The 113,605-nt window shown below is 44.8% G+C and carries 117 protein-coding genes, 3 tRNA genes, 3 rRNA genes and 1 pseudogene (2 of these 124 only partly in view); 108 read left to right on the forward strand and 16 right to left on the reverse strand.

The features are described 5' to 3' along the window. From TM7x_RS00590 to TM7x_RS00605, 4 genes are all read left to right on the forward strand, one after another. Positions 1–701 carry the 3' portion of a DNA gyrase/topoisomerase IV subunit B gene (locus TM7x_RS00590; RefSeq protein ID WP_039327957.1) on the forward strand. The gene continues 1,288 nt to the left of window position 1, outside the view, so only the last 701 of its 1,989 coding nucleotides appear in the window; the start codon falls outside the window, past its left edge; the stop codon is at positions 699–701. 9 nt (positions 702–710) lie between these two features. Next, complete coding sequence (gene gyrA, locus TM7x_RS00595; protein ID WP_052198773.1) at positions 711–3,209, forward strand: DNA gyrase subunit A; 2,499 nt, start codon at positions 711–713, stop codon at positions 3,207–3,209. Between the two features lie 2 nt (positions 3,210–3,211). Continuing rightward, positions 3,212–3,643: a divergent PAP2 family protein gene (locus tag TM7x_RS00600; protein ID WP_039326881.1), complete on the forward strand. Its 432-nt coding sequence runs from the start codon at positions 3,212–3,214 to the stop codon at positions 3,641–3,643. Positions 3,644–3,857: 214 nt separating this feature from the next. Then, a 16S ribosomal RNA gene (locus tag TM7x_RS00605) occupies positions 3,858–5,333 on the forward strand. Positions 5,334–5,621: 288 nt separating this feature from the next. On the opposite strand, the gene TM7x_RS00610 is transcribed toward TM7x_RS00605, so the two are convergent. Beyond that, complete coding sequence (locus TM7x_RS00610; protein WP_039326884.1) at positions 5,622–5,861, reverse strand: hypothetical protein; 240 nt, start codon at positions 5,859–5,861, stop codon at positions 5,622–5,624. A gap of 63 nt (positions 5,862–5,924) precedes the next feature. Between TM7x_RS00610 and TM7x_RS00615 the strand changes: the two genes are divergently transcribed. The 9 genes from TM7x_RS00615 to TM7x_RS00655 all read left to right on the forward strand — a co-directional run bounded on the left by TM7x_RS00615 (position 5,925) and on the right by TM7x_RS00655 (position 13,186). Then, a tRNA-Ala gene (locus TM7x_RS00615) sits at positions 5,925–6,001 on the forward strand. 51 nt (positions 6,002–6,052) lie between these two features. Then, positions 6,053–6,129: transfer RNA gene (locus TM7x_RS00620), tRNA-Ile, on the forward strand. A gap of 22 nt (positions 6,130–6,151) precedes the next feature. Further along, positions 6,152–6,228: transfer RNA gene (locus tag TM7x_RS00625), tRNA-Val, on the forward strand. Between the two features lie 61 nt (positions 6,229–6,289). Continuing rightward, entirely contained in the window at positions 6,290–7,465 is a 1,176-nt protein-coding gene (gene pyrD, locus TM7x_RS00630; RefSeq protein WP_052198774.1) for a dihydroorotate dehydrogenase (quinone), read from the forward strand. 234 nt (positions 7,466–7,699) lie between these two features. Further along, positions 7,700–10,818, forward strand: a 23S ribosomal RNA gene (locus tag TM7x_RS00635). A gap of 185 nt (positions 10,819–11,003) precedes the next feature. Continuing rightward, positions 11,004–11,112 (forward strand): 5S ribosomal RNA (gene rrf, locus TM7x_RS00640). Positions 11,113–11,197: 85 nt separating this feature from the next. Next, a complete protein-coding gene (locus TM7x_RS00645) occupies positions 11,198–11,929 on the forward strand; it encodes a DUF3152 domain-containing protein (protein ID WP_230478852.1) in 732 nt (243 codons plus the stop codon). Next, positions 11,926–12,642, forward strand: coding sequence for a hypothetical protein (locus tag TM7x_RS00650; protein WP_039326886.1), 717 nt, complete (start codon positions 11,926–11,928; stop codon positions 12,640–12,642). Before TM7x_RS00645 ends, TM7x_RS00650 begins: the two co-directional genes overlap by 4 nt. A 334-nt stretch (positions 12,643–12,976) precedes the next feature. Continuing rightward, positions 12,977–13,186 (forward strand): con-10 family general stress protein, encoded by a 210-nt coding sequence (locus TM7x_RS00655; RefSeq protein ID WP_039327966.1) that lies wholly within the window; start codon positions 12,977–12,979, stop codon positions 13,184–13,186. Between the two features lie 39 nt (positions 13,187–13,225). Here TM7x_RS00655 and TM7x_RS00660 read toward each other — a convergent pair whose 3' ends face one another. Then, complete coding sequence (locus tag TM7x_RS00660) at positions 13,226–13,705, reverse strand: ImmA/IrrE family metallo-endopeptidase (RefSeq protein WP_039326889.1); 480 nt, start codon at positions 13,703–13,705, stop codon at positions 13,226–13,228. Continuing rightward, a complete protein-coding gene (locus tag TM7x_RS00665; RefSeq protein ID WP_039326892.1) occupies positions 13,662–14,474 on the reverse strand; it encodes an ROK family protein in 813 nt (270 codons plus the stop codon). Before TM7x_RS00665 ends, TM7x_RS00660 begins: the two co-directional genes overlap by 44 nt. 77 nt (positions 14,475–14,551) lie before the next feature. On the opposite strand from TM7x_RS00665, the gene TM7x_RS00670 reads away from it, so the two are divergent. The 6 genes from TM7x_RS00670 (at position 14,552) to TM7x_RS00695 (ending at position 20,276) form a co-directional block, all read left to right on the forward strand. After that, positions 14,552–14,983 carry a hypothetical protein gene (locus TM7x_RS00670; RefSeq protein WP_039326895.1) on the forward strand — a complete coding sequence of 144 codons (432 nt, stop codon included), beginning with the start codon at positions 14,552–14,554 and terminating at the stop codon, positions 14,981–14,983. Positions 14,984–15,095: 112 nt separating this feature from the next. Beyond that, the gene (locus tag TM7x_RS00675) at positions 15,096–16,169 is read left to right on the forward strand and encodes a 30S ribosomal protein S1 (RefSeq protein ID WP_039327968.1); all 1,074 of its coding nucleotides are present in this window, start codon (positions 15,096–15,098) and stop codon (positions 16,167–16,169) included. Positions 16,170–16,218: 49 nt separating this feature from the next. Further along, on the forward strand, positions 16,219–17,988 hold the full coding sequence (gene infB / locus TM7x_RS00680; protein ID WP_052198776.1) for a translation initiation factor IF-2: 1,770 nt from the start codon (positions 16,219–16,221) through the stop codon (positions 17,986–17,988). 107 nt (positions 17,989–18,095) lie between these two features. Further along, positions 18,096–19,391 (forward strand): hypothetical protein, encoded by a 1,296-nt coding sequence (locus TM7x_RS00685; RefSeq protein WP_148305617.1) that lies wholly within the window; start codon positions 18,096–18,098, stop codon positions 19,389–19,391. Positions 19,392–19,425: 34 nt separating this feature from the next. Next, positions 19,426–19,740 (forward strand): DUF5663 domain-containing protein, encoded by a 315-nt coding sequence (locus TM7x_RS00690; RefSeq protein WP_039326901.1) that lies wholly within the window; start codon positions 19,426–19,428, stop codon positions 19,738–19,740. 62 nt (positions 19,741–19,802) lie between these two features. After that, positions 19,803–20,276, forward strand: a complete 474-nt coding sequence (locus TM7x_RS00695) for a DUF5663 domain-containing protein (protein ID WP_052198777.1) — start codon at positions 19,803–19,805, stop codon at positions 20,274–20,276. 9 nt (positions 20,277–20,285) lie between these two features. Here the strand turns inward: TM7x_RS00695 and fmt are convergent, their stop codons facing one another. From fmt to priA, 3 genes are read right to left on the reverse strand one after another with little or no spacing between them, the layout of a single operon-like run. Continuing rightward, entirely contained in the window at positions 20,286–21,176 is an 891-nt protein-coding gene (gene fmt, locus TM7x_RS00700) for a methionyl-tRNA formyltransferase (RefSeq protein WP_039326904.1), read from the reverse strand. After that, entirely contained in the window at positions 21,136–21,711 is a 576-nt protein-coding gene (def, locus tag TM7x_RS00705) for a peptide deformylase (RefSeq protein ID WP_039326906.1), read from the reverse strand. Before def ends, fmt begins: the two co-directional genes overlap by 41 nt. Before the next feature lie 20 nt (positions 21,712–21,731). Then, the gene (priA, locus tag TM7x_RS00710; protein WP_052198778.1) at positions 21,732–23,672 is read right to left on the reverse strand and encodes a replication restart helicase PriA; all 1,941 of its coding nucleotides are present in this window, start codon (positions 23,670–23,672) and stop codon (positions 21,732–21,734) included. A 39-nt stretch (positions 23,673–23,711) separates the two neighbouring features. Between priA and TM7x_RS00715 the strand changes: the two genes are divergently transcribed. From TM7x_RS00715 to map, 8 genes are all read left to right on the forward strand, one after another. Continuing rightward, positions 23,712–24,371, forward strand: coding sequence for a phosphoribosyltransferase (locus TM7x_RS00715; RefSeq protein ID WP_039326909.1), 660 nt, complete (start codon positions 23,712–23,714; stop codon positions 24,369–24,371). 64 nt (positions 24,372–24,435) lie between these two features. After that, a complete protein-coding gene (locus tag TM7x_RS00720; protein ID WP_010164263.1) occupies positions 24,436–24,738 on the forward strand; it encodes a helix-turn-helix domain-containing protein in 303 nt (100 codons plus the stop codon). Beyond that, the gene (recJ, locus tag TM7x_RS00725) at positions 24,738–26,366 is read left to right on the forward strand and encodes a single-stranded-DNA-specific exonuclease RecJ (protein WP_039326912.1); all 1,629 of its coding nucleotides are present in this window, start codon (positions 24,738–24,740) and stop codon (positions 26,364–26,366) included. Before TM7x_RS00720 ends, recJ begins: the two co-directional genes overlap by 1 nt. A gap of 91 nt (positions 26,367–26,457) precedes the next feature. Then, a complete protein-coding gene (locus tag TM7x_RS00730) occupies positions 26,458–27,078 on the forward strand; it encodes a hypothetical protein (protein WP_039326915.1) in 621 nt (206 codons plus the stop codon). A gap of 43 nt (positions 27,079–27,121) precedes the next feature. After that, positions 27,122–27,337, forward strand: a complete 216-nt coding sequence (locus TM7x_RS00735) for a 30S ribosomal protein S21 (RefSeq protein WP_039326918.1) — start codon at positions 27,122–27,124, stop codon at positions 27,335–27,337. Continuing rightward, on the forward strand, positions 27,337–27,795 hold the full coding sequence (locus TM7x_RS00740) for a GatB/YqeY domain-containing protein (protein WP_039326921.1): 459 nt from the start codon (positions 27,337–27,339) through the stop codon (positions 27,793–27,795). The genes TM7x_RS00735 and TM7x_RS00740 overlap by 1 nt, the downstream gene beginning before the upstream one ends. Before the next feature lie 8 nt (positions 27,796–27,803). Next, positions 27,804–28,361 (forward strand): adenylate kinase family protein, encoded by a 558-nt coding sequence (locus tag TM7x_RS00745; RefSeq protein ID WP_039326924.1) that lies wholly within the window; start codon positions 27,804–27,806, stop codon positions 28,359–28,361. Beyond that, on the forward strand, positions 28,358–29,125 hold the full coding sequence (gene map, locus TM7x_RS00750; protein ID WP_039326927.1) for a type I methionyl aminopeptidase: 768 nt from the start codon (positions 28,358–28,360) through the stop codon (positions 29,123–29,125). Before TM7x_RS00745 ends, map begins: the two co-directional genes overlap by 4 nt. A 3-nt stretch (positions 29,126–29,128) precedes the next feature. On the opposite strand, the gene TM7x_RS00755 is transcribed toward map, so the two are convergent. Continuing rightward, the gene (locus tag TM7x_RS00755; protein ID WP_039326929.1) at positions 29,129–29,755 is read right to left on the reverse strand and encodes a prepilin-type N-terminal cleavage/methylation domain-containing protein; all 627 of its coding nucleotides are present in this window, start codon (positions 29,753–29,755) and stop codon (positions 29,129–29,131) included. An 86-nt stretch (positions 29,756–29,841) separates the two neighbouring features. Between TM7x_RS00755 and ftsA the strand changes: the two genes are divergently transcribed. The 16 genes from ftsA (at position 29,842) to TM7x_RS00830 (ending at position 45,278) form a co-directional block, all read left to right on the forward strand. Further along, the gene (gene ftsA, locus TM7x_RS00760) at positions 29,842–31,068 is read left to right on the forward strand and encodes a cell division protein FtsA (protein WP_039326933.1); all 1,227 of its coding nucleotides are present in this window, start codon (positions 29,842–29,844) and stop codon (positions 31,066–31,068) included. A 37-nt stretch (positions 31,069–31,105) separates the two neighbouring features. Then, positions 31,106–32,299, forward strand: coding sequence for a cell division protein FtsZ (gene ftsZ, locus TM7x_RS00765; RefSeq protein ID WP_039326937.1), 1,194 nt, complete (start codon positions 31,106–31,108; stop codon positions 32,297–32,299). A gap of 5 nt (positions 32,300–32,304) precedes the next feature. Beyond that, the gene (nrdR, locus tag TM7x_RS00770) at positions 32,305–32,760 is read left to right on the forward strand and encodes a transcriptional regulator NrdR (protein ID WP_039326940.1); all 456 of its coding nucleotides are present in this window, start codon (positions 32,305–32,307) and stop codon (positions 32,758–32,760) included. After that, positions 32,761–33,021 carry a thioredoxin domain-containing protein gene (locus tag TM7x_RS00775; protein ID WP_039326941.1) on the forward strand — a complete coding sequence of 87 codons (261 nt, stop codon included), beginning with the start codon at positions 32,761–32,763 and terminating at the stop codon, positions 33,019–33,021. Next, the gene (locus tag TM7x_RS00780) at positions 33,011–33,619 is read left to right on the forward strand and encodes a vitamin K epoxide reductase family protein (RefSeq protein ID WP_039326944.1); all 609 of its coding nucleotides are present in this window, start codon (positions 33,011–33,013) and stop codon (positions 33,617–33,619) included. The genes TM7x_RS00775 and TM7x_RS00780 overlap by 11 nt, the downstream gene beginning before the upstream one ends. Before the next feature lie 92 nt (positions 33,620–33,711). Continuing rightward, complete coding sequence (locus TM7x_RS03760; RefSeq protein WP_052198779.1) at positions 33,712–36,138, forward strand: RCC1 domain-containing protein; 2,427 nt, start codon at positions 33,712–33,714, stop codon at positions 36,136–36,138. An 8-nt stretch (positions 36,139–36,146) separates the two neighbouring features. Next, a complete protein-coding gene (locus TM7x_RS00790; RefSeq protein WP_138074059.1) occupies positions 36,147–36,839 on the forward strand; it encodes a hypothetical protein in 693 nt (230 codons plus the stop codon). A 58-nt stretch (positions 36,840–36,897) separates the two neighbouring features. After that, on the forward strand, positions 36,898–37,527 hold the full coding sequence (locus TM7x_RS00795) for a hypothetical protein (protein WP_138074060.1): 630 nt from the start codon (positions 36,898–36,900) through the stop codon (positions 37,525–37,527). A gap of 119 nt (positions 37,528–37,646) precedes the next feature. Further along, on the forward strand, positions 37,647–38,633 hold the full coding sequence (locus TM7x_RS00800; RefSeq protein WP_039326953.1) for a WxL protein peptidoglycan domain-containing protein: 987 nt from the start codon (positions 37,647–37,649) through the stop codon (positions 38,631–38,633). Between the two features lie 103 nt (positions 38,634–38,736). Beyond that, positions 38,737–38,907 (forward strand): hypothetical protein, encoded by a 171-nt coding sequence (locus tag TM7x_RS04120; RefSeq protein WP_158386488.1) that lies wholly within the window; start codon positions 38,737–38,739, stop codon positions 38,905–38,907. A 63-nt stretch (positions 38,908–38,970) separates the two neighbouring features. After that, positions 38,971–41,979 (forward strand): isoleucine--tRNA ligase, encoded by a 3,009-nt coding sequence (gene ileS / locus TM7x_RS00805; protein ID WP_052198780.1) that lies wholly within the window; start codon positions 38,971–38,973, stop codon positions 41,977–41,979. A 113-nt stretch (positions 41,980–42,092) separates the two neighbouring features. Then, a complete protein-coding gene (locus TM7x_RS00810) occupies positions 42,093–42,290 on the forward strand; it encodes a hypothetical protein (protein ID WP_039326954.1) in 198 nt (65 codons plus the stop codon). Between the two features lie 55 nt (positions 42,291–42,345). Further along, the gene (locus TM7x_RS00815; protein ID WP_039326956.1) at positions 42,346–43,173 is read left to right on the forward strand and encodes a sugar phosphate nucleotidyltransferase; all 828 of its coding nucleotides are present in this window, start codon (positions 42,346–42,348) and stop codon (positions 43,171–43,173) included. Positions 43,174–43,237: 64 nt separating this feature from the next. Further along, positions 43,238–43,543: a 50S ribosomal protein L21 gene (rplU, locus tag TM7x_RS00820; protein WP_039326959.1), complete on the forward strand. Its 306-nt coding sequence runs from the start codon at positions 43,238–43,240 to the stop codon at positions 43,541–43,543. A gap of 95 nt (positions 43,544–43,638) precedes the next feature. Then, positions 43,639–44,403, forward strand: a complete 765-nt coding sequence (locus TM7x_RS00825; RefSeq protein ID WP_039326962.1) for a ParA family protein — start codon at positions 43,639–43,641, stop codon at positions 44,401–44,403. Next, positions 44,400–45,278 carry a ParB/RepB/Spo0J family partition protein gene (locus TM7x_RS00830; RefSeq protein ID WP_039326965.1) on the forward strand — a complete coding sequence of 293 codons (879 nt, stop codon included), beginning with the start codon at positions 44,400–44,402 and terminating at the stop codon, positions 45,276–45,278. The genes TM7x_RS00825 and TM7x_RS00830 overlap by 4 nt, the downstream gene beginning before the upstream one ends. Before the next feature lie 11 nt (positions 45,279–45,289). Here TM7x_RS00830 and lepB read toward each other — a convergent pair whose 3' ends face one another. After that, a complete protein-coding gene (lepB, locus tag TM7x_RS00835) occupies positions 45,290–45,895 on the reverse strand; it encodes a signal peptidase I (protein ID WP_039326968.1) in 606 nt (201 codons plus the stop codon). 41 nt (positions 45,896–45,936) lie between these two features. On the opposite strand from lepB, the gene TM7x_RS00840 reads away from it, so the two are divergent. The 3 genes from TM7x_RS00840 to TM7x_RS00850 are packed head-to-tail and all read left to right on the forward strand — an operon-like array spanning position 45,937 to position 49,505. Beyond that, the gene (locus tag TM7x_RS00840) at positions 45,937–47,583 is read left to right on the forward strand and encodes an LCP family protein (RefSeq protein ID WP_039326971.1); all 1,647 of its coding nucleotides are present in this window, start codon (positions 45,937–45,939) and stop codon (positions 47,581–47,583) included. Between the two features lie 21 nt (positions 47,584–47,604). After that, positions 47,605–48,369 (forward strand): hypothetical protein, encoded by a 765-nt coding sequence (locus TM7x_RS00845; RefSeq protein WP_039326974.1) that lies wholly within the window; start codon positions 47,605–47,607, stop codon positions 48,367–48,369. Positions 48,370–48,389: 20 nt separating this feature from the next. Next, entirely contained in the window at positions 48,390–49,505 is a 1,116-nt protein-coding gene (locus TM7x_RS00850; RefSeq protein WP_052198781.1) for a S1C family serine protease, read from the forward strand. Here the strand turns inward: TM7x_RS00850 and prmC are convergent. Further along, positions 49,467–50,297, reverse strand: a complete 831-nt coding sequence (prmC, locus tag TM7x_RS00855) for a peptide chain release factor N(5)-glutamine methyltransferase (protein WP_052198782.1) — start codon at positions 50,295–50,297, stop codon at positions 49,467–49,469. The two genes, TM7x_RS00850 and prmC, sit on opposite strands and share 39 nt — an antisense overlap. Before the next feature lie 152 nt (positions 50,298–50,449). Here prmC and TM7x_RS00860 point away from each other — a divergent pair, with 152 nt between their 5' ends. After that, positions 50,450–50,791, forward strand: a complete 342-nt coding sequence (locus tag TM7x_RS00860) for a hypothetical protein (protein WP_039326976.1) — start codon at positions 50,450–50,452, stop codon at positions 50,789–50,791. Here the strand turns inward: TM7x_RS00860 and prfA are convergent. After that, a complete protein-coding gene (gene prfA / locus TM7x_RS00865; RefSeq protein WP_039326979.1) occupies positions 50,781–51,851 on the reverse strand; it encodes a peptide chain release factor 1 in 1,071 nt (356 codons plus the stop codon). The two genes, TM7x_RS00860 and prfA, sit on opposite strands and share 11 nt — an antisense overlap. A gap of 120 nt (positions 51,852–51,971) precedes the next feature. Here prfA and TM7x_RS00870 point away from each other — a divergent pair, with 120 nt between their 5' ends. Beyond that, a complete protein-coding gene (locus TM7x_RS00870) occupies positions 51,972–52,634 on the forward strand; it encodes a uracil-DNA glycosylase (RefSeq protein WP_039326981.1) in 663 nt (220 codons plus the stop codon). A 207-nt stretch (positions 52,635–52,841) separates the two neighbouring features. On the opposite strand, the pseudogene TM7x_RS04215 reads toward TM7x_RS00870, so the two are convergent. Continuing rightward, positions 52,842–53,081, reverse strand: a pseudogene (locus TM7x_RS04215) (type B 50S ribosomal protein L31); the annotation flags it as partial. A gap of 224 nt (positions 53,082–53,305) precedes the next feature. Between TM7x_RS04215 and TM7x_RS00880 the strand changes: the two are divergent. The 3 genes from TM7x_RS00880 (at position 53,306) to tsf (ending at position 55,282) form a co-directional block, all read left to right on the forward strand. After that, positions 53,306–53,869: a hypothetical protein gene (locus TM7x_RS00880; protein WP_138074061.1), complete on the forward strand. Its 564-nt coding sequence runs from the start codon at positions 53,306–53,308 to the stop codon at positions 53,867–53,869. An 86-nt stretch (positions 53,870–53,955) separates the two neighbouring features. After that, the gene (gene rpsB / locus TM7x_RS00885) at positions 53,956–54,684 is read left to right on the forward strand and encodes a 30S ribosomal protein S2 (protein WP_039327987.1); all 729 of its coding nucleotides are present in this window, start codon (positions 53,956–53,958) and stop codon (positions 54,682–54,684) included. A 1-nt stretch (position 54,685) separates the two neighbouring features. Then, a complete protein-coding gene (gene tsf, locus TM7x_RS00890; RefSeq protein WP_039326988.1) occupies positions 54,686–55,282 on the forward strand; it encodes a translation elongation factor Ts in 597 nt (198 codons plus the stop codon). A 146-nt stretch (positions 55,283–55,428) separates the two neighbouring features. Here the strand turns inward: tsf and recF are convergent, their stop codons facing one another. Further along, positions 55,429–56,481 (reverse strand): DNA replication/repair protein RecF, encoded by a 1,053-nt coding sequence (recF, locus tag TM7x_RS00895; protein ID WP_039326991.1) that lies wholly within the window; start codon positions 56,479–56,481, stop codon positions 55,429–55,431. 90 nt (positions 56,482–56,571) lie between these two features. Here recF and frr point away from each other — a divergent pair, with 90 nt between their 5' ends. The 21 genes from frr (at position 56,572) to murD (ending at position 78,637) form a co-directional block, all read left to right on the forward strand. Continuing rightward, positions 56,572–57,126, forward strand: a complete 555-nt coding sequence (gene frr, locus TM7x_RS00900) for a ribosome recycling factor (protein ID WP_039326993.1) — start codon at positions 56,572–56,574, stop codon at positions 57,124–57,126. Continuing rightward, entirely contained in the window at positions 57,126–57,545 is a 420-nt protein-coding gene (locus TM7x_RS00905) for a hypothetical protein (RefSeq protein WP_039326995.1), read from the forward strand. The genes frr and TM7x_RS00905 overlap by 1 nt, the downstream gene beginning before the upstream one ends. Next, complete coding sequence (uppS, locus tag TM7x_RS00910) at positions 57,538–58,233, forward strand: polyprenyl diphosphate synthase (RefSeq protein WP_039327000.1); 696 nt, start codon at positions 57,538–57,540, stop codon at positions 58,231–58,233. The genes TM7x_RS00905 and uppS overlap by 8 nt, the downstream gene beginning before the upstream one ends. Then, positions 58,230–59,390, forward strand: a complete 1,161-nt coding sequence (locus TM7x_RS00915; protein WP_039327002.1) for a M50 family metallopeptidase — start codon at positions 58,230–58,232, stop codon at positions 59,388–59,390. Before uppS ends, TM7x_RS00915 begins: the two co-directional genes overlap by 4 nt. After that, complete coding sequence (locus TM7x_RS00920; protein WP_039327005.1) at positions 59,371–60,171, forward strand: CPBP family intramembrane glutamic endopeptidase; 801 nt, start codon at positions 59,371–59,373, stop codon at positions 60,169–60,171. The genes TM7x_RS00915 and TM7x_RS00920 overlap by 20 nt, the downstream gene beginning before the upstream one ends. Before the next feature lie 18 nt (positions 60,172–60,189). After that, entirely contained in the window at positions 60,190–61,431 is a 1,242-nt protein-coding gene (locus TM7x_RS00925; protein WP_230478853.1) for an aminoacyl--tRNA ligase-related protein, read from the forward strand. Between the two features lie 131 nt (positions 61,432–61,562). Then, a complete protein-coding gene (gene greA, locus TM7x_RS00930; RefSeq protein WP_039327011.1) occupies positions 61,563–62,018 on the forward strand; it encodes a transcription elongation factor GreA in 456 nt (151 codons plus the stop codon). Between the two features lie 46 nt (positions 62,019–62,064). Further along, a complete protein-coding gene (locus TM7x_RS00935; RefSeq protein WP_052198784.1) occupies positions 62,065–63,567 on the forward strand; it encodes a lysine--tRNA ligase in 1,503 nt (500 codons plus the stop codon). A 34-nt stretch (positions 63,568–63,601) separates the two neighbouring features. After that, the gene (locus TM7x_RS00940) at positions 63,602–65,356 is read left to right on the forward strand and encodes a DUF2207 domain-containing protein (RefSeq protein ID WP_039327014.1); all 1,755 of its coding nucleotides are present in this window, start codon (positions 63,602–63,604) and stop codon (positions 65,354–65,356) included. Positions 65,357–65,359: 3 nt separating this feature from the next. Continuing rightward, a complete protein-coding gene (locus tag TM7x_RS00945; protein ID WP_082001323.1) occupies positions 65,360–66,313 on the forward strand; it encodes a CNNM domain-containing protein in 954 nt (317 codons plus the stop codon). 74 nt (positions 66,314–66,387) lie between these two features. Then, complete coding sequence (locus TM7x_RS00950) at positions 66,388–66,996, forward strand: hypothetical protein (RefSeq protein WP_039327019.1); 609 nt, start codon at positions 66,388–66,390, stop codon at positions 66,994–66,996. A gap of 98 nt (positions 66,997–67,094) precedes the next feature. Further along, positions 67,095–68,402: an ABC transporter permease gene (locus tag TM7x_RS00955; protein WP_039327021.1), complete on the forward strand. Its 1,308-nt coding sequence runs from the start codon at positions 67,095–67,097 to the stop codon at positions 68,400–68,402. 10 nt (positions 68,403–68,412) lie between these two features. Further along, entirely contained in the window at positions 68,413–69,114 is a 702-nt protein-coding gene (locus TM7x_RS00960) for an ABC transporter ATP-binding protein (protein WP_039327022.1), read from the forward strand. After that, the gene (locus TM7x_RS00965) at positions 69,101–69,445 is read left to right on the forward strand and encodes a PadR family transcriptional regulator (RefSeq protein WP_039327023.1); all 345 of its coding nucleotides are present in this window, start codon (positions 69,101–69,103) and stop codon (positions 69,443–69,445) included. Before TM7x_RS00960 ends, TM7x_RS00965 begins: the two co-directional genes overlap by 14 nt. Further along, positions 69,445–70,731: a PspC domain-containing protein gene (locus TM7x_RS00970; RefSeq protein WP_039327024.1), complete on the forward strand. Its 1,287-nt coding sequence runs from the start codon at positions 69,445–69,447 to the stop codon at positions 70,729–70,731. Before TM7x_RS00965 ends, TM7x_RS00970 begins: the two co-directional genes overlap by 1 nt. 68 nt (positions 70,732–70,799) lie before the next feature. Next, on the forward strand, positions 70,800–71,639 hold the full coding sequence (locus TM7x_RS00975; protein WP_039327027.1) for an undecaprenyl-diphosphate phosphatase: 840 nt from the start codon (positions 70,800–70,802) through the stop codon (positions 71,637–71,639). Positions 71,640–71,664: 25 nt separating this feature from the next. Further along, positions 71,665–72,906: a serine--tRNA ligase gene (serS, locus tag TM7x_RS00980; protein WP_039327029.1), complete on the forward strand. Its 1,242-nt coding sequence runs from the start codon at positions 71,665–71,667 to the stop codon at positions 72,904–72,906. Positions 72,907–72,936: 30 nt separating this feature from the next. Then, positions 72,937–73,308 (forward strand): ribosome hibernation-promoting factor, HPF/YfiA family, encoded by a 372-nt coding sequence (gene hpf, locus TM7x_RS00985; protein ID WP_052198785.1) that lies wholly within the window; start codon positions 72,937–72,939, stop codon positions 73,306–73,308. A gap of 124 nt (positions 73,309–73,432) precedes the next feature. Continuing rightward, entirely contained in the window at positions 73,433–76,063 is a 2,631-nt protein-coding gene (gene secA / locus TM7x_RS00990) for a preprotein translocase subunit SecA (RefSeq protein WP_039327993.1), read from the forward strand. A 15-nt stretch (positions 76,064–76,078) separates the two neighbouring features. Then, on the forward strand, positions 76,079–77,356 hold the full coding sequence (locus TM7x_RS00995) for a M16 family metallopeptidase (RefSeq protein ID WP_039327034.1): 1,278 nt from the start codon (positions 76,079–76,081) through the stop codon (positions 77,354–77,356). Positions 77,357–77,392: 36 nt separating this feature from the next. Beyond that, a complete protein-coding gene (murD, locus tag TM7x_RS01000) occupies positions 77,393–78,637 on the forward strand; it encodes a UDP-N-acetylmuramoyl-L-alanine--D-glutamate ligase (protein WP_039327036.1) in 1,245 nt (414 codons plus the stop codon). Here murD and hpt read toward each other — a convergent pair. Continuing rightward, on the reverse strand, positions 78,634–79,173 hold the full coding sequence (gene hpt / locus TM7x_RS01005) for a hypoxanthine phosphoribosyltransferase (protein ID WP_039327039.1): 540 nt from the start codon (positions 79,171–79,173) through the stop codon (positions 78,634–78,636). The genes murD and hpt overlap by 4 nt on opposite strands. A 51-nt stretch (positions 79,174–79,224) precedes the next feature. Here hpt and prfB point away from each other — a divergent pair, with 51 nt between their 5' ends. The 10 genes from prfB (at position 79,225) to TM7x_RS01055 (ending at position 87,077) form a co-directional block, all read left to right on the forward strand. Then, positions 79,225–80,316, forward strand: coding sequence for a peptide chain release factor 2 (gene prfB, locus TM7x_RS01010; protein WP_039327042.1), 1,092 nt, complete (start codon positions 79,225–79,227; stop codon positions 80,314–80,316). A 20-nt stretch (positions 80,317–80,336) separates the two neighbouring features. Continuing rightward, a complete protein-coding gene (gene ftsE / locus TM7x_RS01015) occupies positions 80,337–81,020 on the forward strand; it encodes a cell division ATP-binding protein FtsE (protein ID WP_039327045.1) in 684 nt (227 codons plus the stop codon). After that, the gene (locus TM7x_RS01020; RefSeq protein ID WP_039327048.1) at positions 81,020–82,003 is read left to right on the forward strand and encodes a cell division protein FtsX; all 984 of its coding nucleotides are present in this window, start codon (positions 81,020–81,022) and stop codon (positions 82,001–82,003) included. Before ftsE ends, TM7x_RS01020 begins: the two co-directional genes overlap by 1 nt. Positions 82,004–82,046: 43 nt before the next feature. Next, on the forward strand, positions 82,047–83,183 hold the full coding sequence (locus TM7x_RS01025) for a CHAP domain-containing protein (RefSeq protein ID WP_039327051.1): 1,137 nt from the start codon (positions 82,047–82,049) through the stop codon (positions 83,181–83,183). Between the two features lie 67 nt (positions 83,184–83,250). Further along, a complete protein-coding gene (locus TM7x_RS01030) occupies positions 83,251–84,426 on the forward strand; it encodes a S41 family peptidase (protein ID WP_052198786.1) in 1,176 nt (391 codons plus the stop codon). A gap of 41 nt (positions 84,427–84,467) precedes the next feature. After that, on the forward strand, positions 84,468–84,851 hold the full coding sequence (locus TM7x_RS01035) for a response regulator (RefSeq protein WP_082001324.1): 384 nt from the start codon (positions 84,468–84,470) through the stop codon (positions 84,849–84,851). An 81-nt stretch (positions 84,852–84,932) separates the two neighbouring features. Beyond that, positions 84,933–85,169 (forward strand): hypothetical protein, encoded by a 237-nt coding sequence (locus TM7x_RS01040; protein ID WP_039327054.1) that lies wholly within the window; start codon positions 84,933–84,935, stop codon positions 85,167–85,169. Between the two features lie 2 nt (positions 85,170–85,171). Further along, positions 85,172–85,474 (forward strand): hypothetical protein, encoded by a 303-nt coding sequence (locus TM7x_RS01045; protein ID WP_039327057.1) that lies wholly within the window; start codon positions 85,172–85,174, stop codon positions 85,472–85,474. Between the two features lie 9 nt (positions 85,475–85,483). After that, a complete protein-coding gene (locus tag TM7x_RS01050; protein ID WP_138074063.1) occupies positions 85,484–86,446 on the forward strand; it encodes a hypothetical protein in 963 nt (320 codons plus the stop codon). 4 nt (positions 86,447–86,450) lie between these two features. Continuing rightward, positions 86,451–87,077: a hypothetical protein gene (locus TM7x_RS01055; protein WP_138074064.1), complete on the forward strand. Its 627-nt coding sequence runs from the start codon at positions 86,451–86,453 to the stop codon at positions 87,075–87,077. Between the two features lie 48 nt (positions 87,078–87,125). Here the strand turns inward: TM7x_RS01055 and TM7x_RS01060 are convergent, their stop codons facing one another. Then, complete coding sequence (locus TM7x_RS01060) at positions 87,126–87,398, reverse strand: 50S ribosomal protein L27 (protein ID WP_039327066.1); 273 nt, start codon at positions 87,396–87,398, stop codon at positions 87,126–87,128. A 63-nt stretch (positions 87,399–87,461) separates the two neighbouring features. Continuing rightward, positions 87,462–88,655, reverse strand: coding sequence for a TRM11 family SAM-dependent methyltransferase (locus tag TM7x_RS01065; RefSeq protein WP_039327070.1), 1,194 nt, complete (start codon positions 88,653–88,655; stop codon positions 87,462–87,464). A 38-nt stretch (positions 88,656–88,693) separates the two neighbouring features. On the opposite strand from TM7x_RS01065, the gene TM7x_RS01070 reads away from it, so the two are divergent. From TM7x_RS01070 to TM7x_RS01195, 26 genes are all read left to right on the forward strand, one after another. Then, positions 88,694–89,761, forward strand: coding sequence for a lysylphosphatidylglycerol synthase transmembrane domain-containing protein (locus TM7x_RS01070; RefSeq protein ID WP_039327074.1), 1,068 nt, complete (start codon positions 88,694–88,696; stop codon positions 89,759–89,761). Further along, positions 89,733–90,845 carry an exodeoxyribonuclease VII large subunit gene (gene xseA / locus TM7x_RS01075; protein WP_052198787.1) on the forward strand — a complete coding sequence of 371 codons (1,113 nt, stop codon included), beginning with the start codon at positions 89,733–89,735 and terminating at the stop codon, positions 90,843–90,845. The genes TM7x_RS01070 and xseA overlap by 29 nt, the downstream gene beginning before the upstream one ends. Further along, entirely contained in the window at positions 90,823–91,023 is a 201-nt protein-coding gene (locus tag TM7x_RS01080) for an exodeoxyribonuclease VII small subunit (protein WP_039327077.1), read from the forward strand. Before xseA ends, TM7x_RS01080 begins: the two co-directional genes overlap by 23 nt. Positions 91,024–91,064: 41 nt before the next feature. Continuing rightward, the gene (locus TM7x_RS01085) at positions 91,065–91,724 is read left to right on the forward strand and encodes a hypothetical protein (RefSeq protein ID WP_039327080.1); all 660 of its coding nucleotides are present in this window, start codon (positions 91,065–91,067) and stop codon (positions 91,722–91,724) included. A 35-nt stretch (positions 91,725–91,759) separates the two neighbouring features. After that, complete coding sequence (locus TM7x_RS01090) at positions 91,760–92,476, forward strand: sensor histidine kinase (RefSeq protein WP_039327084.1); 717 nt, start codon at positions 91,760–91,762, stop codon at positions 92,474–92,476. Further along, positions 92,473–92,841: a response regulator gene (locus TM7x_RS01095; RefSeq protein ID WP_039327087.1), complete on the forward strand. Its 369-nt coding sequence runs from the start codon at positions 92,473–92,475 to the stop codon at positions 92,839–92,841. The genes TM7x_RS01090 and TM7x_RS01095 overlap by 4 nt, the downstream gene beginning before the upstream one ends. Further along, a complete protein-coding gene (gene recO / locus TM7x_RS01100) occupies positions 92,828–93,505 on the forward strand; it encodes a DNA repair protein RecO (RefSeq protein ID WP_039327090.1) in 678 nt (225 codons plus the stop codon). The genes TM7x_RS01095 and recO overlap by 14 nt, the downstream gene beginning before the upstream one ends. Before the next feature lie 36 nt (positions 93,506–93,541). Beyond that, complete coding sequence (locus TM7x_RS01105) at positions 93,542–95,131, forward strand: glycine--tRNA ligase (protein WP_230478854.1); 1,590 nt, start codon at positions 93,542–93,544, stop codon at positions 95,129–95,131. 44 nt (positions 95,132–95,175) lie between these two features. Beyond that, on the forward strand, positions 95,176–95,793 hold the full coding sequence (locus TM7x_RS01110) for an SAP domain-containing protein (RefSeq protein ID WP_039327093.1): 618 nt from the start codon (positions 95,176–95,178) through the stop codon (positions 95,791–95,793). Between the two features lie 119 nt (positions 95,794–95,912). Then, positions 95,913–96,395, forward strand: a complete 483-nt coding sequence (locus TM7x_RS03765; protein ID WP_052198788.1) for an NUDIX hydrolase — start codon at positions 95,913–95,915, stop codon at positions 96,393–96,395. Positions 96,396–96,445: 50 nt separating this feature from the next. Beyond that, on the forward strand, positions 96,446–97,033 hold the full coding sequence (locus tag TM7x_RS01120; protein WP_039327096.1) for a hypothetical protein: 588 nt from the start codon (positions 96,446–96,448) through the stop codon (positions 97,031–97,033). Between the two features lie 21 nt (positions 97,034–97,054). Then, positions 97,055–97,543 (forward strand): hypothetical protein, encoded by a 489-nt coding sequence (locus TM7x_RS01125; RefSeq protein WP_039327098.1) that lies wholly within the window; start codon positions 97,055–97,057, stop codon positions 97,541–97,543. Positions 97,544–97,567: 24 nt separating this feature from the next. Next, a complete protein-coding gene (locus TM7x_RS01130; RefSeq protein WP_039327102.1) occupies positions 97,568–98,236 on the forward strand; it encodes an SDR family NAD(P)-dependent oxidoreductase in 669 nt (222 codons plus the stop codon). A 27-nt stretch (positions 98,237–98,263) separates the two neighbouring features. Then, positions 98,264–99,283: a gluconeogenesis factor YvcK family protein gene (locus TM7x_RS01135; protein WP_052198789.1), complete on the forward strand. Its 1,020-nt coding sequence runs from the start codon at positions 98,264–98,266 to the stop codon at positions 99,281–99,283. A gap of 46 nt (positions 99,284–99,329) precedes the next feature. Next, positions 99,330–101,015: a hypothetical protein gene (locus TM7x_RS01140; protein WP_039327105.1), complete on the forward strand. Its 1,686-nt coding sequence runs from the start codon at positions 99,330–99,332 to the stop codon at positions 101,013–101,015. A 17-nt stretch (positions 101,016–101,032) separates the two neighbouring features. Then, a complete protein-coding gene (locus tag TM7x_RS01145; RefSeq protein WP_052198790.1) occupies positions 101,033–101,458 on the forward strand; it encodes a ribonuclease H family protein in 426 nt (141 codons plus the stop codon). A 39-nt stretch (positions 101,459–101,497) separates the two neighbouring features. Continuing rightward, positions 101,498–102,475, forward strand: coding sequence for a Kiwa anti-phage protein KwaB-like domain-containing protein (locus TM7x_RS01150; RefSeq protein ID WP_039327111.1), 978 nt, complete (start codon positions 101,498–101,500; stop codon positions 102,473–102,475). Between the two features lie 2 nt (positions 102,476–102,477). Beyond that, positions 102,478–103,992, forward strand: coding sequence for an ATP-dependent DNA helicase (locus TM7x_RS01155; RefSeq protein WP_052198791.1), 1,515 nt, complete (start codon positions 102,478–102,480; stop codon positions 103,990–103,992). A gap of 212 nt (positions 103,993–104,204) precedes the next feature. Continuing rightward, entirely contained in the window at positions 104,205–104,573 is a 369-nt protein-coding gene (locus tag TM7x_RS01160) for a division/cell wall cluster transcriptional repressor MraZ (RefSeq protein ID WP_052198792.1), read from the forward strand. A 291-nt stretch (positions 104,574–104,864) separates the two neighbouring features. Beyond that, positions 104,865–105,785 (forward strand): 16S rRNA (cytosine(1402)-N(4))-methyltransferase RsmH, encoded by a 921-nt coding sequence (gene rsmH, locus TM7x_RS01165; RefSeq protein WP_052198793.1) that lies wholly within the window; start codon positions 104,865–104,867, stop codon positions 105,783–105,785. Positions 105,786–105,983: 198 nt separating this feature from the next. Further along, positions 105,984–106,325, forward strand: coding sequence for a hypothetical protein (locus tag TM7x_RS01170; RefSeq protein ID WP_039327113.1), 342 nt, complete (start codon positions 105,984–105,986; stop codon positions 106,323–106,325). Positions 106,326–106,347: 22 nt separating this feature from the next. Then, entirely contained in the window at positions 106,348–108,096 is a 1,749-nt protein-coding gene (locus tag TM7x_RS01175; RefSeq protein WP_039327116.1) for a peptidoglycan D,D-transpeptidase FtsI family protein, read from the forward strand. A 2-nt stretch (positions 108,097–108,098) separates the two neighbouring features. Next, the gene (locus TM7x_RS01180) at positions 108,099–109,136 is read left to right on the forward strand and encodes a phospho-N-acetylmuramoyl-pentapeptide-transferase (protein WP_052198794.1); all 1,038 of its coding nucleotides are present in this window, start codon (positions 108,099–108,101) and stop codon (positions 109,134–109,136) included. Then, positions 109,129–110,421, forward strand: a complete 1,293-nt coding sequence (locus tag TM7x_RS01185; protein ID WP_138074066.1) for an FtsW/RodA/SpoVE family cell cycle protein — start codon at positions 109,129–109,131, stop codon at positions 110,419–110,421. Before TM7x_RS01180 ends, TM7x_RS01185 begins: the two co-directional genes overlap by 8 nt. Next, entirely contained in the window at positions 110,348–111,517 is a 1,170-nt protein-coding gene (locus tag TM7x_RS01190) for a UDP-N-acetylglucosamine--N-acetylmuramyl-(pentapeptide) pyrophosphoryl-undecaprenol N-acetylglucosamine transferase (RefSeq protein ID WP_039327123.1), read from the forward strand. Before TM7x_RS01185 ends, TM7x_RS01190 begins: the two co-directional genes overlap by 74 nt. Then, a complete protein-coding gene (locus TM7x_RS01195) occupies positions 111,514–112,428 on the forward strand; it encodes a cell division protein FtsQ/DivIB (RefSeq protein WP_039327126.1) in 915 nt (304 codons plus the stop codon). Before TM7x_RS01190 ends, TM7x_RS01195 begins: the two co-directional genes overlap by 4 nt. Positions 112,429–113,197: 769 nt before the next feature. Here TM7x_RS01195 and TM7x_RS01200 read toward each other — a convergent pair. Continuing rightward, on the reverse strand, positions 113,198–113,605 hold the 3' portion of the coding sequence (locus TM7x_RS01200; protein ID WP_052198795.1) for a DUF2726 domain-containing protein. The gene runs 87 nt beyond the window's last position; the window shows 408 of its 495 coding nt (coding positions 88–495); its start codon lies beyond the right edge, outside the window; the stop codon is at positions 113,198–113,200.

Below are 113,605 nucleotides of genomic sequence, written 5' to 3' on the forward strand. Positions count from 1 at the left end.
ACTCGGCGGCTGGTTCGGCTAAAGACGGTCGTGATTCAACTATTCAAGCCATCCTTCCTCTGCGTGGTAAGGTATTGAACACTGAGCGAGCAAGGTTTGATAAGATGTTTGCTAATGCTGAGATTGTTTCATTAATTAAGGCTATGGGTGTTGGTATTGGTGACCAGTTTGATATTAGCGGTATCCGTTACGATAAGATAATCTTTATGACGGATGCTGACGTTGACGGCGCTCACATCTCAACTCTTCTTATGACCTTTTTCTTCCGCTATATGTCTGAGGTTATTGAGGCGGGGCATGTGTACTTGGCGAAGCCACCTCTGTTTGGTCTAAGTAAGGGGACTGGCAGTAATCGTAAAATAGATTATGTTTATGATGAGGCAGCTCTCGAAGAAAAATTGACAGAAAAGATTAATGAGCGTAAGGCGGCTGGTGTAAAAATTGATGAGAACGCTGAGAGGTTCAAACAGGCTGGCTATACCGCCCAGCAACGATTTAAGGGTCTTGGCGAGATGGACGCGTCTCAGCTATGGGAGACGACCATGAATCCAGAGAATCGAACTTTGGTGAAGGTGAATATCGAGGACGCAGAGCGGGCGGACGCTATATTCACGAAGCTGATGGGCGACAGTGTAGAATTGAGGAAAAATTTTATTCAAACAAATGCCGCTAAGGTTAATGTGGAAGATTTGGACTTTTAAGGAGGAGATATGGCGGATAACGATAATAAAAATATAGTAGAACCAGAAATTCTGAACGAAGAACCAGAAATTCGCGGTATTGAGAAGTCGACAGTTGAAAGTGTCATGGAGGACTCCTTCTTAAAGTACTCCATGTCGGTTATTATTGACCGAGCTTTGCCTGATGTGCGTGATGGTCTGAAGCCTGTGAATCGTCGTATTTTATACGCAATGAATAAAAATGGTTGGCGCGCTCCTCATGCTACCGTTAAATCGGCGAAGATAGTCGGTGAAGTTATGGGTAATTATCATCCGCACGGTGATTCCTCGATTTATGACGCTATGGTGAACTTGGCTCAGCCATGGAAAATGCGCTATACGCTGGTTGAAGGTCAGGGTAACTTTGGTTCTATGGACGGAGATGAGCCGGCGGCTTCTCGTTATACTGAAGCACGAATGGATAAGGTTGGTGGTGAACTGCTGGCTGATATTGATAAAGAGACGGTTGATTTTCGTGATAACTTTGACGGAACGGAGAAGGAGCCGGTGGTTTTGCCGTCTGCTGTGCCGAATATTCTGCTGAATGGACAGATGGGTATTGCTGTCGGTATGGCGACAAATATTCCACCGCACAACCTCGGTGAGGTCGTTGATGCTACGGTGGCGCAGATAGATAATCCTGAGATTACGCTTGACGAACTCCTAACTCATATTAAAGGTCCTGATTTTCCAACGGGTGCAGAGGTTTATGGTGGTGCGCCAATGCGACAGGCCTATGAGACTGGGCGCGGATCGGTAACGATTAGGGCGGTTGCGACTATCGAAGAGCGTAAAAACGGTCGCTACAGTATTATTATCACCGAAGTGCCTTATGGTATGAGTAAGGAGGGGTTTGTTGATAAGGTCCGGGAATTGGTTTTGGCAAAGAAAATAACCCACATCGCTGATGCTCGAGACGAAAGTGCCCGTGGTAAGGTTAGGGTTGTTGTTGAGTTAAAGAAGGATGCTTATCCAAAGAAGATTCTTAACCAGCTATATAAATTAACTGGGCTACAAACATCATTCCATTATAACGTCTTGGCCTTGGTTAATGGTATCCAGCCAAAGGTGATGGGTCTAAAAGAGATTTTGGCGGAGTTTATTAAGCACCGTCAAGGGGTTATTCGTCGTAGGACTGAGTTTGAACTTCGCAAGGCTAAGGAACGAGCTCATATTCTTGAAGGTCTGAAGATCGCGCTTGATCATATTGATGAGGTTATTAAGACAATTCGTGAAAGCTATGACGATGCTGATAAGCGTTTGATGGAGCGATTTGGACTCTCTGAGATACAGGCGGCAGCAATCTTGGCAATGCAGCTACGACGATTGCAGGGTCTGGAGCGCGATAAAATTGAAGATGAATTGAAGCAGCTTCATGAATTGATTAAGAAATTGGAAGCAATTTTGGCAAGTGAACAGGAAATCCTCAATGTGGTGAAAGCTGAGCTGTTAGCTATGAAAGACAAATATGGTGATGAGCGGCGCAGTAAAATTATCAATCATGAGTTAGGTAAGTTCTCTGACGAGGAGCTGATTCCAGAAGAGGAGTCGGTTATTTTGCTGACTAGCGAGAATTATATTAAGCGAACATTGGTTAGCGACTATCGTAGGCAGAATCGTGGCGGTAAGGGCAAGCGTGGCATGACAACCAAGGAAGAGGATGTTATCGACCAGGTGGTTCAGGCAAGTACTCATGACTATCTACTGTTCTTCACTAATATGGGTAGAATTTTCCGATTGAAGGCTTACGAGGTTCCGGCCGCCAGTTTGAGCGCTAAGGGTGTTGCTGCGGTAAACCTCTTGCAACTTCAGCCAGAAGAGAAAATAACGGCAATCATCAAGCATGAAAAGAACGCTAACGATGATGGCTATCTCTTCATGGCCACGCAGAAAGGTACAGTAAAGAAAACTCCTGTGAAAGATTATGCTAATGTTCGTACAAACGGATTAATTGCCATTAAGCTTGATGAGGGCGATGAACTTCGCTGGATAAAGAGAACGAGTGGCGATAATGACGTAATCATATCTACGTCTGCAGGACAGGCTATCCGCTTTAATGAAAAAGATACGCGGCCAATGGGACGATCAGCGCGTGGCGTTCGTGGTGTGAGACTGCGTCCAAATGACTCTGTTGTCGGTATGGATATTGTTACTGGCGATGATCAGACTTTACTGGTTGTTAGTGAGAAGGGATTTGGTAAGCGTACGAAAGTCTCCAATTTCCCAAGTCATAAACGTGGCGGAGTTGGTATAAAGGCTGCGGTGGTAACTGCCAAGACTGGTCCAATAATTTCTGTTCAGACGATTGATCCAGAGGTGACTGAGGCGTTGTTGGTCTCTCAGAATGGTCAGACGATTCGTTTGAGTCTGAGCGACATCAAGCTACTTGGCAGGACTACTCAGGGGGTGACAATTATGCGCTTTTCTGATGGTGATGCTGTATCGTCGATTGGTTTAATGGCGGATCGTCCGCAGGATGAAGGCAAGTAGTAATGAAAGTTCTGGTAGTCCCAGTAATCGCGTGGGTGATATCTCAGGGATTGAAGCAGGTCTTTCACCTTATGGGGCGTAATCGTCGAGTATTTAGCGGCGATACCAATCCGAAGATACTGCTGTCTGGTGGTATGCCGAGTGCGCATAGTGCGATTGTTGTGTCGATGGCGGTGTTCTTGGGGTTGCAGGATGGGTTGAATAGTTCAGTTTTTGGGTTGTCTGTTTGGTTGTCTATTATTGTAATGTATGATGCCATGATGGTCCGGTATTCGTCGGGTATGCAGGGAGAAGCGTTGAATAGGTTAATTGTGGAGCAGGGTAGCAAGCTAAAAAAACTGCGTGTCGCTCATGGTCATACTCCTGTAGAAGTGCTTGCTGGAGCACTCATAGGCGCCGTTGTAGCTATTGTTGTATTTTTCGCAACAAAATAATTAATAAAACCTATTGACCTATCTAATTAGATAAGGTAAGATTGGTATTAAGTCTGGTTGCTGGAGTGCGAGTTAAGCAACGTTTTACAATCTGTAAAGTGGAGTAATTGATACTTCAGGCCGGCTTAAAATGAACCTTAACAATTTGATTGTGCAATATCATCGTCAGTTTATATTTTTGTAGAGCCTTAATACTTTGATACAAAGTAGATTTTTAACGGAGAGTTTGATCCTGGCTCAGGATGAATGCTGGCGGCGTGCCTAACACATGCAAGTCGAGCGGCAGCGAGGGGTGCTTGCACCCTGTCGGCGAGCGGCGAACGGCTGAGTAACGCGTAGGAATTTGCCCCAAAGTGAGGAATAACTGCCCGAAAGGGTAGCTAATGCCGCATGTGGTCTTCGGATTAAAGGATTTATCCGCTTTGGGAGAAGCCTGCGTTGGATTAGGTTGTTGGTAGGGTAATGGCCTACCAAGCCGACGATCCATAGCTGGTCTGAGAGGATGATCAGCCAGACTGGAACTGAGACACGGTCCAGACTCCTACGGGAGGCAGCAGTGAGGAATCTTCCACAATGGGCGAAAGCCTGATGGAGCAACGCCGCGTGAAGGATGAAGGCCTTCGGGTTGTAAACTTCTTTTATGAGTGAAGAATATGACGGTAACTCATGAATAAGCACCGGCTAACTACGTGCCAGCAGCCGCGGTCATACGTAGGGTGCAAGCATTATCCGGAGTGACTGGGCGTAAAGAGTTGCGTAGGCGGTTTAATAAGTGAATAGTGAAACCTGGTGGCTCAACCATACAGACTATTATTCAAACTGTTAAACTCGAGAATGGTAGAGGTAACTGGAATTTCTTGTGTAGGAGTGAAATCCGTAGATATAAGAAGGAACACCAATGGCGTAGGCAGGTTACTGGGCCATTTCTGACGCTAAGGCACGAAAGCGTGGGGAGCGAACCGGATTAGATACCCGGGTAGTCCACGCCGTAAACGATGGATACTAGCTGTTGGAGGTATCGACCCCTTCAGTAGCGAAGCTAACGCGTTAAGTATCCCGCCTGTGGAGTACGGCCGCAAGGCTAAAACATAAAGGAATTGACGGGGACCCGCACAAGCGGTGGATTATGTTCTTTAATTCGATGATAACCGAAGAACCTTACCAGGGCTTGACATCCAGGGAAGGTCTGCGAAAGTAGACTGTGCCTTTTGGAACCCTGTGACAGGTGATGCATGGCCGTCGTCAGCTCGTGTCGTGAGATGTTAGGTTAAGTCCTTCAACGAGCGCAACCCTTGCAAGTAGTTGTATTTTTCTACTTGGACTGCCCCGGTAACGGGGAGGAAGGAGGGGATGATGTCAGGTCAGTATTTCCCTTACGTCCTGGGCTAGAAACGTAATACAATGGCTAGTACAATGCGCAGCGAAGCCGCGAGGTGAAGCAAATCGCATCAAAGCTAGTCCCAGTTCGGATTGCAGGCTGAAACTCGCCTGCATGAAGTCGGAATCGCTAGTAATCGCAAATCAGCAAGTTGCGGTGAATACGTTCCCGGGTCTTGTACACACCGCCCGTCAAACCATGAAAGTGACCAACACCCGAAGTCCGATTCGTCGGCCTAAGGTGGGGGGCATGATTGGGGTTAAGTCGTAACAAGGTATCCGTACCGGAAGGTGCGGATGGATTACCTCCTTTCTAGGGAGAATAGATGCCAATTTGTCGAGCAATCACAAATTGAGCTAGGTCGGTCTCGTAAATATGCTGAGCTTACATATTTACAACAGTCCTCTCGAGGACGAGACAAAGTTCAAAAACCTTCTCTACGATAAGCCGATTGATGAATTGCACAATCAAGTTGTTAAACTAGAAAAGTCCCTTCGTGAGGGGCTTTTTTATATAATATGGGCGTATTGCTATTTTTACAGCTACACTAATAGAAAAGTGACCAAGCAAACCTAGTCACTTAAAAGGCGCACGGTCTTACTAGAGTCCGCCGCCAAAGAGCGAATTTAGCAGCCAGTTCAGTGGTATGGTATGTAGGCTGAGCATGATGGCAAATCCCACCCCGCAGGTTATGAGTCCCCAGAATTTGAAGCGCTCGTAACTGCTGATGCCGCCTCCTAGGTTGTCAGCTAATTTCTGATGAAAAATGACGACTAATCCGCCAGCTGTCATAATTAAAATTCCAAAAAATAATGCGCCAAAACTAAATTGATACAACATATTATTTAATTATACACTTGTCATAATTAAAAAGATACTGTACAATTAAAAAGTCTTGGCAATGGGGACATAGCTCAGTTGGCTAGAGCACCTGCTTTGCAAGCAGGGGGTCCAGGGTTCGAGTCCCTGTGTCTCCACCATATGGGGTGAAGTAGGCTTACGTCTACGACACTCCACCAAGACTGCAATGAGGGCGATTAGCTCAGCTGGTTAGAGCGCGTCACTGATAATGACGAGGTCGGAGGTTCAAGTCCCTCATCGCCCACCATTTATGATCTTTTTGATCGTACGGGCGCTTAGCTCAGTTGGCTAGAGCATCTCGTTTACACCGAGAGGGTCGGGGGTTCGAGTCCCTCAGCGCCCACCAAGTATTTCTCACCAATGTGGTGAGTTTTCTTTTTTTAGTGCGTTTAAGTATAATAAAGGTTATGTATAAGTGTTTTATTAAGCCTGTTCTTTTTTTATTGTCTCCCGATGCAACTCACAAGCTAATTATTTTCTGCGGGCGTGTAGCTCAATCTTTGCCGCCTACTAGGTGGTTCATTCGTAAAATGTGGAGTTTTCAAGACAAGTCCCTTCAGCAGGAAATAGACGGTGTTAATTTCTGTAATCCAATTGGACTTTCTGCTGGATTTGATAAGAATATTCAATTATCGCCACTGATGGAGGATGTCGGCTTTGGTTTTGCCTCGGGTGGGTCAGTGACATTAGAGCCAAGAAAGGGTAATCTAAGGCCGTGGTTTCACCGTTTGCCTAAGACAAAGTCCGTAGTGGTGTATGCCGGCATGCCAAATTATGGATTAGAAAAGATAAGTAATTACGTCAAAGCTAATCAGACTAAGATCCAGTCAATGCCGACAGTTATCTCGGTGGCGGTCATTGCCAATAAATCTACTAAGGACAAGCTTGGGCCAAAAGTTCCAGAAGAATATATAGTTAAGGACATAAAAAAGGCAGTAAATTATATTATAGATAATAACTTGGCAAGTATTGTGGAAATTAATATATCTTGTCCAAATGCCGGCAAGGAGCCGTTTATCTACCCAGAAAGTTTAGAGATTCTGCTAAAAGAGATTGATACTATAGATAGAAATATTCCTTTTTGGATAAAAATGCCACACCTATATGACATTAATCAATTTGATTCGCTCCTAAAAGTTATTGTGAAGCATAATATTCAAGGTGTGACAGTGGCCAATTTAGTAAAAGATCGTACAAAAGTGGAAATAAAAGATCCGTTGACCGATGAAATCCGTGGTGGTTTGAGTGGTGAACCGACGCGCAAACATAGCCTTGAGTTAATTCGCTATGCCTATAAAAACTATGGTGATAAATTAACAATTATAGGTGTGGGTGGAATTTTTACAGCTGAAGACGCCTACGCTAAAATCAAGGCCGGTGCTAGTCTGGTGGGGCTAATTACCGGGCTATTTTTTGAGGGGCCACAGCTGGTTGGTCGGGCAAATCGTGAGCTAGTAAAATTACTAAAAAACGATGGTTTTTCTAGCATTTCTGAGGCGGTTGGTGCAGATTCTAAGAAAAAGCCAAAAAAGTTGAAAAAACTTTTAAAAAACTCTTGCAAAACAACTTCAGCTGCTGTATAGTTAATTACTAGTTACGCGAATGTTCAAATGAACCTCTGGCAATACACTGCAGAACGTGCGAGGGCAGTGAGAAAATCAATCGAGTGTAGATAGATGTGTCAAGTTATTGACTAATCAATTGTGCACTCAAAGTGTGATGCACTGATCATTAACAATTTGAGAGTAAAAGAAATTGAGTTTTTAATTGACGGTAATAGTAATTGCAAAGTAGCAACTACTAGTTAAGTCAATGCATAAAAAGGTACTCAAGGGCACTAAATGGATGCCTAGACGTATATTACCGATGAAGGACGTGGAAGACTGCGATAAGCCTCGGGAAGCTGTCAACAAGCTTTGATCCGGGGATTTCCGAATGGGGAAACCCAGCATGAGTCATGTCATGTTGCCACTTGCTGAACACATAGGCAAGCGAGCGGGAACCATCTGAACTGAAACATCTTAGTAGGATGAGGAAGAGAAAGTAAATAACGATTGCGAAAGTAGTGGCGAGCGAAATCGCAACAGCCCAAACCTTTTAAGTTTTTGCCTATTTGTTTAGGCAAATAAGTTGATAGACGAATACTTAATAAGGGGTTGTGATATTACATATGACCAAGTCAGAGCATTTGAATTCGTTCAAATAATCTGATTTGCGATACCAGGCTATCAACTGGTAGTAAGGTAAGAAAATGGCGTGGTTAGCAGAATAGTTTGAATGACTAGCCAAAGAGCGTGAAAGCCGTGTACGCGAAAACGACGCTGACCTTATGTATGTTTTATCGAGTAGGACGGGGCACGAGAAACCCTGTTTGAATCTGGCTGGACCACCAGCCAAGGCTAAATATAATATACGATCGATAGTGAACTAGTACAGCGATGGAAAGGTGAAAAGAACCCCGGGAGGGGAGTGAAATAGATCCTGAAATTTAGTGCCTACAAGGAGTCGGAGCCGGCTTGTCCGGTGACGGCGTGCTTTTTGTAGAACGATCCAGCGAGTTAATTTTTACAGCGAGGTTAAGTCAATTGACGGAGCCACAGTGAAAGCGAGCCTGAATAGGGCGTTTAGTTGTAAGGATTAGACCCGAAACCGGGTGACCTAACCATGAGCAGGTTGAAGCCACTGTAACAGGTGGTGGAGGACCGAACCAGGATACGCAGCAAAGTGTTTGGATGACTTGTGGTTAGCGGTGAAATGCCAATCGAACTCGGAGATAGCTGGTTCTCCTCGAAATAGCTTTAGGGCTAGCGTCGTGTTAGTAGCACTTGGGGGTAGAGCTCTGTAAAGGACTGGGGCGGGCAACTGTACCCACCCTTAACAAACTACGAATACCATGTGTGTAACCACGGCAGTTAGAACATCGGTGCTAAGATCGGTGCTCGAAAGGGAAACAGCCCAGACCATCATCTAAGGTCCCTAAATTAACGTTCAGTGGGAAACAAGGTGAGATTTCTTAAACAGCTAGGATGTTGGCTTAGAAGCAGCCATTCATTTAAAGAGTGCGTAACAGCTCACTAGTCAAGAGATCTTGCGTGGAAAATGTAACGGGGCTAAAACGTTATACCGAAGATATGGATGTCAGATTTATCTGGCGTGGTAGAGGAGCGTTCCTATCAGCGGTGAAGTCGAATCGGAAGGTTCGGTGGAGCGGTAGGAAGTGAGAATGCTGGAATGAGTAACCATAAGAGAGGTGAGAATCCTCTCGGCCGTAAGAGCAAGGTTTCCTGAGCCATGGTAATCATCTCAGGGTTAGTCGGGCCTAAGCCGAGGCGCAGAGCGTAGGCGATGGACATCAGGTTAATATTCCTGAACCGGTTAAGTTTTGTACACTGTTCACGGGGAAGTAATCGAAGCGGATTCATGGTTTATCCGTCCAACCGAGCGGGAACGCAAAGGGAGTGAAAGTGATTCTTCGGAGTCGCGATTTTGGTGAAAGCCCTGGCTAGAAAAGCAGGTGTACGCGTGGACTTAGCCGCCCGTACCGCAAACCAACACAGGTGCTCGAGTCGAGTAGACTCAGGCTTACGAGCGAACCTTCGCTAAGGAACTCGGCAATACAGCGACCGTAACTTCGGGATAAGGTCTGCCCCCACTTCGGTGGATATCAGCCGCGTTCACTCAGTGAATAATAGGTTAAAGAGTACATTTTTAATCACAAAACGAATTTTCTGAGACACGAGCAAACAAATTGCTCTTTGAACGCGAACCTCTTGTATCTAACGATGTGGGGGCCGCAGCAAAAGAGCCCACGGAACTGTTTATCAAAAACACAGGTCTCTGCTAACACGAAAGTGGATGTATAGGGGCTGACTCCTGCCCAATGCTGGAAGGTTAAGGGGAGCGCTTCACGGTGCGAACTGAAGCCCTAGTCAATGGCGGCGGTAACTATAACCGTCCTAAGGTAGCGAAATTCCTTGTCAGGTAAGTTCTGACCCGCACGAATGGAGTAATCATGTGGGCACTGTCTCAGCGAAGGACTCGGTGAAAGTGCATTGGCGGTAAAGATGCCGTCTGTCCGTACCAGGACGAAAAGACCCCATGGAGCTTTACTACAGCTTTACATTGAATACGGTTTCAACATGTGTAGCATAGGTGGGAGACGTTGAAGCAGATACGCCAGTATTTGTGGAGTCACCAAGTGAAATACCACCCTTGTTGTGATTGTGTTCTCACGCTGACCGTTATCCGGTTAGCGGACCGTGTATGGTGGGTAGTTTAACTGGGGCGGTTGCCTCCTAAAGAGTAGCGGAGGCGTTCAAAGGTTGGCTAACTTCGGATGGAAATCGAAGTGATAGTGTATGCGCATAAGCCAGCTTGACTGTGAGGAGTACATTCCAATCAGAGACGAAAGTCGGAGCAAGTGATCCGCTGTACGTACATTTGTACATGAATGTGGGATCGACAGCGCAAACGGATAAAAGTTACCCTGGGGATAACAGGCTTATAGCGCCCAATAGTTCACATAGACGGCGCTGTTTGGCACCTCGATGTCGGCTCATCACATCCTGGAGGGGGAGCACCTTCCAAGGGTTCGGCTGTTCGCCGATTAAAGTGGTACGCGAGCTGGGTTCAGAACGTCGTGAGACAGTTCGGTTTATATCCGGTATGGACGATAGGAAACTTGAGAGGATCTACCCCTAGTACGAGAGGACCGGGGCGGACGCACCTCTGGTGTATCGATTGTGGCCACCTGCTGCATTGTCGAGTAGCTATGTGCGGACTAGATAAGCGCTGAAAGCATATTAAGCGCGAAACTAACCTCAAGATAAGGTTTCCCTATGAGGACACAGAAAGACTATCTGTTTGATAGGTGCAAGGTGGAAGTGCAGTAATGCATGGAGCTAAAGCATACTAATAGTCCCATTGCCTTTTTATGTCCTTGTCTGTGAAGTTTATGCTTGCATAAACCTTGCGGATAAGGTAGACTTGACTAGTAATTGGTGCTTTTCAACGAGTGCCGGTCAATTAAAAATCAATTCCGTGCTGATATTTGGACATCGAAGAAAGGGGTTTGGCCCACCACGCGAGTATATGTGGAACCAAGCGCTTTAAACCCCCTCCTTCGGTGCCCATGGCGAGGAGGAAACACCTGTTCTCATTCCGAACACAGAAGTTAAGCTCCCCAGCGGCGATTATACTGCGAAAGTGGGAAACTAGCACGGTGCCGAATTATAAGAAAGCCATCCTAATAGGGTGGCTTTCTTCTTTGTTTTAAAATGTTTGTGGTATGTTTTGGGGAGTGATAAAATATAAGCATGTGTATAGTATGTAGGGTGGCTACTGGCGGTATGGCGGCTGCAATTGCTTTGACACCAGTTATCAATGCGTCAGTACCTAAAGATGCTAAAACTGAAGCGAAAAGGGTTGTTAGCACTAAGATTTTGGCTGAAATGAGATCTCCATCATCCTTAGCCTCTCTTAAATTACCGAATATAGAAACATCGAGCTGGCACTCTAGTTCTCAATCTGCTAAAAAAATAAAATCAGCCATCAAAAAAGAAGTAAGCTATACAATATCCACCAAGGGTAATGTTCGTTCAAATTTAGTTGAATTTTCCAAACAGGTTAGCGAAACGTTAAATGATTCTAGGGGCTGGTCGCGAATAGGAGTTGTTTTTCGGGAAGTAACATCTGGTGGCGATTTTGATTTGATTTTATCTCAGGCGGAGTTATTGCCGACATTTTCTTCGGGCTGTGATGCGGAGTGGAGCTGTCGAGTAGGTAAGTCGGTGATAATAAACGATAATCGGTGGTCTGGTGCAACTACAGCCTGGAATGATGCGGGCGGTGATATGCGTAATTATAGACATATGGTGATTAATCATGAAGTTGGACACTGGCTGGGGCATGGTCATCTGAATTGTTCTGGCGCAAATAATCCAGCGGCGGTTATGCAGCAGCAGTCGATTGATCTTCAGGGATGTGCTTTCAATCCGTGGCCGCTTGATAGTGAACTGTGGTCGACGACACTGGGGATAGTACTATGAAAATACTTCAGGATCAGCGTCGAATTAAAATTGCTATTATCATTAGCCTTGTGAATCTAGTGATTATTTTGGCATATGGATTTGTTAGCTGGAAATCTTGGGAGAATATCCAGTATGTGACAAAAAATACTACTGAGAAGAGGGTTTCGATATTCTCTAAGTTACAAAAGGATAAAATATCTATTGAAAAGCTTAGCGAATATTCAGTTAATTTAAAGAGTGGAGTTAATGACTGTAGCGCGGTATTTTTGGTATCATGGCAAGAGAATGTTAACGACAAGTTTAAAAAATACAAGACAGACTGCCAGGGGTTAATGGAGGCTACCCAAAGCATTGCGTATAATATTGATAAAATCATTGATTTTATGAAGTTTGACAAAGAATTAAGCGATGAAATTGATACACTATCTGACAAGCTTGCTAAGTATCAACCGAATGATTTTACGTCTATTGAAAAGGGGTGGTCGGGTGTAAAGAATAAGATAGAAGCCGGCAAGAATGAGGCTAAGTTACGCAAGCTAGCGGCTGAGAGGATTGACGCTATTTTGCTATCGGTGCGTGATTTGAAGCTTGCTGAAGAGAAGAAAGACAGCGGTCAATTTACTATAGCTAAGGACAAAATGACTGTAGCTATTAATTCTCTAATTGGTATGCAAAATGAGCTAGTACAAGAGGCGCAGTCTAGGGTGGATAATCTTCTCAAAGATTTCTAGAAGATAGTAGGGGCTATATAAATAAAAAAATACCCCTTTATAGCTAGGGGTATTTTTCTTCTCGAATCTCGCAGAAAACGAGAATTTTTGTGGTGGAACTCATAATTTCTAAAGCTCCAACAGGTGCCGTCAGTAACTGACTTTATTAGTATAGCTAATACGTTAATGAAACACAATATTTTATTCACAATAAAAATAACTTATGTAAATATTGACAAAGTATTAGCAATATGCTAGTATATAAACATAACACATACCATGTGTGATATATAAAGGTGAGGGTTTCCATGAATTTTATGTGGAAATCTTTTTTAAAACGGAGGAAAACGTTTCCATGGCAGGAACAAAGGCTGGCGGCTTAAAGGCTGCTCAAAAAAATCTAGCTCGTGATCCAGATTTTTATGCAAAAATTGGACGCAAGGGCGGTAAAAATGGTCGAACTGGTGGCTTTGCTGCAAATCCAGCTTTGGCTCGCATCGCTGGCGCTAAGGGCGGACGCATTTCACGCCGTACGAAGAAGACCGTACAAAAAACTGCAGAATAAGACCGCTCCAATCTCTTAAAATTAGCCTCCGTAGGGGGCTTATTTTATTTGGTAGCGTTTGAGCTGGCAGGATTTTGCCTGATTGACTCTCCACTCTGTACTGCAACTTAGGCATCGATACGTCGCATTGTCCTTCTGCAATCCTACAGCATCGCATTGAGGACAGAGGCTTCGCTTATGTAGCCAATCTCGATAACTATCTAGAAATTCCTGAATAGCAGAATCGTCCATTTTGAGTTTTAAGCTATATTTCGGAGCTAAGTCATTAATGGCGTATTCCCAGGCGGACCTTTCTATGTCAATAAGCTGGATGTCTCGCTGATAGTTTTTATGGTCAAGTTTGGCATGTGCAATCTCATGCAATAGCTGCGCTAAGTCTTGTTTAGACGATAGTTTTTCGTAATAAATTGTTCGTGAATTAGGGTCCCAAGAAAAGGTCTCGCCTTTCTCGAAGTTTAGATCTGGAAAATCGTGTTTAATTTTGTTTATGTTGGCTAGTGGCATTGTCGTAGCATCCATATAGTACAATTTCTTCTGGGTTGGGAGCGCTTATAATTTTTGGAACAGATATGGCGGCCGGTAGACTTTCTGCTAAAAGTCCGCTTAATGTATGCGAAAAATAAGGAACAAACGATCCTATACTGCCACCTATAGCAACTACGTCTGGTTGAACGAAGGCGATAAGTGGCTGCAGGCCTGCTTTTATCCTGTCTGCAACCTCCTCCCAGACCTCGGCTGGTGTTTCTGATGATAATTCACCAAACAGTTCTCTCAGTACTCTTGTGGCAGCAATTTCTTCCCAGGTCGTAGCTTTTCCTTGGTAATTTAAGGCCATATGTCCACCTTCGCAGTCGTTAAGCGATTTATGTAGATCGCCATTAAGAATAAGAGAGGTGCCGACGCCGGTGCCAAGTGTTATATATAGTCCACATCTGGGGACTGTTTGTAGTCGTCGCATGGTCGCTAGGCCTGCCATATTAGCATCGTTGGCGATAATTATTTTAGCCATAGGGAACTGCTCGGAAAATAATTGGCTAATTGGCTGATTGTTCCAGCCTAAATTTTGACACCAAATGGCCACCCCGTCGCGCACCACACCGGGTATAGCTACGGATATAGTCTCAATTGACTGGTCGTCTGCAATAAGGCGAATTTGATCAGATACGCGCTGAACATATTGATTAATATCCTTGGGTGTAGGAAATTTAATAATTTGCCCAGGAGCGCCTTCTTTATTGAAGTTTGCTACTAGTGTTTTGGTGCCACCCGTGTCAACGCCAATAATCATACATCCATTATAACAGCAGTTTTACTTATAAGGGAGTATTATGATATAATAAAGAAAATTTGAGTGGAGAATATGCAATGAAGAAGACAAATCAGGCTGGATCTATTGGTGTTTTTGTGGCAGTTGGCGCTATTTTAGTAGTGGCGTCTTTAGTAGTGCTATATACAATTAGACAAAATACTTTATCGCAGAACACATCGCCTATTTCTAGCGATTTAGTAGCGACAGAAAAGAAGGATAAAAAAGATTCACAAGGCAGTAGTGCGCAGCAACAACCAAATAAGCAGGGTACTGATAGTAGGTCAGGCGGTCGAGGGGAGGCTCGCTTCGATGTTAAGACCGAAGACACTAAATCCTCATCAGTAGATAAGGGTCCAGCTCAGCCATCTGTAAAGTCTGGTAAGGATCTGCCGAAAACTGGACCTGAGGATTTGGTTGTCTCGGTGTTTGCTGCCGGCACCCTGGCGTTTCTGATAACTGCTTATTATCGGTCTCGCTATCTGGCGTAGCTTTGACTTGCTTCTATCTGTTGTGATATAATTATCACAATCTACAGAGATATTTTTTATTATGTCTCTGAAGAATAATATCAATTTTAAGGAAGGGGTCTTTAGAAGACTTATGGCAGATGCCAAAATTACAATGGACGACCTGCTGGCGCAAGCAGGCGATAATGTTAAGCAGATTACAGTCGGTGAAACTGTCGACGGTACTGTTTTATCAGTTAAGAAACACGAAATTTTAATCGATTTAGGGCCTTTGGGTGTTGGTTTGGTGCCACGCCGTGAAGTTAGCCTTTCAAAAAGCTACAATGTCGGCGATTCGGTTATCGCTAGCGTAATTGATTCTGAGTTGGAAGATGGTTACTCTCTACTATCGCTACGCAAGGCGGCGAAGGATCGCGGCTGGGATGAGATAGCTGCTAAATTAGAATCTGGTGAAATCATCACGGTCGTACCGTACGACGCTAACCGTGGTGGACTACTTGTGGAATACGAAGGTATTCGCGGATTCTTGCCAGTATCACAGTTGTCAGCTGAACACTATCCTCGCGTAGGTTCTAGCGACAAGGATGAAATCTTGCAGCGATTGAACGGCTTGGTGAAGAAAGACATTAAGGCGCGAATCTTAGATGCCGATCGTAAGGCTAATAAACTGATTTTCTCTGAGAAAGAGGCTGTTAAAGAGGGTCTGGCAGAGCGATTCCAGAAATTGGCAATTGGTGACACGGTTAAGGGCGTGGTTACTGGTGTTGTGGATTTCGGTGTGTTTGTCAATGTTGAAGGTATTGAAGGTTTGATTCACATCTCAGAAATTAGCTGGGAGCGCGTCAATAATCCAAGTGACTACGTTAAGGTTGGTCAAACTATCGAGGCTAAGATTATCGCAATTGATAAAGAGCGTCTAAGCCTAAGTATGAAGCAGTTGACCAAAGACCCATGGTTGGATGAGGTTGAACAGTTCAAACCTGGCGAAAAAGTTGAAGGAACAGTTACTCGCATCACTCCATTTGGTGCATTCGTGCAGTTGAGCCCAGCAGTTGAGGCTTTGGTGCATGTATCAGAATTGGGCGGTGATGGTACTGATCCTGAAAAGGTGTTCACCTTAAATGAGCGTAAAGAATTTATGGTTTTGGATATTGATAAAGAAAACCGTAAGATTTCTCTTTCGCTTGGCAAATCAAAGAAAAAATAATATAAATCCCCTGAAGCGTAGTTACGCCCAGAGGTGAGAGGAGCTTATTATGGCAGAAAAAATCGTCAATATTGCGGATTCGGTAACGGTTGGCGAATTAGCCGAGACTCTGGGGCTGTCAGTAACTACGCTGATTGGTGAATTGTTTAAGAACGGGATTGCGGCGACGATTAACCAGCGATTAGATTTTGAGACGGCGCAGATTATTGTTGAAGAATTAGGATTGGATGTGCAGTTAAAGCGCAAGGCTGCTGCTGCAGAAATTCAGCACCATACACGTAAATTATCGGATAAGGCAGTGCCGCGCCCGCCGATTGTGGCTGTAATGGGGCATGTTGATCATGGTAAGACTAGTCTACTTGATGCTATTTTGGATAAAAAGACAGTTGAAGGTGAGGCTGGTGGAATTACTCAGCACATTAGTGCTTATCAAGCTCAGCGTAATGACCGAATGATTACATTACTAGACACGCCGGGGCATGAAGCTTTTGCAGCATTAAGACAACACGGCGCGACTTTAACGGATGTGGTCATTATCGTGGTGGCGGCTGATGACGGCGTTAAGCCGCAGACCGTTGAGGCTATTCGATTTGCTCGTTCAGCTAATGCTAAAATTGTTGTAGCAATTAATAAAATTGATAAGGAAGCCGCTAATCCACAGTTGGTGAAGACTCAGCTGGCTTCTGAGCATGGCTTAAATCCTGAAGAATGGGGCGGTGATACAGTTATGGTTGAGGTTAGCGCCAAAACTGGTCAGGGTCTAGATAAATTGTTAGACATGGTCTTACTGGTGGCAGATATGGAAGATTTGCGCGCAGACGAGGATGTGCCGGCTGAAGGTCTAGTCATTGAGGCTCATATGGAAACTGGACGTGGTGCTGTTGTCGGGCTATTGGTGGAAAACGGGCACCTAAGACCGGGTCATTACTTGGTGGCTGGTACGGCTTACGGACGAGTTAGAACTCTTCAAGATTTTCGCGGTAAGGCAGTGAAGGATGCTGGTCCAAGCATGCCAGTTAATATGACCGGATTTAAGGAATTGCCGCAATTTGGTGACGGTTTTAAGATTGCAAAGAGCGAGAAAGAGGCTCGTAATTTGGCGCAAAAAGCGAAAATTGAGCAAGAAAAAATGGCAGCTACTACTAATGTTACTGGCGCAGACATCCTTAAGATGATGAATCGAAAGCATGACGCAGAAGAGTTTAATGTTATTGTTAAGGCTGACGTTCAGGGTTCGGTAACCTCGGTAGTCGATAGTTTGAAATTGATTGATACAAATGGCGAGGTTGAATTGCATGTCGTCGGCACGGGTGTGGGTAATATTTCTGAAAATGATATTCATTTGGCGGTTGGCGAAAATACGGTGATTTACGGATTTAATGTTGATCTGCCACCAGCGGTTAAGCGTTTGGCGATGCGCGAGCACGTAGAGGTACGAATCTTTAAAGTCATCTATGAGTTATTGGATGATGCTAAGGGTTCAATGGAAGCCCTATTGGCGCCAGAAATTGTTGAGACAGAGATTGGTGAGCTGGAAGTTAAGGGTGTTTTCAGGACGATGCGCGAAGAGATAATTGCTGGTGGTGAAGTGATTCGTGGTAAGGTGTCTAAAGACTTGTTGGCGCGGGTTAAGCGAGGTAAAGAGCAGATTGCTGAAGTTGAAGTCTCTTCGGTTCAGCGTCAACAACAGGAGGCTAAGGAGGTCTTTGAGGGTGAAATGTGTGGATTAAGTCTTAGGACTAAGAAAAAGATGACCTTGGAGATTGGTGATAAGTTGGAATTCTTCACTCGTGAATTAGTGAAGAAGACGCTAGGGTAAGACTCTCGTACTATTGACTTTTTTGGCTATTTATGATAATATCCTAAATAGACATAAACTTATTGCTATTTCGTGTTTGCGGAATGCGAAAGGAAAACCACCACAAAATGAGCGAACAACAATCTACCAAGCTTAATCCAGAAGGATTAACTCCGTACGAACAGGCTATGCGAGACAAGTATCTTGGCAATGAATATGACGAAGGTGAATATGGCGACGATGAACGGTCTGAGGTTGAGCCTGAAAATAAAGCCAATACCGAAAAAACCGAGATGAGCATAGATGAATACGAGGCAGCTACCGCCCTTAAGCTTGCTAGGGAGAGGTTTGCTAAGGCCAGCATCGCCGTTGAATCTCACTTCTTTAAGAAGTACTTTGGTGGAAAGAGTCGCCAAGCTGAACTAGAAGCCGCTACCGAACAATTGAAGCAGAGCGAATTGGAATATATGCGTATTAAGTTTGCTGATGAAATCGAAGCAGCAAAACAAGACGCAGATAAGCAGGCTGAACTGGCGGCGGAAATAGCTCAAGCGGCATTTGCAAATATGCAAGAAACTTCAAAGAGGAAGTCGGATAGGTATGATGAAGTGCTTGATGGGCGTAATAAATTCCAAAAAGTTGCCGCTAAGGCGGGTGAATGGTTTACTAAGGGCGGTAAGGTTTCTCAGTGGCTTAAGCTGGGCGGCGCTGGTTTTGCTGTTGGTACTGTAGCCTCTGTTTTGGGTGGCTGGCCTATTACGACGGCTACTCTAGTTGCCACAAAACTTGCAGTTGCTGGGGCAGTAAAACAGAATATCCTTGAAGAGCGTCGTGGTGAAAATCGCATGGCTGATGATCGTCCTGATTATCTGGATTCTTCATTTGTTAAAGATATGGCTGACAAGGAGGCTGATTATGTAATGAATCGTGCTGTCGATATGTCAGTTGATGAATTAAAGGACGTGAGTATGGAGCGTCAAGAGGATCTGCGTCAGCGAATAGGGTCAGGTTTGGCTAAGTATGCTGTCGGTTTTGGTCTGGGTGGTCTTGCTGGAAATTGGCTGAGTTCTACCTATGCCACTGGAAATAGTGTACCGCAATCTGGTAGCGAGGCTGTTGATGCTAATTCGACTGGAGATAGTGTACCGCAATCTGGTAGTGGGGCTGTTGATACAGGTGTGTCAACTCCAGAGGCGCCAAATGTACCAGAAATAAATTTTGATTCTTATGACTATCCTTGGGACTGGGCTGCTGAGAAGTTTGGCGACGCTAATGCGATGGATCAACTTCATAATCTGGCCGATAAAGCCATGGCTAACGGTCACGCCGTGAGATGGTATAATACTGGCGGAATAGAGTATCTGGAAGTTGACGGATCTAGCGCTACTGCGCACGTGTTGGATGTATTGAGTAGATACGTTTAATAGATAAAATATAAAATAAACAAGGAGATAAAAAATGTTTGAAATTACTGACGAATTCTTAGCACAGGCTGGTTTTGGGTCATTGCCTGCGGATAAAAAAGAACAGATGAGGGAAGACGTCGCTAACAGTGTCCAGGATAAGATTACAAGGAAGATCTTGTTGGCTGTTGGCGAAGACAGGGTGGATGAGCTTATGGGCTTGTTGGGCGGAGATGATGTTCCTGCGGTGCTTAATTGGTGTGTAAATAATGGCATTGATTTAACAGAAATTGTTCAACTGTCAATGAACGAGACGATGGCTGAATTGCAAAAACTATATGGCGATGCGCTTAATATGGTGCGTGGATAGTAATATCAAATAGTTGCTGGTATAATTTAACCTAAGTATATAGACGAAAGAAAAGGAGGACTATGTTCCAACTGAATGAGGAATTTCTTAAAGAGCTGGGTCTGGATAAATTGCCACAAGAGCAGCAAAAGCCGTTTTTGCAGCATATTTATAGCGAGCTGGAGCTACGAGTTGGCGAGCGCCTAAGTCAGGGCATGAGCGATGCTCAGCTGGAGGAGTTTGCTGGTATTATTGATAAAACTCCGGGTGCTGTTGATGCGTTTTTAGAGAAGCATGCGCCAAATTATCAGCAGGATCCAATGTTCCAGAGGTTATTGCAGGCATCGGGTGCGGCAGCTGACGATACGCGCCTAAGGGATGAATTTACGGCTACGAAGTGGCTGGAGGTGAATCGTCCGGATTATCGTGATGTCGTGGCGGCTGTGATGAACGAGCTGAAGAAGGAAATTATTGCCAACCGCGATGTTATTTTAGGTGGCATGAGTGCGTCTTCAGCTCCGCAGCAGACTCAAAGCGACTTTGATTTGGCTGCTTAGCAAGTAAGCTTAGCCTTGATGGCCGCGGAGAAATTCTTCTGCGGTCATTGTTTTGCCGCTGGTTGGGGCTATAAGTTCGTCAATAATTAGATAATTGCCGTCGGTAAATTTTTGATCAAGAATAGAGCTAGGACTATTACTGCAATGGGCTCTAGTGATAATTACATCTTTCCCATCAATAATTAATCGACTGCGCGGAAAGCCTAAGTGTGCTCTGATATGGGCTTCAGCTTCAGTGGTTGTCATGCTTTCTGGATTAAGCCAGGATTTATCCTTACTCAGTAGCTGGCAATAGGTGGCCGTAGAATGATCTTGTGGCGTGGTTTTTGTATGACCATTGATAATATCTGGTAGATTTTTTATTAATAGAGCAGTTCCGTCGTGGAATAATTTATCGTATAATTCTGGCTTTGTTTCTTTTCTTGTGAGAGGTTGGGTGATTTGCGAATATATTGGCCCGGCGTCCATTTTGCTATCAAGCTGCATAATTGACACTCCGGTTTCATGGTCTCTGTTAGCTATGGCTGCCTCAATTGGCGAAGGTCCTCGATATTTTGGTAATAGAGAAGGATGAACATTGATAATTCCTGGCGTAAATAGATCGATGATTGACTGAGGTATGATTTTTCCGTACGCAACCAAAACGCCTGTGGCTGGCTGAAGTTGTTTGATGTGGTCGGTAATTTCATTGGCTTTATTCGGCTGCAAAACTGGGATATTTTGAGATTTAGCGAATGTTTTTACTGGAGTTTCGGTGAGTTTATGTCCGCGACCACGCCTGGTGTCAGGTTTGGTAACAGCGCAAACAACATTAAACCCATTGTTAACAAGAGCTTTTAGGGTAATTAGGCTATAATTCTCAGTCCCAAAGAATACTATTTTCGGCGATATCTTTGTCATAATCTAGCGGCTGCAGCTCGCCTTTCTTATCGAGCGTATAAAAAGCATCTTTTTTATCTTTAATGTGATCAATAAAAACCAGGCCATTGCAGTGATCAATTTCATGTTGTAAGACTCGCGCCAAGAAGCCTTCTGCCTTAATGCGAATTTCCTCACCCTCCAGGGTCATTGCTTTTACGCGAACCTTACTGTAGCGGGGAACTCTGCCATAAATACTTTTAACACTAAGACAACCCTCAAAATCTTCAACAATCTCGCCCTCATACTTTACAATTTCTGGGTTAATAAGCGTTATAAACTCCCGAGTTGATTTTTTTTCAAAATCCGCACGGACAATTACCACTCTTTCTAGTTTATCCACCTGTACGGCTGCCAGGGCTGCACTGATTTCGTGTGGTCGTGAATCTTCCCAGTCAAGTGCTGCTGCAGTCATGTCGTCTGCTAATTTTATGACATCGTCTGTGACAACGTGAATTTTTGATGATTTTTGGCGAAGATGTGGATTTGGTAGTGTAATAATATCGTCTCTAGTCATTATTGTAATTATAACAGAAATTACAACAGACTGACAGGGTCCAGTTCGTATTGCCAATGAGTTGAGGGTAGAAATTCTAGAAGATCAAGTAACTCTTGTCGGCGAGGGCTTTTAATGACGATTTGCCAGCGATATGTATCACGAAGTCGTTCGTAAAAAGCGGGTGTTGGCCCTAGTATCTCAATATTGTTAGATTTGGCCTTTAATAGGTCTGCTAGTTTCTTGCTATTTTTAATAGCGGCGGCTTCGGTTTTATAAATACAGGTTAATTTTAGTAAGTAGGCAAAGGGTGGAAAATTAGTTTTTTGCCGTTGGCCGATAGTCCTATCGTAAAACTCTGAGTAATCTTGAGATAGGCCATTTGTGATAGATGGATGATTTGGCTGGTATGACTGAACAACAACTTCCGTAGAAACGCTCGATCTGCCTACACGACCAATCACCTGAGCTAGCAGCTGGAAAGTTCGCTCAGCTGATGAATAGTCGGGCAGGGCTAGTCCGGCGTCTGCTTGGACGACTCCAACCATCCTAAGATGCGGTAAATCAAGTCCTTTGGCGATAACTTGCGTGCCAATAATGATATCTATCTCACCATTTTTTAGCTCATCATAGCGCTCGTCGACCGTAGATTTTGCGTCGGTGTCTCTATCAAATCGAGCAATTTTTTTGTTCGGAAATAGCCTCTGTAATTCGTTCTCAATACGTTTGGTGCCGATACCTTTGTGGATAATGTTTGCGTTTTTACACTCCGGGCAGCTGGTGGGGACTTTCGTTGAAAAATTACAAATATGACAAGATAATTTATGATGGTCGGCGTGAAGAGTTAATGGCACAAAGCACCGTGGACAGCCGGCTTGCCAGCCACAATTTTCACAGAGAGTAGTGGCTGCGGTACCTCGTCTATTGTGAAAAATCAGAGCCTGTTTATTCTTGGATAAGGTTTTAGACAATGATTCTATCAGGGTATCTGATAAGAAATGGTGTTGAGTAAAATTATTGCGCTTTGTCATATCAATCAGTGTAATATGGGGGCGAATTGTGTTCGGTCGAGCCGGCTTTTTCATGGTTGCTATGGGAGTATTTGATTTTTTGGCAATATAATAGTCGGCAACTGCGGGTGTGGCGCTGCCTAAAATTAATTTACCACGGTGTTGGTTGGTAAGAATTGAGGCAACTCGTAGAGCTGAATATCGTGGTGACTGTTCTTGTTTAAAACTGGGTTCGTGACACTCGTCTATCACTACTAGTCCAAGCTGCTGCACCGGCGCAAAAAGCGCAGACCTTGGTCCTATTATCACCACTGGATCATTGGAGCCGATAATTCTTTTCCAAACTGCATGTCGCTGCGCTTCGGTTTGTTTGGAGTGGGTGACGATGACATTTGGTAGGTGTGCGGAGAATTCTGCGACCAATTGTGAGGTAAGAGCTATTTCCGGTACGAGGATTATCGATGACCTCTCTTCTTCCAGGGCTCGTTTTACAGCCTCTATATATACTAAAGTTTTGCCCGAACCGGTTACGCCGTGTAAAAGAATAGTCCCATAGTTTAATCCGTCAATAGTCTTGAGGGCTACCTTTTGCTCGTCAGTGAACACATTTTTTATTCGATTTTCTGTTGAATTAACTGAGGCGGTGGGATTGATTGGGCGACGTTTTTTAGATAGACCACTAGGTAAAATGGTTTGCCAAACTGTCGCCTGATGGGTGGCGTAATATTTACTCATCCAGGATGCTGTTTGAACTAGCTCAATCGGCAAAGGATAATCTTCGATGATTTTGCTAATGGGCTTGACTTCAAAATCGGGTTTGCGGACTTCTTGTAAAACTATACCGACAGCGTTAATTTTACCGATTTCTATGGCAACAATTGTTCCGGTAGGTAGTCTATCTTCAGAAGAATAGGTAAACGAATCAGCGTCGCTACGGACAATTCTTGTTGGCGAAACCAAATAGTAATGCATGTTTATATTATATCGCGAAAAAAATGCTAAAATAAGCATATGTATTTTGAGAGTCGTTCGCAGGCTGGGGCAATCCTGGCGGATAAGGTGCTGGAAAAATACCGCTACGAGAACTGTGCGGTGGTTTCGATTGGTGAGGGCGGCGTATTGGTTGGCGAGCAAATTGCGGTAAAACTCCACTGCGTACTAATGATGCTGCTGAGCGAAGGTATTGAAATTCCTGGAGAAAGCTTGAGCATTGGTGCGATGTCGCAATCAGGGCAATTCACTTATAACAGTCAATTTTCCGACGGGGAGATTCATGAATATACAAGTGAGTTTCATGGCTATTTGGAGGAGAAGAAACGCGAGGCGCATCAAAAGATGAATAGGCTTTTGGGCGATGGTGGAATTATTGATAAGGATATGTTAAAAGACAGAGTGGTGATTTTGGCGAGTGATGGATTTGGAGATGATTTGTCGGTTTTAGACGTGGCTTTGAGTTTTCTAAAGTCAGTTCGAATTGAGAAATTGGTGATTGCAGTGCCGTTCTGTGGCGTGGCGGCGGTTGATAAATTACATATGACGGTTGATGAAATGCATATTCTAGATGTGAAAGAGAATTTTATGGGCTTAAATCATTACTATGAAGACAATACATTGCCGTCAAAAGAGGAGACTATAGCGAAAATTAATCAGGTAATTCTGAATTGGCGGTAAAATGCTTGTCGGGTGTTGTAAAATTGTGATAGACTTGAAGTAAGAAAGATGCGTTAGGGAGGTTATGTTAGACGTTTTTATTACATCTAGGGTGCGGCGAAAAATTGTAGTAGTATACGCTAAGTATCCTGATTTTCATACACATGTTCGTGGTTTGGCGAAGCTAATCAAAGAGGATCCTGGTAATATCCAACGAGAACTGAAGCGGCTAGAAAAGGTTGGTTTTCTACAGAGTGAAAAACAGGGTAACTCGCGCACGTATTTCACTAATAAACAATTTCCAATTTTCAAAGAGCTACAAAGTATGGTAATTAAGTCTCAGCAATATTCAGCACGCTCAAAGCGCGGTATGGCTGATAGGGACTAATGAGTTTATTTGAGAAAATTTTAGTAGCGCGGGGCTTGACGACCCGGGTAGCGCGCGAAGCTTTTTTGCGACCGGATTATGCGGCGGTGAAACATGATCCGTTTTTGCTGCCGGATATGGAAAAGGCGGTGGCGCGGTTGAAACAAGCGCGGGAGCAGGGCGAAAAAATCGTTATTTACGGTGACTATGATATTGACGGGCTGAGCGCCACGGCGCTGTTGCTGGATGCGTTTGGTAAGTTTGGTTTTGAGGACGTTGACGCTTTCATCCCAAATCGGTTTGTTGAGGGTTATGGCATGACCATGGGCGCGGTGGATAAGGTGCGCGACATGGGCGCGGATTTGATCGTGACGGTGGATACCGGTAGTTTGTGTCATGCAGAGATTGCGTATGCCACCAGCTTGGGAATTGATACGGTGGTGACAGATCATCACAATGTTGCCGAAACGCCACCGCCGAGCGTGGCAGCGGTGAATCCGAAGTTCTCAGGACACAGTTATCCATTCCGTGATTTGTGTGGTGCGGGCGTGGCATTTAAGTTGGTGCAAGCACTGCAGACTGAGCTGGATGGCCTATCTGATGGTTATGAAAAGTGGCTGCTCGATTTGGTGGCACTGGGGACGGTCTGTGATATCGTGACGTTGGCTGATGAAAATCGGGCGAATGTGTATTGGGGACTAGAGGTTCTGAAAAAACAACAACGCCCAGGACTGAAAGCGTTGATGGCGGTAGCGGGTATTGAGCCGGAGCAGGTTAATGCCCGTCATCTGGGCTTTGGTCTGGGTCCGCGAATGAATGCGGCGGGGCGGTTGGAGACGGCGCAACACGCGTTGGACATGCTAGTGGCGCATGATGGACTGGCGGCGCTGGAGGCCAGTGAGAAGCTGGAGGAATTGAACATCAAGCGGCGCAGTATTCAGGATGCCATCTTTGAGGAAGCATGTGTGCAAGCCGAGAAGCTGGCGAATGACCGTGTGTTGGTGGTTAGTAGCGATGGCTGGAATCACGGTGTTATCGGCATTGTGGCGTCAAAGTTGGTGGAGAAATATAAAAAGCCGGTGTTTATCATTGGCGAGCGCGGCGAGGAAGCAACGGGTTCGGCGCGCAGTTTTGGTGATTTTTCAGCGGCCGATGCAGTGCGGGCGGCGGACGACATAATCATCAAAGGTGGCGGGCACGGAGCGGCGGCGGGCGTGACACTGGAGACTGAGAAAATTGGCGATTTTCGTTGTCGCGTGAATGAGTTTTATGATTCGCTACAACTAACAAACCAAGAGCGATATTTGCTACCGAAATCTGATGTAGAAATTGATGACTTTTCGGAAATTAATGAAGAATTGGTGGAGAATTTGGCGAAAATGGAGCCATTTGGCAATGGCAACCCAGAGCCAGTATTAAAAATTACCAGAGGGAGCGTGCTGAGCGTGCGGCGAATGGGTGCGGATGGACAACACGTTAAATTAGCACTGCGTGATAAAAACGGTAAGGTGTTGCAGATGCTGGCGTTCAACGCGCCAGAGGAATTTTTCCGCGAGCCAGGCGACGAGGTGGCGGCGTGGTTCCAGCCAACCGTCAATGAATGGCAAGGAATAAGGTCTGTTGAGGGGCGATTGTTGCATTTAGCTTAGGTGTAATAGTTGCATTACTTGTAGAGTAGATGTATTGTTATAGTGTATTAATATTTTTGGGTGGGAGAATTTTTTAGGAGGTTTGGTATATATGGAGTTTTCTAATAGCGGCAGAGGGGAGATTATATATCAGAAAGATACACATCCTAGCCTGGGAGAGGTAGCGCTAAAGCTACTGGTTGATTTCCCCGAAGGTGGTAATTTTACATGCACGGAGGAGCTGTCTGGCGAAAGCTTAGCTTACCTTAAAAAAGAGTACGACGTTGCAGCGGGTGAATATGATAGACTAGCTAGACGTTTGTATATAGATTCTAACCAGGGTTCTTTAGGACTAGAACAGGCGCGTAGATTATGGATGTCAAGAAATAAGTCTAATCCTGAGGCGGTAGCGATAATAGAGGAGGCTTTTGGTCGCGTAAATTCCCTAAAGGATATAATGGATGAGATAAATAATGGCGTTCGATTGTCTTTATCTGGTGGTGATGCGAATGGAGAAGTTCCTGGTGATTTGGCTTGGCTAGAAAATATTCCTTGTGACTTTGCCGGAGTTGAAGTTTCCAAAAATAATGATGGTACGTATACTGTCAAGATCCCTGTTACAGAATACAAATCTGACTGTACTGGGTATTGGGCTGATTCGATCACTTATACTATTACGCTTACTTCTGATGATGAGGTATTAAATATCACGTCAGAGAGGGTGAATCGATAATCTAGTTGGCAAATACTTTCTTATCTGTTATAATGTTTGCAGTATGGTACAAGTAACACGTAAAGATCAGAAGGAAGCGAACGAAAATATCATTCGTCGTTTCAACCGCAGGGTTTTGCAAAGCGGTGTTTTGGCTCGCGCTAAGAGCGTTATGCGTTTTGAAAAACCAATTTCAAAGACTGAGCGTCGTAAAAAAGCTATTATTCGCCGTGAGCGACGAGCTGAAAAAACGGCAAAAATGCGCCTAGGGGTGCGTTAATGTCTGCGCTAAAAGAGCGCATTGCCAGTGAAATGAAAGCCGCTCTATTGAGCGGCAATCGTTTTCGCGGTGATGTTTTGCGTAATCTAAAGGCAGCAATCTTAAACGAAGAAGTTTCTTTGGGTAAGCGAGAAGATGGCTTAGATGATGCTGAAATTGAAAAAGTCGTTGCTCGAGAAGTGAAAAAGCGTGTCGAAAGCGCGGATTTATATCGAAAGAATGATCGTGCGGAGTTGGCGGAACCTGAAGAACAAGAGGCGGAAATTTTGCGAGAATTTTTGCCAGAACAATTGAGCGAAGCAGAGATTGTGGCGATCGTTGAAGATGTTGTGGCGAGTATGGATGACGTTTCTATGCAAAAGATGGGCCAAGTTATTGGCGCAGTGAAACAGAAGGTTGGCAATGCTGCTGACGGTGCGTTGATCGCAAAAATTGTTAAAGAAAAACTGACAAAATAGGAGGAAATATGATTATCTTTTTTGGGCCGGCTGGTGCTGGTAAGAGTGTGCAGGGGCAGATTTTGGCGGCGCGACACGGTTGGCGCTGGCTGAGCGCAGGGCAGTTGCTACGCGACACGCACGATGGTGAATTGATCCATCGTATGCAATCTGGTGAATTAGTGCCGGTGGAGATTATCAATGGTCTGATGGGCGAGGCTTTAAATAAGGCCAAGGACATCAACGGTGTGATTTTGGATGGTTATCCACGTCAGTTGGAGCAGGCGAAGTGGCTGATTGAGTCGCAATCGCATCACGGTCAAGACGTGAAGTTAGTGATCGTGCTGGAAGTGCCGCGAGATGAGATTTTGGAACGTTTGCGAGTGCGTGGTCGTGTCGATGACACGCCAGAGGCAATTGATAAGCGACTCAGTATTTACCGAGGCGAAATTTATCCAATTTTGGACTATCTGAATGACAATAATATTCCAATCATCCACATGAGCGGCGTGGGTACAGTTGGGCAAGTGCATGATGAAATTGAAAAAGAGCTGGTTAGTCGCGGAATTGTTGAGGGCGCCAAATGAGCCACTTGATCACTGGCGAAAAAACACCACAGCAAATGAAAGATATGCGCGAATGTGGGCGGATGCTGGCGACGATTTATGATGAACTACGCCGGCGGGTAACGGCTGGTATGAGTGAATTGGATGTTAATGATTTTGTGGCCGGGCGAATCAAGGATTTTGGCGCAGAAGCGACGTATTTGACAGATGAAGTGAAGTTCCCAGGGGTGATTTGCGTGTCGACCAATGAGCAATTGGTGCACTCGTTCCCGACAGATTATGTGTTTGAGAAGGGTGATGTGGTGAGTTTTGACTTGGTGATCGGCTACCGTGGTATGAAAACTGACAGCGCCTTTACTATGGTGGTTGACGAAGAACCGCGCGGCGCCAAAAAGCATTTATTGCACGCAACGGAACAGAGTTTGTACGCAGGGATTGATGCAATTTCTGGCGATGGGACACGAGTTGGTGATATCTCAGCAGCGATAGAAGCGGTGTTAAAGAAAGCCAAATTGGGCATCATTCGCGAGCTGGTTGGTCACGGCGTGGGACTGGAAATGCACATGAGTCCAGAGATTCCAAATTATGGCCGGCGCGGTACTGGTCCGGTGTTGCATGCTGGTGATACAATCGCTATCGAGCCGATGGCTAGCCTCGGCGGTGAGAAGATTATTACTGATACTGACGGATGGACGATTAGCATGAAGGACGGTAGTCTGGGGGCACACTTCGAGCATACCGTGCTGATTACGGAAACGGGTGCGGAGATTATTACGAAACTTTAATTGTTAATCTGAATCTAAGGGCTCGTTATCAAAATCTATTTCTGCAACTATGTATCGAGGCTTACTCCGGAAGAGCCCAGTAGCCCAACCGTGGCCACGAAAGGGTAGCCCATGTTCGGCTAGCCAGTCCGAGTGTGTTTTAGAGGGGCAATCCAGCGCAAGTTCTCTATCTCTTAGTTCACGTTCTGTAATTCCACCATTATACACTTCAATGTAGAAGAAAACCTTATTCTTGCCACATGTCACAAAGGCGATATTGTTTTTTAAGTAAGGGTCTTTTTTTGGGCCATTTTTTAGGGGATTTAGTAGGTCGTTAGGTAGGTAATTGGCTTTATGCATAGCCAGTCCAATTCCACCACCGTGATATGTTTTTACCCCATCTTCATTTCGCCCACCACCTGGGCTGTCGTAAAATCCATAGAATGTATAATGTTTCATCGGAATTTTATTGCCGCCAGCAGTATATGCCTTAAAGGCGGTTTCAACTTGATGAAGTGTTTCCTTGGCAACAGCATCATAGGCGTTTTCCCTTAACTTATGGTACGAAACAACAGAAATTGCTGAAATGATACCAATAATACAGATCGCCATAATAATCTCAACGATAGTAAAACCGCTTGTGCTTTTCATCTAAGCTATTGTAGCAAAAATATTTTTTATGAGCAACGCGGTAATTGGCTTGCCAAACTATAGCCATAACCTGTATAATGAAGCTCATGCAGGAGCAATCTCGATACGTGGTAGGAATTGATGTTGGTACGAAAAACGTGCGCTGTGTTGTGGGCTATGCTGACGCAGAGAGCGGCGTGCCAAAAATTGTCGGCGTTGGTGAGGCGCCAAATAGTGGCATGCGAAAAGGTGTGGTGACTAATCTAGCTGGTCCAGCTGAAGCAATAGACAAGGCTTTAGAGTCAGCTGAGCGAATGAGCGGACATCAAGTTAATGCAGCGACCGTAAGTATCAATGGCTCTCATTTATTGAGCACCAAGGCTGATGGTATGATTACTGTCGGTACGGTTAGTAATGAGGTTACGACGGATGATGTTTTACGCCTAGAGGAGGTGGCGACAACAGGAAAAGTACCGCAAAATCGAGAGATTTTAGAGATTGTTGCGCACTCATATAGGCTTGATGGCCAAGACAACATTAAAGATCCTGTTGGTATGACCGGTGCGCGATTAGAAATTAAAGCTAATGTGGTGTCTGGTTTGGTACCTCATATTACAAATTTACAGAAATCTGCAGAAATGGCGAAGGTTGATTTGTCATCGGTTGTTCCGTCGGTTTTGGCGGCATCTCAAGCCGTATTGACAGAGAGTCAGCGTGAAAATGGCGTTGCGGTAATAGATTTTGGTGCGGCAACTACTGGTGTTGCTGTTTATGAAGAGGGAGATTTGCAGCATTTGGCGGTAATTCCGATGGGCGGACAAAACGTAACTAATGATTTGGCTATTGGGTTGCGGACAGACCCAGAGGTGGCTGAGGTTGTCAAATTGGCACATGCTCGATTTGGCGGTGAAGCTTTGGGTGAAATTGAGATTAAGATTGCAAAGCAGACTTATAAATTCAATCAAGAAGAGATTGATGAGATTGTTCAGGCGCGTTATGAGGAGATTTTCGAAGCAATTGCCAAAGAGCTGAAGCGTGCTGGACGACTAGGAAAACTACCGAGCGGTGTTGTCCTGGTTGGTGGCGCAGCAAAGGTTAAGGGCCTGGTAGAGTTTGCAAAGGATCAATTGAGTGTGGCGGCATGCCTGGGCAAACCTTCGGGCTATAGTGGCGCCAGCGATGAGGTGAAGGGAGTTGAATTCTCAGCGGCCGTCGGATTAATGTTGCTTGACTCTATGGACGTGCCACAACATGCAAAATCATTAGCTGGTGCGCGTGACGTCACTAAGAAAGCTGGTGGTTTTTTGAAAAATATTTTCGCCAGATTTAAATAAATGGTATACTGAGTGTAAGGATTAAGAGAGGGGATATATGCCGCAAATACAACCAAGTGAAGTTCAAACATTTGCCAGTATAAAAGTCGTCGGTGTTGGCGGCGCTGGTGGTTCAGCTATCAATCGAATGAAAGATGCTGGTTTGAATGGCGTGCAATTTATTGCCATGAACACTGATGCTCAGGCGCTGCATAATTCAAAAGCTGACATAAAAATTCATCTTGGTCATGACGTAACTAATGGTCTGGGTGCGGGTGCTGACCCGACTGTCGGTGAGGCGGCCGCTAATGAATCTCGTGAGGAGATTAAAAAGTCCCTAGAGGGTGCCGACATGGTGTTTGTGACTATCGGTGCTGGCGGTGGAACTGGCTCTGGTGCTGGTTATGTTGTGGCGGAAGTAGCTCGAGAGCTGGGTATTTTGGTGGTTGGTGTGGCGACGCGACCATTTAGCTTTGAGGGCGAAAAACGCCGGGTAAATGCTGATTGGGCAATTTCTCACTTGGGTCGAGAAGTCGATACCTTGATTACTATTCCAAATGATAGGCTGTTACAGACAATCGACCGTCGAACGCCACTTTTGGAGACGTTTAAAATTGCTGATGACGTCTTGAGGCAGGGTGTGCAGGGTATTTCTGAATTGATTACCGAGCACGGTTTAATTAACCTAGACTTTGCTGACGTGAAAGCGATTATGAGCAACGCCGGTTCGGCCCTAATGGGAATTGGTCGGGCAAGTGGTGATGATAGGGCGGTTCAGGCGGCGCAACAAGCTATTGAAAGTCCTCTAATTGAGGTGTCGATTGATGGCGCCAAGGGTGTGCTGTTCAATGTAACTGGTGGCTATGATATGAGTATGGCAGAAATCCAAGAAGCAGCAGAGATTATTACGAGTGCTGTTAGTCCAAATGCCAACATCATCTTTGGTGCGACATTGAAGCCAGAGATGGAGGATGAATTGGTGATTACGGTAATTGCTACGGGATTTGACAGTGATACATTTCATCAGCAGGACGTCAGTTTGACGGTTGGTGAAACTACGTCGCAGGCCGAGGAAGAAGTTGATGAAGAGATGGTTAAGAATATTGATCTGGAATTAGATAAGGAAGAGGCGGCTGAAAAGTTTGCGGCTGAGCCAGAGACAAATATGTGGGACACCCCAGCTACTGAAGTTGAAGACGAAGAAGATGACACCCCAGCTTTCCTGAGACGGCGAAAGAAGAATAAGGAGTAGATAAAATGGTGTTTAATATTGGCAATAGTCGCGTTATTGAGTCGCGGGAAGTTTCTGATGGTGCGGCAATTCGGCGGCGCCGAGAAGCTCCGGATGGCAAGCGATTTACAACGTATGAAAGAATTGAAAAACCAAACCTGGCTGTTATTAAGAAAAATGGCGATCGTGAGTTATTTGATCGGGTAAAATTGGCAAATTCGACACGTCGTTCAGTTGGAAAATTTTTCAAGTCAGATGAGGAAGTCGATAATATTATTACGGCAGTTGAGGATTCCCTATATGCCCTAGGCGAGTCGGAAGTTACTTCAAAACAGATTGGCGATCAAGTCCTTGATGAATTAGCTGGTCGTAATGAAGTGGCGTATATTCGTTTTGCTAGCGTTTTTTATGAGTTTAAGACACTGGATGATTTCGTGGAGATCTTAGCCAAGCGCCGAGAGAAAGATAAGCAGGGTTTATAGATGCGTATAGTTGTGGTTTACCGATCGGAGAGTGATCATGCGCGTGAAGTCACTGACTTTTTGCGTGATTTTAGCCGACAAACAGGCGAGGTTTTAGAGGAGATGAATCCTGATTCTAGGGAGGGTAATAATTTTTGTGAAGTATATGATATTGTGGAATACCCAACGATTGTCGCACTGAGCAACACCGGACAGATGCAAAATATGTGGCGTGGTCGACCTTTGCCAACGATTAGTGAGGTGAGTTTTTATGTTCAATAAAATTCGAAATTGGTTTTTTCATAAGGATTTAAAACGACAGAATTTGGCAGCGTTTATCATGCTTATCGGTAGTGCTTTAGGGCTGCTGGCGTCTTTTATGTTGTCTATCGAGGCGCTTATATTAGCAAAGAATTCTCATGCATTGCTGAGCTGTGACCTTAACTCAGTATTAAGCTGTTCAACGGTAGCCAGCCATTGGTCGGCAACTATTTTAGGATTTCCAAATAGCTTCATTGGCGTGATGACTTTGCCTGTTATGGTGACGATTGCCGTGGCGTTACTTGCGGGCGCGAAGTTCCCGAAGTGGTTCATGCAGGCGGCGGAAGCTGGAGCAGTAGCGGGTATGGTTTTTGCTATCTGGATGTTTTATATGAGCTACATTGAAATTGGCGCGCTGTGTCCATGGTGTTTGACCCTTGACGTGGGGATGACGCTAATCTTCTTCGGATTAACACGTTATAATATTTTGCGGAAAAATATTTCTTGGCGGGGTGCGCAGAAATTTGTTAGTGGTGGATATGATGCGCTTATTGCTGTATCTGTAATTGTTTTAGTCGTTGTAGCAATAATCGCTAAGTTTGGCGGACAGTTGTTTTAGTGTTCTAAAGATTCATTGTTTTATCTAAAAAGCTTATGGTATACTTGATGATGAGTAATAATAGGGTAGGGCTCAATTAAGAACAATAGAGCATGATAAAAAATAAGAAGTTATTATTAATTAAAAATAGGCGCCGAACGGCATATTATTTTACTTTTGGCGGTATTATTGCCGTTTTTGCGGTCATGGGCTTCATTTTTGCTACATCGCAGCAGAGCCATGCGACAATTCCAGCGGGCGGTAAACAGAATGAAATTGGTCAAGTCTCATATCGCTTTTACAGTCCGTCAAATTCAGCTAATCCAGGAGCTCCATTAGCTGGTACTAATACTCAGGCCATATTGTCAAAGCCTGGTGCTGATTTTCGTTTGAGAGTTGGCGTGCAAAATAAAGGACTGTTTACAAAAAGCCTGGCAGCGGTTGGCGAAGGACATAACCACGGTTGTGCTATCTTGTCAGATAATAAGGCTTATTGTTGGGGAGAGGGTGCTTGGGGGGCGCTTGGCACTAACTCAACTTCCGATTCGAGCACTCCGACGCCTATTTATACTGACGGCGACTTAAGTGGTAAAACTATTAAGCAGATTGCTACTGGAGATTGGCATTCTTGTGCAATTGTTTCTGATAACAGAGTGTATTGCTGGGGTTATGGAAGCAATGGAGAGCTAGGAAATGGGACTTATAACCAGGCTAATGCACCGGTGGCCGTTAGTACTTCTGGGGTGATGTCAGGTAAAAATATTACGCAAATTGCCACAGGATTTAATCATAACTGTGCACTAGACTCCGATGGTAAAATCTATTGCTGGGGGCAGAATGCTTATGGTGAGCTAGGTAATAATTCAACGACCATATCTAATGTGCCAGTAGCTACTTCCATGAATGAGTTTGGAGGGCGACGAGTTAAGCAAATTATTGCGGGATTTTTCTACTCGTGCGCCTTAACGACTGACGGCTCGGTATTTTGTTGGGGTACTACTGAAAATGGTCGGATTGGTGCCGGTCAAACTAGCGGCTATTCTGCGCGGCCGGTACAGATAAGCTTTGGCGGCAAGAAGGTTGAGTCAATTTCTGGACACGCCACTCATGCTTGTGCTGTAATTTCGGGTTCCCAAGGATTGTATTGCTGGGGAAAAAATAATAGGGGACAGATTGGCAATGGGTCAACTACGGACAGCTATGCTCCTTCACCTGCCTCGGTAAGTGGAATTCTTGGCGGCGGAAAGACGATTAGACAGGTAAAAGCTAACTACGAGCATACTTGTGTATTGATTAGTAGCGGAGATGTTTACTGTTGGGGAGCCGGCGACAAGGGGCAGTTAGGCAATGGGTCAACCTCAGATTCGACGTCGCCGGTAAAAGTCAACATGCTATCAATAACCGCTGACAATACTATAAGTGATATAGCTAGTGGTAGTAACTACTCTTGTGCTTTAACGACTAGAGGCTATGTTTACTGTTGGGGCGAGAACTCACATTATCAATTGGGTAATGGCTCGTCGTCTAATGCGCTAACGCCTACGTCGTTATCAACTCCAGGGCGAACCATCGGGGACTCAGCAATTAAATTACGTGCCGAATATGCAAAAAAGGGTAGCGCGGTGACATGTTCAGCAGTTAATGGGGCGGCTTGGCGGGCTATTAATGGAGCGGCAAAACTTAGGTACGCCACAAACGGTCCAGCAGATGGTACGGCTATAACTAAGATTTCAGATGATCCAGCATTACCAGATAATACCGTTGGTACGCGCCCGCAGACGATTGTCAGAAAGAATAGTCCCTGGACAACGTTTGTGAATACCCAAGATATAGCTGCTGGCGAAGTGGGGGTTTGGGATTTGGTACTGGCTGATAGGGGTCTTGATAGGAATGAAAATTATTGTGTTCGTTTAGTTACAGACACTACTGCTGCGCCGGGCACCAGTGTTGATACGTATGATGTATACCCAGAGTTTAAGACGGCCCCTGGGTCGCTGGATCTTCGTTTTGCGAACAGCGCGGGAACAACAGTGGTTAATCCAACCGCGAGATTTGCTGATGCGACCACGAGCAGAAACAGTGTAATCACGGGCGCTTCTCTATCGGACTCTAATTCAAAGCAAATTGAGGTGGTCAATACGCAGACTGATGCTGGATGGAGTGTGGTGTTATCGGCTTCTAATGGGTCGACTGCTCGCTGGCAGCAGTCAGGTGGCACGAAGTCCTACATGTTCAATGGCAATAGTGACACCCAAGGGTTCTTGTCGGTTAAGTTTGCGGCTGCCTCTGTCATCACGTCGGGCAATTCATTGAGTGGATCGTCGTGTAACACTAGTGGTGTACAAAAGGGTTCTGATTTGCAATTCCAAGCGGGAGGAGCAAATGCAAATAGTATTACGCTGATGAGCAGCAGTAGTTCAACCGGTCAGTTAGGCTGTGCATTTTTATTGCGTAATGTTAGGCTAAACCAGACTATTCCGGCATATCAGAGTCCTGGCGTGTATAATTTACCAATGACATTAACGGTGACGGCGCAGTAGGGGGTGTGATGAGCAGAGTAAAAAAATTATTCACTACTATCACACTACTTGTTGCAGTGAGTATTCCTTCATCGGTTTTTGCGACTGCAGATTCGACGTTGTCGCAGGTGATTCGGGATATTGATTGTACACACACTACACTGGAGAACGGTAATCAATTAAATCATCCAGATTGTCAAATCTTTGCACCAAAGTTTATGAAGCTCGATTTGGTGGATAAGAAACATCCAGTTTTATATGGCGTATATGATGCGGTCCATACAGTCACTAATCCCATAACAGGTCAACATAATCTGACGGTGGAGTTTAACGGGCGGACGTTTGTATTGGGGCGAGATAGTGAGCTTCGGGTGAATGGTAACGTTTGGACATTAGATTTCTCAAATTGGCAAAATGACCATCCAGGGGACAATTTTATGCCACTAACTCCAGGCCATACTTATAATGGGCGAGCTACAGCCAGGATGAAGGCTAGTCCTTCATCGCCAGAGGTAACCCAGTTTGCTGATTTTTCAGTCACTATTCCAAAACAAACTATTGGGGAGATTATTGCTATTCCGAATATATTTAAGAAAGTCGGCCGAGTTTTAGCGAGTACGGGCGTTAGCATGTGGCTAATGATTGTCATTAGTGCCACCGCAATTTTTGTAGCATCTATTCTGCTGTTGATTCATAAAAAAGAAAAGGAGCGGGATGGATGAAGAAATAAGCGTAATAGTTTACGATAAACAAATTAAATTCACAAAACAAGGAGGGAAAATGAAAAAATTAAAATTATTGGCAGCTGTCGGATTCGGAGCAGTTAGCTTTGCTGGATTAGCTGGCTCTGCTGTTTATGCGGCGAATACCGCCAACTCTACTTTGACTCAAACAATTAATGCCGGCGCATTAAGTACTGATATCCGTAACTCAAGCAATGCGGTTGTCAGTAACCCAACATTTGCGATGGGTGCCGTGACATTGTCTACGTCAGCTCAGACCTCAACAGGTACGTTTGGTGAAAATGACAAGCGTATTTCCGTTGATAACCCTGGCGGTGCTAATAACGGCTGGACGCTGACCTTGAACGCAACCACTCCAGGTACTGGCAAATGGACAGACGGTGGCAAAAGCTACAAATATAACGGTACTGCCGCTGATGGTCGTCTAACGGTTGATCCATCAACTGGCACAGTTACTCCGGTAATTGGTACAGCTACTGGTATCACTAAAGGTAGTTCAATGGCGTTTTCTGGTAGCAACCCAGTTACGCTAATGAGTGCCTCAGCGGGTGCCGATGCTGTCTGGAATGGCTACATCACAGGTGTTAGCTTGAAACAAGATATTCCAGCTGGTCAGCAAGCAGGTACATACACCTTGCCAATGACACAAACTGTTGCTGCTATCTAAATAGTTAAGACATTTATAAAAACGGGCACCCCTGCGGATGTCCGTTTTAATTTGCGTAAGACAGTAGTCATAAGCAGATTATCTTGGTATAATAGGTAGTATAGTTTGTAAGGAGGGTTATGAATAGTTTATTGTGGCGTAAAATAGTTGGAGCAGCTATTATTGTAGGGCTGATTTTACCCGCGTCAGTATCCGCTGCGGGAATTGGTGGTCGGCCAGCTAATCCAGATCCAAACAACCCGAGGACCCAATCAATTTTTATATACAATCTATCTGGTGGCGCCGCAAAATCAGATCAACTACATCTTCAGAATGGACTAGATGAAAAAGCAACGGTTGAGGTTTATGCGGTTGATGGCACGGTAACGGCGACTGGTGATATGACCTGCAAGCAAAAAGTGGAGGATAAGGTTGACGCTGGTAAATGGGTTAGCATCCCTAAACAGGAGATAACGCTCGAGGCAAAGGAAAGTAAGCTGGTGGACTTTACGGTTAGGGTTCCTAGTAAGGTGGATGTTGGTGAACATAACGCCTGCATTGTTGTGCAGCGTAAAAATACTCAACCTGTAGCAACGGGCGGCGTCCAGGTACAAACCCGTCAGGCGATTCGCATGGCGATAGTTGTTCCTGGAAATATTCATCGTGATGTGACAATTGATAAATTTGATATTAAGAATGAAAACGGTAATCAGTTGTATGAAATTGCGCTGAAGAATTCTGGTAATGTATCTGCTGATGTCGATATTAAATTGGTAGTCAAGGATGCGGCAGGTAATGTTGTTTATAAGAATGGTGGCGTAAATGCAACGATTGCTAATGAAATACGTCAATTCCGCTATGAAAGTAAGCTGGCGCCTTTCTGGGGAGGTAAATATAAAGCAGAGCTCTCGATTTCTTACAAGAAAAAGGCTGGCGAATGGGGGATTGGTCAGAATCAGAGTGAACTAATAACGAAGGACATTGAGCCCAAAGAACTGTTTTTCTGGCCGTCAATTATGGCTTTGGCGATAATTGGTGGCGCCTTGTTGTTGGTTATTCTGCTATTGATTGGCTTTATTGTCGCAATTAAGCGCCGCAAAAAATCAGTTAAATTTGGTAATCGTTAGTATTTTAGCAGGGTTGGAAATAAAAATATCTTGGGATTTTGGTAAAAACGCGCTACAATGTGAGTAGGGCGTTTTTGCGTGTGTCTGAGGAGGTTTTTCTCTGATGAAGCCAACGCAAAATGAGCGGCTATCAACCGCGAAGTCTGCGGGAAGAAATCGGTATGATTTTGAATCAGCTGAGATTAGACCCCGCCGCGACTCACTGCGACAAAGTGAACAATTAAGCGCTAAAAGAATCACTTCTTTTGGAATCGAGATGGTACCGTCCGTTTGAAACACCTCCAGCGGATTCTCGAAATCAAAAGAGGTGATTTTTATATTTAAATAAGGAGATACAATGAAATTCAAACACGGCACACGCCGCCGGGCGGCAGAATACGAAAAGGATTGGGTGCAGCGATGGAAGGACGATCAGACGTTTGAAAAGTCGGTGGCACAGCGGTCGGCAGATAATGCCTACGTTTTTTATGACGGGCCACCGTTTATTACTGGCGTACCGCATCATGGTACGTTACTGAGCTCAATCGTCAAGGACGCCGTGCCGCGTTACTGGACGATGAAAGGCAAGCGCGTGGAGCGCCGCTGGGGGTGGGATTGCCATGGCCTACCGGCAGAGAATTTCGTCGAAAAGCAGATGAATATCGTGGACCGGCGGCAGATTGTGGCGAGTAGTGATCAGCCAGCGCCGCTGGATAAAGACGGTAATCCTTTGCCAACCATCAGCCTGGAAAAATACATCATCAAGGCGCGCGAAAGCATGGTAGCGAACAGCGAAACCTGGCAGGGCGTGATCGATCGAATCGGCCGCTGGGTAGACTTTACGGGTGCCTACCGCACTATGGACAAGGACTTTATGGAGAGCGTCTGGTGGGCCTTTAAGCAGTTGTATGAGGCTGGCAAAATCTACGAAGGCGAAAAGGTACTGATGTACGACACGAAGTTTGCTACCCCTGTCAGCAAGGCCGAAGTGACCATGGACAACGACGCCTACCAAACGGTGACCGACCCGAGTGTGTATGTGAAGTTTAAGCTGCCTGATGAAGACGTTGCTGTTTTGGCTTGGACTACCACGCCATGGACATTGCCAGCTAACCTGATGTTGGCCGTCAATCCGGAGATGACGTATTGCGAAGTGCTGGTGGGGGGTGAAAAGCTCATTATCGCCGAAGAAGCCCTCGAGCGCACCCTGCAGGACGAAAAGCATCAGCCGCTTGATTACAAAGTATTACGCAAATTCCCCGGTAGCGAATTGGTGGGTAAAACCTATCAGTCGCTCGATACGGGCTCGGCCTGGCCAGATAACGACAAGATCCACACCATTTACGCGGCGGATTTCGTCTCGCACGAGTCAGGTACGGGCATCGTGCACATCGCGCCGGCTTATGGTGAGGACGACTTTGAGCTGGCCAAACGCCACGGCATTAGTGCCTTCCATGTCATTGATGATAACGGCTACTATACCGATGGCAATTACAAAGGCCTCGAGGTGTGGGATAATAACAAGTTCATCGCCAAAGACCTGAAGGAAAAGGGCGCGGTGTGGAAGATCGAGTACATTCGTCACGAATACCCGTTCAACCCGCGTAGCAAACAGCGCATCATGTACCGGGCCATCCCCAGCTGGTTCTTTGACATTCAGGGGCAAAAGCCGCTGATGCTGGAGCAGAACGAGCATATTAATTGGTTCCCGGCTCATCTGAAACATGGTCGTTTTGCCAAAAATATCGAGCAGGCACCAGACTGGAACCTGAGCCGTGACCGCTTCTGGGCGACGGCTATGCCAGTGTGGAAGGGTGACCGCGGCACGGTGAGGGTGGTTGGCTCGTATGCGGAGCTGAAGGAATTGAGCGGCGTGGAGCTGGATGATTATCACCGCCCGTGGGTGGATGACATTACTTTTGAAATCGACGGCGAAACGTTTACCCGCATTGATAAGGTACTGGACTGTTGGTTTGAGAGCGGTAGTATGCCGTTTGCCCAGCTACATTATCCGTTTGAAAACCAGGCCAAGTTTGAGCAGAATTACCCAGCGGATTTCATCGTTGAGTACATTGGCCAAGTGCGGGCATGGTTTTACTATGTACATGCTGTCAACGCCGCCTTGGCCGAAATCGGTGCCTTTGGCGAGGCTGGCGCGCAGCACAAAAACGCCTACAGTAATGTCATCACTACTGGTGTGGTGGCGGGCAATGACGGCCGCAAGATGAGTAAATCCCTGGGTAACTTTACTGATCCGAACGAGCTGATGGATAAGTTTAGTGCTGATTCCTTACGCTTCCTATTACTGAGTAGCCCGCTACTTAACGGCGAGGACTTTGCTCTGCATGACAAGGACGTAGGTGATGTGGCACGCAAGCTCAGTATGATTTGGAATATGTATGATTTCTTTACCATGTACGCGGAGGTTGACGGCTGGGAATTTGATGGTGAATTGAGAGATCCACTCAGTGATCTGACCAACCCGCTTGATATCTGGATCGTCAGTCGGCTGCATCAGTTGGTGGCAGAGGTTGAGCGTCACATGGATACCTACAATATTCCTGATGCGCTGAGCCCGATTTTGCCATTCCTGGATGACGCGTCCAACTGGTACGTTCGTCGCGGTCGCCGCCGCTTCTGGAAGTCTGAAGATGATGGCGATAAGAACGATGCTTACCGGACGCTGCATTATGTTCTGGTGTGTCTGAGCTACATTTTGGCGCCATTTACACCGTTTTTGGCTGAGGAGTTGTATCACAATTTGACAGGTGATGATGAGTCGATTCATTTGAAGGATTGGCTGCCAGCAGGTGAAATCAATAGAGCAATATTGCGTGATATGAATGCTTTGCGCGTTGCCGTGAATGACGGCTTGTCGAAGCGCGCCGCAGCTGGAATTAAGGTTCGTCAGCCACTAGCGTCCGCCAAGCTTGTCAGTACTATTTCTGGTAATACAACTGATGAAGTCAGGCAGTTCTTAGTTGATGTTGCGTGTGACGAGTTGAACGTTAAATCAGTAGAAGTTGCCACCGACTCAGAGCTTGAGGTTAATGAATCATCAGTACAGCCAAGCGTTGTCTATGATTTCGTCATTACTCCTGAACTGAAGCGTGAAGGATTGGTGCGTGAGATTATTCGCCACGTCCAGAGCGCACGTAAGAAAGCTGGGCTGCAGGTAGACGATCGGATTGAGCTTGCTATTTTTAGTGCGGATACAGAAATTACTCAAGCTATCAATACGTTTGCCGAAGTTATTACTGCCGAGACATTGGCTGTAAAATTAGACTCTACAGTAAATGATGCGGAAAAATATGACGTTAAAATTGACGATAAAATGGTAGCAATATCATTGCAAAAGGCTAAATAAGCTTAAGTCTGTCAATTGAAATAAGTAGCCTCCTTAGCGTAAGAGGCTACTTTATTGACTTTTTATAATATTTATGTTAATATTGTAATCAGTTACAAGTAAAGATAAAAATTATGCAAAATTTATTTAATAAATTATTTGGTCGTAAAGTAGGATTTTTGCCGGTTGATCCACTTGCTGATGGTCTTGCCGAGGAAATTATCAAGGAGCAGCAGGAGCCGCAGGCAATTCATTTGGATGTCGATGAGATAGAGGATATTCGTCAATTCTGGTCTCGTGTTGGTAGTGGTTATGATGACTATGGTTTATAATTAGCCTATAGATGATGAGTATACTTATAAAGAGTTGAAGATATGGGAGGTAAGTGTGATCACTAAAGCTATCATTCCAGTTGCCGGTTGGGGTACGCGGATGCTACCGATTACCAAATCAATCGAAAAGTGTATGCTGCCGGTGGGGACGCGGCCGGTTGTTGATTATATCGTGCAAGATATTGTTCGGGCGGGCGTGAAGGATATTTATTTCGTGGTCGGTGAACAAAGCACTCAGGTACAGAGTTATTATCGGTCAAATATTCAGCTGAACGATTATTTGCGGCGCGCTGGTAAACAGGACAAATTAGCTCTGGTAGCGCCGCTCCGTGACGTGCGAATACATTTTTTAACCCAGCCAAGTACTGGGGGTTATGGCACGAGCATCCCGGTGGGATTGGCGAGTGAATTCATTGAGCCGGGTGAGTCGGCGTTTGTGGTGATGGGCGATCAATTTTTCTGGCGTGTTGACGGCGGTTCAAATGCCGCAGACTTGGCAGAGCTGGTGAAGTCGCGTGGGCTGTCGGCTGGTTTGTTGGGTAATCCTGTTGAAGAAGCTTTTATTCCTCAGACGGGTATCATCGAAACTGACGAGCAGGGCAATTTTGTCCGCATCATTGAGAAGCCAAGATTAGAAGAAGCGCCAAGTAACCTCAGCAATTCAAGCTTTTACGTTCTCAACAAAGAAATTTTCGAACTGGCACGGACATTGCCTGCCAATCCACAGCGCGGTGAATTTGAGCTGACTGACGCCATCAACGCGTACATTGCGAGTGGCGGTATCATCGCGGTGGGCGAGGCCAAGGGCGACTATATGGAATGCGGTTCGCCCAGTGGCTGGTTGCGGGCAAATAACGCCATGGCTGAGTTACAGAGAAACTAGTTGCATGTATCGTCCGTCTCTGTTATAATTAGATACTGATAGTAAATATATATTAAGGAACGAAATGAAAGCAGTCGTAAAAATCTCTGGCAAACAGTATATTGTCAGCGAAAAAGAGTCCCTCTTGGTGGATCTCCTCCCTGAAGGCACAAAAGAACTCACTCTCGACGCACTTTTAGTGATTGATGGTGATAAAACAAAAGTTGGCACACCAACCGTAAAAGGCGCGGTGGTGAAGGCAAAAGTTGTTGAGGCGGAAGTCAAAGGCGATAAAATCCGCGTTATCCGCTACAAGAGCAAAAAACGCGTTCACAAAGAAACTGGTCATCGCCAGAAGTACACCAAGATTCAGATTACGTCAATCAAATAATTGAAAGAGCCGCTTCCATCAGAGAAGCGGTTTTTTGGTGTCTGTTATTTCTGTTTCGCTCATGCTATAATTAGGGCAGGTAAAAAGGGGAACGAATGACAAAAATCATTGCGGTGACAAATCAAAAAGGTGGCGTCGGCAAAACAACGACGTCAATTAACGTAGCATATTTTTTGGCAAAGGCTGGAAAAAAAACATTGTTGGTGGATTTTGATCCGCAGGGCAACGCAACCAGCGGTCTGGGGGTTGATAAGCAGAATCTGGGCGCAACGATATCTGAGGTGATTATGCGACAAATTGATTTGGCGAATATTGTCCTGCCGACCGAATATAAAAATCTGTCGATTGCACCAGCCACGCCTCACCTGGCAAATACAGAAGTTGAACTAGCCCAGGCGGAAGGCAGGTTTATTCGTTTGCGTGAGGCGTTAAAAAAAGCAACAGACTATGATTATATCATTATTGATAGCCCGCCGAGTCTGAGCTTGTTGACCGTTAATGGCATGATTGCCGCTAATTATGTACTGCTGCCAGTTCAGGCGGAATTTTATGCGCTGGAGGGATTGGGGCAACTACTTGAAAGTATGAAATTGATAAAGAAGGGGCTTAATCCACCTTTGGAATTATTGGGTGTTTTGCTGACGATGATGGATTCTAGAACTACATTGTCTGGGCAAGTTCATGCGGAAATTAAGAAGTATTTTCCGGATAAAATTTTTAAGAATAACATTCCACGAAATATTCGCTTGGCAGAGGCACCTAGTCACGGCGCGCCAGTTGGCGCCTATGATCGATTTTCAAAGGGCTCTCGCGCCTATAAAGCATTAACGAAGGAAATTATAGAGAGGGTGGAGCGATGAAAAAAGGTTTAGGTAGGGGTTTCGAGTCGTTGATCCCAACTAATTTGATTGATGAAACATTTGATCCGACAGCGCAACAGGATGAAAAAGTGTCGCGCTTGAGAGATATTGCAATTGATAGAGTTGTTCCAGATCCAGATCAGCCGCGTCGCTTTTTTGATGAGGCCGCCCTGAATGAGCTGGCAGAGTCGGTGCGTGAGCACGGTGTGGTCCAGCCAATTGTGGTGACGCCAAAGGGCGATAAATATTTGATTGTGGCGGGAGAAAGGCGCTGGCGTGCTGCTAATAAGGCTGGATTAACAGAAGTGCCTTGTATTGTTAGGAGCATGAACGACCAGAATCGTTTGGAGATTTCTTTGATTGAGAATTTGCAGCGGCACGATTTGAATGCGTTGGAGACAGCTACAGCCTATCAGAAACTACGTGACCAGTTTAATATGACTTTAGAGGAGATTGGTAAGCGTTTAGGTGGTAAGTCCATTAGCGCCGTCAGTAATACGCTGAGACTACTGAAATTGCCAAAGTCTGTACAGAAAGCACTGTTTGAGGGAAGGCTGAATGAGGGCCAGGCTAGGCCGCTTATTGGTCTACCTGAAGAAGCGGCGGAAGATATTATGGAGCGGGCGATTCGTGAAGAATGGTCGGCGCGTCGGGTTGAGCAGGTGGTGACGCTGTGGAAGCAGGCTAAGGATAGTCCAATTGAGAATAAACGTCGTCCGGCGGATATGCCGCATGCGGACGTGGTGGCGAGCCTATCTAAGAGGTTTGGCACAGGTGTGAAGATCCGTACTAACGGGCGTGGAGCGGGTCAGATTAGTATCAAATTTAAGGATGGTCTTGAGTTTGAGCGAATACGAGAATTGCTTGAAAGATAGTTTTATTGGTATTAGAAAGAGCGAATTTTATTGAAGGGGAATATCCGCAAACTAACGGGACCAACTATGTCGTATAGAGGTATTGGTCCCATGCAGTTTCGGGAGTCGCATGAATAGCTACCTTGTCGGTGGTCGCCCATAACGAACACGGTGCCATCGGGCACGGTTGAATCAACATCGCCAGAAGTTGGTTGACCTGGCTCATTTTTATTAACAGAGGTGTCTGGATTGAAGCCATTAGGGTTTTCTTTATTGTAGACTGTCACGGTACCGTTTTTAACTGTTACTCTTTCTCCGGCAAATGCTATAATTCGCTTAACAATGTATTCATCCTTACCGGTTGAGGCGTTAAAATTAGGGTTCTTAAAAACAATAATCTCACCGCGCTTGGGAATGTAGTTCTTATTCTGTAATTTTGAAGATGTAACTGGCAAGCGATTGACGATTAACCGGTCACCGGTATACATGGTAGTTTCCATACTGGCGCCTTCGACGTTAAATGTTTGAAACACAAATGTGTTCAATAAAATAGTGCCAATCACCACTCCTACAACGAAAATGACCATTCCCAGGCCATCTTGTAACTTTGGATGACGATCCATAAAAGTAGCGTCCATTGCTTTAATTATAAGCGTTTCGTGTGCTATAATCAATAGATATGAAATCACGCAAACAGTCGATGGACGGTTTTGTCACCGGACGACCGCAGCGAGCTTCGTTGGGGGAAATTTCTAGTAAGAAAACGACCACAATCGGGCGTGTTAGTGATACCCAGGACAAGCCACGTGCTTTGAGTAATATTCAAGGTAATGTTCAACGTCCAGCTTCTACTGCCAATAAATTAAAGCAGAATATTAGCGAATCATTGGCAGCTATTGATGAGAGCGCCAAGCCATCACATCGACAGGAGCGGAAGCAAAAACGTAAGAAAAAGCTTATCGTGAGGGTTATTCTTGCGATTATTGGGATTATAATAGCGATTGTTGCTGGCTGGTTACTCTTGAAGATATGGCAAACAATGCACAGTGTATTTGGTAATGGTAATATCTTCGATTTATTCTCGCAGCAGAAATTAAAAGAGGATTCTTATGGACGAAGTAATGTGCTGATTCTCGGTACAACTGATGACGATCCAGATCATCCGGGTGCAACACTCACTGACTCGATGATGGTCCTTAGTGTTAATCAGACGAAAAAGGATGCTTACATGTTTAGTATTCCACGGGACCTATACGTTAAGTTTGGCATGGCATGTAATTCCGGCTATGCTGGTAAAATTAACGAATATTTTGGCTGTGTAAATAATGGCAATAGTCCGGAGGCCGAGACTGAGCGGATGGACAAAACAAAGAAATTCATCGGCGATATTTTTGGTATGGATATTCAATATGTGGCACATATCAATACAGCAGTGATTCGTGACGCGGTTAATGCGGTTGGTGGCGTTACGGTCAATGTGCAGAGTCGCGATCCGCGAGGAATTCTCGATCCAAGCATGGACTGGATGTGCCGTGCTAGGGAATTAAATGCTCAGCAGCGTCGAGCGCGTTGCCCAACTGGACATTACATGCAGCTGACTAATGGTAGTCATGAGATGGACGGTGAAAAGGCTATGTGGTTCTCTAGGGCTCGTGGACTGGTCGCACCGACATACGGCCTGGAACAGTCTAACTTTGACCGTGAGAAGAACCAGCAGTTGGTATTGATGGCTCTTAAGAGTAAGGCAACCTCTACTGGTACTTTAACAAACTTTGGTAAAGTGACTTCACTAATGGATGCTATGGGTAAGAATTTGCGTACCAATATAGATACGAAAGAGATTCGGACTATTATGAACCTGGCGTCAGAAATCAAGGAATCCGATATTCATCGGTTGAGCTTTGTGGAGTCAGACAATACATTGATGACAACTGGTACAGCAGGTGGTGCAAGTATAGTTCAACCAGCCGCAGGACTGTATGATTATAGCGATATTCGTGCTTATATAAAGTCAGAAATTTACTCCACGCCGCTATCCAAGGAAAAGGCAACGGTTGCTGTCTTGAACGGTAGCGGCATAAGTGGCGCTGCGCAGAAAGAGGCGGATAGACTGTCGGAGTTAGGTCTAAAAGTAGTTCATGTTGGCAACGCCCCGGGCAACGAGAAGTCGACAAAAACTCGCGTCTATCAATTGCCAGCCGGTAAAGAAAAATCTGCTACAAAATCGAAGTTTGAGGAAATGTATGGTTCAGTTTCGTCTGACTCTCCAAAATATAACCTAAGCGTTGACGCCCAGTTTATCGTTGTGGTGGGATCTGGATCATAGTTTGGTATAATAGAAGGAGTTATGGAGTTACTAAAAACAGTTAAACGCAGGACATTTTGGAGTGAACTGGTTTACTATGTCTTAAATATTGGCTTAGCGGCGGTACTATTTGCTATTGCCCAGACTATTCAGTCGCCATATCCAGCATTAGCGCTTGTTGTGCTGAGTAAATGGCGCATAATCGCCGTACGGCCACGTTTTTGGTGGGCAAACATGCAGGCTAATTTGGTTGATTTAACTGTTGGTGTCGGCGTGGTTGGCTTGATGTATTTATCTACGTCAAGTTTATATTTCCGAGCTTTCTTAGCGGTACTCTACGCTATTTGGCTGATTGTAATTAAGCCAATGTCGAAGCGTTGGCAAGTGGCTTTGCAGTCAGCTATCGCTATTTTTATTGGGGTTACCGCACTAATGGCCGTATCTTATGATTGGCCAGTTTCTGTGGTCGTTTTCCTAATGTTCTTAATCGGCTATAGTACGGCACGTCATTTCCTACACAGCTACGACGAGAGACAAACTGTACTATTGTCTGCAATTTGGGGGGTCGTCTTTGCTGAATTAGGCTGGTTGGCTTATCATTGGGCGTTTGTCTACGGTGGTTTGTTATTCGGTGGTGTTCCGCAAATTACCATAATTTTGCTGTTGCTATCGCTCGTTACCAGCAAGGCTTATCAGTCGTATAAAAAGCATAAAATTGTTCGTTTTTCAGATATATCCGGGCCGGTAATCCTTACAATTGCTATTATATTCGTGATGTTTGCGTTTCTCAATTCGGTGACTATTTAATTGATAGGGGGTGAAAATATATGCAAAATTCTGGCAAACAGAAGAGATTAGCCTTATGGTTGGTTGGTGGTGTGGTGGGCGCTGCCACACTGGTTAGCATAATATTCTTAACGAGTTGGATAACGCTTCAGCTGGCTAATCGTCTATCTCAAGACGTAAAGCATGACGGTAATTCAATAACAGTAAGCGATGGCGACGTCTCAAAAGTTGTTGATAAAGTTTCACCTAGTGTCGTTTCTATAGTTGTCTCTAGTGAGGATTCTGAGAAGATGGGCGCCGGGACTGGCGTTATTATTAGCGCTGATGGTTATGTTTTGACAAATAAGCATGTTGTTAAAAATTCTCAAAAAATTAGAGTAGTTACACATAATGGAGACCAATTTACCGACGTTTCATTGGTCGGTGTCGATCCACTTAATGACATTGCGTTTTTAAAAATCAAAGATGCTAAGAAGCTGCCAGTGGCAGAGCTTGGTAATTCTGGCACGGTAAAAGTTGGGCAAAAAGTTGTTGCTATCGGGAATTCTCTGGGGCAATATCAGAATACTGTGTCCAGCGGTATAATTTCCGGTAAAGGACGACCAGTTGTAGCAAGTTCTGACTCTAGGGGTTCTAAAACAGAAAGCTTAACTGACCTGTTGCAGACTGACGCGCCGATTAACCTTGGCAATTCTGGTGGGCCACTTATTAATATGGCAGGACAGGTGATTGGCATCAACACAGCTATCGCCTCTGACGCACAAAGCATCGGTTTTGCTATTCCAATTAACGCCGTAAAAGGTATGGTGAGAGGCGTTATAAGCGGCAAGGGTGTCCAGAAGGCTTATCTGGGCGTCCGCTACGCATCTATTACGCCAGACATTCAGTCAGAATATAAGCTGCCGGTAAAGTCTGGCGCTTACATCAATGGAGGGTCGGAGTCCACTATAGAAAAAGATGGTCCAGCCGATAAAGCTGGTATAAAAAGTGGTGACATCATCACTAAGATTAATGATAAAAATGTTGGTGAGGACGGTAGTTTATCGACTTTAGTGTCTGAGTTTTTGCCGGGAGAGACAGTTAAGGTTACGGTTTTGCGCAATAATAAAGAGCTGGTTTTAGATTTGGTTTTGGGTACATATGAGCCGCAGAGCTAGAATATAGTTAAGCCTTTTTTCTTCTTTGAATCCGTTTTTTATAGCAGTATCGATAATTCTACTATGTTGGCAGGGGTCGGCCTCAATGAATAGTAGTCCATTTGAAGTGAGACACCGTGACGCCTGTGATATTAATTCTAAGATTAGTTTAAGTCCTTCATCCTCAGCAAAGAGGGCAATTTCTGGCTCGTATTTGAGCTCTGGTGAAACGTCCCAATCCTTATCAACATAGGGTAGATTAGCAAAAATATAGTCAACTGGTCTAATTTGCCCATTAAGTAAAGACTGCTGCTGAATTGTGACGTCTGCTTTCAGTGTGTCGGCGTTTTTTTCGGCAATTTTCAGAGCTGGTTTGCTAACATCGGACAAAATAACAGACAGGTTATTCCTCTCTAGTTTGGCGATTATTCCCAGACAACCAGAACCAGTACCTACGTCAATGAGGGTTTTTTCAGTAATTTCACTAGCGGTCAATTCTAAGAATAAAGAAATCAAATCTTCGGACTCTGGGCGGGGAATTAGAACTGATGGCGATACGGTAAATCTGCGGCCATAAAATTCTTTGTAGCCCAGAATATAAGCGATTGGTACGCGGTCTAATCTTAAATCTAATCTGGCATTGGCGATGTCAAATTTTCTGGGGTCAATTTCTTCATCCAGGTAAGCGTGTAGGTAAGTGCGGTTTTTCCGCAAAGTGTTGGCTAATATTAATTCAGCGTCTAATCTGGCGGACGAAATTCCAATATTTTTCAGGGATTTGGTCGCTGTTTTTAACCAGTCAGAGATAATCATATAGTTAATTATAACATATATCTATGGAATGTAAAAAGTGAAAGTACTTGCAAAATTACAGCAAGATTGTAGAAGATATTGACAAATAAAGCCAAAGATAGTATTATATTGTTTATATTATTAAGCAAAAGAAATGGACGATATTAAATAGTATGGTAGAAAGAAAGTATGAACTTCCCACCACCAGTAATGTGATTATGGGAATAGGCCTTGGTCTGGGGAGTGATGGAGGTGGAATAAGGCCTATGGATACAATAACCGAAGGGACAGCAACAGAGAGCGATACTGAAAGGTTGTTGAGCCGGTGGGAAGAGGCGCGTAGAAATATGACTCCTGAAGAACAGAGAACTGCTAATGAAGCTGCTATCCGGGCTCTATATGAAAAGTATATGAAGCGTGCAGGTAATGAATCTTTGAGTCCGGAGCATCGAGAAAAATGGGATAAGGCTGCACGTGATCTAGAAGATAAATATACAGATTTATTTAATGATTAGCGTTCTTCGCTTTTAATTCACGCTCATATCTCTGTAGATTCTCAATCAAATCGTCGATATCCCCGTTCATTGCAGCGGGGATATTGCTGCGGCTGTAGTGAATGCGGTGGTCGGTAATGCGATCTTGTGGGAAGTTGTAGGTGCGAATCTTCTCTGAGCGGTCGCCAGTTCCAACCAGAGAGCGACGCTCGGCGGTTAATTTTGCGTTTTCCTCATCAATTTTCATTTGTAATAGGCGTGAACGTAGCACACTGAGTGCTTTTTCCTTGTTTTTAATCTGAGATTTCTCGTCTTGGTTGGTAACGACAATACCGGTCGGCAGGTGGGTGATACGCACTGCTGAGTCGGTGGTGTTGACGCTCTGACCACCATGTCCGCCTGAGCGGAATACGTCGACCCGGAGGTCGTTCGCATTTATCTCGACATCAGCCTCTTCAGCTTCTGGCAATACCGCAACCGTGGCGGTTGAAGTGTGAACTCGTCCTTGACTTTCGGTAACTGGCACACGTTGGACTCGATGTACGCCGCCCTCAAATTTTAATTGAGCGTATGGTGAGTCTCCCTTAATACTAAAGATTACTTCTTTATAGCCGCCAGAATCGTTGGGTGATTGGTCGATCAGTTTAGTTCGGTAATTGTGTGCCTCGCACCAGCGTAAATACATGCGGTATAGTTCCGCCGCGAATAATGACGCTTCGTCGCCGCCTGCACCGGCACGTATTTCCATGATGATATTTTTTTCGTCGTTAGGGTCTTTGGGGGTGAGTAGGATAAACAACTCTTCTTCAAGTTCTGCCAACCTCGCTTCGGTTTCAGCAATTTCCACTTTTGCTAGTTCTGCCAATTCATCACCGCCAGTAGCGAGTTCTTTGGCTTCCGCTAAATTGCTAGTTAACTGCTGACGCTCAGTTGCTTTTGCAATCAAGGTTTCCAACTCTGAAAATCGCTTATTTTTTGCTGTAAAATCTGGTGCATTATAAGCGTCTGGTCGTGCTAAAAAATCGCCCAGCTCGGATCGCTCAGCGTTTAATGCTTCTATATCTAGTGCGATTTTAGTCATACTATAAAATTATACCACAGGCAAGCTGACTTATGTGCTGCAAAGATGTGCGGAGATTGTGATATATTATGTCGTGGCGTAACGATTGTCACGTTGGACTAGCCGTGCTTTAATGAGAGTATGAAGTTTGCAACCTGGCGTGAGTTTGTTGAGGATCAGGCTGAACAGCCTTATTTTCGGGCGTTGATGAATCGGGTTGATGCGGAGCGTGAGAGATTTGATATTTATCCGCCACGTCAGGATATGTTTTCATGTTTCGCGGCTTGCTCGCTGGACAGAGTGAAAGTGGTAATCATTGGGCAAGACCCGTATCACGGGCCAGGGCAGGCGCATGGTATGAGTTTTTCGGTGCGTCCTAGCGTGAAATTGCCACCAAGTTTGCAAAATATATTCAAAGAGCTTGTGGATAATATCGGCGGTGATATGCCGACTAGTGGTTTTTTGGAACCGTGGGGCAAGCAGGGCGTGCTGATGATGAACACTAGTTGGAGCGTTCGTCGTGGCCAGGCGGGTAGTCATGCCGGATATGGTTGGATGGAATTTTCCGAAAATTTACTAAAAATGCTTAATAATTATGATCAGCCGCTAGTATTTATCCTTTGGGGTGCGCACGCTCAAAAAGTTGGACAGGCGATTACTAATCCGAAACATTTGAAAATATCTAGTGCGCATCCGTCGCCGTTTTCGGCGCATCGAGGGTTCTTTGGTAGTCGGCCGTTCTCGCGTGCTAATGATTTTCTGGTGCAACAGGGTCGCGAGGCAATTGACTGGCAGCTGCCTTGATTGATGAAGGACAAGTTTTATGTGGTATTACGCTACTTATTAATAAAAAACCACCCAACTATTGGGTGGTTTTTAAAGCGCAATACCTTACTATTTGCTAGATTTCTTAGCCTTTTTATCTGATTTTGGAGAATCAGCTTTTGTGGCTTTATTGGCGTTAGCTTTCTTGGCTTTATTTGCCAATTCGGCACGGCGAGCTTCAGCTGCTGCCTGACGTGCCTTAAAGCGATCAACACGACCTTCGGTGTCGATAATCTTTTCCTCGCCAGTAAAGAATGGGTGTGAAGCTGACGAGATGTGGACTTTCACGAGAGGGTAGGTATTGCCGTCTTCCCATTTGATGGTGTCTGTTGTCTGCGCTGTTGACTGAGTCAAGAACGCAAAGCCCGCTTGATCGTCGCTAAATACGACAGGGCGATAGTTCTGTGGGTGAATACTGCTTTTCATAACCTTGGTATTTTAGCAAAAAACCGCAGGTATTGCAATATTTACCGAAAGGGGAGTGCGGACGCCTTGACGTATACGTAAAAAGTAGCGCATAATTACAAATGAGATATCCTAATTTAGGAGGAGGAATCATGCAAGAGAGTTCTACTATATATAATAAGAACATAGGTGTTAGATCGGGGTATTTAACAGGAGAAGCTCTCCGTCGTTCTAAGGAGTTGGCTATGGCGAAAGAGGTAGGGATGATATTAGAAAATCCTGATAAAACCGAATCTTTTGAGCTATATAATTCGGGAGAGCCAGAGCATATGATAGCGCTAGTTGGCGGTGAGTTTGGGGTTAGAATGGAGCAGACGCCGGGTAGGCCTAAAGAGGTAACTGCAAAATTATTTAGGCCTCATGAGACGATTCAAGATTCATATAGAGAAGTGTTGCTAGATATCCACACTTCGGTTGTAGCCTTTGATGCGCGTCGTATATGCGTAGAAGATGGAGTTCCTTCGGGAGAAAAAGTTTCATTGCTATTCTTTAAGCTGTCAGCAAACGTATCGGGTGAGCCAACTCCGCCTATGACCGTGGAAGATTTGAACCGTAAGACTAGTACTTATGGCGCCGTCGTTTCGGATAGTGGAATTGAGTATTTTGAGTTTACTGAAGATTGTGATGTTAAAAAGGTATCTTCTATAAATTCGCCTCTAGATACTAGTTTAGAAAGAATAGAGCTTAGCGAGGAATTGGAAAAATTCGTTCAATCTCGTCAAGGGGTGGTTGCCTCTGACGGTGATTAGTGGTACAATTGCCAAGTAACTAATTTTAATGACACAATCCGTTTCACACTCCAAATCGTGAGCGGATGAGGCAAAAGGAGAAGGAAATGTCTGTAAAGGTAGACATTAAGGCTTTGCTGGAGTCAGGTGTTCACTTTGGACACAAAACCAGCCGCTGGCACCCAAAGATGGCGCCATATATTCACAGTAAGCGTCAGGACAGTCACATCATTGACTTGGTCAAGACGGTTGAAGCTTTGGACAAGGCGCTACCAGAACTAACAAAAATTGCAGCATCAGGCCGCAAAGTATTGTTTGTTGGTACGAAAAAGCAGGCTAAAGACGTTGTGCGTCAGGCAGCTGAAAAAATCAATCAGCCATATGTGGTTGAGCGCTGGATTGGTGGTATGTTGACCAACGGTTCAACGATTACTCAGCAGATCAAGAAGCTGAAGAACCTGGAAAAGCGCATGGCGTCAGGTGATTTGGAAAAGCGCTACAACAAACTGGAAGTGCAGCGTTTCCAAGAGGAAATTGATAGCTTGAACATTAAGTATGGCGGCATCAAAGACTTGATGGGCAAGCCAGGCGCAGTGGTCGTGGTTGATGCATTGACTGATGCAAATGCAGTTCGCGAAGCTCAGACGTTGGGCGTGCCAGTATTTGCTATCGTTGATACCAATGTCAATCCAACTGGCATTGACTACGTTATCCCAGGTAACGATGACGCCATCAAGGGTATTCAATTGTTGTTGGATTATTTCACCGAAGCTGTTGCTGAAGGTGCGGGTAGTGTAAAAACTGAAGAAAAACCAGTGAAAAAAGAGGAGAAATAGGATGGGCGTTTCTGTTGATGACATTAAAAAATTGCGCGAATTGACAGGTGTAGGTTTGACTGATGCCAAAAAAGCGTTGGTTGAAGCTGATGGCGACTTTGATAAGGCACTGGAAGAGATGCGCAAAAAAGGTTTGACCAAAGCTGAGAAAAAGGGCGACCGCGAAGCGCGTGAGGGTTTGATTGAGAGCTATGTTCACTCTGGTCGAATTGGCGTGATTGTCGAGGTTAACTGTGAGACTGACTTTGTGGCACGTTTAGATGATTTTAAGACATTGGCGCACGAAATCGCTATGCAGATTGCAGCCATGAACCCGAAGTATGCTTCTACGGAGGATATTCCAGCTGAAGAGATGGAGCGGGTGAAGGCTGAGTTGATGGCGAGCGAAGCACTAGCAAGCAAGCCTGAAGAGATGCGCGAGAAGATCGTAGCTGGTCAGCTGAACAAGCACTTTGCTGAGCAGGTTCTTATGAGTCAGGCGTACATTTTGGACGATTCTAAGACTGTTGAACAGCACATTAAGGAAGCGATTGCTAAATTGGGCGAGAACATTGTGGTTCGCCAATTTAAGCGAATTGAACTTGGTGTCAGCGAATAGATTTTACGCACAGAAAAGAAATCGGTTGCAGCAATGTGGCCGATTTTTTGTTTTGTCAATAGTTACCATAAGTATATTGACAATATCACAAATATATTCCAGCATGACGATAAAACGCATCCGCCTTCTTATGAGAGGGCGGATTTTTATTGCGTGGAAATAATGAGACAGCCATCTTTTTGGTGGCGTGAGTCTGTCGTGGTGACGATGAATTGATGATGCTGAATGGTTTCCTGGAGGAGTTTTTCGCGGGTGGCGTCTAGCTCCGAGAAAACGTCGTCTAGTAGAATTAATGGTCGCGATTGGCTGATTTCTGTTTGGAGCTCCAATTCTAGTAGCTTAAAGGCTAGCATAATAGTGCGCATTTCGCCGCGCGAGGCGACCTTAATGGCGGGCTGGTCATGGAGAAAAATTGTGAAATCTTCACGGTGTGGGCCGACAGAAGTGAAGCCTGTAGCAATTTCATATTCGCGAGCTTTCTCTAGGTGGTTAAGTAAAGATTGGTCGTAGTTTTTTAGGGGTGCAGTGGTGCTATACTCTATTGATAATTGTGTGTTTTTTCCTGCTAGTGATTCGTATAAGTTTTTTATACGAGGCTCGTTAGCTTGGAGAAATTTAGCTCTTTTTTGGGCGATGTTGGTTGCGTATTGAACAAATTTTATATCCCATGCAAACAGGTTATCGCGCCAGATTTGCGAATCTTCTTGATGTGATTTTAGGAGCTCGTTACGCTGTAATAGTGTGCGATTGAAGGCTCGCAGGTCAGTGTCGTATTTGGAGTCAAGCCGAGCAATTAGCCCATCTAGAAAATCACGCCTGCGGGAAGGAGAGGAGGAAATTAAACGTAGCTCACTTGGCTCAAATAAGACTACGGGAAGACGACTTTTTCTGGTCAAGGCTTTTGATTTATTATCGTTAATGATGAATTCTTTGCTAATTTTTCCTGATGCTGTGTTTAATTTAATTCGCCTTGCGCCAAAGTCTCCCTCTAGGTGAATAACTGTTTGAGGGGCATTAAATGTCATGCAGTCACTAAGACTGCCACGAAAACTGCTACCGCGTAAGGCTACGTAAACCGCTTCAAGTAGATTTGTTTTGCCGGTGCCGTTTGGTCCAACGATAACTGTGCCAGAATCACTAAAAGTTGCTTCATGTAGGCTGTAAGATCGGAAATTATATAGCTTAATCTTAGAAATCACTCTGTTATTATATCACGGGCCAATAGGTGAAATTAGCAGACAAGGCGCCTGAAGTTTGGTATAATAGCGGTAGATAAATTGGAGGAATATATGTTTGATACAAACCCTTATGAAGAGAAAATGAATGCCGCATTTGGCTTTTTCCAAGATGAATTGAAGAAAGTTCGAACGGGCCGAGCGCATGCTGGAATGTTGGATGGTGTTATGGTTGAGGCTTATGGTACAAAAATGCCGCTTAATCAAGTGGCTAATATTACTGCACCAGAAGCTCAGATGCTGCTGGTGACGCCATTTGATCCAGGAAATATTACTGCAATTACTTCTGCAATTCGCGACAACCAGAGTCTAGGATTTAATCCGTCTGACGATGGGCGAGTGGTGCGCGTGCCAGTTCCAGCCTTAACTGAAGAGCGTCGTCGTCAGCTAGTAAAACAGGTGAGCGAGAAGGTTGAGGAAGCCCGAATTGCGATGCGAAATATTCGTCAGGATGCATTAAAGGACGCCAAGCGAATGAAGGATGCAAAAGAGCTAAGCGAAGATGACTTGAAGTTGGTCGAGAAGGAAGTTGATAGCTTAATGAGTAAAATGCAGGCGCAAATTGATGAGGCGTTTAAGGCGAAGGAAAAGGACGTCTTGACTGTTTAATGAGCGAAACTTTTGCTGATAGAGTAAAAGAGTTGGGGCTGCCTCTTGAGCAGATTATTGTTATTGGCAGTGGTATTTTAGACCAATTAGGAATTCGTCGGGCTGAAGATGTTGATATTGCAGCGAGCTCTGAGTTGATAAAAAAACTTTCTAAAGATTATGGCGATTGGACCAGAAAACTTGATGGTAATCAGCGTCCGTATTTTGTAAAGACTGATGGTTCGGCTGAGCTGTGGGACGGTTGGGAGTTTGACGGTCAGGTTGTTGGTTATGACGATTTATTGAGCCATTCAGTGGTGTATGATAACGTTAGGTTCGTTAATCTGGAATTTCTACGAAGATGGAAAAATTGGCGCGGGCGAGAAAAAGATATTCGAGATGTTGAATTAATTGATGAGTGGAGGGTGAGAAATGAATAGAAAATCAGAGTTGCCGCAACATATTGGTTTTATCGTGGATGGAAATCGGCGATGGGCCAAACAGCATGGTTTACCGGCGTACGAAGGTCACTTGGCGGGCTATAATGCACTGAAAGATGTGGCTTTAGAAACGCTTCAGAGTGGCGTAAAATATGTCAGTGCTTATGTTTTTAGTACGGAAAATTGGAAACGGTCAGAGGACGAAGTTGGCCACTTGATGAAATTGCTATTAAAGATGCTGAAGGCTGATTTGCCGGCATTTATTGAGAACAATATACGCTTGAGGGTGATTGGATCTAGGGATGAGTTGTCGGATGCACTAGTTGAGGCAATTGACGATGCTGAAGCAAAGACAGCTAATTTAGATAGTGGCGAATTGGTCTTATGTCTAAATTATGGTGGACATTTGGAGATCGCTGATGCGGTTAAAAAGATTGTTCAATCTGGGGTTCTTGCCGAGGATGTTACACCGGAGTTAGTAGCGAAAAATATATATGCACCAGATGTGCCGCCTTGTGATTTGATTGTTAGGACTTCTAGTGAGCAGCGTCTCAGTAATTTTATGTTGTGGCGTTCGGCCTATAGCGAGCTGATGTTTGTGGAGAAAAACTGGCCAGACATGACGACTGACGATGTGGCGGTGATTTTAGAGGAGTATGCTAATCGGAATAGGCGGTTTGGCAAATGATTGTTTGGGGGATTCTTTTAGGCTTATTTGTACTTATATCACTGGTGGTTTTGCACGAGTTGGGTCATGCGCTAGTGGCTAAGCGAAACGGCGTTAAGGTTGAGGAATTTGGGATTGGATTTCCGCCAGCCGCAAAGAAATGGAAAGTTAAGCGGAGCTTTTTAGGTGAAGACGTGATTTTCAGCCTAAACTGGTTGCCGCTTGGTGGATTTGTTCGTCTAAAAGGCGAGTATGATTCAGCGAAGGGCAAAGGTACGTATGGTGGTTCGACATTTTGGGTGAAAACCAAAATTTTACTAGCCGGCGTTATGATGAACTGGTTGACGGCAATTATTTTGTTTACGGTTCTGGCGGTAATTGGACTGCCGAAGGTGTTGTCGAATCAGGTTCAGTTGCCATTTGACACTGAAGTGCGCCGCTCTCCGGTATCGGTGGTAAAAATTACTCCCGACTCGCCAGCTGATAGAGCGGGGATTAAAGTGGGCGATCAATTGATTGACATAAATAACCAGCCACTTACTGAGGCGGAAAAATTGCCAATTATAACTAAGCAGAACGCTGGCAAAAAAGTGCCGATTAAGTATAGTCGTGATGGCGAAGAGTCGTTAATTGATGTGCAGTTAAATTCTGAACAGACTGCCAAAGCTGGTGGATATTTGGGGGTTGTTCCTAGTCAATCAGAAAAAATATACAGCACTTGGTCGGTACCTATTATGGGAGTAGCAACGACCGGACAACTGTCTTATGAGACTATAAAAGGTGTTGGCGTACTGCTGGTAAAAACCACTCATGGTTTATTTGGGCAGATTTTTGGCTCTGAACAGTCAAAGCAGTCAGCCCGTGCTGATTTGTCCTCTGTTGGCGATAGTGTGGCCGGACCAATTGGTATATTGGGCGTGCTGTTTCCGTCGGTGGTCAATTCTGGAATAGCCCAAGTCATTTTTGTGGCAGCGTTGATTTCACTGACGCTGGCGGTGATGAATATATTGCCAATCCCAGCACTTGACGGTGGACGCTGGTTTACGATGGCGATATTCCGTCTTTTTAAGAAAGAGCTGACGAAAGAGCGTGAAGAAAATATTCAAGCTACCGGCATGTTGATTTTATTAATATTAACAATTTTGGTGACTGTGAGCGATGTGGGGAAGCTTCTATAAGAAATTAAAAGGCCGAAAGTGGTGGCTATTGGTGGCACTGCCAATTTGGGTTTACGGTGCGTTCTTGATAGTGGAAATAATTATTTCACTTTTGGTTAATCAGCTGGTTGGGCTTGGCGTACCTCTAAAATCGATAAACCCAGTTATTTTTAATACTGCGATTTCAGTTTTTGTTTATGGCATATCCTTGGCTGTAGTTGTTGGTGTACCAATATACATTAAAAAACGGCGAACGTCTCTTCAGGATTTAGGGGTAAATGACTGGCCAACGTTTCTGGAGATATTTATTTCACCGTTGGCTTTTGTGGCTTATTTTCTCTTGACGATAGTCACGATGAGCATCGCTAGTGGTGTCTTCTCGGTTGATGTGCAGCAGCGACAAGCAATACCCTTTAGTCAGAGTATGCTTGCGTCACACTGGCAGCTCTTAATGGCATTTACGGTAATGGTGGTATTGGGCCCGATTGTTGAGGAATTGTTATATCGTGGATATCTTTACGGTAAACTACGCAATTCATTTTCAATTTGGCTGTCGGTTCTTATGACGAGCATAACATTTGGCTTGGCGCATCTTTGGGTCGGTCCGGGCGCGCCTTTGCAGTGGGCAGTGGCAGTTGATACATTTACTTTAAGTTTGGTCATGTGTGCCGCCAGGGAGTATACTGGGGCAGTTTGGGTGCCGATGATGATGCATATGATGAAAAACGGTATAGCTTTTTATTTTCTGTTTATCAATACAAACGCCGTCGACCAAATAGGTGCTTTATTTCCATTTATATAAAGGAGGAAAAATATGCGAATGACACAACTTTTTACCAGAACTTTGAAGCAGGCTCCAGCAGGTGAGGTGGCTCGTAACGCTCAGCTGCTAATCCGTGCTGGCTATGTGCATAAGACGATGGCAGGCGTCTATTCTTTCTTGCCGCTTGGTCTGCGGGTGCTTGAGAATATTAAGCAGATTGTTCGTGAGGAAATGGATAAGGTTGATAGTCAAGAGCTAACAATGAGCACTTTGCAACGTAAAGAGTTATGGCAGGAAACCGGTCGTTGGAGCGATGAAGTTGTTGACGTCTGGTTCAAGTCTAAACTGCAAGACGGCACTGACGTTGGTTTTGGCTGGACGCACGAAGAGCCGATTGTTGATTTATTGCGCAATTATCTAAAGAGTTATAAAGATTTGCCAATTAGTGTTTATCAATTTCAGAACAAATTGCGTAACGAGCTGCGCGCCAAGAGCGGAATTATGCGTGGTCGTGAATTTGTCATGAAGGATATGTACTCGGTACATGCTAGTAAAGAGGACTTAGATAATTACTATAACACCGTCATTGAGGCGTATAAGCGCTGTTATGATCGTTTTGGTATCGGTGATGAGACATATGTGACTTTTGCTTCTGGCGGCGCCTTTACTAAATTTAGTCACGAATTCCAGACAATTTGTGATGCTGGCGAGGACTACATTTATTTACATCGTGGTAAAAATATTGCGGTGAATGAAGAAGTCTTGGATGAGGCAGTTGCGGAGCTTGGCGTTGACCGTAGTGAGTTGGAAAAAGTGAAGACGGCTGAGGTTGGCAATATCTTTAATTTTGGTACGCAGAAGTCAGAGGAGATGAAGCTGGTATTCACCGATGCCGACGGCAAAGAGCAATATGCATATATGGGTAGCTATGGCATCGGCATTACTCGGGTGATGGGGGTGATTGTTGAGAAATTTGCTGATGAGAAAGGGCTAGTTTGGCCAGAAAATATTGCACCGTTTAAGGTTTATATTGTCGCAATCGGTGACAAGGGTAAAGAGTTAGCGGGTAAGCTTTATGGCGAACTAGCGGATAGCGGCATGGATACACTTCTTGATGATCGCGATGAGCGGCCGGGCGTGAAATTTGCTGATGCAGAATTAATGGGTCTACCGTGGCGGATTACGATTGGCGATCGGGCGATTGATGGCGATGGATTATTTGAAGTAACTGAGCGAGCAACCGGCGAGATGAAAAAGATGAACTATCAGCAGCTACTTGAGTTTTGTTTAAGTCGTTAAGCTCGGCTATATTGACATAATAAATGGCGGTTGTTATACTCAGATAGACTTCATTAAGACTAGATAGAACACTATATTTAGTGTAGTTTATAAGACTAATACCGCTATATGTAATAGAGGAGGAGATTTTTATGAAAAAAACTTACCAGATTACCGAAACTGGAAAAGCTGACTTGGAAGTCGAGCTAGCGGAGCTAAAAGGTCGCCGTGGTGAAATTGCTGAAAAAATTGCGGTAGCGCGAGATTTTGGCGATTTAAGTGAGAACGCAGAATATGACGCTGCGCGTGAAGAGCAGGGCTTGGTGGAGACACGGATTTTAGAGATTGAGGATATTTTGCAGAATGCTGAAATCATTAAATCAAGCGGCACTTCAAGTGTTGGCTTGGGCAGTACGGTTGAATTGCAGTGTCCAGAAAGAACCGTGTCCTATACGGTGGTTGGTCCGGTTGAGGCTGATCCATTGGCAGGAAGAATTTCTGATCAATCACCAATTGGTAAAGAGCTAATTGGTAAGAAAATTGGTGATGAAGTAACGATTAAAACCCCCAAAGCGGAAATCACTTACGTTGTTAAGTCCATCTCTTAAGCCCTCTAAAATAATTTACAGATAATGTGCTATAATTATCTCTGTTATGGCCACACTTCAAGATTATCGAAATGAACGATTAAGAAAATTAGAGACATTACGCCAATTGGGCGTTGATCCGTATCCAGCAAAGTCGGAGCGGACGCATGGTTGCGGCGAGGTTTTGGCACGGTATGATGAATTGGCGGGTCAAGAAGTGGTGGTCGCAGGGCGTATCGTTTCAATTCGCAGCTTTGGTAAGCTGGCGTTCATCAAACTGCGCGACCAGTCTGGTGAAGTACAGTTATATTTGCAGCGCGATGATGTGGCGGAATTGGACGCTAGCCGCGGCATATTGGGCATGAAACAACTGAAGCTTCTGGATACGGGTGATTTTGTCGAGGCACGCGGGGTGATGACGACGACGCAGACTGGCGAAAAGTCGGTTGGCGTACATGAGCTAAGGCTACTGACCAAATCGCTCAGGCCGATGCCTGAAAAACTAGAGAACAAAGAAGAGCGTTTCCGCCGCCGCTATGTTGATATGAACGTCAATCCAGAGGTGCGCCTGCGGTTTATTCGTCGCAGTAAGTTTTGGCGGGCGACACGTGATTATCTGAACCAGCATGGCTTTACTGAGGTGAATGTACCGGTATTGGAACACACCACCGGCGGCGCTGATGCTAATCCGTTTGTGACGCATATGGACGCGCTGGATAATCAGCAGTTTTACTTGCGTATTTCTCACGAGCTGCCGCTGAAGCGGTTGATTGGTGCTGGGTTTGAGAAGGTGTATGACCTCGGGCCGCGTTTTCGCAATGAGAATTATTCAGACGAGCATTTGCCAGAGCACATCGCCATGGAGTGGTACGCCGCGTATTGGGACTGGCGAGCTGGCATGCGTTTCATGGAAGATATGTATAAATATGTTCTGCAGGAAACGTTTGGTACGCTGCAATTTCAGCTGGGTAAATTTAATATTGATATGAGTGGTGAGTGGGAAGTTTGGGATTATGCTGAAGTTATTCGTAAGCACTATGGGATTGACGTGTACGATACGACGATTGACGAGGTGGCCGCCAAGTTGAAGGAGCATGGTTTAGAGGTTGAAAAGACTGATTCCATTCCGCGTGGTATTGATAAATTATGGAAGAATATTCGTAAAGATGTAGCGGGGCCGGTGTGGTTGGTGAATACGCCGAAGTTTATCAGCCCGCTGTCTAAAACCAACCCTGAAAATCCGCAGACAGTGGAGCGTTTCCAGCCGGTAATCGCTGGGTCGGAATTGGGCAATGGCTTTTCGGAGTTGAATGACCCGATTGACCAGCTGAACCGCTTTGTTGAGCAGCAACAGATGCGCGATGCGGGCGATGACGAGGCGATGATGTTGGACATCGACTATGTGGAGATGTTGGAGTACGGTATGCCGCCAGCTTGCGGTTGGGGTTACTCTGAGCGGGTGTTTTGGATTTTTGAAGGCGTGACGGCGCGCGAAGGTGTGCCATTCCCACAGCTACGTCATGAGATTGATGAGACGACGCGAGCGATCTACCCGCAGGTGAAGTTGTAATTGTAGTGTGATTTTAGTTTGTTATAATTAGAGTATGAAGCGATTTATATTGGGGATACTAATCGCTGGATCTCTGTTGGTTGGATCTGGCCAGGCGGCGTTTGCGGCACAGGCGGACAATTTTACTATCACTAAATTTGACGCAGAGTATTCGCTAGGTCGCGACAGCGAAAATCGTTCAGCCTTGGCGGCAACGTGGCGAATTACTGCTCATTTTCCGCCTAACCAAAACCGCGGCATTGTGCCAATATTTGTGAAGAAGTATGATAATCATCCGACGAACTTTTCGTTGCAGTCGGTGACTGATGGACAGGGTGTGTCGCTGGATCATACATGGAACGGCGACGAGTTACGAATTGGCAAGAAAGACGTTTACGTTCAGGGTGAAAAAACCTACGTCATCAAGTTCACCCAGCGTGATGTGACTAAGCATTATGACAATACGGGGCGTGATGAGTTCTACTGGGACGTCATCGGCAATGAGTGGCGCGTGCCGATGCAAAATGTACGCGTGTCTGTAAAATTTGACGAGTCACTTCAGGCGGCGCGAGCGGGTGAAGCGTTTTGTTATACTGGTGCGCATGGTTCAACTAAGCGGTGTAATATCAGCGGTGATAAGGGCGAAATTGTGACAAATGTGAGCCGCCTGAATCGCCGTGAAGGCATAACGATGGCAGTCGGCTTTACTAGCGGTACATTTACTGGATATCAAGAGACGCTGAGTGAAAAGTTGCTAAAAATTTGGGCAATGGTGCAGACGATAGCAAGTAGTTTGGCGGTTATATTGATGTTGTTATTGGGTTGGCGTTATAAGCGTTTATTTGGCAGACATAATGAGCTTAAGCCAATTCCGCCAGAGTATTTGCCGCCAAAACAGGCGAGTGTGATGATATCAACATATATTTTGAAAAGGTATGATCTCTTTATAGTTAAAGGTTCGGCCAAGGTGGCGCAGTTGTTGGATTTAGCGGTGCGGCATTATATCAAATTGTACGAAGTGAAAAAGGCGTCATTTTTGCGGTCGGCGCAGTATGAAATTGAAATTGTCAAAGATTTGACAGAGCTGAGGCCTGAAGAGTCTGAAGTTATTCGGGACATGTTTGGCGAGTCGATGCCAAAACCAGGTCAGCGGCTAAATCTGAAAAAGCTACAGAATAATTTGTCGTATGCGGCGCGAACAGGTGATGATGATAATAATTTGAAGAGTTTGGCTCGCGGTAAGTATGCTTTGTGTGAGCAAAAACCAGAAAATAAGCGAATTGTACAGAAGTGGGCTTTGTGGGTTTTTGTTATCAGTGTATTGTTGCTGTCACCGATGCTACTGATCGTGGCGGGGATAGTGTTTGCTTTGTCATTTGGCTGGTCGCTGACTGACGAGGGCTTGGTACTCAGGCGGTATTTGGCAGGACTTAAAATGTACATTGGCGTGGCTGAAGCTGAGCGTTTACAGATGCTACAAAGTCCTGAGGGTGCGGAAAAAGTGAAGATTAATACGGCTGATGAGCGGCAATTGGTGAAGTTGTATGAGAGAATCTTGCCATACGCGGTGCTGTTTGGACAGGAAAAAGAGTGGAGTAAGCAGTTGGGAAAGTACTATGAGCAAGTTGGTGAGCAGCCAGATTGGTACAGTGGTCAGGGCGCGTTCAATGCGGCGGCATTTGCGGCTGGGATGAATAGTCTGTCAAGCGTGGCCAGTAGCGCCAGCGACTATTCATCGACCTCTGGTGGTTCGACTGGTGGTGGCTTCGCTGGTGGTGGCGGAGGCGGTGGCGGAGGCGGCGGCTGGTAAGTTATGTCTGATATTTTACTGTGGTTGATGGCCGTTTTACTATTGGCATTATCTGGGATATTTTCGGGCCTGAATATTGGCTTGATGATGGCGCGACCAGACGACTTAAAGCGAAAGGCTGGGCAGGGTGATGAGATTGCTAAGCGAGTCTATCGCTACCGTAAGGATGGCTACTATTTGATATTTTGTATTTTGCTGGGCAATGTCGGTGTAAATACGGCGATGTCAATTTTGCTGGGTAATATGACTAACGGCGTGGTTGGCGGGTTGATTGCCACATTACTGATCACTATGTTTGGCGAGATTTTGCCGCAAGCGATTTTTACGCAGCGCGGTTATCGTTTCGTGCGGTATTTCTTCTGGCTGCTTAATGTAATTTATGTGCTATTTTGGCCACTGGCTCGGCCGATGTCGAAATTGCTAAATCATTGGCTAGGTAAAGAGACGCCTCAGCTTTATTCTCACCAGGAGCTGGAGGAAATTATTCATGAACATGCTGAGCGTTCGGATAGCCCAGTCGATTATGATGAAAGTCGAATCGCGGCGGGAGCGCTGCAGTTTAGTAAAAAGACGGCTGGTGATTTGGTAACGCCGATGAGTGAGGTGTTTACTGTGAATCTGGATGATGAGCTGGACGCGACACTACTAGCGCGAATTAAACATGCTGGGCATTCGCGGATCCCGGTGTGTGATGATGAGCGGCTGGTAGGGATTTTGTATGTCAAAGATGTAGTGGGGCGTGAGCTGCCACTGCCAGTCAGTCAATTGTACCGAGACAAGATTCACGACATCGATGCACGGTCGCGGCTGGATACGGTGCTTAGTCGATTCATCCAAACCCGCAATCACTTGTTTGTGGTAATGGATAATGAAACGGAACTGGGAATTATTACACTGGAAGATGTGATTGAGGAGATTTTGGATCAGGAGATTGAGGATGAATATGACGAGGAGTAGGACGTTCGGATTCTGTTTCGTGGTATACTAAAAGATAATTTTAATAATAAAGGTGGTGGGTAGGGAGATTATATATGTCTAGGATAGGCTATGAAGGAGAGGGTGTTCCTGATCACCTACAAAATAAGACCATTGAAACGATGTTTCCCGACACACTTTACGTGCCGGCTGTCGATTCTTTTACAGACATGAATGAGATATTTTATATTGATAAAAATCAAGCTAGTGGTTTGGGTAGGTTGGTTGTCGATGGTAGGCAGGATCTAAGATTGGTCGAGTCGGACGATTCGTTGGATGAGATGGTTGTATTGATGAAGGTGTGGGTGCAGGACAGTAAAGGGGAATTGCGCGAATATATTATTGCGGATTGCCGATATTGTGATGATCAATTTGACTTGATTGGTGATGATTCGGAAGTTGACTTTACTGACCAGGAAACCGCTTGGGGTGAGATTGACTATATGCAACATCGGGTTACAGTTTCTGCGGTAATTGACAATATAGATAAGGGAAAAATTGGAGTTTGGGGCGATCCAGATCTTTATGATACTGCAATACACATGGCAAGGGTGGTGGACGAAGCGGTTAGTGGTCGCGACCGTGCTGCGATTTCGGAGGTTTCTGGAAAAGAGGATGGTACTAGTCAGCTAAAGTTAAGAACGAGGGATTCGCAGCAGGATTAGTTTGCGATGTGTCAATTAAAATTAGTTTAGGTACTTGACTATTTACAGTACCTTGTATAACATAGTACTATGTATAGCAAAACTATAAGGAGCGTAGTATGAGAAGAATAGATATTATTAAGCGAGCCGGGCGTAACCTTCGCCAGTCGAAAGGTCGTACGATTTTAACGGCACTGGCGATTTCTGTCGGGGCGTTTACCATTGGGCTAGCGATGATGGCGGGTGAGGGCGGTCGATTGTATACCAATAACATAGTTGATTCTGCTGGCGATAAGAAGGTTATTACAGTGTATAAAAAAGCCGTTTCATCATCAGCAGAGGAGGAGGCTTTACCAGAATATAGCGACTCAAAAGATAAAAATAAAAGTAGCGAGGTAAAGGACCGTTCCTCATTGCGTAGTAAGTATTCAATGGGTGATGAGGATCTCGCAAAATTACGCAGTATTTCGCACGTAGAAAAAGTGACACCATCCTACTCTACATCTGGAATCGTGTATGTTAAAAGTTCGGGGAATGGTAAGAAATTTACTCCAGATATAGCAGTTAAGGCGGACCGGACTCGGGCGGAATTGGCAGCTGGCAGCTTGGACGATTTTATATTGAAGTCGGGCGAAGCTATTATTCCAGAGTCTTATGTAGGAAAAATGGGCTTTGCTAGTGCTAAGTCGGCTATCGGCAAGACTATTACGTTGGGCATTCGTGGCGGATCATCGTGGAGTGCTAGTGCTTCTAAAGAGATCTCGTTAAAAATTGTAGCGGTTGATAAACAGTCGGACACAACAATCTTCTATCAGCCAGCCGTGAGGATATCGTCAGACGACGCTAAGGATATTTACGAATATAGTCATTATAAGGGGTTGTCTAACGAATACTCATTGGTGATTGTGTCTGTTGATGACGTAAAGAATATTGACGCCGTAAAGGATGAAATCAGCAAAAGCTATACTGCGTCGTCAATTCAAGATGCTCGCAAGGCGCTTCTGACAATGGTTAATGTAGCTCAGATGGCTTTGATAGGTTTTGGTGGATTGGCGCTGCTTGCTAGTGTGTTTGGCATCATTAATACTATGTATATTTCAGTTCTGGAGCGAACCAGTCAAATCGGTTTGATGAAAGCGTTGGGCACGAGTGGCCGCGATATCGGTAGGTTATTTAGATATGAAGCAGCTTGGGTTGGTTTATTAGGTGGACTAATCGGTGTTGGCTCTGCAAGTTTGATAACGCTGTTTAATCCAGCAATTGCTAGTGCGCTAAAACTGGGGGCGGGCACTAATCTTCTGGTTATTAATCCAATACAAATTATTTTATTGATAGTCAGTCTAATGGTTATGGCGGTGCTGGCTGGTTGGCTACCGAGCCGCAAGGCAACAAAGTTAGACCCAATTGAGGCGTTAAGGACAGAATAGGAGAAATATCATGATTGAACTTAAGAACGTAACGAAAATTTACGGCAAAAAGAAAAATCAATTTGTAGCGTTAAATGATGTCAGTTTGAAAATTCCAACGGGCGTTAGTGTGGCGATTCTTGGTAAATCTGGCTCAGGAAAGTCAACATTGATGCACGCAATTTCTGGACTTGACCGTCCGCAGCAGGGTCGAGTGATTATTGATGGGCAAGATATTTTGCAACTGAAGCAGAAGCAAGTTGATGAATTCCGGGCTAAAAAAATAGGGTTTATTTTCCAGAGCTTTTTCGTTCAAGGTAACGAAAGTGTTGAGGATAATGTTAGTCTGCCGCTAGAAATCGCACAGATGCCACAAAAAATGCGTGAAGCGAAAATCAACGAGGCTCTGATGGCGGTGGACCTGTATGAGAAGCGTAAAAGCCGCGCGAAAGATTTGTCTGGTGGTCAAAAGCAGCGTTTGGCGATTGCCAGGGCGATTGTTGGCGATCCGCAGATTATCTTCGCTGATGAGCCAACGGGTAATCTAGACAGCGAAACCGGTACTAAGATAGAAGAGCTACTGTTTAACTATAACAAACAAAAAGGCGCGACGTTGATAGTGGTGACTCATGATGATGATTTGGCTAAAAAATGCGATTACCAAATCCGTATAAAAGACGGGCAAATTGAAGGTACTAATATTCCACAAGAGGAAAGGTATGAATCCCAGTGATTATGCTGAAAGCCTAACCATTCAGCTGCGTAAAGGTTTTTTGGTGTACTGTGTGCTGCTTTCCTGTGCTAAGCAGGATCAGTATGCTGGTGACATTGTTAGGCGATTAAGTGATTCAGAGTTAATGGTTGTTGAGGGTACAATTTATCCGCTGCTAAACAGACTGCAGAAGTATGGGTATTTACTGCATGAATGGCGGGAAAGTGAGCAGGGGCCGCCCAGAAAATATTACTCACTAACAGATAGCGGGTTTCAGTTAGTTGATGAGTTGAAGCATCGCATAAAAATGTTGAATAGTTCGCTTAAAGATCTTGAGAAAGGTGTGAATTAATGAAAGAGATAACTAGAATTCATCTAGCAAAAACGGCTTTTAGTATAGAAATTGAAGCTAAAAGTTCGCTAGAAAAATATCTTAATTCAATTCAAAAAAATATGCACGCTGAGCCGGAAGCTATGAGAGAAATCGAGGCACGGATGGTTGAGATTTTGGCAGAGCGCGGCGTAATGAAGGAAGGAGTCATTAGTGTTGACGATGTTTTAGCAATTCAAAAGCAAATGGGTGAGTCGCGTGATTTTGCTGATGGTGATGGCCCAGTAGATGATGATCTGGATAGTGATGGTTCAGAGTCAAAGCCAGAAAAGCAACTAATGCGTGATACTGATAATGCTATTATCGGTGGTGTTTGTGCCGGCGTGGCGGCATATTTTAACATCAATCCGCTATGGGTACGGCTAATTGCAATTGTCTCGTCGTTCGCAACTTTTGGTACGGCTGTATTAATTTACGTGGTGATGTGGCTATCGATGCCTCCGGCGAGTACGGCGTCAGATAAATTAAGAATGCGCGGCAAGCCAGTAACTCTGGCGGCTCTTAAAAAAGCAGCCGTTGAGGGTGGCTCAGTAATAGCTAATGAGAGTAGGGATTTGGCCTCTAAAATTCTTCGCTATTCTGCTGGAATTATAATTTTCCTGATGACTCTTGGGGTAGTGATTGGGCTGATTGTAGGTGGCGCAGTTGGACTATCTGTAATTGATCTACTAAGTGGATTAAATGCACAAATATGGGCTTGGGGTCTATGGATTTCACTAGTGATTTGCGGCATTTCAGCGGCGGTTTTGGGTATGATGTTGTCGCGTAGCGTTTTTACTTGGACGATGAGTCGCGTGTCAGCACTCTCGATGATTATTGCTACGGTCGTTATATCTATGGGTATGGCCAGCTCAATCGTATTTGGCATGAAAGCTAGCTCAGAATTTATATATGAGTCTCAGTACCTGACAAAGAGAATGAATGTCGAAATTCCGGATGCAGATAATGTAAAAACAATTTCCATCAACGGCGCAATGGGAAGTGTAAAGCGAACTGACTCTGATAAGCTGAAAATTGAGGCCGAGTATATAGAATTACCAAACATGAAGAAGCCAGATGTCAATGTACGACGCGAGGGCGATCGATTGATAGTGTCTATTGCTGAAAAATGTCCGCGAACGATATTTTTCAGCGGCTGCCAAATGTTCTATACGCCAATTGGACTTAAGATTTATGCGCCTGCTGGCGTAAATGTGGATAGTCCAGCTTATTATGGCGCTGATAATGTAGATCACTCTGACGCTTAAGATAAGAATTAATTTGAATGATTTTACCGCTAATGCTACACTTGAAAGATGAAAGGTAATTTTTAAGCGTGGCTTGGTGGCAAGCGATTATTCTTGGCGTGATTGAAGGAATTACGGAATTCTTGCCGATTTCTTCGACTGGACATTTGACGATTGCTGAGAAGCTTATGGGGATGAAAATCGACGATCCGAGCGTGGTAGCGTTTACGGCGGTGATCCAAATTGGGGCAATTTTGGCAGCAGTAATTTATTTCTGGAGCGATATTTGGCGTATTCTGCAAGTTTGGTGGTGCGGCCTGTGGTGGAAGCGAGCGCGCCGGAAGTTTGATTATAAATATGGCTGGGCAATCATTATCGGCTCGATTCCTATCGCTGTCGTCGGTCTTCTGTTCAAGCACGAAGTTGAAACGGTGCTTCGGAGTTTGTGGTTTGTGGCGATTGGACTGGTCGGCTGGAGTGTGGTAATGTGGCTGGCGGATAATCGGGCGGTAAAAAATAAGCGTAATGAAGCTGAGACCAGCTGGAAAGATACGCTGATCATCGGCGTGGGGCAGTGTCTGTCGTTAATTCCAGGAATCAGCCGTTCTGGTGCAACAATCTCTGTCGGTCTGTTTCGTGGTTTTGACCGCGTATCGGTTACGAAGTTGAGTTTCTTTTTGGGCATCCCAGCTTTAATGGCGGCTGGGTTGCTGGAGGTCGTTACCAAATATAAACACATTTCTGGTGGTGTCGGCTGGACATCAACCATTATTGCTACCGTAGTTTCCTTTGGCGTGGGTTACGTGGCGGTGTCATGGCTACTGAAGTTTATTCAGAGCAATAATTTCCGTCCATTTATAATTTATCGATTTACGATGGGACTGTTTCTATTAATACTGCTTGGTGTCGGGTTTATTTCTCACGTTTAAGAAAAAATTGTTATATAATTAAAGCATGTTAGACATCAAGTTTATTCGAGATAATGTTGATCTTGTGCAAAGGTCGGCGAATGATAAGGGTTATAAGGTCGATATTGCGGCATTGTTGCAGTTGGATGACGAGCGTCGCGATCTGCAAAAACAAGTTGATGCTCTGCGTGAGCGACGTAATGTGATCTCGGCGCAGATGAAAGGCGGCCGTCCAGATCAGGAACTGATTGACCAGGGCAAGCAGCTGAAAATTGAACTGGCAGAGCGTGAAGGTTACTTAAAATCTACTGAGGAAAAAGTAGCCACGATTCTAAAAAACGTGCCAAATGTAACTTTTGATGACGTGCCGCTCGGTGGCGAGGAGGATAGCGTCGAGGTTAAGCGTTGGGGCGAGCAGAAAACTGGCGCCGTTGATCATCTGGATTATGCTGTTAAGCGTGGCTGGGTAGATTTTGAGCGTGGTGCAAAAGTAGCTGGCGCGAAGTTCTATTACCTTAAGGGCGATTTGGCGTTGCTAGAAAATGCTGTGACGCAATTTGCACTGGATTATGTGACAAAGCAGGGCTTTACGTTCATGACCGTGCCGCATATGGTGAATTTGCGCACAGCGGAAGGTGCGGGCTTTGCGCCAAAGGGCGAGGGTAGTAATGAATATGTGGTCGAGGGCGAGGATTTGACGCTGATCGGGACAGCGGAAATGCCGCTGACCGGCTATCACGCTGATGAGATTTTGGACGAGAAAGATTTACCGCTACTATATGCAGGATATAGTCCATGCTATCGCAAGGAAGCGGGAACGTACGGCAAGCATACGCGTGGGTTGTTCCGAGTGCACCAATTTAACAAATTGGAAATGTACGCCTTTTGTTTGCCAGAACAGTCGCGTGATATTCATGAAAAGATTTTGGCGATTGAAGAAGCTTTGTGGCAACAAATTGGCATTTCGTACCACGTAGTGAATATCGCGGCGGGTGACCTGGGTGCGCCGGCTGCCAAAAAATACGACATCGAGTACTGGTCGCCCGTCGATGAGACGTATCGCGAGCTGACCAGCTGTTCGAACTGTACGGATTATCAAGCGCGTGGCTTGAATATTCGCGTGCGACGGGCGGACGGCAACATCGAGTCGGTTCACACCCTGAATGGCACGGCGGTTTCATTGGCGCGGTCATTGGTGGTGATTTTGGAGAATTTCCAAAACGAAGATGGCGGTTTGACGGTGCCAGAGGTATTGCGACCATATATGAATGGCCGTGACGTGATATAATGAAAGACATATTAGTTAGTAGGAGGAAGAATGATTAAAAATATTACTATTACTGGCGTTAAGTACGAGTTAAACGATACGACTAAGAAATATGTTGAGCGAAAAATTGGTGGTTTGGGCAAATATTTACCACGTCATTCCCGTAAAAGCGTGACCGCAGATGTAAAGATTAAGCAAATCGATAATACTGGTGGTAATAAATACGAAGTTGAAGTTATTATTAACGTTCCAGATAAGAAAATTACCGCTAAAGATTCAACCATGAACGTTTTGGCGGCAGTGGATATTGTCGAGGCAAAGTTGAACGGTCAGGTGAGAAAGTATAAGGATGACGTGTTGGCGCACGTTGGTAGTAGCCGCGGAATTTTGGCTAAGTTGAAGAGAGGCTTGGGTAGAAGATAATTATTAGCTGAAGTTGGCATGAAGCGCTCATATTCTGGGCGCTTTTTCTTTTCAAATTGACCTAAAAACGTTATAATAAAAGAAGTTTTTGAAAATGCCTGAAAGTGAGGGAGTTTTAAGTTTTATGGCAATTACACAACAAAAGGCGCTGAGTAAGATTTTTGGCGATCCGCAGAAGAAGATTCTGAAACGACTGCGAAAACAAGTTGACGTTATCAATGGTCTAAATGACAAATATGAAAAAATGTCAGACAAAGAGCTTCGAGAGCAGACGGAGGCGCTGAAAAAGCGTTTGGATAAGAAAAACGTAACCTTGGATACGATTTTGCCGGATGCCTTTGCAGTGGTGCGAGAGGCAGCCAAGCGTGTCATCGGTGAGCGTCCGTATGATGTTCAGCTAATCGGCGGCATGGTCCTTCATGGGGGAAATGTGGCTGAGATGAAGACGGGTGAAGGTAAGACTTTGGTGGCGACATTGCCAACCTATCTGAACGCGCTGGAAGGAAAAGGCGTTCACGTGGTGACCGTCAATGATTATCTGGCGCAGCGCGACGCTGGCTGGATGGGCCAGGTGTATGACTTTTTGGGTCTGACGACTGGTGTGATCATTAACGAAGCGTCATTTGTGTACGATAAGGATTATGACAATGAGCATCATGATGATCCGCGCATGCGTAAGCTCCGCCCGGTTACGCGTAAAGAGGCTTACGCAGCTGACATTACTTATGGCACCAACAACGAGTTTGGTTTTGACTATCTTCGTGACAACATGGTGAACGACGTTGACTTGCTCAGGCAGCGCGAACTGAACTTTGCCATTGTTGACGAGGTGGACTCCATTCTGATCGACGAAGCGCGGACGCCGCTGATCATCTCGGCACCAGCAGCGGAGAACCCAGACAATTACTACACCTTCGCTAAAGTTGCCAGCAAATTAGTGCCAGACGACTATGTTTTGGACGAAAAACGCCGTAGCGTGGCCTTGACCGATGAAGGCGTAGAAAAAGTCCAAAAACTGCTGGGAATAAAAAATTTGTACACGCCGGACCATGTGCGCAGTGTGTATCACATGGACCAGGCGTTGCGAGCACAAACATTGTTCAAGCGCGACAAAGATTATGTGGTAACCAATGATGGCGAAGTGATCATCGTCGATGAACACACCGGTCGTTTGATGCAAGGACGCCGCTACAACGAAGGTTTGCACCAGGCAATTGAAGCCAAAGAAGGCGTGCCAGTGCTGGAAGAAAGCATGACGCTGGCGACTATTTCGTTCCAGAATTATTTCCGTTTGTACAATAAACTTTCCGGTATGACTGGTACGGCGTTCACCGAGGCGGAAGAGTTTCAACAAATTTATTCACTGGACGTTATCCAAATTCCGCCGAACAAGCCAGTGACTCGCGATGACAAAGAAGATCTGATTTTCAAGACCGAAAAAGGCAAGCTGAAGGCAGTGGCTGAAGCCATCAAAGATTATCACAAGCAAGGACGGCCGGTGCTGGTTGGCTCTGGCTCAATTGCTAAGAACGAGCAGATTGCCAAATATTTGGAAAAAGAAGGTATTAAGTTTGAGATTTTGAACGCTAAGAATAATGAGCGTGAGGCGGCCATCATCGAGAAAGCTGGCGAAAAGGGTGCGATTACGCTAGCGACAAACATTGCCGGACGCGGTACCGATATCAAGCTTGGCAAGGGCGTCAAGGAATTGGGTGGCCTGGTGGTGATCGGCTCAGAACGGCACGAATCACGGCGCATCGACAATCAGCTGCGCGGTCGCGGCGGTCGTCAGGGTGATCCAGGTGAGACGCAATTCTATGTGTCGACCGAAGATGACTTGATGCGAATTTTCCAGGGCGAGCGCATCGCAGCGCTGATGGATCGGCTGGGTGTGGATGAAGATACGCCAATTCAAAACCGCGCTGTGTCAAAGACGTTGGAGGCAGCTCAGAAGCGCGTTGAGGGCTACAACTTTGATACGCGCAAAAATGTTGTTCAGTACGACAACGTCATTAACCGTCACCGCCGCGTGGTGTATGTCATGCGCCGCAAGATTTTGGAGGGTGACAATATTAAGCCAGAAATCGAACGTCTGTTGAGAGCGAAAGTCAGTGAATTAACAACGTTGCCAATTAAAAATAATCCAAAGTTTATTGAAGAATTTGTGGCGACTTTCCCGGTTGATGAAGGTAAGCTTTCAAAGATTGGCAAGGAAAAGAAAGATAAGTTGCGCTACGAAAAGGCGTTGAAGCTGGCAGAAGAAGCGTACGCAGCTAAAGAATCTGAGATTAGTGCTGATGATTTGCGTGGTGTTGAGCGTGAGGTTTATATGGCGGTGCTGGATACATTGTGGATGCAACATTTGGAAAACATGCAACATTTGCGTGAAGGAATTCACTGGCGTAGTGTTGGTCAGCGCGATCCGTTGGTTGAATATCGCTCAGAATCTCAGAAGTTATTTGAGAGCTTGCAGGCTAATTTACGCAATGAAGTCTTGGCGACAATATTTAACATCCATAAAGCTGATGCCGTGGTTCGTCAATCACAGGATGATGAGTACGACACAGAACTGACGCGCTTGGCGGAGAATGCTGTCGAGCGTGGCGTTAATGAACTTGGTGCGGGTGAAGAAAATCGTGATGATGACTTTTCGGTGAAAAAGGGGAAGACTAGCGCAGAATCTAATCGTGCTAAAAACCAAGCACGCAAGAAGAAAAAAGCGCAGCGTCAAAACCGCAAAAAGAATCGTAAATAGTCAGAAAGTTAGGCGATGAAACATACAGTTGAAGAAGTTAGGCTGAAAAATGGTGCGCGTGGTCTGCTGATTGATGTCCCAGACGCTACAGTGATGAGTTTTCAGGTGCAATTTAGGGCGGGCAATCGTTACGTCCTAGATAAAAATATCTATGAAACAGCGCATATTATGGAGCATATGGCGTTTGGCGCTAATGAAAAATTCCGTTCAGAGCATAATTATGAGCAAGAATTCACTAAAAATGGCGCCTATCACAATGCTTATACGTCAGATTATTCGATGGTTTACGAGGCAATCTGCGCTGATTTTGAGTGGGACCGGATATTGGAACTCCAGCGGTTAGCAATTACAACGCCGCGCTTCAATACTGATGAGCTGGAGGCAGAAAAGGGCAATGTTCGTTCTGAATTAACGGGCTATCTTAATAATCATAACCGTGTGATGTGGCCACGCATCCAGCAGGCACTGGGTGAGGATATATTGACCTATAATCAGCGATTAAAGACGATTGCTAATATTGAGCTTAAAGATATAAAAAATCACCATAAGCGTACGCACACTTTGAAGAACATGCGGTTTGTGGTGGCTGGAAAATTGACAGGGCGAAAGTCTGCTATTAAGGAGCATTTGGAGGGGTGGCAATTGGAGACTGGTGAGAGGTTTGCGATTCCGCATGATGAGCCTCGTAGGGCAAATCCGGTTCTGATTCGACGCAAAGAAGCAACAAATCTGACATTTGGCTGGTCAATGGTCGTGCCGCATGAATTAACAGATGAAGAGGCTGACGCTATGAGTGCCTTAAATCATATACTTACTGGCACGATGAGTTCAAGAATTTTTGGTTCGGCGCGTAAAAAAGGCTTAGCTTACAGTATATTTAGTGATACTTCAGTCGGTTTTTATGATTCGGCTTGGGATTTTGGTGGGCAAGTGAATATTGATACGGCCGAAAAGCTATTTGATGTCATTGTCAGAGAGTTAAAGAAAGTGCTATCTGGCTCTATTTCTGCTGAAGATTTAGAAAGTGTTAAATCATACTCGCTGGGCCGTTATCAGATGGGCGCTCAGACAGTTGGCCAGATTAGTAATTTTTACGTAGGCCGGTATTTTGCCGATGATTTTGTTAGGGATTATGACGGGGTGCCAGCTTCGATTTTGGCAGTCACTTCAGAGCAGATGATTGAAACGGCTCGTCAATTCTTTGCGTCAAATACATGGACGCTGGCAGCGGTCAGTTCAGAAGAAAAAGAGTTGCTGACGAAGCTACACGATAAACTAAGTAAGCTTTTCTGAGCCTATTTTGTAGGTTGACCGTGATATAATTATGTTATGAAAATTGTCATCGCTGGCTATGGAGTCGAAGGTCAATCTAATCTGCGTTATTTCCAGAAAAAGTTTCCGAGTGCCAGTTTTTTAGTGACTGACGAGCGAGAGTCCGTCGATAATTTACCAGATGGCGTTTCTTTTCAAGCGGGGTTTGCTGGTTTGGCCGACGCGTATTTAATCATAAGATCTCCCAGTATTTCTCCAGAAAAAATAAAAAACAGCGGTCAAATTTGGTCGGCGACGAATGAGTTTTTTGCAGAATGTCCAGCCGTCATTATCGGCGTAACTGGGACGAAAGGTAAGGGGACGACGTGCAGTCTGGCCGCTAGTATTTTGCGGGCGGCTGGAAAAACGGTACATTTGGTGGGGAATATCGGCGTGCCAGCGTTGGATATTTTGCCAGAGATTGAGGAAAATGACATCGTCGTTTATGAACTGTCGAGTTTTCAGCTGTGGGATCTGGAAAAGTCGCCACATGTGGCTGTGGTGCTGATGATCGAGCCAGATCATTTGAATGTTCACGCTGATTTTGATGACTATTTGGCGGCGAAGTCGAATATTGCCAGATTCCAGACCTCAGATGACTATTTAATTTATAACTCTAAAAATGAGTTTAGCTCATCAATTGCTAGTGTTAGTTCGTCACAGAAAAAAGAATATCCGTTTGCTCTTTCGAGTGATATAATTTCGGCAATCCGTCTGCCAGGAAAGCATAATATTGATAATGCCTGTGCCGCAATTTTGGCAGCACGTGCGATTGTTCCTAGTCTTTCTGATGATAACATAAAAGCTGGGCTGAGCAATTTTACGGGTTTGCCGCATCGCTTAAAGTTTGTCGCCGAGAAAAATGGCGTGAAATATTATGACGACAGCATTTCGACTACGCCTGGTAGTGCCGTTGCTGCGTTAAGAGCCTTCGCTGAGCCAAAGGTTTTGATTTTGGGCGGATCTGATAAGGGAGCGGATTATAGAGAATTGGCGAGTGAAATTGCCGCTCAGCAAATGCGAGCAGTGATTATTAACGGTGAAAATGCTAGTGAAATCGCCAAGTCTTTAAATGAGGAAAAAGTCTCTTGCCGAGTTGTATGCTTAAAAATGGCAATGATGTCAGAGGTGGTTGAGGCAGCAAAAAGTCAAGCCCAGTCTGGCGATATGGTAATCCTCAGCCCAGCCGCCGCCAGTTTTGATATGTTTAAGAGTTATAATGACCGCGGCGAGCAGTTCGTAGCGGCTGTAGAAAAGCTTTAACTTTGGTAAACTTCTGGTTTTAACACGCCAATGTATGGCAAGTTTCGGTATTGCTGGCGAAAATCCAGACCATAGCCGACAACAAACTTATTTGGCGTGTCAATACCGACGTAATCTGCCTGTGCCTCAACTTCACGCCGCTCAGGCTTGTCTAGTAATGAACATATTTTTATCGAGGCGGCATTCTTGGCGGCGAACAATTTCCTCAACGCTTGGGCGGTTCGACCACTATCAATGATATCTTCGACTATCAGCACGTGCCGATCAGTAACGTCAGTGTCTAGATCCTTAATAATCTTCACTGTACCAGAAGATTCTGTGTCATCACCGTAACTGGAAACTGCCATAAAATCAATTTCCATGTAGCAATCCATCGCTCGTATCAGGTCAATCATAAACGGTGCCGCACCGCGTAAAATCCCTACAACGACTGGGTTTTTATCCTGGTAATCCTCGGTTAATTTTTGCCCAAGTTTTTGAACGGCTGTTTTAATGTCTTCGCTGGTAAATAAAATCTTTTCAATGTCGTTATCCATTCTCATATTCTAGCAGAGAAGTCGCTTCTGAAAAATGGTACAATAGAATATATGCAACCGCTAAAAAAGAAAATTGGAGAGTTGGAGAAGGAAATTGAGCAGGCTAAGGAGACTCTGAAGTTTTCTGAGTTGGAGCAGAAATTGGCAGAGCTAGATGAGCAACTTAACCAGCCAGAGATTTGGAATAACCCTGATCACGCTCAAGAATTGACCAAGCATGCAGCTAGTCTTCGTCAAACGGTTGAGCCGTGGCAGACGTTGACGGTGCAGGTGGGTGACATGGCTGAGTTGATGGAGCTTGGCGATGATGATTTGTTGCCAGAGTTTCAGACGCAGGTGGCGGCAATTGAAAAGGCGTTTGAGATTCATAAAACGGATTTGTTGTTCTCTGGTGAATACGATAATCGCTCGGCAATTGTGCGGATTTCCGCTGGTGTGGGTGGTTTGGATGCTCAGGATTTTGCAGCGATGTTGGAGCGAATGTATTTACGCTGGGCAGAAAAGTCAGGTATGAAAACCGACACACTGGAGCGATCGACTAATGATGATGCTGGAATTAAAACTGTTGTTTTGGAGATTTCTGGGCCGTTTGCTTACGGAAAAATGCGTTCAGAGAACGGCGTACATCGGTTGGTGCGACTGAGTCCGTTTAATGCCGACAATTTGCGTCAGACCAGCTTTGCGTTGGTGGAAGTGCTGCCAAAGATCGATACGCCAGATGAAATTGCGATTGATCCGAATGATCTGAGGATTGATGTTTACCGCTCGGGTGGCAAGGGTGGTCAAGGGGTGAACACGACCGACTCAGCAGTACGGGTGACGCACATTCCTACTGGTATTACCGTGGCGATTCAGAATGAGCGTTCGCAGATCCAAAATAAAGAGATGGCATTAAAGATTTTGCGCTCCAAATTGCTAGCGATGAAGTTGGAGCAGCATGCTGAAGCTTTGTCTGATCTGAGGGCTGGCGAGTCGGCCAACTGGGGTAGCCAGATTAGAAATTATGTTTTACATCCGTATACATTAGTCAAAGATACTCGCACTAAGTACGAAAACCGTAATGCCCAGGGAGTATTGGACGGTGATATTGATGAATTTATCACGGCATATTTAGAGCAGAACGCTAATTCTAAAAATATTTAGCTTATGGTATAATACTATTGATGATTCTGTTAGATAGGGTAACGAAGAATTATGGTAAAAGTAATAAGCCGGCACTGAATCGAGCTAGCATTCATGTTGGTGCTGGCGAGTTTGTAATTATTGTTGGTACGTCGGGTGCTGGTAAATCAACACTATTGAAGCTTTTGACAAGAGAAGAGAAACCGAGCTCTGGAAAAATTGTGGTTGGTGGAATTGATTATGATAATTTGAAGGATAAGCACATTCCGTTGTTGCGTCGTAAGATTGGTGTGGTGTTTCAGGATTTTAAGTTGCTTCCGAATCGGACGGTGTTTGAGAATGTGGCGTTTGCCCTAGAGATTGCGGGAATGACTAATCGAGAGATTAAATCAACTGTGCCGAAGGTGATTGAGTTGGTTGGTCTTAAGGGTAAGGAAAAGCAATTTCCACATCAGCTTTCTGGTGGAGAGCGTCAGCGCGTGGCAATTGCCAGGGCGGTGGTGCGGCAGCCGAAGATTCTAATTGCCGATGAGCCGACTGGAAACTTGGACCCAAAGCACAGCTGGGATATTGTTCGCTTACTGGAAAAGATTAACAAGTATGGCACGACGGTTATTTTGACGACTCACAACGTAGAGATTGTTAACAAATTGAAGCGGCGCGTTATTACAATTGATCATGGTAAAATCACCTCCGATCAGGCGAGGGGGAGTTATAAGCAATAATGAAATCATCTAAATCCAGTAAAAGTAAGGATAATATTCGTATACGTCAACGCCGACGGGGCTGGTTGACTTTTGTGCGGATGTGTCGGTATGGTATTAATAACTTTAGCCGTAATGCTTGGTTGACGATTGCCGCCACTGCGGTGATGAGTGTGACACTAATAATTGTATTTATGACTTTGTCGGCACGACAGATTTTGGTTGATACCGTCTCAAATGTCTCTAAACGTGCTGATATGTCAATTTATTTGAAGGGTGATACTCCTGAAAAGACCATAAATACTATCAAATCTCGTATTGAAAAACTAGATAACGTAGACAGCGTAAAGTATATTTCTGCAGCAGAGGCTAGAGAAAAGCAGGCTGAGCAAAATAAGGATGATCCAGATACACTAGAGGCAATTCGCGAATCTAGCAACGAAATGTCGGCGACGCTTCGTGTTTCCGTTAAGGAATTGAATAATCAACAGTCATTAAATAATTTTGTTAAAACCGACGATTTGTATAAAAAATATAAAGATCCTCGCAGGGAGCCATCATTCTCAGGCGAGCGCCAACAGGCCATTAAGACGGTGGGCAATTGGGTACGGCTGGCTAGTATAGGCGGTTCGATTGCTACAGTAGTGTTTGTGGTGATATCTTCACTGGTGGTCTTTAATACTATCCGCATGGCAATCTTCAACCGCAAAGATGAGATTGAAATGATGAAGTTAATCGGTGCTGAACGCAGCTTTATTAGGGGTCCGTTTATTGTTGAGGCAATAATGTATGGGTTCATTGCAGCAATTATCGCCACAGTGGCTGGCTATAGTTTACTGTTTTTTGCTCACGACCCAATGACGAAATACGGTATTCCAGTTGATAATCTTTTAGGGCATTTAACAGTTTATGGCGGGTTGGTTTTCTTAGGTATGATTTTGGTCGGAGCGACAATTGGCGTAGCCTCGTCTTGGGTGGCAACACGTAAATATCTTAAACTATAAAATATCCTTGACAGTCGGATTACGCTTATGCTAATATAGATGCATGAAACTACGGTCCACCACACCAGTTTCGGTATCACTAGTCAGCAGAGCGTCTCTGGTGGCGATGTCTGTATTACTCGCTGGGTCGGGCGTTTTTGGCTTGGCATCGCACGTATTGGCGCGTGATTATAATGCCGAAATTCAAGCAAAGCAAAAGGAAGTAGACAGTTATAACTCTGAGGCTTCACGCCTGGGTCAGATGGCTGACAATCTGCAGTCAGAATTAGACAAGATTAATGGTCAGATTGCGGCTATTCAGGCGCAAATTGCTGATAGCCAGACAAAGATTAATAATCTAAATGAACAGATAAAAAAGAACGAAGCGTCTATTAAGCAAAATCGGAAGGCTATGGGTCGGATTTTAGCAGACCTATATGTTGACGATCAGATTTCTCCGTTGGAGATGTTAGCCAGCTCAAATAATATTAGTGATTATATCGATAAGCAGGAGCAGCGAAGTTCATTAAAATCTTCTCTTAACGATAAAATTAAAGAGATTAAATCTTTGCAGAAAAAGCTGGAAGAAAATAAGAAATCTGTCGAGAATACGTTACGCGATCAAGAATTACAACGCAACGCTATGGCTTCTAAGCAATCCGAGAAAGCAAAGCTTATCGCTGATACAAAGAATGACCAGAATAATTATGCTGCATTAGCACAAAAGCGTAATGCTGAAGTATCTAAGTTGCGTGAAGAGCAGGCCGCTGCTAACCGACGGGCTGTTGGTGGTGGGGTGTCTATCCCGGGCGGCATTCCAGGCGGTGGCGGTTATCCAGGTGCTTGGGCTAATGCACCACTTGACGCTTATGTTGACCCGTGGGGGTTATATACTCGCGAGTGTGTGAGTTATGTGGCTTGGAAGATTCACAGCACTGGTCGGTATGTGCCTCACTTCGGCGGTGCGGGTAATGCTAATCAGTGGCCATCAACCGCCGCACGACACGGAATACCTAGCGGTTCAACTCCAAAAGTTGGATCAGCTGCTGTGATGAATATTGGTTATTATGGTCATGTTATGTATGTTGAGTCAGTAAATGGCGATGGTACGATTACTGTTAGCGACTACAACTTTGCCTGGGACGGCCTGTATCGGCATTACACGCGTTCGGCTTCAGGATTGACTTACGTCTACTTCTAGACATCTTATATATTTTACAAAACGCTCGTGCTAGGCGGGCGTTTTTGTAGTATAATAAAAGAAGTATATGGTTACGGGAGAAAATAAACAGCGCCTGGGTTGGTTTTTAACGCTAATGATTGTAGCGACTATCAGTTTTGTTGCTGGGACGCGCTTTGATCAATTTTCTGCTTCAGTAGCGCCATTGTTTGGCGTTAGAATGTCGAGAGAAAAGATTGACTTATCAAGTGTTCAGGAGACGTATCGGCAGCTACTCGCAAATTATGACGGTAAACTAGACACCGAGAATCTTATCCATGGCGCCAGTCGAGGACTAGTGGCGGCAGCTGGAGACCAACATACTGCATACATGGATCCAGATGAGACGAAGGAGTTTAAGAAATCTTTGAGTGGCGATATTGGTGGCGGAATTGGCGCGGAAATTGGTTCAAGGAACGGTAGGCCGACTATCGTAAGACCTCTTGAGGGCAGCCCAGCTCAAAAGTCTGGCATTAAGGCGGGTGAAGTTATTATCAAAGTTAATGATGAAAACGTTTCTGACTGGGATGTTGATAGGGTTGTTAGTAAAATTCGTGGTGAAGTCGGTACCTCTGTAAAGCTAACTTTGTTAAACAATGGTCATACTCGTGAAGTGTCAGTTGTACGCCAAAACATAACTTCGCCTGCCGTCGAATCAAAAATTGACGGGGAAATTGGCATATTGAAGGTGAGTCGGTTTGGCGATGATACGGCAAGCTTGGCTCGAAAATATGCTTCTGAATTTGTTGAAAAAGGTGTTAAGAAGGTTGTTCTAGACCTGCGCAATAATCCGGGCGGTACAGTTAGTGCGGCACAAGGATTATTGGGTCTTTGGCTAGATAAGCAAGTGGCGATGACTGAGCGGCGCGGTTCTGAAATTGTTAAGACTATTAATACAACTGGCTCGCCAATTCTGGGTAATATGAAGACTGTGGTGCTGATTAATGGCGGAAGTGCTAGCGCTAGCGAGATTGTCGCTGGGGCGCTCCGTGATTATGATAAAGCAAAGTTGGTCGGACAAAAGAGCTACGGTAAAGGTAGCGTTCAAATTGTAATAGGGCTGCCTGGCGGATCACAGATGAAAGTTACAGAAGCTCGTTGGTACACGCCAAAGGGTAGTAACATAGATAAGACAGGTATAGAGCCTGATGTGAAGGTTGATTTATCTGCGGATGACATTAATAATAATCGTGATCCACAGATGGATAAGGCAAAATCGCTATAGAGCTTGTGTTTTTATGAGATACGACATAAAATGGAGGTAAGATGAACGAGCAGAAAAAGAAGATTTTACTAGTTGAGGATGACATTGCACTATCTGCGGTGTATAGGTCTCGGCTAGAAATTGAAGGTTTTGATGTTAGGGAGGCAAATAACGGCGAGGATGCACTGTCTGCAACTGTAGAATATCGCCCGGACTTAATTTTATTGGATGTGATGATGCCGAAAATCAGTGGATTTGATGTTCTGGATATTCTACGTAATACTCCAGAAACCGCTAACGTAAGGATAATTATGCTAACGGCACTTAGTCAGCCGAAGGATAAGGAGCGGGCCGAGAGTTTGGGGGTTGATGATTATTTGGTGAAATCTCAGGTTGTTATTGGTGACGTGGTAGCGCGCGTAAAGCACCATTTAGGTGTTAAATAGAAATTATTTCAGTAAAAGCAAGCCAACCTCTGTTGGGGGGGGTTGACTTTTTGTTAGTTTTTTGATATAAAATAAACATATATGGAAAACTTAAAACCAACACAAAGCCACGAACAAGAACAACGAAAAACACTGGAAGATTATGTAGTTAAGACTTTTCCTGCTGATTTAGATGTTACGACACGTCCATTAACTGTTATGCGCAGCGGCCAAGACGGAAAAGGTATCAGATATGATGGAGGCTGGATTCCTGGCGATATGTTGTGTGTATGCGACACGGATTCTGAGGAAGGTATTAGCAGGCGTGAATTGTTTTGAGAGTGCATAAACCAATTAAAATTAATGGAGAGTATGTTGTCGCAGAGAAGATCGTAGCGTTAAATATACTTCAGGGCCGAGAGGCGAATAAAGATTTTTCGGAATCCTATATTCAGGTGCGTTACGGAAAATCTACCGAGGAAATGCTTGAAGAGGGCGAAGAGGCCGCTAAAGATATTTGGAATCATAAGCATCCAGTTGATAATGAGCTTGAGTATTTGGCTCCAGAAGTGCGTCCGGAAAGCTTCAGTGATGGCTTAGCTGTAGAGAATATCTCTGACCATGAGAGACCTTCAGCGAAGTAAGTTAGTTCTATGATGGGAAACGTGGCCAGTAAGGCCGCTGGAGTTAGAGAGCCAGTAGAGAAGAATAAGGTAGACACCAACGAGCCAGTTAGAGAGCCAGTGGAGACGGATAAGACTGGCGTCGGTTCACCAGTCTTGAAGATACCTGAACCGACCATGGAGTTGATCAGGGCAACCGAAGTCAATGACTCAGTGGGTTTGCCAGCGGTTGAGCCAGCTGAAAAGCCAGCGGAGACAGATAAGGTAGGCGCTAACCCAGCGTATTTAGTGGCAGCCGAACCATTTAAAAAGCCGGTAGAGGCGGATAAGGCAAGCACTGATTCAGTAAATTTGCCAGTAGCTAAATCGGTTGAAAACCCAGTGGTTGAAAAGTCGATGGAGACGAATGAAGCCAATACGGACATATTACCTGAGGACTTTAAGGTTGCGATTGACAGTTTTAAACAACTTACCGAAGATAATAATAATCAGTTTTTTGCAAAGGATAAATATATAACTGGAGAGCTGGATCGGCTTAGGGGGCTAATTAAATATAATCCAACGGCAATGAATAATCCTGCGATCTCAGAGATGATAACATCTACGTCGGGTAGAGTTAGAGATCTTGAGGCTTCTAGGGCTGAGGCTGCGAATAAATTTAAGAATAATATAGAGAGTCTTCTGGAGAGTCTAAAAAGTAAGATTGAAAATGATGACGAGCGTAGGCGTCTGGTTAAGCTAACTGAGCATGTAGATCAGATGGGTGTGGATGACAGAGTTCTGGGTAAATTAACTAATAGCTTGTTGGATAAATTAATAAGAATAAGAAATAATATTGAGCAGTGGCAGAATGACAGATGGGGAGAGGAAACTTATAAGAAGCAGATAACCCAGATGATTAACGAAATTATTGATAGCGATTTACCATCAGTTAATAGGCGTCGTCAGAGTATTTTAGAGGCTATCGAGGTGATTAAGGCTGCCGAGGGTTAATAGAATGATGTCAAGAGAAGGGTATTTGTCTGGCAGTAGAGATTCGTCCGTCGCTAATAGATGGGCGACTCTGGAGCAATGGCAGAAGGAAAATGATTTGAAGGAATTTTCGGAACGAACCAGAAAATTAATGGAGCCGATTAATCCTGAGTTGGTTGAGCTGTCGGAAAATAGTATAGAGTCTGCAGGGGGTGTTGTTGGTATTTTGTCATCCAATGATCCTAAGTTAGGGGAAATAGTTAACCCCGAGCGGATTTTTGATACTACGGAAATGGTTGATAATCTCAGAGAGGATCATCTTACACGTTGTCGGTTGTTTGAATACCTTCAGGGTAAATTGGATGATCTGATAGAAGATAGCCCAGAGTCTTTGGCGAGTAGGGTTCTTCTTAATTCTGCTGGCAATTTGAAGTCACCGAATTTTAAGCAAGGTTATTACGGGGTTGAAAAAATGTTTAGTCGCGAATATGTTCTAGTATTGGCAATCGCTATGATGGATGGTACTTTCAATATAGATAGACAGGACAGTATGATTACACATTATAGGGGTGGCAAGGAGAGGAGTGGTATGCATAGGGACGGCGCGGTAGCTCTTCTCGAGAGCTTATTAAAAGACTCTGCTGAGAATTAAAATAACCCCCGCATCTGGGGATTATTTTAACAGTCTGTTTCTGTAACATTAGAGAACAACGACTTGTGTTCGGCGCTCTGTTTTACCAGTAAATTTGGTTTTCTTAACCTGCTTAAAGCCAACCACACCGTCTTTTGCAGCGTGAATGGTAAAATTGCGGCTAACGTATGTACCGTCACCAGCAATCTTTGTGGCACCAGTTTGGCGGACTAAGACCTGTCCAGCAGTAACTTTTTGGCCACCAAATCGCTTCACGCCAAGACGTTGACCAGCATTGTTGTGGATGTTCTTACTAGAGCCGCCAGCTTTAACCTTTGACATTCTTTACTCCTTATAGTTTTCTAAAAACAATCTGTTCTAGTTTATCGAAAATAAAGCCAGTTGTCAAGCGGTTTTAGTCATGTCTATGGGCTTTAATATCATAATTTCTCTGGCAACTACCTGATCTGGACGATGATACAGGAGTTTTTTATCGGTAATTGGCTGATATCCAAGTTTGCTTAGGTTTTTTATCAGGGGCAAATGTGTAAATTGTCTATGTTGATTTTGCCAGGCAGGAACGGCTATACACAGCATCGATTCTGGGTGAATTTGATCATGTATGTTCTTCAAAAACTCACTAATAATATGATTACAATTTCCAACCACCTCTTTAAGCTTTGCGGGGCTGGGTGGGGCGGAGAAGGGTTGACCTAGGTATGTTTCGCAGACAATATGGGTAATTTGCTGTTTTTGCTCGGAGGTTAGTTTGACCGAGGTGGCATCAGCTTGAAAAACTTGCCAGGCGGTATTTGTGAAAAAAGTCTTTTCCAGCCAGCGCATGTTTTCTGATGCGTAATCGACCATTTTATCGCTGAGGTCGCTGCCGTAGGAGTTGATGCTGAGTAAGGTAGCTTCTTGGAGAACGGTTCCCGTACCGCAAAACGGATCCCAAAGGTAGTTTCCGGATTGAGCGCCGGATAAATTGATCATAATTTGCGCTAGCTTAGGCGGGAGCATTCCGACAAAAGCATCACGCTTTGGGCGCTCGCGATCGCGTTGGGCGTATGAATTGATATTTTGAGTGCCACGACTTTCGGCTATCAAAAAATCTCCATTCATAGCTCTGACTATGATAATCTCAATCTTTGTTTCAGACCTACCAAGTTTATTATTATGAGAGGTGGCCGTGGAGAGGGCGGCGGTTTTATTGGGAATTAGACGTAGGCTAACGCCAGATTTTTTTAGGGAATTTTTCAAAATAATTCCGATTTTTTGGACGTTTCTCGGATCTGTTGTATTGCCATAAAAACTTATTCCAAGCGTTATTTTTTTCTGACTATTCGAAAGTTTTTTCGTGTATTTTTTAACAATAATTTTTGACGCCTGGAGTAGGGTGTGATGGTCGGATTTTTGTGATCTTACGCGGCTTACGACGTGGCCACATTTGATTGTTCCGCCCAGGATATCAACAGAAAAGTTATCGGAGTCGATTGTAGCAGCTTGACTAGAGATTTTTTTAACTTTTTCAGCGCCATAAACCGCCTCTAACTCGGCGATAGAGATTTCTGGTTGTCGGCCAAGGATAGCGATGAACATATCGTAATTATACCATTTATCGTGGTATAATGAAGGTTATGCTACCTAAGGTCTTGCAATTATTTAAGTCGCCGCGAACTATTATGAGTATCTTGACGTTAGCGGTTTTAGCTATTGTTATTTTCCTGTCGCGGCATGAGCTAGTAAAGGCGTGGGGACTATTTTTAAATGCAGATTTATGGCTATTATTCTTATTGTTACCGTTTCAAATTATCGTGTATTTTGCTGGTGGCGAAATGATCTTCTCTTATCTTAGGGATAAGAATCTGATTCACCATATTTCCAGATTAGAACAGACAAGGATTGCCCTAGAATTGAACCTGGTTAACCATATTTTTCCGTCGGGGGGCGTTAGTGGAATTTCATATACAACATGGCGGATGCATAAGCTGGGGGTGAGTTCGGCGCGCTCGACATTTGCCCAGGTGATTCGTTATGTGACAGGATTTTTATCTCTCTTGATTCTATTGGTGATTGCCGTGCTGGCTCTGGCTATTGATGGTAAGGTCAATAGATATATTGTAGCGGCGAGCTTCTTGTTAATCATAGTGGTGCTGGCGCTGACTTTTGGATTGATATTTATATTTTCATCCAAGCGGCGCATGCAGACAACGGCTGCAGGTGTCTCGAAGTTTATTAATGTACTGGTAAAATATGTGACTTTCGGTAAAAAACGACGGATTATGAATGCTCAGAAGGTGGAAGATTTCTTTGTTGACATGCAAGATGATTTTCAGGATTTGGCCAATCACCCAAAGCTGTTAAAGAAACCTATGATTTGGGGGATTGTCTATACAGCCTTTGACGTGGCAATGTTTACAGTAGCGTTTATGTCGTTGGGGGTTTTTGTTAATCCAGCAATCTTAATGGTGGGCTATGGAGTTGCGGGATTAGCGGCACTTTTTGTATTTACGCCCGGTGGTACGGGGGTTTACGAGACAATCATGATTATATTCTTAAGCATGGCAGGAACACCACCGGACTTAGCAATTGCTGGAATTATTTTAACGAGGGCAATTTTACTAACCGGCACTATTGTCTTTGGCTATATTTTTTACCAGCACGCATTGATTAAATATGGCAAGCCAAATGACTCCCAGGTTTAGCGTTAGTAATTTCCTGGCGGTAGTTAATCAGACTTTTGAGGCTGTTTTTGCTGGCGCGGTTGAAGTTGAGGGTGAGGTTGTTAGCTTTAAGTCGTATCCGCCAAAATATGCCTTTTTTACTCTGAAGGACGATGATGGATCGGTTAATTGTTTTGTGGGCTTTAGCAATCTGCGGACGCCAATCGAGGATGGTATGAAAGTGGTGGTCCGGGCGACACCAAGCCTGAGGGACGACGGTAAGTTTAATTTGCAAGTTCAGAAAGTTTTTCCACTAGGCGAGGGTAATCTAAAACGGAGTTTCGACATTCTGAAGCAGAAATTGGCTACCGAAGGGCTATTTGACGTTAATCGTAAACGGCCGTTACCGCGTTATCCACATCGGGTGGCTGTTATTTCTAGTACAAAGGCGGCAGGTTACGCGGACTTTATGAAAATCTCTCGAGATCGTTGGGGCGGTGTGAAATTTATTGTCGCTAATGTTAATGTTCAGGGTGACGGCGCGGCAGATCAGATTATACGGGCAATTTCATATTTCAATCAAATGGCAGAACCGCCAGAGGTAATTGCTTTAATTCGTGGTGGCGGTAGTGCTGAGGACTTGGCAAGCTTTAATGATGAACAGCTAGTTAGAGTGGTAGCAGGTAGTCGCGTGCCCATAATAACCGGCATTGGGCACGAGATTGATGAAAGTTTATGTGATCTGGCGGCGGATGTGCGAGGTGCAACACCTAGTAATGTTGCTCAGCTGCTATTTCCAGATAAACATGAATTAGTCGGGCATCTACATTTTCGGTTAATTGGTGTAAAAGATGAAATTAAGAGAGCTATTGACGAGCAGATACTTAGAGCAACAATGTTGCAAAAAGACGCGCTTGAGCAGTGGTCAAGTCAGGTCAGGGATGCTATAAATGCAACATTGTCGCAACAAAAGATTATTGCTGAATACGATCCAGAAATGGCGTTACAGAGGGGCTACGCTATGATTAGCGGTGATTTACAGGTTGGTAGTATTGTTAAGATTACAACAAAGGATATAATTATGAAAGCGAGGATTGAAGATAGTGAACGACGAAATGACAATTGAGCAGATGGTGACAGAGTTAAACGAGCGAATTGCGTGGTTTCAAGGTGATGATTTTAATTTGGATGAAGCTAAACGGAAGTTTATTGAGGCACGAGAGCTGTCAAAGAAAATTACGTCTACGCTAGAAGATATGCGACATGACATTGAAGTGCTTGGGGAAGATTTTAGCGTAGAATAGGGTGCTTTACATCACTTAAAGCATAAGCTATACTCTAAAATATGATGAAAAGAAATGAAAAAGAGCGTGGCTCAGTTAATGGCTGGATGGTCGGCACAATCGGCTGTTTGATATTATTTTTAATTGCTGGCTCACTGGCAATTTGGGCGTACATGCAATATTCCCATGAAAAAAGCAATGTTGATAGTAAAGTGGCAATTGAGGTTGCCAAGGGTAAGAGCGAGCAGGCTGAATCAGACCAGAAAAAATTTTCAGAAGAAGCGAAGAACCCGCGGATTGAGTTTGTTGGTCCTAGCGAATATGGACGCGTATCATTTATGTATCCAAAAACTTGGAGTGTTTATATAGAAAATGACGGTAGTAATAGGGGTGATTATAAAGCATATCTTAATCCGGTAGCCGTTCCGTCAGCATCTAATAAGGCGAGTCGATTTGCCTTGAGGTTAGAAATTATAAATAAAAACCTAGATACAGTGCTTAATGATTATCAGTCTCGCCTAAAGAAGGGTGAATTGACCTCAAGTAGCACTGAGTTTAATGGAATCTCCGCTACGCGCATTGATGGTACGTTCGAGAAGGAGCTGCGTGGATCTGTCGTGTTGATGAAGGTTCGCGACAAGACTATCCGCTTCTCAACTGATGCGGACACATTCAAGCCAGATTTCCAGACGATATTAGGCACTGTAAAAATTGCTGAATAGAAAAACCAGCTCAAGTTTTGCTATACTAGAAATGTATGGCAGGTAAAGAGTGGAGTGATGCTGATTTTGGAGGGTTGCCGAGTGTCTTGGTGGCGGCACATGAGCTAAAAACGCCGCTGTCTTTAATACGGCAATTGACGTTAATGCTCGGCGATGATTTGACGAGTGAAGTTGATAAAAAACAGATCAAGCAGCGTATCGTCCAGACGTCCGAACAGGCGCTGCAGTTAACAGTCGACTTAGCGAATTCGGCAAATTTGACGCCGTCATTATTTCCTCTGGAGCCAGTTAATCCGTTGGCAATATGTCAGCAAATGGCTGTGGAAACGCGATTTAATGCAGTGCTTTATGGGCGGAAAATTAGCTGGCCTCGGAGTGGGCGAAATAGTCGATTGATTTTGGCAAATCGGACGTTATTAGGGCGGATTTTGGCAAATTTTTTAAACAACGCTCTGAAATATACCGAGGACGACTCAGAGATAAAAGTGTCAGTTAAGGCTGTTGGTGGCGCGGTGAGGCTGAGCGTGCGTGATTTTGGGCCGATGATGAGCTTGAAGGAGTATCGGCGGCTGCTTGATGAGATGGATGCGCGAAAAACGGTGCGGACGCGGCCGGAAAGTAGCGGCTTGGGGATTTATGTGGCTAGCCAATTTGCCCGGGCAATGAATGGCCAAATTGGTCTAATTAGACATCGAGACGGTTTAACATTTTATGTAGATATGCCGATTAGTCGGCAGCTGAGTTTGCTATGAAAAAGTTGCTGATTGTCGAGGATGATAAAAATTGGGCGGATATTTTATGCAGCTATGCGGCGGCGGTTGGCGCGGAAGCGCGGGTGGTGGCTTCTGGCGGCCAGGCGATGGAAATGATTGATGATTGGCAGCCGGATGCGATTGTCCTGGACATGCTGCTGGCGGGCGAAACGGCGGTGGCGCTGCTGAACGAGCTGAGGTCGCATGTGGATTTGGCGAAGTTGCCAATTGCGGTTTGTAGTAACGCGGATGTGCAATTGGCAGATTTGCGGCCGTTTGGTGTGACGGCGCTGCTGGATAAGGCGTCAATTCTCCCGGACGAAGTGCGGGCGATTTTTAGAGAGGTTTTGGATGGGGCAAAGTGAGCGGTTAAAAGCGATTGTGCTGAGGCGGACGAATTACGCCGAGGCTGATCGGGTGTTGCAACTGCTGACGCCTAAAGGCCGGCGCAGTGTCATTGCCAAGGGCGTGCGGCGCGAGCGGTCGAAATTGGCGGGCGGCATTGAACTATTTGCGATTTGTGACGTGGTGATTCGTTCCGGTCGTGGTGATTTGGGGCTATTGACTTCGGCGCGACTGGCGGCGTTTTATCGGCATATATTGGAGGATTATGAGCGGATGCAGTTCGCTTACTCAGCGATGAAGCTGGTGTCGGCCGCGAGCGAAAATATTGACGAGCCGGAATGGTATTTTGTACTAAGCCAAGTATTAGAGCAATTAAATAAACCGGCAGTTAACCAAAAGCTGATTGAAACGTGGTTTTATATGCAATACGCTAGCTTGCTGGGTGATGAGCTGAATTTGCGCACCGATGTGGCAGCTCAGATGTTGGCGCCCGATAAAAAATATATGTACGATAGCGCGGAGAAGGGCTTGCGGCTGGCGGAGCAGGGCGACTTGTCGGCGGACGCCATCAAACTGCTTCGGCTCATCCAAGCAAAGCCGCTGGTGAATGTGGCGCAAATTGGCGGGATAACTGAGGTGATCAGTGCTTGTTGGCTGGTCGCGCGGCAGCACGCGGCGGTGTAATATTGCCCATAAAATGCTATACTGTAGGTAATAATTGTGAATCGCCATGTTGCCAACATGGAGAAAGGTTTTTTGATGAGTCAAGCAAAAATGGAAGATATTACCAGCCTGTGCAAGCGCCGCGGCTTTATTTATCAGGGGTCGGATGTGTATGGTGGTCTTTCTGGTACTTGGGATTATGGTCCACTGGGCGTGCAACTGAAGCGCAATATCATGGATTTGTGGTGGCGCCGGTTTGTGGATGAGCGTGACGACATGTACGGTGTCGATGCAGCGATTTTGATGAATCAGAAAGTTTGGAAGGCGAGTGGGCATGTGGATACCTTCACTGACCCGCTTATTGAATGTAGAGAGTGTCATGGACGATTTCGTGCTGATCATATTATTAAAAATAAGGATGATTATATAAGTAAATTGAACCCTTTTTTTAATCGTAGAGAAACTCTTATCGATTCGTACGCTGGTGTTGAGTATACCCCTGAAACTAAAAAGGAACTCTACGACAAGTTGGTGGAGGCGGATCTTGTTGCGGGTGAAGCTACCTATCCTGCGCACGACACGGTTGATCAATTAAAGAATTATTATGTCTTGCAATCACAAAAAGATGCTGTATCGTATCTTGGAGATTTTCCAGCGGCCTACCTTAACAATACTAAGACGAAGTGCCCACGGTGTGGTAATATCGCTTGGTATCCAGCACGGACATTTAACATGATGTTCAAAACGCACGTTGGCGCGACCAAAAGCGAAGACAGTATTTCTTACCTCCGCCCAGAAACCGCCCAAGGTATCTTCACTAATTTCAAAAACGTCGTCGATAGTTTTTATCCAAATTTACCATTTGGTATCGCTCAACAGGGTAAGGCCTTTCGCAATGAAATTGCGCCGCGCGATTTCGTTTTCCGCTCTCGGGAGTTTGAGCAGATGGAGATTGAATACTTCGTCAACCCTGAGCATTGGCAGGAAGCGTTTGATGAGCTGCTGGCGGCGACGCATGCGTTTTTGGCAGAACTGGGCTTGAAACCAGAGCACATTCACGAGCTAGACGTGCCGGCGGAGGATCGGGCGCACTATAGCAAAAAGACGATTGACATCGAGTACGATTATCCAATTGGTCGTGAGGAGTTGATGGGAATCGCGTATCGCACTAATTTTGACCTGATGAACATCCAGCGGGTCAGTGGCAAGAGTATGGAATACACCGTCAAGGGGACGAACACAAAATTTGTGCCGCACGTCATTGAGCCGAGTTTTGGTGTGGAGAGGGCGCTGATGGCGGTACTGTCGGGCGCGTACCGTGAGGATGAGCAAAACGGTGAAAAGCGGGTGTATTTGGCGTTGCCAGAACATTTGGCGCCGGTCAGATTTGCCGTCTCACCACTGCTGAAAAATAAGCCAGAATTGGTAGAGAAAGCTCGCGAAGTTTATGCCGAGCTGTCTAAGGTGAACCCCGGCCGAGTGATGTGGGACGACAACGGCAACATCGGCAAGCGCTATCGCCGCCAAGACGAAATCGGCACGCCGCACTGCGTGGTCATCGATTTCCAGACGCTGGAGGACGGCACGGTGACGGTGCGTGAGCGAGATACGACGGAGCAGAGGCGGGTGAATGTTGAGGAGCTATAGATACTAGATATGAAAAAGCAAATTGGGTTTAAGGAGATAAAAGATTGACAAAAAATAGACCTGAGTTTGATAAAATTACATCGTTTGACGAGTTTAATAAATATTATTGGTATCGTGAAGAAATTTCACAGATATGCAGGTCACTAGGATTAGAATATAGCGGTACAAAACAAGAACTCAATCACATTATTGAACAGTACTTTAAGGGTAATGTAATTAAGAAATCATCAATAAAAAATGAGAAGAAACAAGTTGAAAATATTACTCTAGATACGCCATTACTTGAATGTGGTTTTTCTTTTAACGCAAAATTCAGAGAATATTTCTCCATTGTAACAGATATTTCACCTTTTAAATTTACTGCTGATATGGCAACAGCTTGGCGAAAAGTAAAAAGAGAAAAGGATGGCAAATTTACAATCAAAGATTTGCTAAAGGTGTATTATGGCGAATCAGATTATGCCAAGTATGATAATTCGGTTTGTCAATGGAATCAATTCTTAAAGGATTTCTGTGCAGATGAAAATAGCCGCAACTATTCGAATAAATTAAAAGTAGCTTCTATCCTTTGGAAAGAAGTCAGAAATTCAAGAAATGAAAAGATTTATTCAAAGAGTCTTTTGACTGAATATGCCGGTAAAATAAAAGAGTATCACAATTAGATAATCCCCAACGTGTTAACACCCAATGAGTAGTTAATTATGGATATTGGAAAGACAGAATATACTGTAGGTGAAATGGTATCAGCTATCTGGCGTTCGGGTGTAGTATAATGACTCTCATGACAAAAACCACCAAAGGACATATCATCACGCAGAATTTAGATGGCACCGATCATCTGGATTGTCTGTATCGCATCTCGCTCAAAGCCTTGATTTATAACGACGCTGGGCAGATTTTGGTTGTTAAGGAAATTGATCGGACGTATTGGGATTTGCCGGGTGGTGGCATGGATTTTGGCGAGACGATTGAATCGTCGCTGAAACGCGAACTGTACGAAGAGGTTGGCTACGAGGGCGGTTTGCGCTATCAACTGTTTGACGCGTCGGACGAGATGTATATTGAGCGGATTGATGCTAATCAAATCTGTTTTTATTGCCGTGTCTGGCCGGATAATTTTGACTTTGCGCCAGGTGAAGAGGGTGACGAAGTAATGTTTATCGACCCTGAGGAGTTGTTGATCCAGGAAAGTGAGGTTGACGCGCCAGCTCGAGCCTATGGGGTGCATATGAAATGGCAGGAGCTGTGCAGCTTAAAGAGTTAGCCAGTAGAGTAGCATTGACTTTTATACTATAATAGTATAGAATATAAATCATGGAAAGTCTTAAAGGCGGTGTATCTTTTAAGGTTAATTTTATTAATTCTGGCGATAATCCGGGAAATTCTTCTGGCGAAAGTCAGCGCCTGATAGGAATTTATAATGGCGATTGGTCTTTGGGGAGGAGCGGTGCTGTAAATGCGTCTATGGCGTTTGCCAGGAGGGAGGGTGATATACGTAGTCACGGCAATTTGATAGAGAGACTTTACGGATTGGGTGAGCGTTCGGCTCGAGTGTCATTGTCGAAGTGCTTAGACGCTGTCGATCTAGTGGAGGCTGATGGACGATTGATTGCTGACCCTGTGTCGTACGGAGGACTTAGTGCTTTATATAGAAAGATAGGAGTAAGGCTTATTGCTCCGGATTCAATGGGTGAACAGGAAAGGGTAAGTGCTATTCGAATTGCTTTATCTGTTGGCGTCGTGGCTTTACGTTGCGCAGGTCTACCTCTGGAAGAATTAAAAGAATCTCCAGCCAAGCATTTTTGTCCAGATGAAGTAGACAAGTTGGTTTCTTGTTTTCATGGCAATGTAGATTTTGGCAGAGAATGGGGAGATATTAAGAGGGTAGTTACAGGACCGTAGCATATCTCTAAGGTTTAATATATGAAAAAATCTAAGAATTACGGTGCCAGAGTTGAAATTGATAGTCTTATTAATGGTGAGGTTGATAATAATTCACTTTTTACTCTATTGACGGATTTAAAAATCAGAGAAGATGTTTTTGATATGCGTATATTATTGGCTAGTCGTAGTAGTAAATGTACAGGACACGAGGCGTTGGCTGATAAGCATCTTGCTAGTCGATCCACGTCTATAGGATCGCCGCATGAATTTCCTTACGATAGGACTGAGTTGCGCAGTTGGCGGGATGAGCTTGGTATATCTTCTGCTGGGGGATTAAAGGGGAGATTTAGGGGTGGCGATACTTACTTCTCTTCAAATAAAGCTGAGTATTTTATGAGGCGAGTAGCCGCTGTTGCTGTCGGACTTTGCTTGGAAATTCCCTTGCCAAAACTTGATTCTGCTATGGAATTTTCAGCCGAAGAATTGGAAGAAGCCTGGCCAAGATTCAAAGGCTCAATTTACATTTAATATTGTCGTTGTTATAATAACCATATGCATATTATTCTTGGTGGGACGAGCGGGCTTGGTCTGGAGATGGCCAAGCAATTGCGTAAACGTGGCGAGCGAGTATTGGTGTTAGGCAAAACTCACGACTCGCAAAAGCATGGTGAAGGTTTTCCTCTGGATGTTTATTATGCAGATCAAGTGGAGGCGTCTTTTTCGCGAATTGAGCAGATTTTAAATGGTGATGATATTGAGCAATTTGTCTGGGCGGCAGGTTATGGCTGGCGCGGAAATTTTGAAGATCAGACAGACGCTCGCTCCATGGCAGAGGTGAATTTTTCTGGCGCTTTACCGCTGGTGCAATGGGCTTGGCGTAAGATGTTGGATCAGAACCGCAAATCAGTCTTAACGGTCATTGGGTCGACTAGCAGTATTAAGGCTCGATCTGATGAGGCTGTATATGTGGCCACCAAACACGCTCAGGCGGGGCTGGCGCGCAGTTTGGGAATGCAGGCGGATGAACAGAAACTGCCAGTAAAAGTTGCGCTATTTCTGCCAGGTGCTATGAAAACACCGTTTTGGAATGGTCGGGATTTGCCGACTGATTATGTATTTTTCAATGACCCAGCTAAAATTGCTACACATATAATTAATGCTGTCAATTGTCAACAGCAGCCATTTTTAGAATGGGCATTACCAAAAGGCACATTGGTATAGTTGTATCAAAGTGTTATAATTCAAGTCATGATGACTAGTAGTTCGAATAGCGATTATTTTGGGGTAAAAGTTGTAGTTATTGGCGGCGGGACCGGGAGTTTTACACTGCTGTCGGGTTTGAAAAAGTACACGCATAGCATTACGGCGCTAGTTAACATGGTTGACGATGGTGGATCAACTGGGTTGTTGCGTGATGAATTGGGTGTACTGCCAGCAGGAGATGTCAGGCAGTGCTTGGTGGCGCTGAGTACTTCGCCAAAGGTGCGCGACCTGTTTAATTATCGTTTCGATGAGGGTAGTATGAGGGGGCATGCATTTGGTAATTTGTTCATGGCAGCTCTGGAGAAAATGACAGGGAGTTTTGCCGAGGCAGTGGAGCTGGCAAGTGAAGTTCTGGGTGTTAACGGGCGAGTATATCCAATCACTCTGGATGATACGACGATGTCAATTAAGCTAAAAGACGGCACAATTGTTAACGGACAGCACGCAGCTGAATCATTACAAATCCCGCGCGGTGAGCGTCCGTGGCTGGAATTGAAACCACCAGCCGGCATTAACCCAAGGGCGCGTCAGGCGATTTTAGATGCAGATTTGGTGGTTATTGCACCGGGCCTTCTGTATGGTAGTTTGGCGCCAGCGCTGTTGGTACGCGGAGTAACTAGGGCGCTGGCGGAGACGAAGGCGAAGAAGGTATATGTTTGTAATTTAGTGACTAAGCCAACACAGACTGATGGTTTTACGGTGGCGGATTTTGCAGATGAGATTGAGCGATTTTCAGGAGTGAATATGGACTATGTGTTATATAACGATCATCGTCCGCCAGAAGAATTGATCAAAAAATATGCTCATGATGGTGAATATCTAGTGGAGTGGGATAAGGAACTATTAAAAAAGAAGCATTATTACGCGTCAGGCAAGCGGCTAATTGCTGACACTGTTTGGGTTAATAAAAACTCTGGCAGCGACCCATTGGCGGCTCAACGTAGCCTAATCCGACACGACGCCGACAGGGTAGCGCGCGAGCTGATGCGGATTTATTTTGCCTAAGCTTGCTATTGATTTTTAAAGCTTTGTGTGTTATAATAAACAAGTTATGCGCGAACAAAATTCAAGTGTGTCGACTTCAACACAGGAAAGGCAGACGGATGCTGCGCATCTGGATCTGCTGAAACATGATATTCCTGAGAGTTGGTATCCGAGCCCTGAAGCACAGAAGCTTGTTGGCGTGCTCGAAGCGGATGTTGACAGAGAGAAGGGAGATGCGATCTATCACGCGTATCGCTCTTTGAAGATACTTTCAACATTTTGCAAGACACTTGACCCTGAAAGGCGTCGCGCGATGGCTGATGCTATGTTGTTGCACGATATTCCTGGGCGTACGTTACACCGCGAGACTGATGAGAGGGCAAAACTGTCGGACCGTGTGCAAGAAGGCTGGAAAGAATATATCGCTCAGCTTGAGGACTCAGACAAATCAGTCATTGACTATATGCATGACCAGGTGGTTATCGGTACGGAAGCTCGTGATTATCGAGAGTCTATCAAACATCAGTCAAATGGGATAAGTGCACACGACAAAGAACAAATCATGAATTCATCATATGAAGGCATGGTGAACGTGGCTGGTTGGCGTATGGGTATGCCGGAGATTCGCGGTACTGCTCTGGAAAAATTGGCAGGAGAGGTGAACATTGAATCTCTGGTCATCAAAGCAGCAGAAATGATGGACAATCTCAAGAATCCACCCAAGCAGGATTCACAGCAGCTGCGCAATATTCTTGAAGCAGAATCATTTTATTGTCCATTTTTGGAAGCGATTGGTTATGACGCGATGGCTGCAGAAATGGCCAGCACCTGTAACATCTATCGATTGCGTGGGCAAGGGCGCGAAGACATCATCGACAAAGCCGTTGAAGCGTATCGTACGAATGCCGAAAAAGACCCAGCAGAATTGGCGATGCAGATGTTTGGTTTGTCTGAAAAGCCAGAAGTGAGTTGGATCGTTAATAAAACATCAGATGAAGTGTATAGCGGTGTTAATTGCCGTTTTGCTGAGTTGATGATACCTATAGCTGGTGCGTTGCGTCGAGTTTTATTCCGACAAAAATCCATCGGCTCAACCGCAAAGAAAATGTCGGTGAAGGGTGAGGGGTATGATATCATGGACGCGTTTGCCTTTCTTGTGATTTGCGACGCGGGTGACGATACGTTTGATAGAAATCATCACTATGAGATGCGGGATGAGGAGATTGCAGAAATTCACGCAACGCAGACAGAAGACCTTGCCAAGGTATTTTCATCATTCGTGGACACCATCACTGTCAATAACAATCTGCTTTTACGCTCAGGTGATGGTGTTAGCCAGCCGATTTATGTACAAGGCGACTCGACATACGTCAACACGGTTCATGGTGCTTTGTCCTCGGCAAATAAAGCAGTCGTAAATCAGGAACTGAGGGAGGAAGAAACACCCTACCGTGTCTCGAGGGCCTCGGCGCTCGTTGGTCCTGAGGGGTTGCCAGTAGAAGTGCAGATCATGACTGACCTTGACCGAAAATTAGCAAGAACAGATGTTACAAGCCACGCAGTGTATAAGAACAACGGCAATGATTCGTTGCGTTGGCTGCAGAAGCTACACAAGCGCGTGGAGCATATGAAATATGGTAAGGGTAACCCAATCTCAAGGGCAATGGGTAAAACTGCATTGACGGCTATCACCCGTGGTGTATATCCAGTCATGTTTGCGCCAAATGCACTCTACCGTAAGCGAGTACAGTAAGTGTTATAATAGGGATAATGACGACGTATTATACTGACGGTTCTGCTTCGCCAAATCCCGGTCCGGGCGGCTTCGCGGTGATCAAGGATCTTCAGCCGTGGATTTTGGGATCAGAAGAAGGTGATACGACCAATATACGCATGGAAGGCAAAGCTTTAATTGCAGCATTAAAAGACGCTAATGGTGCACCGTGCGTGATTTATACTGACAGCGAGTTTTGGATTAATGTTGTTACCAAGTGGGCGCCGGGCTGGCAGCAGCGTGGCTGGACAAAGAAGGGCGGCGAGATTAAAAATCTGGACATCGTCCAAGAATTATATGAGCTGTATTCAAATTCGCAGGCGGAGCTGTGCTGGGTGCGTGGCCATGAAGGCGATGAAGGGAATGAGCTGGCGGATGAGTGGGCTAATCGAGCGCGTGAAGGCGAAAGATTGACAAAATAACAGCTAGCGACATCTGATAAAAATTGCTATACTAGAAAAATGGAAGAAGTGAGGGAAACGACTGATATTTTTTTGTGGGCGAATCAGACTGATGCGAAGAAGAACGATTTACAGATAGAGCTGTTCTTATTTAATAAAAATTACACGCCGTATGCTATGTCTCTAAAGGGCGATGTTGAGCAGCAGCTTCGACCGCTATTTTTGTTTGATTATATCAACCAGGTTAATTTGGGCGCCGGTACTGGTCTTAGTGTGCGGGATTATGAACTGAGCGAAGCGGAAGACAATGTGCTGCTGCGGACGGATCTCGGCAAGGTTGGCCGAGCGGAAACCTTGATTCATTTGATTGAGCATGAGCGCGGTGACATTGTGGAGTTTTCGGAAACTGAGCATGAGTTTAAGCGAATGAAAGGCGTGATAGCGCGGTTTACTGATCCGAATGATCCAGAAAAAATCTTTTACACCGCTAAATTAATTCAGCAGGGACAGACGCTCAAAAGCGCGCTGGCGTGGGAGTTTTCTGATGGCAAGTTTGGCGCGTTTAAGGCGGAAGTTGGCTTTAAGGTGCCAGATGATAACCAGGTGCTGATCATCGGTCAGGATATATTAGCCTTTAATCCTTCGAAGTTTGAGCGGATGTTTGGCTATGAGTATAAGAAGCAGGTGATTGCCGATAAGAAGGTAGCGGAAATTGAAAAGCAATATAAGCTAAGTTTCCCCGAGGGCTTGGATCTTAACGCACTGGTCAAGGAGCGCAAAAAGACCATCAATAAACTACAGAAATTGGAGATCGGCGAGGTCAAGCAAGAGCAGGTGTTAGACTATGCCGACGAGATGCAGCTGGAGCTAATGAGCGATGATAACGGCGCGATTATCATCATGGATGGCAATGATCTGGATATGTTTGTGAACCTGATCAACGAGGACTACATTGAGAGCAAAATTACCGGCAAGCGCTACGAAATTAAATCGAAAAAACTGTTGGGCGAGCCAGAAGGCGAACCGCCACGAGGTTAAGTATGGATCAAGAATTGGCGCTGGCGATTTTGATGAGCGGTCGGTCGGCGCTGCTGACAGGTGCGGCCGGGACGGGCAAGACGCATCTGTTGAATACTTTTATTACACAGGCGCGTGACCGGGGTAAAAAGGTATCGGTAACAGCGACGACGGGCTTGGCGGCGACGTATTTAGGAGGCAATACCATTCATAGTTGGAGTGGTATTGGCGTCAGTGATTATTTGGCGAACAACTTTTTTGATCGGCTGTCAAAAACGCGGCGTGAGGTGATTATGAAGACTGATGTGCTGGTGATTGACGAGATTTCTATGCTGCATGATTTTCGGTTGGACATGGTCAATCAGGTATTGCGAGTCGTCAGGAAAAACGACCAGCCGTTTGGTGGTGTGCAGCTGGTGATGAGCGGTGATTTTTTCCAATTACCACCGATCAATCGTCCGGGCGAGCAGGGCGGCGGTTTCGTGGTGTATTCGGAGGTGTGGCAGGAGCTGCAGCCGGCGGTGTTGTATCTTGAGCGACAATATCGGCAGAGTGACGAGCAGCTGCTGGAGATTTTGACAGCGCTGAGACATGACGATATTAGGCGACATCATGCTGAGACGTTGCTGGCGCGGACTGAAATTGAGCCGCCTCCAAACGAAGACATTACTGAGTTGCACACTGTGAACGTTGACGTAGATGATATCAATATCCAAAAATTGGCGAGTTTACCTGGAGAAGAGCGGTCGTATCAGCAGACGACGACGGGCTCAAAAATTTATGTTGATAATCTACAGAGGTCGGTTTTGGCGCCAGAAAATTTGGTGATTAAACAAGGTGCGTTGGTGATGGCGGTGAAAAATTCGCCGCAGAAATTGTACGCCAACGGTAGTATCGGCACGGTAGTGGATTTTGAGCCGCTGACGGAATATCCAATTGTAGAGTTTCGTAACGGCCGGCAGGTGACTATGGTGCCGGATGTGTGGGAATTGCGTGACGGTGAGCGCAAGCGCGCTAGCATTTCACAGGTGCCGCTGCGGCTGGCGTGGGCTATAACCGTGCATAAAAGCCAGGGTATGACGCTGGACACGGCAAAAATTGACTTGAGAAAAGCGTTTGTTGAAGGTATGGGCTACGTGGCGCTGAGTCGGGTGCGTGATTTGGATAATTTGTATTTGTATGGAATTAATCGTAAGGCGTTGGAAATTTCGCCAGATGCGCTGGCGATTGATGAGGTCCTGAGGCAGGCGAGTAACGAGGCGGTCGAGCATTATCGTCCGATGTTGGATGAAATGAAGCGGAAACAGTCAGCGCCCAAAAAATCCGCCAAATCCGGCAGCTGGCAGCAAAAAATTGCCAAAATGCGTGAGACATATCCGAAGGCCTATATGCCATGGGAAAAAGCCGACGATAACATTCTCAAGCAAGACTTTATACAAGGAGCAACTATTGAGCAGCTTAGTAAAAAACTTGGACGTCACGAAGGCTCGATTAGGATACGGTTACAGAAACATTTTGGGGAAGACACCGTAGCGTAGCTTCAACTTGTATCAACACTAGACTTTTCCACAAAAGTGTGGAAAAGTTTTTATTTGACGCAAAAATGGGTAAAAAGTCATAAAAAGGGCTTGCAAGTGGGTAGTTGTGGGTAGTATAGTGGAGTCAGTGGAACGAGAGTTGATGGCAATCACCAACGAAAAACAAACATCCACTATAAAAAACAACTAATCTACCACGGAGGAAGGACGACGTGCAGACAGATTACTTTGAGCGAAAGTTGGATGACAAGCGTCGATTGACGATTCCAGCCGAACTCAGAGCAGAGTTTGCATCAGGCGTCGTACTAACTCGCGGGTTTGGCAAATATCTTCACTTATACCCACAGCAAATTTGGGATCGGGAAGTGGAGAGCGCTTTAACTGGAAGTATCCTGGACGAACGCGTGGCTGACCTAAACGTTAAATTCCGCCGTGGCAAAACCGCATCAGCACTCGACCAAAAACAAGGACGAGTGACGATTGAGCAGCATTTGCTCGACTACGCTGGAATTGACAGAGAAGTCGTTGCTGTGCGAGCAGGGGAATACTTTCGGCTAATAGCGGCTGAAAATGCGGAATAGTAGATTAGCTAAGCACTTTAACAATTAAAACCTCTCGAGATCAACTATCTGGGTATTTTAAAATGGCGTGTGGCAATTTGCTCCACATTAAAAACGGCAACGCACATTCCTTAAAACACCTCCCAAAAAACTCCACCTCACACATAAGTCTCTTTGGAAAACATGGTTGTTACTGACAATCAATAACTTTCCACTCTAAGACAACAAAAACAAACAGAACACAAATATAAAAAAGCCAGAATTAAATATCCAGTTAGGTGATCTCGAGCATTATTTCTGTATAATGGAATAATGATGAGTATTAAAGAACATCCACCACAGTCGGAAGAGCCTCAGACGGGCGAACCGATTCATGTTCCCGTACTTTTAGAGATAACCCTTAGCAAGCTGCGGCCAGTCGAAGGCGAGTCGTATCTCGACTTGACGGCTGGCTATGGCGGTCATGCCAGGGCATTCTTAGAAAGAACGGATAATTACTTGGACTCAGTGTTGGTCGATCGTGATGAAAACGCGATTAAAACATTGGGCGATTTGGCTGAAAAAGGCGTAACTTTAATTCACAAAGATTTTGTGAGCGCAGCGCAAGATTTGGTCAAGCAGGGACGTAAGTTTGACGTGATTTTGGCTGATTTGGGGGTGTCGTCACCGCAGCTTGACAGAGCAGAGAGAGGTTTTTCGTTTCGGTTTGACGGACAGCTGGATATGCGGATGGATAATCGGACGGAAATTACAGCGGCAGATATTGTCAATTCGTATTCGGTTGACGAGCTGACGCGGCTGGTTACTCGTTACGGCGAGGAGAACTTGGGGCGGGCCAGGCGAATTGCACAGGCAATTGTTGGCGCCAGACCGATTCAGGGGACGACCGAACTGGCTGATCTGATCAAGCAAACCGTTGGTCGCGGTAGCATGAAACATCATCCTGCGACTCGTACTTTTCAGGCATTGCGCATTGAGGTCAATCACGAACTTCGGCTAATTGAGGAATTATTGCCACTTTTGCCACGTTTACTTAATAAGGGTGGGCGAGTAGGAATAATTAGCTTTCATAGCTTGGAGGATCGATTGATTAAGCGCTACTTTTCGGAGCAGGCGACGGCTGGATATGAAGCTGAGCTAATTGTCCGAGAGAAAAAACCAGTGTCTGGAACTGAAGATGTTCACAATCCGCGTAGTCGAAGTGCAAAATTTCGCTACGCCGTGAAAAAATAAAATAAAAAGAAGGAGGCAATATGCCAATCCACATCAAAGTAGAATTCCAGAATACAGACAAGGCAGAGACTGTTTCAGTACGCCGCGGCTAAACTAAAGCGTATTCCGGAATATACCTTAGAAAACCAGCCTGTCTGTAGCGGGCGGGCTGGTTTGTTATGCCAATATAAACAGATAAAAATAAAAAGATAGAGACAAATGACAAACACCACCACATTTACTTCACGACGCTCACACGGTCAAATGCGCCGCAATCAGAATTCGACACGTTTTCAGTCTCAGGTCAAACTTGGTCCTGTCGCTCATACAGTGCTAGCGGCATTGATGATTACAGTACTGGGCTTGATTTATTTAACCCAGGCAACACGATTAACAGCCTATGGTTATGAAGCTCAAAATTTAGATTCAAAGATTACTGAACTTAGCGCAAAAAAGTCAGAACTGGAAGTCCAGAATGCGCGTTTGACGGCGTTAGAAAAGGTGAAGAATAGCAATATTGCTTCAGCCATGACTACAACCGAAACGCGTTATACTCAATAAGTGATATAATAAAATAAGCAGTATGCAGCGGCTTATTATTCGTTCAAGAACTAGTTATTTGGCCATCGTTTTACTCGTAGCGATGGCGGCTTTTGTGTTGCGATTATTCCAATTGCAGATTCTACAATATGGCAAATACACAGAGCTAGCTCGTGCTAGTCAGCAGCGTCAGTTTGTTATTCCTGCAGAGCGTGGGAAAATTTATATGATGGACGGAAAAACTCCAGTGCCAGTAGTTCTAAACCAAGCGACTTACACGGTGATTGCGGATCCTCAGGCGGTTGATAATAAAGAGCGGAATCAGATTATTACGAGCCTGAGGGAGATTGCTGGCGGGGAGATGACTGATGGGGCGGCTGAGCGTTTGGCTAATAAAAAATCGCGATATGAGGTTTTGGCAAAAAATATCACCAGAACTCAGGCGGAAAAATTAAAAGAGAAAAATTTTGCTGGGGTGCTATATCAGCAGGGTTCCGTCAGGAGCTATCCTGAGGGTGGACTAGGTGCGCATGTTTTAGGTTTTGTGAATGCAGCGGGCGAAGGTCAATATGGCGTGGAAGGCTCGCTTAACAACCGACTTAAGGGACAAGATGGTCTATTGCAGTCTGTGACTGACGTAAGAAATGTGCCGCTCACTGTTGGAAAAAATAATATGAGAATTGAGGCAAAGTCTGGCGATAATTTAGCGTTGACGGTTGATCGAAATGTTCAAAGTCAGGTGGAGTTGACACTTAAAAAGGGGATTGAAGCTGCAAATGCCACTGAAGGTAGTGCGGTTATTATGAATCCCAAAAATGGTCAAATATTAGCATTGGCTAACTACCCAACATATAATCCAGCGGAGTTTAATAAGCAAAAGAATGCGGCGGTGTTTATGAATAGTGCTTCAATGGTGCCATTTGAGCCGGGTTCAATTATCAAGTCATTTAGCTTTGCTACAGCTATAGATGAAGGGGCTGTTACTCCGTCTAGTACATATAATAACACAGACTGTATTAAGGTTGCCGATCGGACTATGTGTAATGCTTTAAGGGGTCTAAGCGGCACTACTACGATTCAAGGAGCGTTTAATAATTCTCTTAACGTTGGTACGATTACGGCAATACGTAGGCTGGGTAATGGTTCGCAGATTAATCTTGCTGCTCGTCAGGTTTTATATGAATATTATCATGATAAATTTGGGTTCGGTCAGAAGACAGGAATTGAGCTGGGTGAGGCGTCAGGGTATATTTATCCGCCAGATAGCGTTGAAGGTAACGAAGTGCGCTATTCAGCAATGACTTACGGTCAGAGTATGAATCTGACGATGGTGCAAGTGGCGGCTGGATTTTCGTCGCTGGTAAATGGCGGTCAGTATTATAAGCCAACTGTCCTTAGAGGGGTAATTGATGGCTATGGTAATCTAAAATCGTCAGAAAGTAAGTCAATTCGTCAGACGGTAAGCGGTAATACCTCATCGCAAATGAGGACGATGTTAGCGACTGCTCGCCAATCTTCTTTCTTGTCAAAAAGTGACAAGCCTGGCTATGAGATTGGTGGAAAAACTGGTACGTCCGAGGCGGTGGTTAACGGTTCTTACACTCAGAAGGAAACGATTGCTACTTATATTGGTTATGGCGGTGGTAAAAATGGTGCCGAATATGTCATAATGGTACGTGTAGCAGCGCCAGGTAAGAGGATTAATCTACAAGGAAATTTCCACGCCGGGCCAATTTTTACGGATATATCCAATTGGATGATTGATTATATGAAAATAGCACCAAAGGAATAGATATGGGAGTAGCCTTACAGACAGTCACTAATGAATTAACTCATGTGTTTTTACTGAGCGTTGGGGCGTTTTTACTGGCGATGTTTTTGACGCCAGTTTATACGTTTTTTGCTTATAGGTATCGATTCTGGAAGAAGCAGAGATCAGAGAGCACTGACGGCAAAAAATTAAAGGTTTTTGCTAAGTTTCAAGCGGCAAAACTACGGCGAAATATTCCAACAATGGCGGGTGTGATTGGTGTGATTTCTATTTTTATTGTGACGTTTTTATTTAACTTGGACCGAGCTCAGACATGGCTACCATTGGCGGCGCTGGTCGGTGGTGGGGCGGTTGGGCTGATTGACGACGTTATTAATCTACGTGGGCTAGGCGGCGGGGCGGCGGGTTTACGTAGTCCGGTAAAGTTTGCGCTAATCACCCTTATCGGCGTGGTTCTTGGCTGGTTCTTCTTCGCTAAATTAGGCGTGATGAGTTTTCATGTGCCGTTTATGGGTGATGTAAATATTGGCTGGTTGATTATTCCGCTGTTTGCATTTGCGGTAGTGGCGACCGGTAATGCGGTGAATATTTCTGACGGCATGGATGGACTGGCTGGCGGTCTGCTGGGTACTAGCTTTGGTGCTTTTGGGGTGATTGCTTTGTTGCAGCAACAGGTACTGTTGGCAGGGTTCTGTTTTACGGTAGTTGGCGTACTTCTTAGCTATTTGTGGTTTAATATTTATCCAGCGCGGTTTTTCATGGGCGATGTTGGTAGTTTCGCCTATGGAGTGAGTTTGGGGGTAGTGGCTATGCTGACGGATTCGCTACTATTATTGCCTGTAATTGGATTGTTATTTGTAGTAGAGGCAGGCTCGAGTCTGATGCAAATTGCTAGTAAAAAGATTTTTAAGCGAAAAATTTTCTTATCTGCACCAATTCATCATCACCTGGAAGCAATTGGCTGGCCGGAAACTAAAGTAACGATGCGGTTTTGGGTGATTGGCTGCGTGATGGCATTTGTGGGGGTCATGCTGGCACTAGCAGGGGGGCACATTGCGTAATTCAGTCGCTGGGAAACACCAGACTTCCACGCAATCGGTTCGCAGTCACCGACCGATGTACCAGATTGTGCTGTATATGGGTCTTTTATTGCTGCTCGGACTAATCGTTATGTATGCACTGGGGCCACAACGCGCCAATGTGATGAATTACGCTTATGGCACGAATTATAGTGATACTTATTTTTTTGGTAAGCAGTTAACTAGTGTTGCTATAGCTGTTGTGGCGTTTTCGGTATTTTATTTTGTACCGTATAAGTGGTTTACGGGCGAGCGTTCAAAATATGTTCTTTGGGCGGGATTCCTATCGTGCGTCTTGTTGTTTTTGCTGGGCTCGCTACTGCATTTGTCATTGGCCAAAGAAACTAACGGCGCGTATAGATGGTTTTATTTGGGTGGACTAGGTAGTTTTCAGCCGTCAGAATTGTTAAAGTATGGCGTTTTATTATTCTTGGCGGGCTTTTTGGGGCGGCGTGCTTCTCAGGGGAAAATAAATGATGTTCATGAAACACTCGTTCCGGTTGGGGTTATTTCTGCACTTTCGCTGCTGATGATTGTAGTTTTACAGAAAGACTTAGGTACTGGCGTGTCTTTGATAGCCATAGTGTTATCAATGATAATAGTGTCTGGTGTGGATTGGAAAATAATTGGTAAGATTTTAGGAGTGGTGGCATTTTGTGGGTTAGTATTGATATTTACCTCACCGCACCGAATTGAGCGGGTTATGACATTTATTCAGGGTGATAGTCATAAAACCGCAAGTGGTCAAGAGGACAAAAATTATCACATCCAGCAGGCTAGAATTGCAATTGGTTCGGGAGGTATTCTGGGGCTTGGTATTGGCAAAAGTGTTCAGGCGACCGGATATCTTCCAGAAGCGATTAATGACTCAATCTTCGCTGTTATGGGAGAGACATTTGGCTTTGTTGGTCTGATGGCTATATTGGCGTTATTTACTGCGCTGCTATTATCGATTTTACACGTAGCGGCGCGACTGCCAGACACAACGCTGCGGTTGATTGTGGCTGGGATCTTTGGCTGGATTGCTTCACATGTAGTTTTAAATATTGCTGCAATGACAGGACTAATGCCGCTGACAGGAATTCCTTTGCCATTATTAAGTTATGGTGGTACAAGCATGCTGTTTATCGCTGCGGCACTCGGTTTAGTTTTTCAAATTTCCAAATATACGTCACATAAAGTATTAGAGGAGGGTGAAGGTGGTCAAGATCTTAGCGGTCGGCGGCGGCTCAGGCGGACACGTTACGCCGGTGGTAGCCGTATTTAGGGAATTACAAAAGACTGGTGATCACGAGCTTCGTTTTTGGTGCGATAAAAAGTTTGGCACCAGCGCACGTGGGATTTTTGCTAAATTTGACGAAACTATTCCAGTTGAGCTGATTACTGCTGGGAAACTGCGGCGATATCATGGTAAGAGTCTGTCGTTCCATTTACACCCATCAATATTACTACCAAATCTTCGTGACGGCTTTAAGGTAGTTGTCGGATTTTTCCAAAGCTTATTTAAGCTAATAGCCTGGCGGCCGGATGTTATTTTCATAAAAGGTGGTTACGTTTGCTTGCCTGTAGGTTATGCTGCGAGATTATTGCGAATCCCGTTAGTCCTTCATGACTCTGATGCTCATCCGGGGTTAACTAATCGCCTGCTTAGTCCATTTGCAAAAGCTATTGGTACTGGTGCACCCCTCGAATATTATAATTATCCTCCTGAAAAAGCGTCGTATGTTGGTATACCAGTGGCGCCAGAATTTCGTCCTTATTCTGAGGCCGAGCGGCAAAAATTGAAGGCGAAATTAGGCTTTGATTCCAATAAGCCACTGGTTGTCGTCACCGGTGGTGGGCTAGGTGCTAGGCGTATTAATTCTGCAATTTTAGCAATCAGGGAAGATCTCTTAGCTGAGGCTTCGGTGTTTTTAATATCTGGAAACCTGCAGTACGAAGAAATACTTAAGCAGGCTGGTGAGCGCAGTGGATGGCGACTTCAAGCCTTTGTCCATAATGGTATGGCTGAAGTTTTGGCGGCAGCAGATATAGTTGTAACTAGGGCGGGGGCGACCACTCTTCTGGAGCTGGCCGCGCTTCATAAACCTACTGTGATTATCCCTAACGGCCGTCTGACAGGTGGTCATCAGCTAAAGAATGCCAAGGTGTATCAGGACGCATTGGCTGCTTTGATAGTTTCAGAGGACGAACTAGATAAGGATGATCAAATTTTGGCACGTAAGATTATTGGTGTATTGAAATCGCAGAAGATTCTTAAGGGTTTAGGCGATAATTTTGGCAAGTTTGCCAAGCCTGATGCGGCCAAAGATATGGTGAAGATTATTCTGACTACTATACGAAGACAGGGTAGGCGAAGGTGAAATTATCTTTTTCTCGAAAGAAATCTGATAAAAATTTAAGCCGTAGAGAGGTTGCTGCTCGTCGGCAGTTTGAAAATTACGACAATCTACCAACGCAGTCATATCGCCGAAACAGAACTCTTAATAGTCGCCAGACAATTTCACCGTTAGAGGCCTCTGAACGGCTTGAGGCGCATAATCTAGTAAAAAAACGTCGTCATATGATGCAGAAGTTATTTATAACTGCAGTGTGTCTGGCTGCCGTGGTATTTTTATTGTTTCAGCTGACAATTAGTATCTCCATTCAGACTCCCGACGCTAAAAGTTCTAGCAATTCTGGTAAATACGCCAGTGTTCTTAACGAATATTACAATGCCCATCCAGCTGAGCGGTTTAGGTTTTTTCTGAACAATAATGATTTGAGGCAGTTTTTCTTACAGAAAGCTCCTGAAGTAAAAACTATTCGTGTGGAGGGTGATTTCTTGGCGCGTTCAGCCGCTAAGTTAACTTTTCGTCAGCCAGTAGCTCAGTGGTCTTCTGGAAATAAAGTTTATTTTGTTGATGATGGTGGTGTTACGTTTGAGCAGAATTATTTTAACCCGCCTACAGTTGCGGTTCGCGACGAAAGTGGACTACCTACTCGGGGTGGCCAAGAGGTTATAAATCGGCAATTTTTAAGTTTTTTAGGGCAAGCTGTGTCTGAATTCTCGCAACATAAGCTGAAGGTGTCGGAAGCTATTTTACCAGCCAATACCGTACGCCAAGTCTGGTTTAAGGTTGAGGGCAGGGAGTCTCAGATAAGAATGACTGTTGATAGATCTGCCCGCTCTCAGGTAAGGCAGGCAATAGTAACGCTGGGATATTTAGATAAGAATGGTCAATCGTCAGGCTATATAGATGTTAGGGTAGACCAGCGGTCTTTCTATAAATAGAGCAGTTAACTTCTCTTTTGGATAGAGTAAGTTCTCTTTTTGTTCTATTTTGGCTATATAAAAATTATATATAATAATATCAAAATATGCAAAAGTCAAATAATTAAGTCATGACAAACTAGGGGAGCGGGGAAATAAAAATAACAAAATGTCAAATAAGCAAAATCATATGTGGAAAACTTATAAGCAAACCGTATGTGATATTTATTGGATGATACAGTGATGTAAAAATATCAATGTGGCATTTGCGGCGGGTGCTTTTAGGTAAATGAATATTTTAAGTTCGTGTTTGTTGGTGAGTTTTATTTAGCTTGTTGTGTAGCATGGTCTATGCTGAATGGATAGTGAAGTCCCCTGACTATTTTGGGCAAATAATTGTAATATTTATAGAGTGTGGCTACATCAATGGACACATGTGTATACCCAAGTTAGTCGTGTATTTATTATTACGTAAAATGTGCATTGTGCGACATTAGGACTATATCTAAAACATGATTACTCTATCGTCTTTTTTGGTGCAAATTTATTCTATTTTATAAATCTGCAACTACTCTTCTTGTCTTGTGTCCTGTCTACTGATGGACCCTGCTTGGGCTATCTGATGTGTTCTTTTATGGCGGATTTATGGATCGTTTGCGTGATTGATTATTATAGCCGTATGTAGGTTTTATATTGCGATATTTGTTATGGCGCGTGTTTAGGATTTACTTTGACGCTTCCTTGAAAATCGTAAATAATTAGTTCGTATTTTGTTCTGTTATTTATCAGCTTATTTTTGAAAAGCTTGTGCAATTCTCTGCTTGATTAGATCACTGTTCCATTCGTTAGTTCTGAAGCGCAATAGGGGGATGCCTGCGTCACTGATGATTGAATTAACGAAATTATCACGTTCTTTACGCCTTGGCTGGTTGTGCGTGCTGTCGTCAAGCTCTACTGCTATAAGAGGAGACATATCATTGGTGCAGATTAAGAAGTCTATTGATTTTCTATCTATCTTGTTAAGCGCCCCATTCCAACTCTGCCCTTTTATTCTGTGCTCCAAGAACATACTTAAGTGGGCTTGGGGTATAATTACACATCCACTTACGGCTTCTTGCAGGGTTTTGTAGAATGACAGTTCATTTTCTGTAATTACACAGGATTTTTTAGTATATCTGTATTCCCTCTTTGTGTATTT

It is taken from the genome of Candidatus Nanosynbacter lyticus (assembly GCF_000803625.1).
Taxonomy (GTDB): Bacteria; Patescibacteriota; Saccharimonadia; order Saccharimonadales; family Saccharimonadaceae; genus Nanosynbacter; species Nanosynbacter lyticus.

What these genes read in the sequence shown, in the direction of transcription:
- gyrA (WP_052198773.1), top strand. Translation starts at nt 711, where the DNA reads ATGGCGGATAACGATAATAAAAATATAGTAGAACCAGAAATTCTGAAC.
- TM7x_RS00600 (WP_039326881.1), top strand. Translation starts at nt 3,212, where the DNA reads ATGAAAGTTCTGGTAGTCCCAGTAATCGCGTGGGTGATATCTCAGGGA.
- TM7x_RS00610 (WP_039326884.1), bottom strand. Translation starts at nt 5,861, where the DNA reads ATGTTGTATCAATTTAGTTTTGGCGCATTATTTTTTGGAATTTTAATT.
- pyrD (WP_052198774.1), top strand. Translation starts at nt 6,290, where the DNA reads ATGTATAAGTGTTTTATTAAGCCTGTTCTTTTTTTATTGTCTCCCGAT.
- TM7x_RS00645 (WP_230478852.1), top strand. Translation starts at nt 11,198, where the DNA reads ATGTGTATAGTATGTAGGGTGGCTACTGGCGGTATGGCGGCTGCAATT.
- TM7x_RS00650 (WP_039326886.1), top strand. Translation starts at nt 11,926, where the DNA reads ATGAAAATACTTCAGGATCAGCGTCGAATTAAAATTGCTATTATCATT.
- TM7x_RS00655 (WP_039327966.1), top strand. Translation starts at nt 12,977, where the DNA reads ATGGCAGGAACAAAGGCTGGCGGCTTAAAGGCTGCTCAAAAAAATCTA.
- TM7x_RS00660 (WP_039326889.1), bottom strand. Translation starts at nt 13,705, where the DNA reads ATGGATGCTACGACAATGCCACTAGCCAACATAAACAAAATTAAACAC.
- TM7x_RS00665 (WP_039326892.1), bottom strand. Translation starts at nt 14,474, where the DNA reads ATGATTATTGGCGTTGACACGGGTGGCACCAAAACACTAGTAGCAAAC.
- TM7x_RS00670 (WP_039326895.1), top strand. Translation starts at nt 14,552, where the DNA reads ATGAAGAAGACAAATCAGGCTGGATCTATTGGTGTTTTTGTGGCAGTT.
- TM7x_RS00675 (WP_039327968.1), top strand. Translation starts at nt 15,096, where the DNA reads ATGGCAGATGCCAAAATTACAATGGACGACCTGCTGGCGCAAGCAGGC.
- infB (WP_052198776.1), top strand. Translation starts at nt 16,219, where the DNA reads ATGGCAGAAAAAATCGTCAATATTGCGGATTCGGTAACGGTTGGCGAA.
- TM7x_RS00685 (WP_148305617.1), top strand. Translation starts at nt 18,096, where the DNA reads ATGAGCGAACAACAATCTACCAAGCTTAATCCAGAAGGATTAACTCCG.
- TM7x_RS00690 (WP_039326901.1), top strand. Translation starts at nt 19,426, where the DNA reads ATGTTTGAAATTACTGACGAATTCTTAGCACAGGCTGGTTTTGGGTCA.
- TM7x_RS00695 (WP_052198777.1), top strand. Translation starts at nt 19,803, where the DNA reads ATGTTCCAACTGAATGAGGAATTTCTTAAAGAGCTGGGTCTGGATAAA.
- fmt (WP_039326904.1), bottom strand. Translation starts at nt 21,176, where the DNA reads ATGACAAAGATATCGCCGAAAATAGTATTCTTTGGGACTGAGAATTAT.
- def (WP_039326906.1), bottom strand. Translation starts at nt 21,711, where the DNA reads ATGACTAGAGACGATATTATTACACTACCAAATCCACATCTTCGCCAA.
- priA (WP_052198778.1), bottom strand. Translation starts at nt 23,672, where the DNA reads ATGCATTACTATTTGGTTTCGCCAACAAGAATTGTCCGTAGCGACGCT.
- TM7x_RS00715 (WP_039326909.1), top strand. Translation starts at nt 23,712, where the DNA reads ATGTATTTTGAGAGTCGTTCGCAGGCTGGGGCAATCCTGGCGGATAAG.
- TM7x_RS00720 (WP_010164263.1), top strand. Translation starts at nt 24,436, where the DNA reads ATGTTAGACGTTTTTATTACATCTAGGGTGCGGCGAAAAATTGTAGTA.
- recJ (WP_039326912.1), top strand. Translation starts at nt 24,738, where the DNA reads ATGAGTTTATTTGAGAAAATTTTAGTAGCGCGGGGCTTGACGACCCGG.
- TM7x_RS00730 (WP_039326915.1), top strand. Translation starts at nt 26,458, where the DNA reads ATGGAGTTTTCTAATAGCGGCAGAGGGGAGATTATATATCAGAAAGAT.
- TM7x_RS00735 (WP_039326918.1), top strand. Translation starts at nt 27,122, where the DNA reads ATGGTACAAGTAACACGTAAAGATCAGAAGGAAGCGAACGAAAATATC.
- TM7x_RS00740 (WP_039326921.1), top strand. Translation starts at nt 27,337, where the DNA reads ATGTCTGCGCTAAAAGAGCGCATTGCCAGTGAAATGAAAGCCGCTCTA.
- TM7x_RS00745 (WP_039326924.1), top strand. Translation starts at nt 27,804, where the DNA reads ATGATTATCTTTTTTGGGCCGGCTGGTGCTGGTAAGAGTGTGCAGGGG.
- map (WP_039326927.1), top strand. Translation starts at nt 28,358, where the DNA reads ATGAGCCACTTGATCACTGGCGAAAAAACACCACAGCAAATGAAAGAT.
- TM7x_RS00755 (WP_039326929.1), bottom strand. Translation starts at nt 29,755, where the DNA reads ATGAAAAGCACAAGCGGTTTTACTATCGTTGAGATTATTATGGCGATC.
- ftsA (WP_039326933.1), top strand. Translation starts at nt 29,842, where the DNA reads ATGCAGGAGCAATCTCGATACGTGGTAGGAATTGATGTTGGTACGAAA.
- ftsZ (WP_039326937.1), top strand. Translation starts at nt 31,106, where the DNA reads ATGCCGCAAATACAACCAAGTGAAGTTCAAACATTTGCCAGTATAAAA.
- nrdR (WP_039326940.1), top strand. Translation starts at nt 32,305, where the DNA reads ATGGTGTTTAATATTGGCAATAGTCGCGTTATTGAGTCGCGGGAAGTT.
- TM7x_RS00775 (WP_039326941.1), top strand. Translation starts at nt 32,761, where the DNA reads ATGCGTATAGTTGTGGTTTACCGATCGGAGAGTGATCATGCGCGTGAA.
- TM7x_RS00780 (WP_039326944.1), top strand. Translation starts at nt 33,011, where the DNA reads ATGTTCAATAAAATTCGAAATTGGTTTTTTCATAAGGATTTAAAACGA.
- TM7x_RS03760 (WP_052198779.1), top strand. Translation starts at nt 33,712, where the DNA reads ATGATAAAAAATAAGAAGTTATTATTAATTAAAAATAGGCGCCGAACG.
- TM7x_RS00790 (WP_138074059.1), top strand. Translation starts at nt 36,147, where the DNA reads ATGAGCAGAGTAAAAAAATTATTCACTACTATCACACTACTTGTTGCA.
- TM7x_RS00795 (WP_138074060.1), top strand. Translation starts at nt 36,898, where the DNA reads ATGAAAAAATTAAAATTATTGGCAGCTGTCGGATTCGGAGCAGTTAGC.
- TM7x_RS00800 (WP_039326953.1), top strand. Translation starts at nt 37,647, where the DNA reads ATGAATAGTTTATTGTGGCGTAAAATAGTTGGAGCAGCTATTATTGTA.
- TM7x_RS04120 (WP_158386488.1), top strand. Translation starts at nt 38,737, where the DNA reads ATGAAGCCAACGCAAAATGAGCGGCTATCAACCGCGAAGTCTGCGGGA.
- ileS (WP_052198780.1), top strand. Translation starts at nt 38,971, where the DNA reads ATGAAATTCAAACACGGCACACGCCGCCGGGCGGCAGAATACGAAAAG.
- TM7x_RS00810 (WP_039326954.1), top strand. Translation starts at nt 42,093, where the DNA reads ATGCAAAATTTATTTAATAAATTATTTGGTCGTAAAGTAGGATTTTTG.
- rplU (WP_039326959.1), top strand. Translation starts at nt 43,238, where the DNA reads ATGAAAGCAGTCGTAAAAATCTCTGGCAAACAGTATATTGTCAGCGAA.
- TM7x_RS00825 (WP_039326962.1), top strand. Translation starts at nt 43,639, where the DNA reads ATGACAAAAATCATTGCGGTGACAAATCAAAAAGGTGGCGTCGGCAAA.
- TM7x_RS00830 (WP_039326965.1), top strand. Translation starts at nt 44,400, where the DNA reads ATGAAAAAAGGTTTAGGTAGGGGTTTCGAGTCGTTGATCCCAACTAAT.
- lepB (WP_039326968.1), bottom strand. Translation starts at nt 45,895, where the DNA reads ATGGACGCTACTTTTATGGATCGTCATCCAAAGTTACAAGATGGCCTG.
- TM7x_RS00840 (WP_039326971.1), top strand. Translation starts at nt 45,937, where the DNA reads ATGAAATCACGCAAACAGTCGATGGACGGTTTTGTCACCGGACGACCG.
- TM7x_RS00845 (WP_039326974.1), top strand. Translation starts at nt 47,605, where the DNA reads ATGGAGTTACTAAAAACAGTTAAACGCAGGACATTTTGGAGTGAACTG.
- TM7x_RS00850 (WP_052198781.1), top strand. Translation starts at nt 48,390, where the DNA reads ATGCAAAATTCTGGCAAACAGAAGAGATTAGCCTTATGGTTGGTTGGT.
- prmC (WP_052198782.1), bottom strand. Translation starts at nt 50,297, where the DNA reads ATGATTATCTCTGACTGGTTAAAAACAGCGACCAAATCCCTGAAAAAT.
- TM7x_RS00860 (WP_039326976.1), top strand. Translation starts at nt 50,450, where the DNA reads ATGGTAGAAAGAAAGTATGAACTTCCCACCACCAGTAATGTGATTATG.
- prfA (WP_039326979.1), bottom strand. Translation starts at nt 51,851, where the DNA reads ATGACTAAAATCGCACTAGATATAGAAGCATTAAACGCTGAGCGATCC.
- TM7x_RS00870 (WP_039326981.1), top strand. Translation starts at nt 51,972, where the DNA reads ATGAAGTTTGCAACCTGGCGTGAGTTTGTTGAGGATCAGGCTGAACAG.
- TM7x_RS00880 (WP_138074061.1), top strand. Translation starts at nt 53,306, where the DNA reads ATGGCGAAAGAGGTAGGGATGATATTAGAAAATCCTGATAAAACCGAA.
- rpsB (WP_039327987.1), top strand. Translation starts at nt 53,956, where the DNA reads ATGTCTGTAAAGGTAGACATTAAGGCTTTGCTGGAGTCAGGTGTTCAC.
- tsf (WP_039326988.1), top strand. Translation starts at nt 54,686, where the DNA reads ATGGGCGTTTCTGTTGATGACATTAAAAAATTGCGCGAATTGACAGGT.
- frr (WP_039326993.1), top strand. Translation starts at nt 56,572, where the DNA reads ATGTTTGATACAAACCCTTATGAAGAGAAAATGAATGCCGCATTTGGC.
- TM7x_RS00905 (WP_039326995.1), top strand. Translation starts at nt 57,126, where the DNA reads ATGAGCGAAACTTTTGCTGATAGAGTAAAAGAGTTGGGGCTGCCTCTT.
- uppS (WP_039327000.1), top strand. Translation starts at nt 57,538, where the DNA reads ATGAATAGAAAATCAGAGTTGCCGCAACATATTGGTTTTATCGTGGAT.
- TM7x_RS00915 (WP_039327002.1), top strand. Translation starts at nt 58,230, where the DNA reads ATGATTGTTTGGGGGATTCTTTTAGGCTTATTTGTACTTATATCACTG.
- TM7x_RS00920 (WP_039327005.1), top strand. Translation starts at nt 59,371, where the DNA reads ATGTGGGGAAGCTTCTATAAGAAATTAAAAGGCCGAAAGTGGTGGCTA.
- TM7x_RS00925 (WP_230478853.1), top strand. Translation starts at nt 60,190, where the DNA reads ATGACACAACTTTTTACCAGAACTTTGAAGCAGGCTCCAGCAGGTGAG.
- greA (WP_039327011.1), top strand. Translation starts at nt 61,563, where the DNA reads ATGAAAAAAACTTACCAGATTACCGAAACTGGAAAAGCTGACTTGGAA.
- TM7x_RS00935 (WP_052198784.1), top strand. Translation starts at nt 62,065, where the DNA reads ATGGCCACACTTCAAGATTATCGAAATGAACGATTAAGAAAATTAGAG.
- TM7x_RS00940 (WP_039327014.1), top strand. Translation starts at nt 63,602, where the DNA reads ATGAAGCGATTTATATTGGGGATACTAATCGCTGGATCTCTGTTGGTT.
- TM7x_RS00945 (WP_082001323.1), top strand. Translation starts at nt 65,360, where the DNA reads ATGTCTGATATTTTACTGTGGTTGATGGCCGTTTTACTATTGGCATTA.
- TM7x_RS00950 (WP_039327019.1), top strand. Translation starts at nt 66,388, where the DNA reads ATGTCTAGGATAGGCTATGAAGGAGAGGGTGTTCCTGATCACCTACAA.
- TM7x_RS00955 (WP_039327021.1), top strand. Translation starts at nt 67,095, where the DNA reads ATGAGAAGAATAGATATTATTAAGCGAGCCGGGCGTAACCTTCGCCAG.
- TM7x_RS00960 (WP_039327022.1), top strand. Translation starts at nt 68,413, where the DNA reads ATGATTGAACTTAAGAACGTAACGAAAATTTACGGCAAAAAGAAAAAT.
- TM7x_RS00965 (WP_039327023.1), top strand. Translation starts at nt 69,101, where the DNA reads ATGAATCCCAGTGATTATGCTGAAAGCCTAACCATTCAGCTGCGTAAA.
- TM7x_RS00970 (WP_039327024.1), top strand. Translation starts at nt 69,445, where the DNA reads ATGAAAGAGATAACTAGAATTCATCTAGCAAAAACGGCTTTTAGTATA.
- serS (WP_039327029.1), top strand. Translation starts at nt 71,665, where the DNA reads ATGTTAGACATCAAGTTTATTCGAGATAATGTTGATCTTGTGCAAAGG.
- hpf (WP_052198785.1), top strand. Translation starts at nt 72,937, where the DNA reads ATGATTAAAAATATTACTATTACTGGCGTTAAGTACGAGTTAAACGAT.
- secA (WP_039327993.1), top strand. Translation starts at nt 73,433, where the DNA reads ATGGCAATTACACAACAAAAGGCGCTGAGTAAGATTTTTGGCGATCCG.
- TM7x_RS00995 (WP_039327034.1), top strand. Translation starts at nt 76,079, where the DNA reads ATGAAACATACAGTTGAAGAAGTTAGGCTGAAAAATGGTGCGCGTGGT.
- murD (WP_039327036.1), top strand. Translation starts at nt 77,393, where the DNA reads ATGAAAATTGTCATCGCTGGCTATGGAGTCGAAGGTCAATCTAATCTG.
- hpt (WP_039327039.1), bottom strand. Translation starts at nt 79,173, where the DNA reads ATGGATAACGACATTGAAAAGATTTTATTTACCAGCGAAGACATTAAA.
- prfB (WP_039327042.1), top strand. Translation starts at nt 79,225, where the DNA reads ATGCAACCGCTAAAAAAGAAAATTGGAGAGTTGGAGAAGGAAATTGAG.
- ftsE (WP_039327045.1), top strand. Translation starts at nt 80,337, where the DNA reads ATGATTCTGTTAGATAGGGTAACGAAGAATTATGGTAAAAGTAATAAG.
- TM7x_RS01020 (WP_039327048.1), top strand. Translation starts at nt 81,020, where the DNA reads ATGAAATCATCTAAATCCAGTAAAAGTAAGGATAATATTCGTATACGT.
- TM7x_RS01025 (WP_039327051.1), top strand. Translation starts at nt 82,047, where the DNA reads ATGAAACTACGGTCCACCACACCAGTTTCGGTATCACTAGTCAGCAGA.
- TM7x_RS01030 (WP_052198786.1), top strand. Translation starts at nt 83,251, where the DNA reads ATGGTTACGGGAGAAAATAAACAGCGCCTGGGTTGGTTTTTAACGCTA.
- TM7x_RS01035 (WP_082001324.1), top strand. Translation starts at nt 84,468, where the DNA reads ATGAACGAGCAGAAAAAGAAGATTTTACTAGTTGAGGATGACATTGCA.
- TM7x_RS01040 (WP_039327054.1), top strand. Translation starts at nt 84,933, where the DNA reads ATGGAAAACTTAAAACCAACACAAAGCCACGAACAAGAACAACGAAAA.
- TM7x_RS01050 (WP_138074063.1), top strand. Translation starts at nt 85,484, where the DNA reads ATGATGGGAAACGTGGCCAGTAAGGCCGCTGGAGTTAGAGAGCCAGTA.
- TM7x_RS01055 (WP_138074064.1), top strand. Translation starts at nt 86,451, where the DNA reads ATGATGTCAAGAGAAGGGTATTTGTCTGGCAGTAGAGATTCGTCCGTC.
- TM7x_RS01060 (WP_039327066.1), bottom strand. Translation starts at nt 87,398, where the DNA reads ATGTCAAAGGTTAAAGCTGGCGGCTCTAGTAAGAACATCCACAACAAT.
- TM7x_RS01065 (WP_039327070.1), bottom strand. Translation starts at nt 88,655, where the DNA reads ATGTTCATCGCTATCCTTGGCCGACAACCAGAAATCTCTATCGCCGAG.
- TM7x_RS01070 (WP_039327074.1), top strand. Translation starts at nt 88,694, where the DNA reads ATGCTACCTAAGGTCTTGCAATTATTTAAGTCGCCGCGAACTATTATG.
- xseA (WP_052198787.1), top strand. Translation starts at nt 89,733, where the DNA reads ATGGCAAGCCAAATGACTCCCAGGTTTAGCGTTAGTAATTTCCTGGCG.
- TM7x_RS01085 (WP_039327080.1), top strand. Translation starts at nt 91,065, where the DNA reads ATGATGAAAAGAAATGAAAAAGAGCGTGGCTCAGTTAATGGCTGGATG.
- TM7x_RS01090 (WP_039327084.1), top strand. Translation starts at nt 91,760, where the DNA reads ATGGCAGGTAAAGAGTGGAGTGATGCTGATTTTGGAGGGTTGCCGAGT.
- TM7x_RS01095 (WP_039327087.1), top strand. Translation starts at nt 92,473, where the DNA reads ATGAAAAAGTTGCTGATTGTCGAGGATGATAAAAATTGGGCGGATATT.
- recO (WP_039327090.1), top strand. Translation starts at nt 92,828, where the DNA reads ATGGGGCAAAGTGAGCGGTTAAAAGCGATTGTGCTGAGGCGGACGAAT.
- TM7x_RS03765 (WP_052198788.1), top strand. Translation starts at nt 95,913, where the DNA reads ATGACAAAAACCACCAAAGGACATATCATCACGCAGAATTTAGATGGC.
- TM7x_RS01120 (WP_039327096.1), top strand. Translation starts at nt 96,446, where the DNA reads ATGGAAAGTCTTAAAGGCGGTGTATCTTTTAAGGTTAATTTTATTAAT.
- TM7x_RS01125 (WP_039327098.1), top strand. Translation starts at nt 97,055, where the DNA reads ATGAAAAAATCTAAGAATTACGGTGCCAGAGTTGAAATTGATAGTCTT.
- TM7x_RS01130 (WP_039327102.1), top strand. Translation starts at nt 97,568, where the DNA reads ATGCATATTATTCTTGGTGGGACGAGCGGGCTTGGTCTGGAGATGGCC.
- TM7x_RS01135 (WP_052198789.1), top strand. Translation starts at nt 98,264, where the DNA reads ATGATGACTAGTAGTTCGAATAGCGATTATTTTGGGGTAAAAGTTGTA.
- TM7x_RS01140 (WP_039327105.1), top strand. Translation starts at nt 99,330, where the DNA reads ATGCGCGAACAAAATTCAAGTGTGTCGACTTCAACACAGGAAAGGCAG.
- TM7x_RS01145 (WP_052198790.1), top strand. Translation starts at nt 101,033, where the DNA reads ATGACGACGTATTATACTGACGGTTCTGCTTCGCCAAATCCCGGTCCG.
- TM7x_RS01150 (WP_039327111.1), top strand. Translation starts at nt 101,498, where the DNA reads ATGGAAGAAGTGAGGGAAACGACTGATATTTTTTTGTGGGCGAATCAG.
- TM7x_RS01155 (WP_052198791.1), top strand. Translation starts at nt 102,478, where the DNA reads ATGGATCAAGAATTGGCGCTGGCGATTTTGATGAGCGGTCGGTCGGCG.
- rsmH (WP_052198793.1), top strand. Translation starts at nt 104,865, where the DNA reads ATGATGAGTATTAAAGAACATCCACCACAGTCGGAAGAGCCTCAGACG.
- TM7x_RS01170 (WP_039327113.1), top strand. Translation starts at nt 105,984, where the DNA reads ATGACAAACACCACCACATTTACTTCACGACGCTCACACGGTCAAATG.
- TM7x_RS01175 (WP_039327116.1), top strand. Translation starts at nt 106,348, where the DNA reads ATGCAGCGGCTTATTATTCGTTCAAGAACTAGTTATTTGGCCATCGTT.
- TM7x_RS01180 (WP_052198794.1), top strand. Translation starts at nt 108,099, where the DNA reads ATGGGAGTAGCCTTACAGACAGTCACTAATGAATTAACTCATGTGTTT.